Source organism: Sporomusa aerivorans, assembly GCF_041428895.1.
In the GTDB taxonomy this organism is placed as follows: domain Bacteria; phylum Bacillota; class Negativicutes; order Sporomusales; family Sporomusaceae; genus Sporomusa; species Sporomusa aerivorans.
The window spans coordinates 1,418,569-1,533,911 of record NZ_CP156926.1 but is presented as its reverse complement, the minus strand read 5'-3'; the positions used below and the strand labels follow the sequence as shown (position 1 = coordinate 1,533,911).

The window sequence follows — 115,343 nt, the reverse complement described above, 5'->3', positions numbered from 1 at the left end:
GAAACGCTGATGGCGGCGGCAGTAGCGCCCGACAACTTTAAAAAAGTGCGGCGTGAGAATCTTTTGTTCATCTACACCCTTCCTCCCTTATTCTTCTTGTCTCTCATCCGTTTTTGATTTTTGCTTTGTTTGCAATTGCAAACCCAAACAGGAACCCAGGGCAGCGGCATCGGCGATCTGGCTGGGAACAACCACCAGGCCGCCCCGCTCCTTCAGACTTTCATACATGACATTCATGGACCGCAGTTGCAGCGCAATGGCATTATCCCCGTAAATTTTGGCGGCTTCCAGAAAACTGTTGGCAATTTCCTGTTCAACAGACCCCAGGATAATACGCGCCTTTCTTTCCCTGTCGGCCTGCGCCTCGCGGGACATGGCATTCTGCAGTCCTTCCGGAATAATAACATCTCTGATTTCCACCGACTGAACGGTAACCCCCCAGGGCGCAGTTCTCTTGTCAATGATCTCCTGCAATTCGTTGTCGATATGTTCTCTGCCGGCCAGCATCTCAGAAAGCATAGTCCGGCCGATAATATCCCGCAGGGCGGTTTGCGCCGCCCAGGAAACAGCCTCCCGGTAATTTTCGACCTCCAGGGCAGCCTTCTCCGCATCCCAAACCATCCAGAACAGAACTGCGTCCACATCAACCGGTACATTATCCTTTGTCAGGGTTTGTTCCGCATTGAAGGGGGTGGCGATAATCCGCTGGTCAATCCAAAAAGGAGTGGTATCAATAACAGGTATGGTAAAAAAGATTCCCGGCCCTGCCAGGCAATGAAATTTTCCCAGCCTGAGCACCACGGCTTTTTCCCATTGCTGGGCAACTTTTATCGACTGTGAAACAAGCAGCGCCACGACAAAGCCGGCGATGACAATCAGGTAATTATCGCCCGCTGCGCCGCCAAGGATTGCCGCTACAAAGATCATAAGGAAAATAGCGAACGGCAAAGCGCTGCGCATAGGCTGACGCTGTTTTTTGCCGGAAGTGGACATCTGTAACCGTTCCGCATCTTTTTTCATGTAATCCCTCCTTAATAGCTTTTATTCTGACCGGAGCTTCTGTTTTAGCCGCTCAAAAACATCCTGGGCCTGAAAGCCTAATGAATAAGCATCGCCTAATAACCGCTCCAGCAAGGCGTTAAGCTGCTGTTCTTTCGCATCTGCTTCCAAAGTGTCCGGCAAACCGCATACAAAGGTGCCTCTCCCCTGCTGGGTGGAAATAATGCCGTCCCGCTCCATCTCTGTATAAGCCCGCGCCACCGTATTGCTGTTAATGCGCAGTTCCACCGCCAGCTGCCTGACCGTCGGCAGCTGCGCGCCCGGCGGATACACCCCTTTGACAATCAGTGATTTTAGTTCTTCCTTGATTTGAACATACAAAGGCACGCCGCTCTTAGGATCAATTGCCAGCAACATGTTAAACCTCCCTTCTTAAAAAGAATGAACAAGAACAGCGTACGGGCACAGGGTGTCTGTTCTTTGGCGTCCCATTGTGTGCGAGCCTGCAACAGACAATGTAATATTGTATTAATTCATTAATACAATATTGGCGATATAAGGGAATAATTCCTGCAATACATGGAAATATTTTTAAAAAATTTAAAATTTTGCTTCCACAAGCTGCGAGTAAGTTTGAACCAAATACTATGCCGCCGCCCGGGTCCTGCGGCGGCAAATAAAGCAGACTTAGCTTCAGGCGGGGTTTTAACCCGATCTGAAGCTAAGTCGTCGGATAAAAAACAAAACCTTGACAACGCCTTTTAATCACCTCTATAATTTGAATAGTTCAAATTATAGAGGTGATTTTTTTGGCCAGAACACCGCAGGATCCGCAAATCAGGATCGATGAAATTTTAGATGCCGCCGAACCATTATTTTCCGCCAATGGTTACCGGAAAACCACTATCAGTGATATTGCCAAGCAAATGGGTGTTGCTCAGGGAATGCTCTATTATTACTTTAAATCCAAAGAGGAAATACTGGAAGCGTTGATTAACCGGCAAATCTCGACCCTGTTAACTGATGTCAAAAAAACGGCCTCGTCCCCGGACACTATCCCGCCGCGTAAAATTGAATTTATGATATATGCCTTGTTTCGCACTGCGCAATATAAAGACGGCCTGTTCCTTGATTTCTTATATGATGAGAAACATTTACATATCAAAAATAAAATTTTCCGTCAGGCTACCCTTTTACTGAAACCATGGCTGCTTAAAATCATTGAAGAAGGAGCCCGGAAACACTATTTCCATGTTTCCCATCTGCCAACGGCCATGACTTTTATCATGTCCATCATGTTATGTCTGGGAGATTCCTTATGCGAAAAAATTCCCGAGGAAATAATGGCCCATCACCTGAATATGGCCGAATCTCTCATCGAAAAGGCCTTAGGAATACCGGAAAAATCCCTGCATTTTTCGTTATGTATAACTCATTAGGGTTTTGCAGGCAGACGGTGTGTTGGTAAAAAAGCAGGCTCCGGCAGAATACTGCCGGGCTAATTTTTCATCATTTAGTTGAACGGTTCAAAAAATCAATCATCCATACCAACTGATGTGGATGACTTATATAAACTATTCTTTGAATGGTTCAAATATTCTCTGCATAGAAGGAGTGAAATCATGCAATTGCTATCTTTATTAACGACAGTACCGAAGAGAAGACTGTACTATGCCGGCGTTATAGCGGCAGCGGGGCTATGTGTCATTACCGTTCTTGTCTGGCAGGGACACAACCGTCCGCAGGCCGCGGCGGAGGCAATACCTTTCGTTCGCACGCTTGTCATTGCTCCTGCCGACAGGGCGCAAGGTTATACCTATTCCGGCAGCGTACGCGGCCGCTATGAAAGCCGGCTCGCCTTTCAAGCGGCCGGTAAAATCATAAAGCGCAACGTAGAGCTGGGCAGCACAGTCAATGCCGGCGATGTTCTTATGCAGCTCGATCCTAAAGACCTGCAGCAAACGGTAAACAGCGGCTTGGCTCAGGTCGCTGCCGCCGAATCGCAGCTCAGACTGGCGGAAAGTAATGTAAACCGCTACCGGCAATTATTTGTGCAAAATGCCATTAGCCAGTCTCAGCTGGATCAGTATGAAACTGCCTATGAAGTTGCCCTGGCGGCCGTCCGCCAGGCATCTGCCCTGTATACGCAGGGTTCTAACCAATTGGCATACAGCCTGCTGTATGCGGATAAACCCGGCGTCATTGCCAGCATCAGCTCCGAAGCCGGCCAGGTTGTCAACGCCGGTCAAACGGTATTGACTATTGTGCAGGACGGGGAACGGGAAGTAGAAATAAATATACCGGAAAACCGTATCGAACAGTTGCAAAAAGCAGCAAAACTCAGGATCACATTCTGGGCGCTCCCTGCACTCGCCCTGGACGGTGAAGTAAGAGAAATCGCCCCGATAGCCGATGCCACGGCCCGAACCTTCCAGGCACGCATACGGCTAATCAATCCCCCGGCGGAAGTCAAGCTGGGCATGACCGCAGCGGTAGCTGTCGCTGATTCTGTTGCACAGCAACCGGTTACCATACCATTGGCCGCCATTTATCAAACCGGAGAAAAACCGGCAGTCTGGGTGGTAAGCGATAATAAGCTTATACTGCGCCCCATTGAAACAGGCAAATTCAGCAGCGGCAGTATCGAGATAATTGACGGTTTGCAGCAGGGTGACCGAATTGTCATAGCCGGCGTACATAAGCTAACAGAAGGGCAGCAGGTAAAAATAAACGGTGATATCCTATGAAAAATTTTAATCTAACGGAATGGACGCTGCATCACAAACAACTTGTGTATTTTTTCCTGGTCCTTTTCTTTCTTGCCGGCATTTTCTCTTATAAGAACTTAGGGCGCATGGAAGACCCTGATTTCACCATCAAGCAAATGGTTGTCAGTGTCGCCTGGCCGGGAGCGACAGCCCGGCAAATGGAAGAACAAGTCACCGACAAAATCGAAAAAAAACTGCAGGACCTGCCCGGGCTGCGATTCCTTAAGAGTTACTCGACTCCCGGCCAGACAGTCATTTTTGTGAATTTAAAAGATCAGGTTCTGCAGAAGGATGTCCGCAGCCGCTGGGTTGAAGTCCGCAATACGGTTAACGATATGAAAGGAACTTTACCGGCAGGCGTCAGCGAGCCGGTATTTAACGACCGTTTTGATGAAGTGTACGGTGTTACCTACACTCTGACCGGCGACGGCTACTCCTACGAAGACCTGCGGGAAAAGGCGGAAAAAATCCGCCGTATTCTTCTGGACGTGCCCAGTGTAAAAAAAGTTCAGTTATTGGGAGTACAAACCGAAAAAATTTATATTGAAATAGAAAATACTAAACTGGCCCAACTGGGTATCGACCCCGCCGTCATTACAGCTACCCTGCAGGCGCAGAATGCCATGACGGCCGCCGGCATGATCGAAACAGCCACCGACAACGTCTATCTGCGGGTAACCGGCATGTTTGAACGCCTGGAAGATATCCGCAGTCTCCCCATCCAGGCCAATGGCCGCACATTCCGTTTAGGCGATATCGCCTCAGTCACCCGCAGCTACAGCGAACCAACCGACCCTAAAATGTTTTATAACGGTCACCCTGCCATCGGTATTACACTGGCGATGGAAGCCGGCGGCAACGTGCTTACTTTAGGTGACGATCTGGAAGCACTCATGCAGCGGCTAAAGCAGGAACTGCCGGCAGGCCTTGAACTCACCCAGACTGTCAATCAGCCTAGGGTGGTGGAAAAATCTATTGACGAGTTCATCGAATCATTAGCCGAAGCCATCGCCATTGTGCTGGTGGTAAGTTTTCTCAGCCTGGGCAAACGCTCCGGCCTGCTGGTAGCTCTTTCTATTCCACTGGTCATTGCCATTGTGTTTACTTTTATGAAAATACTAGGCATCGATCTGCAGCGCATATCGCTGGGGGCTTTGATTATCGCCTTGGGACTGCTGGTGGATGACGCCATTATCACCATTGAAACCATGGTTGTTAAAATGGAGCAAGGCTGGGATCGCTTTCATGCGGCTTGTTTTGCCTATACATCAACCGCTTATCCCCGGCTGACCGGTGAACTGGTGACCTGCGCCGGCTTTATTCCGGTTGCCTTCTCGCAAGGCAGCGCTTCTGAATACATTGCCTCACTGTTCTTTGTTGTAACTATTGCCTTACTGTCCTCCTGGCTGGTCGCCAGTACCGCAACACCGCTGCTGGGCTACCTGTTTATCAGAGTGAAACCAGTCAGTGCAGATGCCCGGCAGCTTGCGGAACACACTATGCACGATGCAAAATTTTACCGCTGGTTCAGACAAGTATTAGCCTGGTGTCTAACACACCGCACTGCGGTATTGGCTGTTACCCTGGCTTGCTTTACCGGCTCGCTCTTACTTTTAGGCCTGGTGAAAAAAGAATTTTTCCCGGCCTCTACCCGGCCTGAGCTTATAATTCAGCTAAAACTGCAGGAAGGCGCTTCCCTAAAAAATACCGAAGACATCGCCCGCCAGTTCGCCCAAAGGCTGTCAGACGATCCCAACATTGCCTATTATACTTATCATGTGGGCGAAGGGGCCCCCCGCTTTATTTTAAGCTTTGAGCCGGCCTTTAATAAAACCAATTTCGCCGAATTTATTGTTGTGCCTAAAAGTACGGCTGCCCGCAATGAAGTAGCCAAACGGGCCGAACTCCTTTTTAACTCCGAATTCAGCAGTGTCCAGGGCCATGTCAAAACCCTGGCTTTCGGTCTGCCGGCGGATTACCCGGTTATGCTGCGCGTAAAAGGCTATGAGCATGAGAAGGTGCGGGAAATTGCCGGAAAAGTCCGTCAGGTGATGGAGGCCCATCCTGCCGCCAAAAATGTGAACTTAAACTGGAATGAAAAAAGCAAGGTTATGCACCTCTCTATTGATCAGGACAAAGCCCGGGCTTTAGGAGTTACTTCCCAGGCGCTGGCCACCGCGCTCCAGACTCAGTTATCTGGAGCCGCCGTGGCTGAGTTTCGGGAAAGTGACAAAACTGTCAATATGGTTTTCCGCTATACCGCCCAGGACCGGCAAGATCCCTCCTGCCTGCAGGATCTTGCCATTCCGCTTGGCAATAGTCAGTACATCCCGCTCGACCAGATTGCGAAAATCCGGTATGACGCCGAAGAGGGGCTGGTTTACCGGCATGGTTTAAAACCCATGATCATTGTTCAGGCCGAAGTGAATCCCGAACTGGGTATGACCGGCAACGACATTACCCAGCAGGTGTATGATCAGCTGGCATCCCTGCGGGCCGATCTGCCCCTGGGCTACAGTATTGAATTCGACGGTACCAAAGAAGACAGCATCCGGGCCATAAATCTGCTTATGGAACCCGTGCCCGGCATGATTATCACCATTTTAATCCTGCTCATGATTCAGCTGCAGGATGTCGCCAAATTATTAATGACCCTCCTCACAGTTCCCCTTGGCTTGATTGGGGTTTCTGCCGGTCTGCTGCTTACCGGCAGCCCTATGGGTTTTGTCAGCCAGTTAGGAATCCTCGCTTTATCAGGCATCATTATGCGCAACTCGGTCATTTTAATAGACCAGATTGACCAGCAGCTGGCAGCCGGCGAAATGCTCTGGGATGCCATCATCAATGCAACTTTAATTCGCTTCCGCCCTATCCTGTTAACGGCAGCCGCAGCTATTCTGGGAATGATACCCTTAGCCTTCAGTGTCTTCTGGGGAGCGATGGCCATCGCCATCGCCGCCGGTCTCTTGGCGGCAACTGTTTTAACCCTGCTGGTTTTACCTACCCTGTATGCCGCCTGGTATAAGGTTCAGCCGGACCAGCCGCAGAAATGCCGTAAAACCAATCAGGAAGATGCTCATTCTCTCAGAAGTGACGGTTAAAAAGCAAGTAGAAAAGCCCTTCAGTCTGCAATCGGCTGAAGGGCTTTCCGGACAAAGAGTGTATATCTTTTCACCTGGCAAATATGGCAGATATAAATCTGCGGGTACCGTTTTATTCAAGAGAATTTATCTGTAAGCCAAACTCGTCATATAAACCTTTAGCGCCGGACGCCGTTACGCGCACAGCCCGGCCGCCGGGAATGCTTTCCACCCAGTTAAGCTCAAACAGCCGTCTTGTGAGGGCGGCGCCCAGGCTTCCCGCCAAATGATACCGCCGTTCGCTCCAGTCCAGACATTGCCGGGCAAAACAACGCCGGCTCTTAGGACTTTTTTCGGCTTCCACGCCAAAGCTGTGTAGTTTGGCTATGCCGGCTGCACTTACTGTAAACTCTTTCCCTGCAGCATGCTCTAGTAACTTCAGCTCCAGCAGCCGGTCTGTAAGAGCGACGCCGATTTTCCCCGCCAGATGGTCGTAGCAGGTGCGGGCAAACTGTAAAGCGTGGGCCTGATCCGATTCACGCAAGGACCGGATTTGTTTAGCCGGTGATATAACCTGCAGCGCTTCCAAGGCATGGCCCACCTCGCTGCTGGCCAGCCGGAAATATTTATGCCGGCCGTAAACTTCCTGAATAAGCAGCCCCCCGTTTATCATTTTTGCCAGGTGAGCACTGGCCGTTTGCGGTGATATGCGGGCAGCCCGGGCCAGGTCGCCGGCCGGCAACGTTTTCCCGCCCAGCAGACTAACCAGCATGGCGGCCCGCGATGGGTCGCCAATCAACGCGGCTACTTCGGCAAGATTCGGATTTGCATTCATATCAACTCAACCTCCTCTTTAACATTTATACTTCGATCATAACCGAAATGTCACCATGTTACAATAGCATAAAGTAGACTTAGCTTCAGGTGGGGTTTTAACCCCATCTGAAGGTTAGTTGCCCTTATTCAGGGACTTAGCCGCTCGCCTGTGCCCGTAGGGGTATAACTCCCCTTGTGGAAGTGGGAGTCTTAGAGCGGGTTAGTCGTCGGATAAAGTCATTGTAAAAGAGAGGTCGAACAGTATGATTGATCAAGCTAGCGCTATTAAACAACACGGTACAATCGAACAGCTTCAGCCAGGATTTGCCGCTGTGCGGATTCGAACCATTGCCGGTAATATGACGAGCGACCAGTTCCGCACAGCGGCCGGGCTGGCTGATAAATACGGCCGGGGTCAGTTGCACATTACCACCCGCCAGTCGGTGGAGATACACTGGGTGCAGACTGGCCAGCTAGCTGCTGCTTTCCGGGAACTCCTTGCGGCTGGCTTACTTTTAGCCGTGCGGGGAAGGCGCATCATGACCGTGATTGCCTGCCCGGGGAAAGCCCTGTGCCGGCGCGGCCTTGGCGATACAGCCGACCTGGCCGCGCAACTTAATGCCGGTATGGTGGGGCAGGAACTGGCCGGCAAAACCAAAATCGCCGTCAGTGGCTGCCCCAGCGCCTGCGCCAAACCGCAAATCAATGATATTGGCCTGCACGGCGTTATTCTGCCGGCAGTGACCGGGAACTGCTCTCTCTGCAACCTTTGCGGGCAGAATTGCAATTCTCAGGCGATTGAGGTCCGGGAAAATAATCTTTCTATCGACAGGGATAAATGTGCCGGTTGCGGCCAATGCGTTAAGCATTGTCCCCACCAGGCCTTGACTGCCCAAAAGCAAGGCTTTGCCGTGTATGTTGGCGGGAAGATCGGCAAAAAACCGCTGCTGGGCGTTAAGGTTTTTGCCGTAATTCCTGAACAGGATGCTCTTGGCTATGTTCAGGCTATACTGAACGCCTATCGGCAATTGAGCCTTCAGGGTGAACGAATCGGCGATGTAATCCAGCGTATCGGGCTGCCGCCTTTCCGCCAGGAAATAATCAGGCAGCAGGCTAAAGCCAGCGAAGGGTAACAGACGCTAATAAGCAGCTAGCAGGATTTGGACGCAAATACCACTGACAGCAGCTTGTCAGTGGTATTTGTTAATAAATAACTTATTCCTTAAATATGATAGTCGGCGCTTTCCGCTGCCAGCGTCGCCACCACCGGAATATTACGGTACTTAACAAAATCCAGCCACTTATTGGTAAAGCTGGAGGCCTGTTTGCCCTGCCAGTCGCTAATGGCCGCCAGTTCCCGGGAGAAAGCGGCGAAATCTTCCGCCGTCGCCAGCCTGAGACAGGCGCCCCGCGAGTCAATTGCCGGCACACCGGTAAAGGTGTATTTGTCCAGGGTATCGACACCAGCCAGTTTGGCTTTGCGGATGCTTGCAGTTATGCCGGACTGCAAATCAATGATGTCAAAATCCCCGGGGTATTCATAGGTTTTGCCGGCTACAGCCACGATATCGCCATTTGCAAAAGTATGGGGCCGGGCAGCCAGCTTCCGCACCGTGCCTTCCGCGAGTACATAGAAGTAATCGTCAAAGCAGCTTACCACCAGCTCCAGGCCGCCGCCGGCCAGCTTGCTTACCGTCTGCAGCTCTTTCACGACACCCGACACAATACCGCCGCCGCTGACATCATAGCCGTCGACAATGACAAACCGGCCTGTCAGCTGATTATTCCTGAATTCGTCAAAGCACAGCTGCTTCTTGGCCCGGATGACGACTTCGGCCACATCATTGGTTTTTACCAGAGCGGCGTTCTCAATGGTTTCCAGGGTAGTGGCGTCAATAACCTTCACAATGGAGGAGATTTCGCATTCCACTTCCTGGGTCGCCAGCTTGAGCTTATATTCTTTGCCTTTAACCAGTTCCGCTTTTCCCATCCAGAAAATATTGGCCTTAAAGGTATCGGCGGTAATGGCCGCCTGCCCCGGATGAACGATGAATTCGCCCCGCTGGTTGAAAAACTCGTCTTCCACGGTTATGCCTACTGACATGCCGGCGGAAACGCTGTCGCGCTTATCTCTTTCGGCCCAGTACTCGATGGTCTTAACTTTGGTCAGTTTGTTACTGGGTGAGATCAGGATTTGATCGCCGGCCTTAAGCGTGCCGGTTTCGATCCGGCCGGCAACAATCCGGCGGTTATCGAATTTGTAAACATCCTGAATGGGAAAGCGGAGCGGCTTTGTTTCCAGGCCGGTATCCTTTTCAAATAAGTCAATGGCTTTCAGGATGGGTTCCCCTTTGTACCAGGGCATTTTCGCCGACGGAGCAATCATATTCTCGCCGTAAAAAGCCGAGATAGGAATGTACTTCAGGGGAAAGACGTGAAGATTGTGGAGAAATTCATTCATCTCCCGCTTAATTTCGTTAAATTTCGCTTCCGAATAATCTATGAGGTCCATCTTATTGATTAACACATAGGCCTTTTGTATTCCCAATAGCGACAGGATGTAGCCATGCCGCTTGGACTGTTCCTGTATGCCTTCGTTGGCGTCAATAATCAGGAGGGCCGCCTCGGCGCTGGCCGCGCCGGAAATCATATTTTTCAGGAATTCTTTATGTCCGGGAGCGTCAATAATGACATAATCCCTTTCTTCGGTGCGAAATTGCAGTTGGGTAGTATCAATGGTAATACCCTGCTTCTGTTCCTCTTCAAAAGCATCCAGTAGATAAGCATATTCAAAGGGTTTCCCCTTCTCTTTGGCAATTCGTTTCACCCGCTCGATTGCGCCTTCAGGCAGAGAATGGGTGTCATACAGCAGCCTGCCGATCACTGTGGATTTGCCGTGATCGACATGGCCAACAACAACAATGTTCAGTACTTCTCTCTCAGTAGCCAATTCAGCCGTCCTCCCCGTCCCAATATATTCAAGATAGGAAATTCAAATTACATATATCCGTCTTTGCGCAGCTTTTGCATGGCGTAGGAATCCTCCTGGTCCTGCGCCCGTCCGGCCCGCTCGCCCTGTTTGGTGTTTTTCAGTTCTTCAATGATTTCTTCAATAGTAGTGGCATTGGAATCAATCTGTCCGGTACAGGGTGCGCAGCCCAGACTGCGGTATCTTTTGCCGTTTTTGGCAAAGTAGAGGCCCACCAGCGGAATCTTTTCCCGGCCAATATAGGACCAGATGTCAATCTCGTTCCAGTGCAAAATCGGATGGACCCGGATGTGATTGCCTTTGGGGAAATCCGTTTTAAACTGGTTCCACAGCTCAGGCGGCTGGTTGGTATAGTCCCACTCCGAGTCTTTATTCCTTTCGCTGAAAACCCGTTCCTTGGAGCGTGAACCTTCTTCGTCCCGGCGAATCCCCAGGATAAGCCCCTCGAACTCATATTTGGTGACAACTTGCTGCAGACCGTCGGTTTTTAACGCCTTACAGCAGACCAGCCGTCCTTTTTCCGGTCCCATGCCGGCTGCCAGAGCCTCCTCATTGGTATGGACAATGAGCTCCAGGTTGTATTCTTTGGCGACCCGGTCCCGGAAGGCTATCATCTCCGGAATTTTATAGGTTGTATCCACATGAATGAACGGAAAAGGGCAATGCCCGAAAAATGCTTTTTTCGCCAGCCACAATAATACCGTTGAATCTTTGCCAATTGACCACAGCATACCGAGCTTGCCGAATTTTTTATAGGCTTCCCGCAGAATAAAGATACTTTGCGCTTCCAAGCGGTCCAAATGATCCATCGTCTAAACGCCTCCTAATATGCATTGGCTTGCTTCTTATCTACAGAAATGACTGTCTTTTGGCCATCAGGCCGGACGGCGGTCCAGTTAAGCACATTGCCTTCCCGGCGGATAGACAGCCGGCTGCCGCGCCCGCCCATATCGGCTCCCAGATAATATTGAATGGCATTAAAATTACATTCTTTCAGACAGGAGGTACAGCCCCAGCAATCCTTCGGATTCCGTATTTCCGTTTTACCGGACTCAGCCGCATACAGGAGATTGCCGGGACACACCTCCCGGCACCGGCCGCAGCCAGCACAGAACTCACGGTCAATTCTGATGCTCATAACGCTCATCCTTCTTTACTAAGTCTCGGAACAGAATTTCAACTTCCCCGTTTATCAGCCGGGAATTAACGTATTTCAGCCAGTCGGCGTCGTTTTTTTCCGGGTAGTCGGTGTTTTCCTGAAACGTATGCCAGCGGGTCTCCTGCCGGGCCGCCAGGTGCCGGATGAGAACCTTGCAGACATACAGCCGGTCAATGACTTCCCAGACCTGAAGCAATTGGTACATATCGCCTGCTTTTAGCTGCCTGCTCATGGCCAGCAGTTCTTCGATCCGTGCCCGGGCCACCTGCAGCTGCTGCATATTGAAAGCGTAACCGGCCGCTATCCCGCCCGCGTAGTCATCCATAATTTTTTGCATGGCTTCTTCGATATCCTCCGCCGTATAACAGGCCGCCGCCGGCAGCAGCATTTGCTCTAAGCCGGCCGCCACCTGGCGTACTTCACCGGCTTCCGGCCAAGCATTATTTACAGTCTGAATGTGTTTAAGAGCTGCCAAAGCGGCAATCTCGCCTTCGGCCAAACAGCCTGTCACATATTTTTGCGGACTGCCGCCGGCCACATCGCCGGCGGCATAGAGTCCGGCAAGGGTTGTCGCCCGGTTGGTGTCCACCCAGTAGCCGCTGGCCGTATGGCCGCCCACGACATAAGGCTCGGTACCCTCTATCTCGACATTTTCAGCCGCCGGCCCCGTGCGTTCCAGCCAGCGCAAGGTCTGCGCCGGCGCCATATTGAGATAAGCCTTGTACAATTCGTCCTGCTGCCCGGCAGTGATACCGGCTGTTTTTAAATAACACGGCCCGTGGCCGTTTTTATTTTCCATAACAGTGGAATACAGCCGGTTGGCGGTACTCATCCGCCCATACTGCCGCTCGTACTCCTCATCCCGGCTGTTGATCTGCGGCGCGCCTACACCCTGGGCAATCGTGCCGGTCGGCGCAATGGTGTCCTTACAGCGCAAGGCAATAAACCGCATCTCAAAGGTGGTCATTTCCGCGCCGGCCCGGATGCCCATGGCATAACCGGCGCCGGTATTAAAAGGACTGTACCACATTTTATGCCGTGAAAAACCGGGGTTGTTGGGCCGGTACAGCCCGGCCGCCCCGCCGCTTGCGCAAATCACGGCCTTGGCCGAGATAATATAAAACGTACAGGAATCAACGGCAAAACCGTAAGCGCCGATAATTTTCCCGTCTTTGACGATGTAATCGGTAATATTAATGCGGTTGATTACCGTAACGTTAGGACTGTTCACTACGGCTTCAGCCAGCAGCGGCTTGATATTTTCCCCGTTGATTTTTATATTGCGATTGCCGCGGGCAACATACTCGCCGTTCTCATCTTTTTGTATGACCAGGCCAAGCCCCGCCATTTTTTCCGTAACCCGGTTCAGCCGCTCGGCCATCGTGTAGACTAAATCCTCCCGTATAACCCCGGCGGCGTCCTGCCTGACATACTCCAGGTAGGTTTCCGGTGTCTGACCTTTGACAATATAGGCATTAAGGGCATTTACACCGGCGGCCAGACAGCCGCTGCGCTTGATATTGGCTTTTTCGGCAATTATGACGTTGGCCCGGGAGTTCTCAGTAATGGTTATGGCGGCAAAACAGCCTGCCGTCCCACCGCCAATAATCAGAATATCGGTTTCCAGATATTTTTCCGTTAAACGCACGATACTTCACACCACTTTTTCCTGCTCATTTTGTAACCCCCTGTCATCTAAATACCTGACAGGCATTTAGATGACATAGTCTTCGGGAATGAATATTTTCAGGTCTTTAGGTTTTACAAATACCAGTTCACCGGTCGCAAGGGCAAGCTGCCGGAACCGTTCCTTGCCCAGCTCTACCTCCACCAGTTCGTCGGTATCTTCTCTTTTTAGCTCCAGATGAACAACCGGTCCAACGGCCCGGATAAACAGAAGGCGCGCCGGAATAAACTCCGGACCTTTCGCTTCCCGCTCCACTTCAATGTTATAGGGCCGGACAAAGCTTACCGCCTGCGTATCCACAGTATTGACGTACTCGGGCGCCGCCAGTTCAATCGAGCCAATGCTGATGCGGCCTTTGTGCAGGCGACCGCGGAACAGGTTGACATTTCCCAGGAAATCATAGACGAACGGGTTGGCGGGATGATCATACACCTCTTCCGGCGTCCCCAGCTGTTCAATGCGGCCGTTGTTAAGAATAACCACCCGGTCGGCCACATCCAGCGCCTCTTCCTGGTCATGGGTTACGAACACGCTGGTAATATGCAGCTCATCATGCAATTGCCTCAGCCAGCGCCTAAGCTCTTTGCGCACCTTGGCATCCAGCGCGCCGAACGGTTCATCCAGCAATAGGACCTGTGGCTCGACCGCCAGCGCTCTGGCTAAGGCCACCCGCTGCCGCTGGCCGCCGGACAGTTGGCTGGGATAGCGCCCGGCCATTCCCTCCAGCCTTACCAGACTTAATAATTTCTGCACCTTCTCCTGAATCTGGCTTTTGGAGGGCCGCAAGCTGCGCGGACGGACGTTGAGACCGAAAGCGACATTTTCCAAAACAGTCATATGCTTAAATAAGGCATAATGCTGAAAAACAAAGCCTACCTGCCGCTCTTGGACATTGCGCTTTGCCGTATCCTCGCCGTGAAACAGAATGGAACCCTCATCGGCTACTTCCAGGCCGGCAATAATCCTTAAGAGCGTTGTTTTGCCCGAGCCTGACGGGCCGAGGAGGGCCACCAGTTCTCCGGTTGGGATTGTCAGATTAATATCCTTTAACGCCGTAAATGTTCCAAACTGTTTGTTGATATTTACAATTTCAATACTCATGATTTAACCTCCCCGTATGCTACGCTTCCCCGGCTGCCTGGTTCTGCTGCTGCACTTTCCATTCGGCGATATTTTTGATAATCAACGTAACGAGAGCCATCAGCGTCATCAGGGAGGCGACGGCAAAGGCGGCGACAAACTGGTATTCGTTATACAAAATCTCAACATGCAGGGGCATAGTGTTGGTAAGGCCGCGAATATGCCCGGATACGACCGAGACCGCGCCAAACTCGCCGACCGCCCTGGCGCTGGTAAGGATTACGCCGTAGATCAGCCCCCATTTGATATTTGGCAGCGTCACATGCCGAAAGGTTTTCCAGCCGTTAGCCCCCAGGGTCAGGGCGGCTTCCTCCTCGGCTGTTCCCTGGGCCTGCATGAGCGGGATCAGTTCGCGGGCAATAAATGGAAAGGTAACAAACACGGTGGCCAAAACAATGCCCGGCACCGCAAATATGACTTTGATGTCATGCGCGGACAGCCAGGGCCAGAGCAGGCCCGGCTTGCCAAATAAAAATACAAAAATCAGACCGGCGATAACGGGGGAAACGGCAAACGGCAGGTCTATCAGGGTAATCAGAAAGTTCCGGCCCCTAAATTCAAATTTGGCTATGGCCCAGGCGGCCGCCAATCCAAACAAAGTATTAAGCGGCACAGCAATTACTACTGTCAGCAGGGTAAGCTGGATGGCCGCCATCGCATCCGGCGTGGTTATGGCCTTCACATACAGGTCCAATCCTTGCTCCAACGCTTTGACGAACACGGCGACAACGGGAATAATCAGCATCACGCCCAGAAAACCAAGCGCAACGGTTATGAGCAGCCAGCGGATGAGCGGCAGTTCGGTTACTGCACCTGAGGTCTGCCGTGTCGTGGTTGTGTTTTGCCGCAGGGCTACATTGCCAGCCATTCGGCTCGCCTCCTTTTCTTCCTTCTCGTAGTATCCAATAAAGATTTACAGGTGGGGTGTTAGTACAAGCGTAGGTTAAGCGCCAGCGGCGAAGCGTTACTAACACCCCGCCTAAAAGGAAATCTTTATTGGATTTCATATATTCTCAGCCATGACGCTTGCTCTGCCACCACTGCAATATATTAATGAAAAACAGCATGATAAACGAAACAATGAGCATAACGGCCGCAATGGCGCTGGCCCCGGCGTAATCGTACTGCTCCAGCTTGGTCATAATTAAAAGCGGTGTAATTTCAGTCCGCATGGGCATATTGCCGGAGATAAACACCACCGAGCCGTATTCACCCAGGGCCCGGGCAAAAGCTAAGGCAAAACCGGTTAAGAGAGCCGGCAGCAGTTCCGGGAAAATAACCCTGGTAAAAGTTTGTAAGCGGCTGGCGCCCAGACTGGCCGCCGCTTCTTCCACTTCCTGATCCAGGGTCTGAAGTACCGGTTGAACCATGCGGACTACAAACGGCAACCCGATAAAGGTCAGGGCAATGACAATTCCTAAAGGGGAGTAGGCGCCTTTAATATCAAATAAGGCCAAATATTTGCCGATCCAGCCGTTCGGAGCATACAGAGTCGTCAGCGTAATACCGGCAACTGCCGTAGGGAGGGCGAAAGGCAGATCCACAAGACCGTCTATGATCCGCTTGCCGGGAAAGGAATAGCGTACAAGCACCCAGGCAACCAATAAACCAAATACCGCGTTAATAGCGGCTGCTAAGAGCGATGCCCCAAAACTCAGCTTATAAGAAGCAACCAGGCGCGGCGCCGTGATGATTTCCCAAAAATGCGGCCAGCCCATGCCGGCCGCATTCAGAATAATAGTCGATAACGGAATCAACACTAAAAGCCCCAGGTACAGCATGGCAAATCCCATTGTCAGACCAAAGCCGGGCAATATGCTATGTTTAGTTATGATCAGGGATTTCAGGCTCATGATTATTCCCCACTTCGTTACGGTTTGGCTTTCGGTGTATAAATCTGGTCAAAAAGACCGCCATCTTTAAAATGTTTTTCATGAACACCGGCCCAGCCGCCCAGGTCGGCGATGGTAAACAGATTCAGTTTGGGGAACTGGCCGGCATATTTGGCGGCAACAGCTTCAGCCCGCGGCCGGTAATAGTTTTTGGCGGCAATTTCCTGGCCCTGATCGGTATAGAGGTATTGCAGATAGGCTTCGGCGATCTGCCTTGTGCCCTTTTTGTCAACAATTTTATCGACTACGGATACCGGCGGTTCGGCCAGAATACTGATAGACGGCGCCACAATCTCAAATTTGTCTTTGCCTAATTCCTTTTCTGCCAATAAAGCTTCATTTTCCCAGGCCAAGAGTACATCTCCCAGGCCGCGTTCCACGAAAGTGGTGGTTGCGCCCCTGGCTCCGGTATCCAGTACCGGTACATTCTGATAAAGTTTAGTGATAAATTCTTTGGCTTGATTTTCATCGTTATTATATTTCTTTAAGGCATAGCCCCAGGCAGCCAGGTGATTCCAGCGGGCTCCGCCCGAAGTTTTCGGGTTGGGAGTAATGACCGCTACCCCCGGTTTTACGAGATCATCCCAGTCTTTAATATTTTTGGGATTACCTTTGCGTACCAGAAAAACAATGGTGGAAGTATAAGGCGTGGAGTTCTGGGCCAGGCGCTTTTCCCAGCCGGCGGTAATGAGGCCGGCCTTTTGCAGTTCATCAATATCCTGGGCCAGTGCCAGGGTTACCACATCGGCTTCAATTCCCTCCCGCACCGTCCGCGCCTGTGCGCCCGAGCCGCCATGCGACTGCTGGATGGTTACCGTCTGACCGGTTTTGTTTTTCCAGTAAGCGGTAAAGGCGTCATTAAACTCTTTATAGAGTTCACGGGTCGGGTCATAAGAAACATTTAAGAGCTTAACAGGTTCGGCAGCCTTGTTGCCCGCTTTGTCGGCAGCGGCTTCCTGTTTACCGCAGCCGGCTAAACCGGCGACAACCAGCGCCAGTGCGATAACCAACAGATATACCTTTACTGATTTGGATCTTTGTTTTGACAAGAACTGAACCAACGTAATCTCCTCCTTTAAAATCATTATGTTTAGTCCGGCACCGCCGGAACCGGAAACCCTTTTGCCCTTTCCCGCTTGCGACGGAAAATAAAAATGGCTAACTACAAGATTGTAGTTAGCCTCCAGTTTTCTGGTTAGCTTTTTGCTATGCATTTGTTTTTGATATGACCTTATTCTAAATGGTTTATTCTGGATAGTCAAGAATTTATTTCAAGTTTGTCGTTTTTTGCTTCGGTATATACCTTTTAGTTATCCGAAGTTATACGCGGTAATAACCAGCCGCAGTCCCAGGCCAAATAAAGCAACCGACAACAATATCAGTATCACCCGGGATTTTACTTTTAGCGACGCCCGGGCGCCAAGCTGAGCGCCGACGATGGCGCCGGCGCCCATAATCAGGGCCGGCGTAACCAGTATATTTTCCGCCAGATAATGCGAAATAACGCCAAACAGGCTGGACACCGCCAGCACAAAATGCGATGTGGCTGTGGCAATATGGGTGGGAAAGCCTAGGAAATAGACCATGGCCGGCACGTGGATAATACCGCCGCCAACACCGAAGATACTGGACAAAAACCCGACGGCAGTGCTTATGGCAATGCCAAGTGTGCGGTTATAACGGAAACCGGCCGCGTCAAAACCATTGGCGGCGCTAGAGGGCGAAGAACGGAAAAACATAACTACGGCCACACACATTAATAAAATACCGAAGGCAATGTGAAAGCCGGCATTTGTAAAGTACTCGGCAAGAAAGCCGCCTGCCAGCGCTCCCGGTACGGTAGCGATACTGAAGCGGATAGCGGCATCATAGTATACCTTTTTCTGCCTGATGTATGCGGCGGAGCCGGATATAGCATTCAGAAACACGATAGCCAGGGATGTGCCGATAGCCAGTTGAGGTTCCCAGTGGAACGCCAGTAAAAAAATCGGTACAAATATGATCCCGCCGCCAACGCCGATCAGGGTGCCAAAAGCTCCGACCGAGCAGCCGATCATGAACAAAAGTAATTGATATGTAAGCATAGTATCTCCTTAGTACGTCTGAAAAGCAGCTGTCGCGCCTTATAATTTCACTATTTTAGCATATTCAATAAAGCTTGTCACCAGCAACTTAGTCTCCCGTACTATAAACTTCCAGAGCCTGCCCATACTGTTACCTCCCGCCGAAACTATCCCGGCCCCCCTTTTCCGAAAAAGAAAAGGCTAAGTCCGCCCAAAACAGGTAGAACTTAGCCTTCAGATTTCTGATCAGCTAAACAGCTTTATGAATATTATTGGTATGATAGCATGGGGGCAAGTTAGCTGTCAAGAAAAATTCGTCAGTCTATTATTGTCAGCTTTCTTTTCATTCCGCCAGACCAACTTGCATATAAACTGCCCTGCCTCCGGCAAAATCACAATAACTCCCAACAGGATTTACCGCCGCTTTAGTCGAATATTCCTGTCAAAGCAAAATTTGTTTGTGGGGAGGTGGCGGCGATACCTAATTATATCCGCCGGATCACAGGCCTTCTATTCTGCCTGCTGGTTCTGCTTAATTTGTATGGTTTGCCAAGAGCATCAGCCGGGCTTATCAGCACACAACAGGAAATATCGCTGGGAGCCAATGTTGCCAAACAACTGGAAAGCAAATACGGACTGGTGGATGACCCCGAACTGGCCGAGCGCGTCGCCCGGATCGGCGCCAGGCTGGTGACGGTAGCCGACCGTCAGGATCTGAAATATTCCTTCAAAGTACTCAATGCCAAAGAGGTAAACGCCTTGGCGGCGCCGGGAGGATTTATCTACATATTTAAGGGTCTGGTCGATTATATGCCGTCCGATGATGAGTTAGCCGCTGTTCTGGGGCACGAACTCGGCCATATCGACAAGCGGCACAGCGTAAAGCAAATTGAAAAATCATGGACTGTTCAACTATTGTTTGGCCTTGCCTTCGGCGACCGTGGCCAAGTTCTGCAGAATCTGGCCATGAATGCCATTATGTCGGGCTATAGCCGCAAAGAAGAACAGGAAGCCGATCTGCAGGGCTTTAAACATATCCGCGAGGCCGGCTTCAATCCGTACAGCATGCTGATTACCATGAACAAACTGAATGATCTGGCAAACAAAGGCAGCTACGGGCTGTTCTCCACCCATCCCGATCCCGGGTCCCGGGTTGAGCTTGTTCAAAAGTATATGCACTCTGCCAAGATTACTCCGCTGGTGACCGGCGACAAACAGGCCGCCACAGTCACTGACCGCAACTGGAATCTGCCGGCTTTTAAAGCCAGCGCCGGCAGTGAACTGCCCCTCTACCGCGCCTATCGCACAGCCGGTGCGCTCTATCTGGCGGCAGCGAAACCGGACTTTGCCAATGACCGTTTTGTCGCGAACCGCACAGAAAATGAGGCGGTTATCTACTATGGCGATGAAAAAATCGTCACCCTCAGTCAACAGGATGTGGCCGGGGCAGGCTTGACCCTTGAGGAGCTGACCGACGAGTTCCTGCACAAACTGCGCGAATGGTCGCCAAGCCGGGGCAAAAATCCCGGTTGAACGAACTTACGCCGCTGAGAAGATTTTGATTGAATTTCCCTAGGTATACCATAAGCTCCGGAGGAAGCGCGGGAACCGTCCCTGCGCTTCCTTTTATTATTTACTATGATAATTGTCAGAACCCACTATAGGACTTCAGTATTATATTGTAGGACTAAAGTCTTAAGAAATTACCAAATTATAACGATAATATAAGCAGAAGACAAATTATTAGCCAAGGAGGGCGAATAATATGGATTTAAAGGTGGCAGCTATTCAAAGCACTCAAAACTTTAAACAAAATTCCACTACATCCAGGGAAGGATCAAAAAAGAAGCCGCCAACTTCTTTTGCAGACATATTAAAGAACGTAATGAAACGTTGAAAATCGAGCCGCCAGCGCATAGCTAATGCGCCGGCGGCTTGATTTAATATTGTGAAACTGCTGTTTCAATAGGCATGAGGCAGCTTTAACTTTCTTTAGCTTCCGAAGAAAGAGTGTCACTTGGATTACCATATCCATATTATGTGATAGCCAGAACTTTTTTTAAGTTGGCAAATTCACAAGAAGGAATGAGTACAGTGCCAAGAGACGAATGGGAAAATCCTGAAATTGAAGAGTGGATAAGACAAGAAGAAGAAGAGATTGAAGAATTCGGTCAATGTTTTCCTTTTGGTTGCTCTCCTCGATTCTGTTTTCCTCGTGAATGTTCCCCTAGAGTTTGTTTTCCACGCCAATGCTCTCCTAGATTTTGTTTTCCTCGTCAATGTTTCCCCCGATTTTGCTTTCCACGCCAGTGTTTTCCTAGATTTTGTTTTCCTAGACAGTGTTTTCCTAGATAGTAGTGCTTCCCATTTATTTGGTTTCCTGTCACTAAGTGAGAAAGAGACCAGCACTTCGTGTGCTGGTCTCTTTTTTGTAACCAGGAGCTATAGGCTAGCTTCACACCCCTCACATCCTGCTGTGCTGCAATTTCTGCGCGCGCAAGCCGGCCGCCTGGGTACCGGATAGGAAGCGGGGTTTGTTGCTATTGCCTGCAGTGTTTCAATATAGGCGGCAGGCAACCCCTGTACAGTTGCACCTTTCAGCACCTGCATCATATATTCGGTACTGGCCGGAGCCGCTTTCCCCTGACGGCTCTTCAGATACAGCATGGCCAGTCTGGTAATGCCATCGGCGCCATAGATTTCAGCCGGATAGCGAAAATAGGCGCCGGTGCCGTCCAGGCGGACATCCTCGCAGTTATCCAGTTCATCCCAGCTATAGTCGGTCAAGCGATAAAGCACACCCCATACTTCAGTCTCTTGGTCAGGAACAAGCGTCTCCATAGCGCCGTCCCAGACAGGAGAATACTCAAAAAAATCCATTTTGTAGCCGTGAAGCCGGGCAATTCCAACGATTTCAAATTTCGAACACTTCATTTCCATCTGGCTAGGATTAAGATTGAGGCCATAGGCAAAATAAAGCAGTGGCCTTTCCATTTGTGGCATAGGCTTGACTCCTTTCGTTTGTACTCTCATTCCCGGAAAATAAACAAAAAGCACAAGCAATTAGAATACAGCCTCATTGCTTGTGCTCAGTCGTTATTGTTAATTTTCAAGGAAACTCAATAGAATTTACAAGTAAAATTTAACACAGAAATCAAGCTAAGTCAATATGTATTAGCATATGTAACGGCATTGAAATCTTATTTGCCGCGAGCGTTACGCCCTTATGAATCAATCCGGTAAAACATTGTTGCAGATACAGTCGAGATCAACGCCCTTTATTGACGAAAATAAAAATATACTTGAATTTTTTAAAAATTAGCAGGAAAAATGCTGTTATGTGTCTAAATCTATCATGAAAAAAATTTTCACGATTTGTTAATACGTTGGAGATTTTCTCTGTTTGGAGGTAATACAGAGTGCCGCTATTCTCCCGAATTCGCTTGCACAGCAATCGTTTCACGCAGGCGCAGGAACGTATTGTTGATTACATTAAAGACAATGTACAGGAAGTTATTAATCTCCCTATCAATGAATTAGCCGAACGCTGCGAGGTTGGCGATGCAACCGTTATTCGCTTCTACCGGCTGCTGGGCTATGATAATTATCAAACGTTTCGTATTGCCCTGGCAAAAGAGCTGCCCGAAAAGAGCGTCCTGCAGCCAATCTATGAGGAAGTGGAAAACCAAGATCTTTTTCCTGACGTTACCCGTAAGGTGATCGCCTCTACCGTGCAGGGAATCACGGATCTCGAGAATCAAATCAATCCTGATGCAATGCACGCTATCACATCCCATCTCCGGGCAGCCTCCGCTATACACATAATTGGACTGGGCGCTTCAGGCATCGTCGCCCAGGATGTTATGCACAAGTTAATGCGGCTGGGCCTTAGAGTCCACTCCTATACAGATTCGCATCTTATGACGATAGCGGCATCCATAGCCCAGCCTGAGGAAGTATTTTTCGCCATCTCGCATTCCGGCGAGACCACCGATATCGTCCGCACCCTGAAATTGGCCAAGGACCGCGGTTGCTATACCTGCGCAATGACCAGTTATATGGAGTCAAGCGTTACCCGCCTGGTACCCGCCTATCTCTTAACTTGCACAAGAGATACAAAGATGCGCTCCGATGCAATGATTTCACGTATAGTCCAACTTGTCGTAGTCGATATTCTCTATGTTATGCTGGCTTTGGAAATAGGCGAAGCTGCTTCAGAGCGGGTCGCTCAGTCCCGCCGGGCGCTGAAACAGTGCCGTGATGTTAATAGATAGCTGCTATTTTTAGCTGCATGAATAGGAGGCGGAGTAATTGAACGAAAAAACCGGAACACTTATCGTCATCGCGGATGACCTTACCGGGGCGAATGACACGGGTGTGCAATTTGCCCGTCAGGGGCTAAAGACTGACGTCCTGCTGGAAGGTGCAGTGCTGGACAAGGCCGGTGATGCCAGCGTTGTCGTAATGGACACGAACAGCCGGGCCAGTTCGGCCGGTGACGCTTATCAAAAGGTACAGGCGGTGGCCAGGCAGGCGCAGCAAACCGGGTTCCGCTATTTTTACAAGAAGCTGGACTCCACCTTGCGAGGCAATGTGGGCGTCGAATTGCAGGCCATCCTGGATCTTAAGATACAGGACTTTGCGTTTGTCATGCCGGCCTTGCCCAAGACCGGCCGCACTACGATCGGCGGCCATCACCTGCTGCATGGGGTTCCCGTTTCGGCAACGGAAATTGCCAAAGACCCGAAATGTCCTGTATACGAAACCGTGCTGCCTGAACTCTTAAGACAACAAAGTTCGCTGCCAGTCGGCCATATAGGCTTTGCCGAACTTACCCGGGGGGAAGCTGCCGTTGCCTCAGCCCTCCAAAAACTGTTGTCAGCCGGCTGTAAGATTATCAGTTGCGACGGTTGGCTGGACGAACATTTCGTTGTTGCCGCGCGGGCAGTAAACAGCGTATCGGCTAACGTCCTCTGGTCCGGTTCAGCCGGTTTAGCTGAATTCCTGCCCGAGCTCTTTGGTTGGAATCAGAAGATAAAGCCTAATAAACCGGTTGTCGTTATCGCCGGCAGCGTAAGCGCCGTTACCAGAGCCCAGGTCACCCAGCTAATAAATCAGGGATTTGAATGGTTAGAAATTGAAGTGGCCAACTACCTTCCCTGGCAGCCGCATGAGCTGACGCCCTATCTGAGCGCAGCCACCAGCCATCTCTCTCAAGGCAAAAATCTGGTAATCACATCAGGTTATCAGCCGGACGCCATCGATAAGGCCATGGCGGTTGGCGCAAAACTGGGTATGTCGGGCGTTGAAGTCAGCAACACGATTGCTGAAATACTCGGCTGGCTGGGGTCGACCCTGCTGGCGCAGCAGGAAGTTGCCGGCGCCGTGCTTACAGGCGGGGATACTGCGGTTTCGGTCTGTCGGGCGCTTGGCGTCACGGGTATACGCGTCATCGAGGAAGTCGCGCCGGCAATTCCTCTGGGGGAGATGAAAACCGCAACCGGCAAGACATTACGGGTTGTCACCAAGGCAGGAGCCTTTGGCGACGCCGACGCTTTACTTAAAGCAACCCACAAGATCAGGGCTGTATAAAATCCAGTAAAGATTTTATTCTCGGCACAGTGTCAATAACGGGTTGCGCTAACCTGCGCTTTCGCTGACACCCTGCCTGTTAAACTTTATTGGTACTATATATGAGGTGAATAATTTATGAAGCAAAATTCAACGCTACCTATTCTGGCATTAACCATGGGTGATGCCGCCGGCTGCGGTCCGGAAATTATCGTGAAGGCTTTGGCTGACAAAAGCATGTACGAGATTTGCCGCCCGCTGGTGTTTGGCGATGCCAAACGCATCGAGCAGGCTGCCAAAATTCTTAAAAGCCCGCTTAAAGTCCTGGGACATGCAAAAATTGCTGAAGGCGTTTTCCAGCACGGCAATATCGATGTGCTTGATTTTGACAATATACCGGCCGGTCTGCCTTTTGGCAAGATAAGCGCCGAGGCCGGCCATGCCGCTTACCAGTATGTTGAATCAGCCGTACAGGCCGCCATGGCCAAGGAAGTGGCCGGAATTGTCACCGCCCCTCTCAATAAAGAGGCGCTTCATCTTGGCGGTCATGATTTCCCCGGACACACTGAAATTCTCGGCGAACTCAGCCATTCGCATGATTACGCCATGCTCCTGGCCAGCGAAACACTCCGGGTCATCCACGTTACCACCCATGTATCCATGGTGCAGGCTTCCAGTCTGATAACCAAAGAGCGCGTCCTCCGTATTATCCGGCTTGCTGACCGCACACTGCGGTTACTGGGCATAGCTAAGCCCCGTATTGCTGTTGCCGGGTTCAACGCCCATGCCGGTGAAAACGGCCTGTTTGGCCGGGAAGAAGTCGATGAAATTGTGCCGGCGGTAGAGGAAGCCTGTAAGGCTGGCATGACCGTTACCGGTCCCATCTCACCCGACACTGTCTTTTACCGGGCCGCCTGTCGCAAAGAGTTCGATATCGTAGTTGTAATGTATCACGATCAGGGCCATATACCAATTAAATTACTTGGCTTTGACAGCGGGATCAATGTAACTGTAGGTCTGCCATTTATCCGCTCTTCGGTGGACCACGGTACTGCTTTTGATATCGCCGGTCAGGGTATTGCCGAGGACGGCAGCATGAAAGCCGCCATTGAGTTTGCCGCCCGTGTTGCCATCGGCGCACAAACGGCCAAGTAGTTTTTATTTTTATAAAGAAGACCCATTTTCCGTAACCAACAAAGCGAGAAAGGAAGTATACCTAATGTCTGAGATCAAGGTTAAACTCCCCTATGGCCAGGAAGAAGTAGATGTAATTGTACCAGAGAAAAATCTTATCGGTGTGTATTCACCCAAGGATGTAGCGCCTGTTGCCGACCTCCCGCAAGAAATCAGCCGGTGCTTGCAAAACCCGATTGGAACCAAACCGCTGCGCGATTTGGTTCAGGGAGTAAAAAACGTTGTCATTGTGGCTGATGACAATACACGGTTGACTCCTACCGATAAAATAATCCCTGTTTTATTAAACGAAATGAATGCAGCCGGCATTAAAGATGAGCAGATCACTATTATCATTGCCCTTGGCACACACCGCTTTATGACCGCGGAAGAAATTGAGCTTAAGTTCGGCGCAGAAGTTGCACAACGCGTGAAAATCAAAAACCATGACTTCAAAAATCCGGACGCTCTGGTAGACCTTGGCGTAACCGCCAACGGCACTAAGATTTTGGTGAATAAAGAAACCTATGAAGCCGACTTCAAGATTGGCGTAGGCAGCATAGTGCCGCACCATATTCCGGGCTTTGCCGGCGGCGCCAAAATCGTCCAGCCGGGTATATCAGGCGAAAAGACTACTGCTGAAACCCATTTGCTCAGCGTAAGAGCTCCCCGGTCCTATCTGGGTATCGAAAATAACCCGGTGCGCGAGGAACTTAATATGATTGCCGACAAAATCGGTATGCACACCATATTCAATACCGTACTCAACCGGCACGGCGAAGTAGTTGGCGCTTTCTTCGGCCATGTGGAAGAAGCCTTCACCGAAGGGGTCAAATTAGCCCGTGAGGTCTATGCCGTTAACATTCCGGAAGCCGCCGACATTGTTATCTCAAGCTCTCATCCCTGTGATATTGAGTTCTGGCAAGCGCACAAAACGCTTTATCCTTCCGACTTGGCTGTTAAAGCAGGCGGTACTGTTATTTTGGCCACTCCGTGCTACGAAGGTATCGCTGTTACCCACGGCGAGATGTCCGATATTACCTGCCACTCGGCCAAAGATTTACGTGAAATGGTAGATAAAGGTCAAGTGCACGACGAAGTCGCCGCCGCTTTAGCGATCGCCTGGGCTCAGGTCAAGGAACGGGAAGATGTCTATTTCGTCTCTAACGGTGTAACCGATGAAGAGGTTCGCAAACTCGGTTTTGTTCCCTTTGCCAGCGTGCAGCAGGCCTTTGACGCTGCCTTGGCCAAACAGGGTAATGCTGCCAGAGTAACCGTATTAACCCATGCTCCGGATATGTTGCCCATCGTCCCGGATAACCGCTAACCGTTGCTGTCTGGATGAAGAAAACACGGCTTGCGCTGCGCTTTAGCGAAAGCGGAAGCCGGTGTTGCCCTTATCCAGGCGGAAGGTATCTCTTCCATCAGGACAAAAAAATCAGAGGTGAATATTAATAATGGACTATTCTACCGCCATGCTTTCTATTTTAGGCGTAGCAATTCTTTTTATCATTGTTCTCAGTATTAAATTCAGGATTCATGCTTTTATATCACTGTTAGGCGCCTGTTTCCTAATTGCCTTTGCAACCGGAATGCCGTTAAACAAAATTGGCTCATCCATCGAAACAGGGATGGGCGGTACCTTGGGCTTTCTCGCCCCCATCCTCGCCCTTGGCGCCATTATCGGCAAGATGATGGAAATCTCCGGCGGGGCCGAAAAGCTTTCCCGCACTCTGATCAATTATATGGGCAAAAATAATGCCGCCTGGGCCATGATGATCGTTGCCTATATCTGCGGTATTCCCGTATTCCTGCAAGTGGGCATCGTTTTGCTCACACCTATTCTGTTCTGTGTAGTGCTTGAGTCTAAACAACCTTTGGTTAAAGTTGCCTTAGGCATGCTTACCGCCCTTACCGTAGTCCACTGCATTGTGCCGCCGCATCCGGCAGCTATGGCCATTACCCTGGCGTTAAAAGCCGATGTCGGCAAAGTTATTTTCTATGGTTTATTAGTTGGTATCCCTGCATCCATTATTGCCGGTCCAATCTTTGGCGGCCTGATTGCCAAGAAGAATGACTTCCAGCCGCCTGAAGCGTACTGCAAATTAGAGCCAACTCCTGAAGAAAAACTCCCTTCTTTCGGTATTACCCTGTTTACCATTCTTCTGCCGCTGCTCCTCATGATTGGTAAAACCATTATCGAGCTGGTTGCAGATAAAAATGCCCCGTATATGCCTTGGGTAAGCTTCTTTGGCAGCCCGATTACCGCGCTTTTCCTCGCCGCCATTGTTTCTTATTATGTTATGGGCTATAAACGCGGCCACTCGCTTACCGACCTGGCTAAGCGGACCGAATCGGCTATGGGCCCGATGGCAACCATCATTCTCGTAATTGGCGCCGCCGGCGCGTTCAACCGTGTAATCTTAGACAGCGGCATCGGCGAAGTGTTAAAAGGCGTACTGACCGCCATTCAGATCAGTCCGCTCATCATGGCCTGGGTTATTGCCATCGTTATGCGTTTTGCCATTGGCAGCGCCACCGTGGCCATGATGACCTCCGCCGGCTTCATCACACCGGTGCTCGCCGCCTACCCGGGCCTTGACCCGGCTTTGGTAGCTGTTGCCATTGGCGCCGGCGCAATTGGCTTGTCGCACGTAACCGACCCGGGCTTCTGGTTTGTAAAAGAGTCCATGGGGATCCCGATGAACAAAATGTTCGGTATTTATACCGCAGCAACTACCATAGCATCGGTTATCGGTCTTGTCGCCGTACTTACGCTTGCTAAAGTCTTAGGACAGGCATAATCATACATGCTTCCGCGAGCCTTTGGCGAAAGCGGAAGTCGATGTTGCCCTGATCAGGCGAAAGTTATACTTTCTATCCGGAAAATATAAGAAGCCTTAGCTACCCGGTCATAATGAGTAGCTAAGGCTTCTTTTTATTTGGGCGATCACCGGTAAGACTACTGCTCCGGGTAAAGACGATACGTAAATAGGTAGGCATGAAAGCTTGCCCTGCTCACCGCAGAGTTAAAACTCTTCACTTCGGCTTTAGCCTCAGCCTCATCGTAGAAAACACGGGCACGGGTAGTGCTATGAAGATAGGGTACAGAACTGACCAAAACATAAACTTCATTTTTATATTTGGCCGGGTCAACTGCAAGCGGCAAATACATGGCCCGGCGGGTTACCTTATCAATAACAGAACTGACAATCGCCCCGCCTTCCGCCGGCCCGCTATCGCACCCCACAAAATTTTTAATCGCCTCGGCCACCAGCGAAACCTCCCGGAAAACTTCAGCATGGCTGATGACCGAATTTGTCGCGCCAAGAACAAGATAAAGGTTCATACCTGGGTTTCTCCAATCCGCCTGTAGGTCATGTAATCAGTCTCTGGTATGGCCATAGCCATTTACTACAATGCTAAGGTCTCCCGTATGCGGATTAAACATCAGCCCGTGGACAGGCACGTCTTTGGGGATAAGGGGATTGCTGCGAATTTTCAACACTGCTTCCTCCACGTTTTCCAGGGGATGATGAAAATGGTCGATCCATTGCTCCAGTTCCTTTTCAATCATCTTGATGGCATCCGCCGATATGCCTCTGGCCAGCATTTTCTGAATCAGCTTTTTCGAGTCAGTAGTCGCCACACCGCAGTCCAGGTGACCAATTACCATGATCTCTTTTACGCCGAGTTCAAAGATGCCGATCACCAAACTACGGATGGTTGCTTCAAAAGGACCGGTAATCGTATTCCCGGCATTTTTTATAACCTTTGCCTGGCCCCGCGATATCCCCATGGCAGGCTCCAAAAATTCCACCAGGCGGGTATCCATACAGGTAAAGATAGCTAATTCCCGTGAAGGCAGTTTACCGCTGCCAGAGCTGACGTCCATGGATTTTATCATTAAATTCGCAACAAATTGTTTGTTGGCTGCCAGTATCTGCTCCAACATATTCATCATTAATTCCCCCTTTTTCCTGCATCCTACAGGCCATAAGTCAATGATACCGCAAATAGCCGGCGGATTCCAGCCTGAAACAAGCATTAGTTAACCGTTTGGGCATTATTGTGGCAAAAGCGTCCTCCACTCAATATATTAATACTAAAAGACGAGGAGGATGCGTTGATGCTAAGTACAGATGAAGTTCAGATTCTTATCTGGCTAGCCGGATTAGTAATAGCCGCCAACGTAGTCGCCATGGCGTTATTTGTGCTGTATGCCAAATTGCCTAACGGCCAGTTGCAGGGAATAATCCGCAGTATTATTTACAGGCTGGATGAATTGGCCGATAAGCTTGAGAATGAAGAAAAAAGAGCCGTTGCAATCCAACAGATAAATACCCTCTTAGGCTGGCGGAATATATTCGTTCCCAAAGAATTAATCGGCTGGGTAATCGATACTGAGGTAGCGGCTATCAGAAAAATGCAGAAGGTCACTAATACGCCCAATTTGCACGATGATCCGGATTCGGAGGAACGGGCCGCCCGGGTTATGCGCCAAGTTACGCTGGTTGAGATTAAAGCGCTCGCCGTTCAGGCCAAACCGGCCCTGCAGCAAGCCGCCCAGCGCTATAACTGGCCGATTAAGGTGTATTATCATTGGACTGCCGGCCACTATGACCAATATTTTAATGATTACCATTTTAATATCGGCAAAGACGGCTCGGTCTTTGTAACCACAACCGACTTAAGCACCAAGAAAAGTCATACCTATTGCCGGAATAGCGGCGCAATCGGCATAGCGGCCGCTTGCGCCTACAACGCTACATCAACCACTAACCTGGGCCCTGAACCGCCAACGGCAGTACAAATTGAAGCCATGGCGCAGATTACCGCTGTTTTAAGCAAGTCATTTAATATTCCCATTGATATCAAGCACTTCATGACTCATGCGGAAGCGGCTGATAATATGGACGGCTGCGATCCGGGCTATGAGGCCAACGGCTACCCGCAAGGCAGATACGGACCGCAGAACAGCGTAGAGCGCTGGGATCTATGGGTGCTTAAAGAGGGCGATGCCCCCGGATCAGGCGGCGATATCCTGCGCGGTAAAGGCACTTGGTACCTGCAAACCGGCGTTGGCTGAATTTACCGAACACATTAGCGTAGACGGCAACCTGTTTACCCGGTCAAAATCCGGTGTCCGGAGAGGCAGCGCCGCAGGCTGCTAATTCGCTGCGTAAGCAATTAGATAGTACTGGCGGTTTCAGGCTGTTGCGTGCTTTATTCCACTCACCTGCGGAAGCAAAAGACGGCAGACTGTATGAAGAACATCTTCACACAGTCTGCCATTTATATTGTATAAACTTCCCCTGCCCCACCCCACTTGAGCCATTGGAAGGCTCTTAGACTCATCACCAACCAAAAGAGAGAAACACGAAAACAAGGCCTATCTTCCCCATAAGCCCTTCCCGCTCGCCATGATTTGTTTTCCGTCAATCCAGACATTGGGCTCTGTGACCAGGCCGTCAAGGTGAACGCCGGCGCTGATGGTTCCTCCGAAAGTATCGTTGCTGCCAAAGGCAACGTGGATGGTTCCGTACACTTTTTCGTCTTCCAAAATGATACCGGTAATCCTCGCCTTGTCATTGGTGCCAATGCCGAACTCACCGAGCAGCCGGCCATCCTGTTCACCTAATTTAGTCAGCAGCAACTCACTGACCTCCCCTTCCGCCGCGACCAGCCGCCCGTCTTTGATTGTCAGGAGCAAGGGGGAAGCCAGCTTGCCAATGCCGGCAAACGAACCGTCAATCACAACCTGGCCGTTGGCCGTCCCTTCCAGCGGCGCGATGTATGCTTCGCCGGAAGGCAGGTTGCCTGACTCCCCCGGGTTAAGATATACCCCTGTACTGGCTATTCCATTCCGGCCGGCAATAGAAAATTCAAGAACATAGCCCTGTTTTTCAATCCGCACTTCCCTGCCCTGGGTCAGGATGCCGGTCACGGTTTCGGTTATCGCTTTCACCTGACTGTAATCAGCGGTAATGGCTCCGGCCATAAACATCTCCGGGGTAATTCCCGGCATAGTCGCTACCCGGGCGCCGGCAGCCGCAGCTTTTTTTCGCGCCTGGGTGTGAGTCAGAGATTGCTGGGTGATCGCAACAACCACGTGAGCTGCCGCCATGGCGGCGGCAATGGCGGCCGGCGGCTCCTGCCCCGGCTTTTCTCTGGCCTGCATTACTGCCAGCATGGCCTCGGAGCCTAACTCTTTGCCGGCCTGAAACAGAGCATCAGCTAAAGTCCTTTTTGTTTCATCAGCAACAATGAGCAGACTTTCCCCCGGTTTTACTCCCAGACAATTTTTCAGGATATTTACACTCACAGAGACTAATTTTTCCTGCATTTCATTCTCTCCAATCCTGTTGACAGCAGCAACCCCTACGGATAAATAAACTGTAGTATAGGCTTGCCGACAATTGTTTCAATAGGCTGCAGCAGCTTCTTGTTTTTCATAGTCGTACTTAATATCAGGTTTTCTTGGGGCGCCATAATCACCGCTACTTCCTGGCCTTGTTCAATCGACGCCGAAACCATAGGCCTGGCGGTTTTCGCATCCAGCGTCATGATTAAATCTGGAAAGGTGGCCATGCGCTCGCCGTTTAACTCCAGTGTCATATACTCGTTCCAGAAGGATAATTCGTATTTATCTTCAATCAGCACCTTACCGACGTCAAAGCCGCCGGTCGTTTCCATGGAAAAGGCAGTGATCCGGCCGGTGGTGACTACTTCGCCGCCCAGTTTGGCAACTACAGCCGCAATGGCCGCTTCACCGCGATGGCTTAAAAGAGCTTCCCCCACCGCCATGGCCTGCTGCACCGCGCCGGGCGCGCCATTTTGCCTGGCATAGCCTGCTGTTACCGGATTGCGGGCCACTGCCACAAGACCGCCTGCTTCCACAGAAGCCTGGCGCACCAGGGATGCCGCTTTATCCAGTGCCCCGGCAATACATAATTCAATGTAGCGTTCCCCTTTGCCGCCGACCGCAGCCTGATAGGACACATAGCCGACCTGCTCCGATAGATTGAGTGAACCCATAAGACCGGTCGGGTGAGCCCGTCCGTTGCAGGGGCAGTCAATCACCGGCAGACCGCTGACCGCGGCCTGAAACCAGCCGTTAACCGTAGTCCCCGCCCCATTTTCATTGGTGGTAATCCCCTTTATAGGCTGAGGCAGTTGCCGGCGCAGCAATTCCAGCGCTTTGGCATAATACATCGGCTTGACAAAGCGTTCCTTCGCCCCGGGTGCGCCGACCAGGGAAACCGCCACCAATACGTCCTCATCAGCCAGTTCATCCGCCGTAAGCAGCTCCGGCAGACCAATCTCCAAAGCTAGGCGGCCGATCTGCAAGCCGTCTTCGAGCCAGCCGCCCCCGCCACAGCCCAGTACTGCGCCCCCATACACCGCGAATTCAACACTTTGCTGATCCAATACAATTTTAGCCATAAAAAAGTCTCCTTAACCGTCGCCCAAAAAGCAAGAAGCTCCTAAAGTGCCATACGTTTAGGGCTTCTGACTTTTTATTGCACATTATGCGAACAATTCAGCAACCGCGCGTGCGGCCACCGTACGCGGCAGGACCGCCGGCACACCGGTAATCCGGGTAACTTCGTTTCTCATGGACTGATTAAACCCAATACAATCCATAACAATTAACTCGGCTCCCCAATCCTTTAAGGCGTCAGCCGCCTGCCAGATCTTAGCCTCCGCCGCGTAGGGCGATGCTGGCCGGGCTTGTACCGCTGCCACACCGGCGGCAGCCCAGCGTTTTGTCACTTGCGGCACCTGATCAGCATCCGGTGTAATAATGCCCAGTTTCTTGCCGCCGGCCACCGCCTGAATAAAATTGGTAAGCAAGAGTTGCGGGTACAGTAAGGGCTTAGGACAGGAAAAAGCAGGAAACTCACCGCTGCATAGCATCACTATTCCTGCGGCCCCTTCCTTCACCAGTCTGTCAATTTGAGCCTGCAGCCGCTCTAATATATATTTCTCGGCAATCTTCACCGCTCTGCCGTCAGATAGTCTGGTTACCAGCACATAGTCACCCGCGGTTGGCGCCAAAGCAGTAATCTCTTCGTAAGTAAGTCCGTCAAGAGCGCCGCCTTCCACCAGCTCAATATTACCCATTAGCTGCAAAATTTCGGGTACAACATCCGTGCGGGGGGATTGCCCAATGGTAACCGCCCCTATTTTTTTACCCATTGCAAATTTTCTCCTTTCTGGACGCGCCAGGCGCAGGCCCGGTGCACTCCGCAGCCAGCAGCCTTACCGGGCGTACACTCGGCAAGACTGTTTGCCTGGCCGCTTGTCGCTGTTTGTTTCAAGGTCAAAACCAGTTTCACAATTTTTTCGATCTCTGTTTCCCGTCCGGCCACGACCATAGTCAACGCCCCTTCGGCGCCGTCAATGCCGCCGGAACCGATGACACAGCACTCCACATCGGCCAGCAGCCTGATAGCGTCGGGCTCTGTTACCAACTCGCCGATAATTGGCGCCAGCCCTACCGCCATCCCCATCGACCAGTCCATGGACTGCATCCCGGCAGACCGCACCGCGTTGTCAATTGATGTGGGAATTAGTTTTTCCAGGCCGCAGGCGATAATGATTTTGCAGCCCTGAGCCATAAGTCCGGCCAAACCGCAACCCGGCATGCCGCCAAGCGGACTGCCGAACATCATCGCCGCCCGGCCGGTGCTGTCTATGGCGTTGGCGCCAATAATGGCGATGTCTGTTTTGCCGAGACTTTGCACTGCTTCACTAAAGCAAGTGTCCATGCTTATCAGTTGCCCGTGCGCAAGTACCGCACTATGGGCACCGCCTTCCCGCTGGGCAGACGCCTTGGCCCCGCGGGGACTAATCCTGCCGGAAATGCGCAGCATTTCACCTGTCAGCCGCTCTAAGACTGCCGAGACCGTTGTGCCGCCCTTTAGCAAAATTCTGCCGCCGGCCAGGGCGCTTTGCACATCCGCCCGCCGGCAAATAGCCTCCGCAATCAGGCGTTTGCCCTCGGCCACCGTTAATGTAATCTGCGCCTGCATCAGGCCTTATTCCCTGCAGTCTGAATATGACGCATGGAGCCGTAAAGTGACTGAATCGCGGCAAACTCCTGCGCATCATAAAAATGACACATTCCCTGAGTAAAAGCTTTACCCACCTCGATCGCAAACCGGACAGCCAGCTCAATATCAATCAATTGGGATGCGCCGGTGGCGCAACCGGGAACAGCGGTTTCCGCGGTAATGGCCACCCCGACAACCGGAGCGGCAGTGGCTACCGCCGGCTGCATAATACTGTTTAGATGGAAAAGTCCGTTACCATAGGGGGTGATATCCTGGGTGGTAATAGGAAATACCGCCGGCAGTCTGCCGGTAACAATCTGCATGATGTCGAGAAGATCTTCACTGGTGCGTAAAATATAACCTTCTTTGACGGTGGGTGATATCGCAAACCCTCTGGTGTTGATAACCCGGTTGCCCTTGGTTGTGTCAATCGACAAAATGGCATCCATATCCGGATCAATTTCGTAGAAATTCATATCCTTAATCTCAACCGGCGAGTCCATGAAGGGAACCGGACTGTGCGGACGGGTCGGCGCATCCGGACAGATATGGGTGGCAATGATAACATCACCCAGCAAAAAATCTCCTTTTTGCTGCATCCTGCCTAGTTTCATAGCCGTAGCCACCGCGGCCAGCGCGCCATCACCATCGGAAACAAAACCAATCCGTTCCGGTCTGGCCCCCAGTCCCCCCAGACGGCCGATCACCCCAAGAGTGGGGGCCGGACCGCCTTTCAGCTTGCCTTTGCTGCCGGCAATCCGCGCCCGGATAAAGTCGGTACTGCCTTTTTTCCCTTTCACCTGTGTCACCGTGACATCACTAATGCCTGCAGCCTTTATCAACTCGACAGCGCTCTTTCCACTAACTGACGCGCTGTCAAAAACCTCATACGCTTCCAATACTTGTTTTAATGCCATGTTCGTTCCCCCTGTTCTGATTTCGGCGGCGCGCCAATCCTTAAAGCGCGCCGCACCTTATAACTGCAAACTTATTTCCATTTAGCCCGAAAAGCAGAATCCACAAAACTGTAAATAGCATCACCGGCAATAAAACCTGCGGCCATAATGGTCATCGGGGTTTCCGCCTCCTGCCCCTTGAGTCTGATAAGAATAATCCGGATGATAATGCCGGCCAGGACGGCATAGCCGGCATTGGGATTCAAAATCAAAAGGCCGGTAGCCAGCATGATACCCATTTGCCGGGAAGATCCGCCGAGAAGCTGGATAATTGCGCCCGGAACTGCCCAGATCAGCAGATTCTGGATAACGCTGGCATCGATGCCGGCTTTAATGGTTGCCACAAAAACACGGTCAACCGGCGGTACAAGATTTTGGCTGAAATATACCTTATAGAACAGCAGCACCATGATAAGGGCCACAATCGAGCCGGTTACCGCCGCCAAAATCTGCTGCCAGCGGCCTTCCATCTCACCGGCATGGTCCATACCGCGCCGCAGCATCCAGCCTGCTTTCAGATCATAGCCGGCATCGGCAAACGCCGGACCGCCGGAGGCGATAAACCCGACCAGCAAAGCCAGCGCAACCGGCGGAAAGCCGATTATAATACCAATCACAAGGAAAATTAAGGTTGTTGCGAAGGCGGGAAACCAACCGGCATGCATCGCCGACAAGCCAACAATCAGCTCCGCCATAATACAGGACACTGCCGCAAACAGTATCCACCCCAGCATTTGCCCCGGCGCCATCAGGGTATATAAACCTCCCATAGCCGCTAAGATAACAGCAGCCGCTACATAGAGGGCAAAGCCTTTGGCCAGGCCCCTGCCGACTTCGCGGTCATCGCGGGTATAATCATTGCTGGTAGCAGCCGCACTTTCCGTCGCGTTTTTCCGCCCCTTAACCAGTATGGCGATAATTTGCAGACCGGCCACTAAACCGGCGCCAATCATCATGCCGTGCGGAATATATAACTTATTGATATCAATGCCGAAAATACTTGTTGAATAGCCGCGGATAATAAGTCCGGCTCCGAACATGGACAGCGCCCAGATATTACCGATAAAGGCGACCCCCAGCGCGGACATGGGAATTTTCAAATACGATCCGGCCAGTCCGATAATCGATCCCCACAGGAGGAACTTGGCCCGCTTACCGCCCTCATCGCCGGCATAAATGGCTTCGGCGGCCGCCACTCCCGGCGGCCAGGCGGCAGAACCGGGAAATATCCGCGAATCAAAAAACCAGTACAGCATGGCGGTGTCAATGAGCATCCCCATTGTCGCCCCGATTAACATCGGAATAATCATGTCAGGCATGCCAAATAAATAGGGTATGCCGATGGGTAACAGCAACGAATTAGCGGCCGCAAACGTGGAGCAGGAAATATTGGACTGCGCCAGATTCTGCCGGTGAATGGAACGATACCTGGAAAAAATGCTTCCCGGCAGGCGGGAAAGTCCGATTGCCACCAGCACGCCGATTAAGGCGGTGTTAGGAGTTACCCCCAGTGTTGTGATGATTTGCATACCGATAATGGCACCCAAAACAGCCAGCACAATATTTAAAATGAATACCGTTGGTTCAAAGGCCCGCGGGTGCTTATCATCCCTGCTGTGATCCATCTGTCAGCCACCCCTTCTTTCTCCTCTAGCTTTTAGAATATACTGCGCCATCAGACCGCCGGCCTGTACGGCATCAACCACTTGGCAGCCAAGACTTTCGGTAATAGCGTCAGCCATGCCAATTGTCGTATAGCCTGTACAGGCCAGTAAAATGACTTGCGCTTTTTGGTTAAGCAGCGTTTGCGCCGCCGCCAGCGCCGCCGCTTTATTGGTCAGCAACTCGGTCGTATTACGGACGCCCTGTGGACTGGCCTCGGCTACTAACCGGCTGCCAAGCATTGCCACTATCCCGGTCGGCGTCGGGCCTGTCAGGTTCAAAACTCCAATTTGCCCGCTTATGGCCATGCCCACAGCCGCCAGGGCAGACCCGGCGCCAATGACCGGCAGTTTACAGGCGGCCCTTGCTTCTTCCAGGCCGGGATCGGCTGCACAACTGATTAAGACGGCCTTGGCCCCTTCCCGCTCGGCTTGTTGGGCAAGCCGCACAATTTTAGGTATGGCCTGCTCCCGGGTGGCGTCATTGTATACACCCTGATATTGATCCGGAATACAATAACTTTTGGTTTCCAGGCCAAATGTCGCTGTAATAATACGGCCATGCTGCTGCAGCAGGCCATCATCCTCGCTAGTTAATACACGAATTACCGCCAGCATAATCTTCCCTCCCCCAATGTTACTATTATGATACCCGATCAGAATACAAACGTCTTCATCCAATGCGCATAAAAAACAGACCGTTTTTTTGTACGGTCTGAATAAATTACCTTTTTCCTTTTAGCAATGCGCGAACATTCACGGCCAGCCACAGGGTAAAGCGTTCCTCCGGCGGGGACAGGTCAAGACCCAGGATCTGTTCAATGCGCTGCAGCCGGTAGCGCAAAGTATTGCGGTGAATAAACAGCTTCTCCGCAGTCTCTACCGAATTCCCCTGACACTCCAGGAAGACCTTCAACGTGTTGATCAGTTCTTCCCTGTTCTTTACGGCAGGACAATCCAGTTGTCCTAACTTCGCATCATAAAAACGCTCCAGCGGCTGTCCCAGCTGCCCAAGCAGCGAATAGATCTCTACGTCTTCCCAAAAAGCAATTCTGCCTTCTCCCTGCATTTTCCGCGTTAGTTTTATAGCACTTCTTACTTCCTGATACTGGGGAGCGATCGCCAGTGGATCATCAATCAAGGAACTAATACCGATGGACACCGTAACGTCCTGGCACTCTTCACTCACTTTTTTTTGGATATTCTGGGCTAACTGCTGCAATATCGCGCGCATAGCTCCCTGACCGTTGCTGCCGTGATCATGCAGGGGGGCCGGCATGATTACGACCACACTGTCGCTTCGCTGCACTACCAGTGCACGCCAGTCTATCCGGTGCACGCAATTGCTGACAATAGATGCCAGTTGATTTTTTAGCCAAGCGGCGCTTTCTTCATCATTCAGCTGCGTCCGTTCAATAAAGCCGGAAAAATTATCAATGTCAATGATGATTATGATTTGCTTTTTATTCAAGGAAAGTCCCAGTGCTTCCGCCCTGCCGAATGCCAGTTCCTTCGACTTAAACGCACCTGATATTAAATCTTCCAGCAAATCACGCTGATAGCTTTTCTGCGCCTGGACAACCGCTTCTTCCTTCACCAGCTGCACAGCAGCTACCGTGATGGCATGTTCGATGGCAATGCTGTGCAGATCGGTTAACGGCTCCTGCAAATCTACCAGAATGTAACCATAGCGGCGTTGCCGGACATGGATGGGAAAGAAGGCAAACGTCCGCTTGCCGCTTGCGGCCCAGCCAATAATCGTATTGCTTAACCCGGCATGCCGAGTATTCTCTACCTCATCGGGAAAAAACTGATAAAATACCGTACATTCCTTTCCCGCCCTTGCCAAATACTGCATTTCGGCATTGCAGATAATAACATCGTGCTCTATCAGCTCGGCCAATGTTTCCGCCACCGGTGTCAGGCTGTTGGCCTCCAGCGAGATCCGGGTCATCTTGTGGCGGACCTCTTCCGAATATTGCAACTGTAACGATTGAACGTTAATAATGGCCGTCATTACCGGCAGGGTTATATCCATAAAGGATACATTGTTAGGAATATTAAGCAAGGGAATATTCATCTCATCGGCCAGTTGACACATCTCAGGCGGTACCGTGCCGATAAACCGGCCAAATTTAACCGCCAGTACCGCACTGTTAGCCTGCGCCATCACTCGGATAATATTGAGTTGCGCCTCAGCATTGTCTTTCACCGCATAGCAAGTTGTTACCACTAATTCATGGGGGCGCAGCCAGCCTGAAGAATCGGGAACCTCCAGAACATCCACACATTGAATTGTCCTGTCAAGGCCGCCATGTCCTGCAAGCAAAACTGCCTGACTCAAACCACCGATGCTTAGTGCCTGCCGGACCGTTATTGCCATCCGTCTACCGCCTTTCCCACTGTTCTATCGGTTCGGGACCGGTTGTGCCTCCTTATACCAATAGATAACTGATACTCTATACTGCAACAGTTTGAGATTTTCTTTTTATATAAAGTACTGATAATTATCTCAATTGTCTCCCGGGACGCTTGCGAATCTGTAACGCAACCCCTGCCCTTCTTATTTTTTACTCATTTAACTGCATAAACTGTAATATAGCATTCGTTACTAAACTCATATCTCCTTGTAGTAACCGCTACGTAAACAGGACATTTTTTTGAGAACTTCCCGCGTTGATTCCACTAAATTTTCCTGTAAACGGACTTCCTGACGGCCGTTAAGCACAACGCTGAAACAAAACGCGAGGCCGGGAAGGAAAATAGTGGATAAAATCGAATATTGTCAAAGATAATGTATTGAACGTTTGGCGGGTCCATTGGAGATGATGAGATTTGAGCAAAGAGAGTCATGGGCTGGGACGGAAACTTCGCAGGCTAAACCAGGCAATCCCTTCGAACCACTCTCGCAAGCGGCAACCGTCAGAATTTGCCGCAATCAGGCATCTTTACGAGCTCAGTACCTGTCCGGTCAGCCCTGGCAATTTAAACGAGGTAATGGCGGAAGTTCTCAGCACCGCGATCACTTTGTCAGGAGCCGATATGGGCGCCATACAGCTCTGGGATGAGCAGTCCGGCACACTCAAAATAAGTGTCCACAAAGGCTTTCACCCGCACTTCCTGGATTTCTTCACCAACGCCTGCACTGACTACTGTGATCGTACGCCCTGCGGCGTGGCGTATGAAAAGCGACAACGGGTGCTTATCGAGGATGTGAGAAAAAGTCCTGTTTTCATAGGTACACCCGCCCTTGCGGTCTTACTGGAGGCGGGTGTAATGGCCATTCAGTCCACACCGTTAATCAGCCGGGATGGGCTGCTTGTGGGCATGCTGAGCACCCACTACCGGCAAACCATCCGGCAGGATAAGCTCAACTTACATTTCATCGATCTACTGGCTTGCCAGGCGGCCGACATCCTTGTCCAGGCTCAGGCTGAGGCGGCCCTCCGGGCGAGCGAGGAAAAATACCGTCTGCTGTTCGAGTCAATGTACGAAGGCTTTGTGCTGATGAAGATAATTTATTCCGAATCCGGCGAGGTCCTCGACATGCTAATTCTCGACGTTAATCCTGCCTATGAGTGGCAAACCGGCCGTAAACGTGAAGAAGTCCTAAATAGAAGAGTGCTCGATTTTTCCACTCCGGTAAACCCTGCCTGGTTCGAAAAGTACAAGCAGGTCGCCAGTACCGGGCAGCCGTTAACCTTCGAAGAATACGCCGCATCTTTGGATCGTTGGATGCTGGTGAGCGCCTACAGCCCTGCCCCAGGTATAATTGCCACTACCTTCACGGATATCACTGCCTGCAAAAGAGCGGAAATAGCCCTGAAAGAGAGCGTGGGGGAATATCGCCTCTTATCGGAAGAGCTGCGCCAGCATCGTAATAATCTTAAAAAGCTCGTGGAAGAGCGGACGGAAGAACTGAAACGCAGCGAACGCCAGTACCGGACACTAATCGAAAATATCCCCATGGGAATATCACGCTACGATACAGAATTACGCTATATGTATGCGGCATCGCACTGGGAGGACACTATAGGGTTCAACGCCGCGCTGCTTAAAGGGAAAACCTGGCGGGAAATTGGTATTTCTGAGGAGGTTTACCGGCCGTGGCAGGAAAAATTCCACCAAGCCCTGCATACCCGCCGCGTAGTGGAATTCGAAACCCAGTACCCAAGCTTAGACGGAAGCATCAAGGATTACCGTATCCATGCCATCCCGGAACTTGATGAGCAGGGGCGAGTGGAATCTTTGTTGAGCGTATTGGAGGATATCACGGAAAGAAAAAAAATAGATGCCGAATTGCAGCGGCTCGATCGCCTGAACACGGTCGGCGAGATGGCGGCAGCCATTGGCCATGAAGTTCGCAACCCATTAACTACGGTGCGCGGCTACCTGCAGATATTCCAGCGCAAAGCAGAGATTGACAAATACCGCGAACAATTTGCAATCATGATTGAAGAACTCGACCGCGCCAATGCCATCATAACCGACTTCTTGTCTTTGGCAAAAAACAGAGCAATAGAACTGAAATTGTATAATTTAAACGATGTGATCAGCGCGCTGCAACCGCTCCTGCAAGCAGAAGCGCTGCGCACCGGGCATAAACTAAAAATAAATTTGCGTGCTATTCCCAATTTCTGCATGGATGAAAAGGAGATCCGCCAGCTTCTCCTGAACTTAGCCCGCAACGGCTTCGAGGCCATGGAGCCTGGCAAGACGCTGGTAATCGAAACCGGTGTGGATAGTGACGGCGCAGTACTGAGTATCAGTGACAACGGCCCGGGGATATCACCGGAGATACTGGACAAATTAGGGACTCCCTTTCTGACGACCAAAGCTACCGGAACCGGACTGGGCCTGGCAGTCTGCTACCGCATCGCCGACCGGCATAACGCCAGAATAACGGTTGAGACTTCGTGCAGCGGGACGAAGTTCACAGTCAGCTTTGGGCTGTAGGTGTCTGTTCTCACCGGCTAACAGTAATACATACATAGATAAAAAACAGCCATAGCTTCAGTTTGAGTTATGACTGTTTTTGTATTTATTTTTACAATTAATGTATTAGAGTTATAAACTACCCTTGAAAGGAAACCAACGAGCAGTCTTTATACGCCCTGTCAACAGTCCAATTCCCGTTTTGCCTATTGCCCGCTTTCACTTCTCCAACTTCCCGCAGCAAGCGGGCAAAAATTTCGCGCACAGACAATATTTCACCAATTTTATGTATGTATTCTCCTGAAAATACCAAACCAGTATCGACCTCTCCCTGCTGAGCCCGAATTAGTGCATCAACAATACAAAAATTCCTTGTACAATGTTTTAAGCAGTTTCGGCAATGCTCTGGTGCCGGAACATATCCCTCGGCAAGTTTTTTTACAAAAGGGTTTTGTATAGACCTTCCTGGCAATCCAAGTGGACTATCAATTAAAAGTATATCTTTCCACTGAGCCCGTAAATAAAATTCCTTTAAAGCGGGTGCACCGTTTGCCTCTTCACTGGCGGCAAAACGAGTTCCCATTTGAACACCATCAGCCCCCAGATTGATCATGTCGACAATATCTTTCCCGTTCATAATGCCGCCGGCTGCTACAACAGGTATATTTACGGATTGCTTAATCGCCGGAAAAATTGTTCTAATTGATTGATTTGTCCCCAAATGTCCACCTGCTTCTTTTCCCTCAACGATAATAGCAGTAGCGCCTAGGACTTCTGAGAGTTTTGCGCCTTTAACACTGGAGACAATCGGAACTATAGGCGTGCCGGCTTTCTCCCCTAATTTAAAAACTTCACGCGAAAATCCCGCACCTGCTACTACCAAATCAATTCCTTCTTCAATTGCAATCTTTACTAAATCAGAGAATACTTGAGAAGCTACCAATACATTAATCCCAATGATGCCGCTGGTCAAGGAACGCGCCAAACGAATCTCTGCCCGCAACTCTTCAAAGCTCATGCAGGTCGCTGCAATTAATCCAACGCCACCCTCTTCAGCAACTGCGGCAGCCAGTCTCGCAGTAGAAATGCGAACCGCCATTCCACCTTGTATAATTGGAACTTTTGCTATATGTGATCCAATTTTTAGCTCATTTAATTTCAAAAGTCTCCCCCATTTGTTACTCGCCTAATTTATTTTATAACAACACTATCCTCGACAGAACTAGGACGCTATGCTGTATAAATTAAGCCAAGCACCACTACACGTAATTTTAAAATCCACTCAGCAGGATATATCAATAGACCATATGTAAAAATAGCCATAACTTACTTTTTTTAGTAAGCTATGGCTATTTTCTCTACCTGAAATAATATTTCCTGCTATATTTTTACATATCATAACAGAAAGTTCACTGTTAGCTGTGTTATGAATACCGCCCGCTCTACCTCAAGCCTCCCTATACTGAATTAAAAAATCCAGGGAGTGCTGTGCTAATTTCATTCCACCCGTCCCGCCTTACTTGACGACTGGATTCAGCCCACCCCGCCAATACCCGGTAACCGCCGCCGCAATGCAGTCTGCCGTTGAGCCAAACCAGCACTGCACATCCCCAACCCCGCTTAAACATTTGGCCTGTTTGGCCGAGTTGGTGGCCGCCACCTTAGCGCTCCGGGGCATAAACCGCCCCTGTACCGGGCAGGTGTCACTCATGAGCACCCCGCCCGCCCCGCTGATGATGCAGGTGTAGCCATTGTGGTCGGCCATGGATTTAACCGCCCGGGGCGTAAAAATCCACAGGCCGGCATTGCTGCTTATCTTTTTGCCGGCCAGCAGGCGGCAGATCTCCCCCAGCTCTTCCAGGGCACAATGGGGACAGCCGAGTATGACCAGGTCTACATTGCTGTCCTCTGCGCCGGCATTCAACATGTCATAGGCCAGCATGCGCTCGACTCTGCCGAAGCGCAGTACATCCAGCGGCTCTCCGCCGCCGAAAGCGTCGTCCAGGCTGCAGACTTCGGCTGTAATGCCGGGAATATGGAACAGCCCGATACCGTCCGACAGTGACGCTGCCGCACTCAAATGTTTGAGTCTAACCAGGTTAGGCGACTGGCGTATGCCGTTAAAGACAGGTATTCCCGCCGCCACCAGCTGCGCGGTGTAAAAGCCCAGGAGTCCCCAATCCAGGGCACTCTCTACTGCGCACACGACATTGACGAGATGGGTCCCTAGCCGTTTTTCCGGCAGGTGCAGACCCCAACAGGGAATCCGTCCGGCGAGCATGGCGGCCAGGGTGCTTTTGTCACTCTCCCGGTTGGTGCGGGCCCCCAGCACCGAGTTGATGTACACCGCGGCGGCAGACCCCGCCCAGGCGCAATGCTCCCCTTTTACCGGCACATTGCTTGCCAGATAAGGAGCACAGGTACATAACCGCTGGATGCCGGCGGATACGTTTAAGACCTCCCGGTCTGCATGGGCCTCGTATTGCGCCTGCGTCGCCCCCTGTAGCTGCCAGTATTCAGAGTCCAGCGAGGTAGCCAGTTGACAGGCCAGCAGCCTGACCGCCGGCAACGCAAGCGTCTCCGGACCGTCCAGACCGAATTCACAGACCAGAGGCCATATAGCCGTCCATTCACCGCATACATTATTGGTAGCAACCAATTTTTCCGCCCCCACCGCCTCACCATAACGGACAAGCAATTCCATGGCTTTTTGCCTGACCTTGCCCGCGTCCCCGGCTAACATAGCTTTTTCGGCATCGGTTAGCTTCACGTTACTCGCCTCCTTTCCTGGTATTGCATTGCAGGGTTAATCCCCCAAAAACGGCCCTCCAGCCTTCAGAGGTTTACGTTCTTTTATTATTGCGCTATAATGGAAATGGATGGTTCTGGAAACTTCTTTTTCTCCTGTTGCGCGCCAACGCATACAGGAACAACAAATGCCTATAATTCACTGCTCTGATCAAATATGAAGCCCTTGATCAACTTTCTATCTGTTTGATCAAGTTATTACGGCGTACAATTTGCAATACTATGATTGAATACCTTCTCCTGCCCATTTCACCCTTTCACAAATTTATTTTAATGCAAAAGCGTTACCTTTGTCAATGTTTTTGCATTAATTTTCTCTGTTGATTTGTACTTCAATTGCTTTTAGCGTTAACTGGAGGCTATAAGATGATGAATACCGCCGAACGCATTATTCAGTTGCGATCCATGAAAAATTACACAACCAACAAACTTGCTCAACTCGCCGGCATTGGCCAGGCCACTTTACGGGATATTGAGATCGGTAAAAAGAACCCCAATATTACCACCTTGGAAAAAATTTGCCAGGCCCTTGATATATCATTGGCCGAATTCTTCACAGAACCCCAGCCCAACCCGGTTATCCGGGAAGAGAATGAAAAATACGAGCTGCCTGATGAAGTGAAAAAGGAAATTGCATTAATTGAGGAATTTGTGCTTTATAAGCATGGAATTAAGAAGGCGGGAGGCAAAAATTAAAGGTTATGGCTCAGTAATCGGCAATAAGAGTATAAATATGAGCGCTATAAAAAGTAACGCCTAAAGCAGTCGGATCTTATCCTATTGCTTTAGGCGTTACTTTTCTACCCCATAGCTGCTGTTAATATATCTGCAACATCTTTTTCACTAACCGTTCGCGGATTAAACGGCAACCGTCCATAGGTCATAGTATTTTTAATGATGGCCGGGAAGTCGCTCTCTTTTACACCGACCTCCTTTAGTGTCTGAGGAATACCCAAATCTTTTACTATTAGCTTAACTGCAGCTACCGAACGGTACGCCGCATCCCGCAGCGGCATATCCAGTACATTTTCACCGAGGGCTATGGCAATTTCTCTGAACTTTTCCATATTGGCCATGACATTGAACTCCATGACATAGGGGAGCATCAGGGCATTGGCGACTCCATGCGGCACATGATACATCGCCCCCAAACAATGCGCTATCCCATGGACGGCCCCCAGACCGGCCTGAGCAAAACCCACACCGGCTGCCAGGCTTGCCAGCGCCATTTTGCCTCTGGTCTCCACGTCGCGGCCATTAGCTACCGCTTTCCGAATGTTCTCGCCGATCAGCCGAATCGCATGTAAGCACATAGCATCTGACAGCGGCTCCGCATCAAGCGAAACAAAAGCCTCTATAGCATGACATAAAGCATCCATCCCTGTCGCGGCCGTCAGTGTGGGCGGCATGCTTACTTGCAAAGCAGGGTCAATAATCGCCAATTTAGGCATCATGGAGTCGTGGGCTATGCCAATTTTTTCGCCAGCCTCCCTGTCGGTTACGACTCCGAAGGAAGTTACTTCGCTGCCCGTACCGGCGGTAGTCGGAATACAAATCACGGGTACGGCGGGCTTGTCAACACTGCGCACTTTACGCATGTAGTCTCTTACCGATCCCTCATTGTTTTGAAGCATGCAGGCCAGCTTGGCAGTGTCCATCGGGCTCCCGCCCCCCAAGGCAACGGCAATATCCGCACCAAACTCTTTCATAATAGCGGCTACTCCGTCAATTGTTGAAATACTGGGATCAGCCTCAACATCGGAAAATACTTTGACCTTAAGGCCAGCATCTTTGATTGAATCAATGAGCATCGGAAAAGCGGCTGAATGTTCCACCATAAAGGAATCAGTCACAAAAAAAACTTTACTGGCGTTAAGCTGCTTACATTCCATACCAAGTCTTTTAGCAACGCCTTCACCATATAAGATCTTAGTATATAATCTAAAAATAAATTCTTTCATGATCAATCTCCTCATTATCACATTATATATATATTTGATAGACGCTTATCCCCTGTCAGCATCATCAATACCTGCATAACAGCTTTTTTCACGACTACTAGCAAATTTTCGTTTCTTTGCTTGCCAGAAAACCGCCAAAGCCAAAATCCCGCCACATATTCCAAACAGAGCGGCAATTAGAAACGCTGTAGCGTAATCACCTTCGGTTTCTTTGATTGCCGCTGCCAAACGAGGACCCACAAAACCGGCAATTGAGTACCCCGTAATTAAAATTCCGTAATTCAATCCAAGGTTTTTCATGCCAAACATATCTGCTGCTATAGAAGGATATATACCTATTAGGCCGCCGTAGCACAGAACAATCGCCGAAACCGCCAAAGCAAATGAACTAAAACTGCCGACGTTGGTCATAGCCAGCATCGTTATGGCTAGAAGACTGAATAGGGCAATCAAAACCGGATATCGACCGAATTGATCCGACATATAGCCCCAAAATATTCGCCCGCAGGTATTAGCTAAAGCCATTATACTGACCGTTAAAGCTGCGGTTGCCGCCGACAATTTTAAAATATCCTGGGCAATTGACGCCACATGTCCGATAATCATTAAGCCGCATGATGTCCCCAGAAAATACATCAGCCACAAAATATAAAATACCGGATCGGTAAGCATTTCCCGCCAGGTCTTGTCCTCTCTCCCGTTTTTATTTAAGGCCGGCGAATCCTGCCCCTTCAGCTCCCAGCCAACAGGTTTATAATCGCTAGACGGACGTTCTACAAAAATAGACGAACAAACGATAATTACCATATAGACTATTCCAAGAACGCGAAACGCTGAAAGAACCCCGTAGCTTTGGATCAGCACATTGCCAAACGGCCCCCACGCAACCGCACCGAGCCCCATGGAGGCTGCGATCAGTCCGCCAGCTAAACCCTTTTTATCGGGAAACCATTTCACCGTATTTGCCATCGCACAGGCATATACAGTCCCGTCGCCCAATCCCGCCAGCACGCCGTAGGTCAGGTACAGCCATCCTAGCGACGTAGTAAATCCGGATGCTATAATACCTGCGCCAAATAAAAGGCCTCCTGTCATTAAAACAAATCTGGGGCCGTATTGGTCTTGAAGCTTTCCTGCAATAACCATAGCTATCGGCATCATGATAATGTGCAGTGTAAATGCCAGCGAAGCGTCACTTAGAGACCAGTTGAACATATTTATTAATGGTTTCTGAAACACACTCCAGGCATAAGAAGCGCCAATACAAAAATCGCAAAGCGCACTCGCAAACAAAATTCCCCAGCGACTAACCATCCTATGCTTCATGTTTAAACTCCTCTTTGCATTGCCATAAAATCGGGCGTCCTAACCCTCCTGATCAGCTATACTGCAACCTAGTCTTTAATTAGCCTCCTTCGTTATAATCATATATTATATCATATATGATTATAACGGAATACATTCTGGATTTCAACCTATTTTTAACTTACCGGTTGATTAATTTCTTAATGATTTTCTATAATAGCTTTACGTAAAAAAAAACACCTGCTGCGGCGAAATAGCCGGCAACAGGCAATTAACAAAGTAGACTTAGCTTCAGATGGGTTTTTAACCCCACCTGAAGTTTAGTCGCCCTTATCCAGGAACTTAGCCGCACTTATCTCCCGCTTATAGAAGCAGGAGTCTTAGTGCGGGTTAGTTACAGGATTAAATACCAAAATAACTCTGCTATGTTAAAACTTTGACTGTCTTAAATAGTCCTTCTTTCTTTCTTGGATGGCTTTTATCGTATTCATTCTATGCGTACGGACAAACGCCTCAATTTCTTCCCCGGAAGCTTTATTCTTAAACATTTCAACTAGTTTTTCGTGCTCTTCATGCGATGACTTAATCCGCTTGGGTATAAACAGGAAAATGGTTCTCCTGGTTTGGGTCAGGCGTTGCCACGCTTGCTGAATAAGTTCTTGTAAATAAGCATTCCCGCACTGCCCCATAATTATTGCATGAAATTCGTGATTTAGCCTGCCGTATTCCTCAAAGTCCAGATCATTAATAGCAATTTTGCTGTCTGCATTAATCTTCTCTAATTTTTTGATAGTATCACGTGACAAGGCGAAGGCGCCTGTAGCAGTCGCATATGCTTCAAGAATCGCTAGCACAACCATTACTTGCGAAAATTCTTCTTCATTGAAGCTTTGAACAACAGGACCAATATTTTGTTTATAAGTAACCAGCCCGTCCGCCTCCAGCTGCCTTAGAGCTTCTCGAACAGGTATATGACTTATTGCCAACTCTTTAGCAATCTGGTCAATGACAATACGATCCCCCGGCTCGTATACGCCCTGTAAAATTCGTGCATGAATAACTTTAAAAGCATATTCTGTTTTACTTATATTTTTTGTATTATCTTTTTTCATATCATATATTATGATATTTAAATCTTACGGCATTGTCAAATGCAAAATCGTTATAATTTATAAATTAACAGCTCCAGGCGCAGGAGGTTGACAAGATTATTAAAATCATATATTGTTTAATATATGATTAATTGTAAACTAGTCGGCTAATTTAAAAAAAATGTATCGGAGGTTATAAAAAATGTCTGGAATATCACAAGAACAAATGTATGAATGCGCCAAACGTACTATGGCAGCAGAGGATGCACATCAGGCCATTCCGCAGCTGATTCACACGTTCCCGCACTTAACATTTGATGAAGCATATGCAATCCAGGATATTCGCACAAAACTTCGTATTGAACAAGGTTTTAGAGCCATCGGCTATAAGATGGGGCTTACCAGCAAAGCTAAGCAGCAAATGCTTGGCCGTACCGAACCCACTTTTGGAAGATTATTTGATTACATGCCGCTGGGTGAAAATGAGCCTTTGGAATTTAAAAAACATATCCAGCCTAAAGTGGAAACCGAAATTGCTTTCGTCATGAAAGAGTCGTTACACGGCCCGGATATCGACATGGATGCGGCCTTGAAGGCAACAGACTATATTGTTGCCTCCTTGGAAATTATCGACAGCAGATACATTGACTTCAAATTTTCATCGCAAGACGGTATTGCAGACAATATTTCTGCATCGCGTATCAAACTTGGCAATATAAGACTTTCCCCATATGAAACAAATTTGGCGGAACTGGGAATAAAAATCAATATTAATGACATAGATACCGCCAATGGAAAAGGATCAGCCGTTTTAGATCACCCTGCCAATGCTATCATCATGCTGGTAAAAATGTTGCACCGGGAGGGAAAATTCCTGGAAGCAGGCCAAATTGTCATGACCGGAGCAGTTACCGCAGCATACAAGCTGTCTGTCGGCGATAAAGTCACAGCAACTTTTGATGCACTAGGAAAGCTGCCTTTAGCTGTAGTCTAGCCGGTCTTTCCGTTGAGAGAAATCAACGCCTCACATTATTAGCCTTTATAAAAGCAATTCTGCCGGTCCTCAATACTGGCATTCCGTCAGAAAGGTACTGGAACCCCTTAACAGGTTTCCAGTACCTTTCTTTTTACCTTGGAAATGAACTGTCATAATCATAATCTTCATCAGTCGCTAGAGCTTAAATGTATTGACAGCGTTCTGCAAATCCTCCGCTAACTTAGCCAAAGCTTGGCTGGATGACGCAATCTCTTCCATAGAAGCAGATTGTTCTTCCGTGGCGGCGGAAATATTTTGGGCCTGGCTGCCAATTTCCCGGCTAACAGCGTCGACTTCCTCCACCGCATTCAGTACTTGGCCGCTAACTGCCACTAACTGGGATAATTCCTCTGCTGTCCCTTGAACGATCACCGCTACTTCCTTTACTTGCTCCATAATGTCAGTAAAAGCCCCGCCCGCCTGATCAACTACTTCCGTACCTTTTTTTACTTCTGCTGTTCCTGCTTGCATGGCAGAAACGGCTGTATCTGTTTTGGCCTGAATGTCTTCGACAAGCGAAGTTATCTGTTTTGCCGCTTTCTGGGAATCCTCCGCGAGTTTTCGCACCTCTTCCGCAACAACGGCAAAACCCCGGCCGTGTTCACCTGCCCGGGCGGCTTCTATTGCGGCGTTGAGCGCCAATAGGTTTGTCTGCCCCGCAATACTCCCTATCGTTTCGACGATCCGGCCGATCTCTTTGGAACGTTCCCCCAACTCCCCCACAATTTTGGCCGAATTCTCTACTGTAAGCTGAATCTTATCCATCTGCCTGATTGCGGTATCCACTGCCTCGTTCCCGCCGGTTGCTGCTCCGACTGCCTTCTTGGTAATATCAACGGCGTCATTCGCGTTATTCGCTCCTTGCTGGGCTCTTCCTGTAATTTGTTCGACCAGGCTTAACGCTTTAGTGACAGCAATTGATTGTCTCTCCGTTCCCTGGGCAGTTTGAGCGATCGACACCGCTACTTGGTTAGCCGCCTGTGCCGATTGTTCCGCACTGGCGGTGAGTTCTTCCGATGATGCGGCAACCTGTTCCGTTGCTCCCAGAATTCGCTGGACCAATTTGCGCAGATTATCTGTCATCTGTACGAAACTTTGTCCCAGATTGCCAATCTCATCCTTAGACACAATGTCGAGCTTTGTCAACTTAATATCACCTTGCGCCACCTTATCGGCTGCTGATTCTATCTCCCGAATGGGTTTGGCGATGCGTCGCGCATACCAGGCAATAAACCCTGCCGCAATCACCAAAACGACGACAATCGTAAACAGCGAGATGCTTTTGAGTACAGCAACACTATCGGTAATCTCATTAACAGGCACGGTTATCCCCAACGACCAATTAACACCGGGTACGGGCGCAAAGGCTGTGAGTTTTTCGTTTTTTTGCAGGTCGAAATAGCGGGCAAGTCCTGCTTCGCCTTTTATCATATTGGTTATCAGTTCTTTTTGTTTATCATCGGCTTTGTTATCATTCAGGATATTCTGTTTGAAAACAACCTCTTTATCCGGATGGATAATAAACAGGCCATCCCCCTGAACCACAAAGGCGTAGCCTGTTTGACCCACCTTTAGTTCCAGAATCCGTTTGGCCAGATCCTCCATATTGATCGTCCCGTATAATACCCCGATGATCTTCCCATCAGCTTTTACGGGTATTTCTACCGCAGTAACCATATGGCCTGTCGACTTGGAAATGATAGGGTTGGTAATCACCGTCTCGCCTCTTATTGCTCTTTGAAAGGCTTCCCGGTCTGCCAGGCTCCCGGTAGCACCGGCGGAATTATAGAACAAACCTGACGGAGCTGCAAAGCCAATAGCCTCATAGACCTTATTGCTTCTTACTGCATCCGCCATATATGGCACCATTGCTTCCGGATTTCCACTGCGAACGATTGGTGCACAGGACATCATCGTTAATTCCATCTTCCGCGCTTCGAGCCAGGCGCCTACATCTTCACTTGAATTATTCGCCAACACTGAAACATTTTGCGTAATGTTCTCGAACAATAGCTCTTTAGCTTTCCAATAGTTAAGACCCCCTAAAGCGGTAAGCGCTACTAAAAATAGGAGTAGAAAAGTAGCTGTAAGCTTTGCCTGTATGCTATTCATAAATTTTCTCCTTTCGCTTGCATATTGTCGCATACATTAATAATTGAGCACCTCCAAAAGAGTTATATAATATCCACTGTAAAGATATATGATATTTTTGCTACATCATATATCTTTCGATAATTTTCTTTAAATTCCTGCATTAATATCCATTTTTTCTAACTTATATCAGCTTCTTTAATTAGTCTGACCTAAAAAAAATCCGAGACAAGAATGTCTCCGGATCGTTAATGAGCATGAATATATTAGGAGTCTTCATATTAGCTAAAATCGGATTTATTTTGACTACAATTTTTATGTTCCGATACCAATCCCATCATTATAATTACAGCACTTACCCCAATACCAACAAACAGCGGATCTATTGATAAATTCAGAATTATCGTCCCGATTATTGCTATTACTGTACTTAAAACCATGGAGGAAACTGCCCACCCGGACGTCAACCTGCCTGGGAAAAATATAGCTAAAGTAAGCGGCAGTAAAATACCTGCACCCCGCAAAGTCATAGACATATAATTCCAACCTAGCACCTGTGAGTTTAAATTTATTATGGCTATAATAGAAGCGATAAATATCACTAGCAGTACGGTCATGCGATTTACCCACAATACAGTTTTGTTGGCTGTAATATGCAGCAAATCATAGCAAAAATCCTTTGAAACCATTGTACCAATCCCGAGTGCCAGTCCACCAATCGACCCGACAAGGGATAACAATATCCCCGCAATCCCTACACCGCCCAGCCAGGCAGGCTGATATTGGAGCAGATACGTTGGCAAAACTAAAATTGGTAAAACCTCGGGATGCGTAGCATGCATAAACATCGCAATCGCTATCGATGGCAGCCCAACAGGAATTACCACCAACGCAGCTGTAAACGCGCCTACGGCTGCTGTGCGTGAATCCGAAGCGGAAAAAATAGCTTGAATATAAGTTTGTGTACAAAGAATACCAACAATAAGAGAAAAAAGATTGCCAAGACCTGCCCAAATGCCCTTGCCAAAAAGGCTAAACCATGGCAGCGAGGGAAAAATCACCTCAAAATTGGTCATACCTTGCAGATCGACAAATGCCACCCCGCCTGCCGCAAACAAGGTTACCCAAATAATAATAAGTTTCATCAGCCCAGAAACTCCGGCGCCTTTCATCCCGCCAAAAAAAACGTAAGCAACGACCAAGAGCATAAGAATCACTGCGGCAAACCATTCCGTAATCCCGAATAGCGCCGCTATAATCATGATTCCAGGCAAACAGCTCGCTACAGCACTAAACAAAATACCAATGGATGAAATCGCACCGGCCAACGGCCCCGCCATTTTTCCGTAATTAAGCACAAGATACTGTGGAATTGTTTCCAGTCCAGTCCTGCGCAGGGGGCGTGCATAAAACAAACCCATCAAAATAAAGGCTATTCCTGATCCTAACGTGAACCACCACGCCGTAAATCCCAGCGTGAATGCCAATTGCGCCGTTCCGATTGTAGCGCCGCCGCCAACAACCGTACCGGCAATACTTCCCGCAATCAATGTCACACCTGATGACCGGCCCGCTAAACTATATCCTTCCGCCGACTTTACCTTGCGTGCCGAGTACATACCGCTCCCAATTACAAGTATAATAGTAATGACCAAACTGACCAAATGTACATGAGTAAGTTCCAAGCAATCACCATCCTACTCAGGTTGCTGTAAATGTTTCTCGCTGCTTATCCTTCATTGCTTGTTAGATATTTCGTGCCACTTCAAAAGCATCCCAAATAGCATACATAATATTGGACACATTACGGGCATCACCCAATAGATATAACTCCGGCACATCGTTTTGAATCTCATAATACAGGCTGTTATCCGCAGTATAGCCTACAGAAAGGATCACCGAATCCGCACTAATCTCCTTCTCTACTCCTTCCTTGACCACAATCAACCCGCCTGACGTTGCTTTAACCGCCTTTGAGGCAGTATAAATATCAACTTTATAAAACCGGAGTAAGTCTTTCAGCATTTGACTGTTGGCATAGCATAACGGTGCACCGATACTTAAGATATCATCCATAGCTTCCACAATGGTTACTTGTTTCCCTTGCTTAGCAAGCATTAGCGCCGTCTCGCATCCCACCAGTCCACCGCCAACAATTACAGTTGAGCTTCCGGTAGTTTTTTTGCCGGTCAGAACATCAGCCGCCAAATATACCTTTTCATTATTGCCAAGGTTGAATATTCTGGGACTGGAGCCTGTGGCGATGATTACTGAGTCAGCTCTTGTATCACGTACCATCTTACCTGTAACTGCGGTATTATAATGGATTTTTATTTTCAGCCCTTCCAGTTCTTGCTTAAACCACGCAACTAAGGCCCAATCGTCTTCCTTAAAATCGGGAGCGCCCCCTGGGATTAAATTACCGCCCAATTGACTGCTTTTCTCAAACAGCTCCACTTCATGGCCACGTTCGGCCAGCACTCGTGCAGCTTCACAACCTGCTACTCCGCCGCCTACAACCACCACTTTTTTCTTACGAACGGCCGGAATCAGTGCGTACTCTTTCTCTCTGCCAGCCGCCGGATTGACCGCGCACGAAATAGTGAGAAAAGCTTTAAGCCTGCCCATGCATGCTTCCTGACAGGATAAGCAAGGCCGGATCTTCGCCATTTTGCCGGTACGAATTTTATTAACAATATGCGGATCAGCCAAAAGTGGCCTGCCTAACCCAATCAGATCCGTCTGTTTCCGGGTGATTGCGTTGCTGGCCAAATCGGGATTATCCAGTCGACCGGCAGTAATAACAGGAATATTTACGATTTTCTTGAGTTCTTCATTGAATGGAAGAGCCAAGCCCTTTTCCTGATACATGGGTGGATGACTCCAATACCAGGAGTCGTAGCTGCCGACATCGGAATCAAGCGCGTCATACCCGGCCTTTTCCAACATTTTTGCAATTTCCAATCCTTCCGGGAGATCACGTCCTTTTTCTAGAAAGATTTCACCAGGAACAGCACCCTGATTAAGCTCTTTAATGAAGCTTTTGGGACTATAGCGCATAATAACCGGAAAATCAGCCCCGCAAGCTTGCTTAATACCTTGTACAATTTCCACTGCAAAGCGTATTCTATTTTCAATACTGCCGCCATATTCGTCGGTCCGGGTGTTGAATAAGGCCATAGCAAACTGATCAATAAGATAGCCCTCATGCATCGCATGAATTTCAACACCGTCAAAGCCTGCTCGTTTAGCAATTGCAGCGGCATCGATCATTTTCTGAATAATCGTCTTTACTTCTGCAGTACTCAATTGCCGGCACATCAGGCCATTGATCCAGCGATGAGGAATAATAGAAGGTCCGATCGGCTCTTCGCCGGGCTTTACCCTATTAGAAACCCGGCCAAAACCAGCCGATATCTGCAGGAATATTTTGGAATCATAGGCATGTACCCGTTCAGTCAAAGTTCGCGCCATGCGTACAAACATAACGGGATTATCAGTTGGGCACGGCATCGCGCCCTTATTGTGATTTTCAACCTCATTTTCCACAAAATTCATACCTGTAATGATTAACCCTACGCCGCCCCTGGCGCGTTCAACATAATATTCAATACCACGTTCATTAAAAGCTCCATCGCTATCGCACAATCCTGCTGGCCCCATCGGCGCCATGACAAATCTATTTCTAATTAGGCATTTGCCGATCATAATCGGCTCAAACAGGTTACTATATTTATTTTGCTTCAATACAATCCCTCTTTATCTTTAATAACGCTTACTCCAAACAGTAAGCCGCCAATCAGTAGAATGGGTGTGAATAATTAGGAACCATGTTCCAAGTCCATTTGAAAGAAGTCCAAAAAAATCTCCTATCATACATTTCTTAAAACATGGTTCACTATCAGGTTAATTCTGAATTCAGGCGTTATTGCAGCAATTATTTTTGAGGACTATATCAGATGAGAATAAGCGCGACTCTTAATATTTCTTCATAGTCATTATCCCAGCACAAATCAAACCGCCTGCCGCAAACCCAACCATGCTCATTAATCCTCCGGTGTAGCCACCGGTTAGGTTAATAAGAAATCCAATAAGAGTAGGCATTAAAGCTCCTACGCCGACAGAAATGCCGTTCAACACTCCTGAGCCCGTGCCGATTGCTTCTTTGGGAATAATTTTATTTACCAGCGACCACGTAACCGGCATCCCGCCGGCCCCAAGCATCGTGGCAATGGCGATTGCCCACGCTGCCGCTACGTTATCCGTCAATTGCGAACTTAGAAATATACCCCCGCCATAACCAAGCATAGCAATAATCTGGAAGGGCGACCGGCGACCAATTTTATCAGACAGTGCACCAATTAGCACAACCATGGCTGCTGCCCCTATCCAAGTCAGTGATGTAAAGTTCCCCATTGCCGACCAGGAAAAGCCCCGGGCAATCTTCAAATAAGACGGGAGCCAAGTTAGCAAACCCCAAAAAATAGCGCACTGACAACTATAGTATGCTGTCAATATCCAGAATTCCGCATTACCGGCTACTATTTTTAAGCCTTTTGCAAACGTCATTTTTTCAATTGTAGAACCTTGCTGTACTTGTTCCCGAGTAATGTAATCCAATTCCGCCTTGTTGACCCATCTCGACTGCGATGGACTGTCGGGCGCTAACCCCCAAAGAACAAAAAACATGAGCAGACTAGCTCCCCCTAAAGCGTAGAAAGTCATGTGCCAGCCCCAGTGAGTAAGAATAAATGCAAACAACGGCACAGCTATCGCTGGACCAATTTTGGGCCCCAGCAACCAAATTCCATTTGCTCGTCCATGCTCAGAAGAAGGAAACCAATTGCTTACGTATTTGGACTGCATTGGCCAGTGAATCCCTTCCCCTACGCCTAATATGACCCGTGTAAGCGCCAGCACCACAAATGAGCCAGCTAACGGCCCAACAAACATAGAAATACTCCACAAAAGAATCGCCAACCCCATTATCTTGCGCGGCCCAAAAATGTCTCCCAACGAACTAAACAAGAAACTCGATACACCATAACCAATTGTAAATATCGACATCAACAATCCAGCTTTGAGTGAATCACCTTGTATACCCATTTCTTTAAGAAAAGACGGATCAGCGATCAAAACGGAAACATTGAGCCTATCACAGTAAGAAACAGTACCAATCACGAGCAGAAGAAACGGTAGTGTCCACCGATAGCGCGTTGGTTTTTCGAGGGTTGTTGCGATACTATCACTTCTAACGCTAATATTTTCTTGCATCCCTTGATGTCCCCCTTAAGTTTATGACCTTTCGGATATCTACTGCTATCCTCAAGACGAGGCTTTTATCAATTGCAAAAATTCAGTTTTAATGAATCATTTGCGAATCTTGCAAGATTCAGTCTTTTAGAGATATAAATATCAGCAATCCAGCTTATTACATTTGCATCTAGATGTAATACCATGCAGAAAACATTTTGCATCAGGCAATGGGCTAAGAAGTTATGATACTCACATGCAATACTGGCCCAAGAGTGCTAGCTTACAGGTGTTATAACAAGGATTCGTCAAGGCGAGCGAGCCGTTCCTCGCTCTTACCCTTGACGAATACTATTCATTATGCCTTTAGCAAGCCGTACTGCACCAGCGCCTGCTTGATTTTTTCTTTCGACGCCTCGGTCAATGCACTTAACGGCGGTCTGGTACGATCGCAGGGAATCAATCCCATCATCTTCATCGCTGCTTTTACCGGTCCAGGATTTGTTTCCACAAATAACACTTCATTTACCGGCAGCATATTGTAATGCAAGTCCACCAATTTATCGATCTTTTTGGCCTTCCAGTAATCCCAAAGAGCTATTGACTCTTTTGGCAGAATATTAGCCGTCACATTGATGTGGCCCGCTCCACCAATGGCCATGACCGGATAGCATAGCAGTTCAATACCTGAATAAACCAGGAACTCCCTGCCACACGTATGAATTACGTGGTTAATATGCTCAAAATCTTTATTGGCCTCTTTTACACCAATAATGTTTTTGCAGTCTTTTACCAGCCGGGCCATTGTTTTGGGCTCAATATTCACCAGCGACCGGGCGGGAATATTGTAAAGAATAACTGGAATATCCACCGAATCAGCTACTGTTTTGTACCAGTCATAAATTCCCTGCTGATTTGGCCGGCTGTAATAAGGACAAATCACCAATACAGCATCTGCCCCTAATGCTTGCGCCCGCTTGGTCAAGTACAGCGTTTCGTCAAGATTAGCCGATCCTGTGCCGGGAGTAAAGGGCACTCTTCCTGCCACTGCTTTAGCCGCGGTTTCCATGATTAATTCACGTTCGGAAATACTTAACGCACTGGGCTCGCCGGTTGTACCGGCAACTGAAATCCCATGAGCCCCTTGCTCAATTTGCCAATTCACCAGCTTGGTCAACGTGTCATAATCCACCGCTAATTTTTCATCGAAAGGTGTAATAATCGGTGTAATTGAGCCTTTTAGTCTCTCGGTATTGTATTTCATTCTTGTTTCTCTCCCCGGCAGTTATTTATTAACGTCTACACATCCAGATTATAAGTAGGTTTCAACCGTTTCCCGGCCTCTACAACCATAGCCCCCATCGATACCACTTCACGGATATTCAGGCTACTGCGCTCCAAAACTAGTACATCAGCATCTTTACCCACTTGAATGCGCCCCTTAATATCGGCAAGTCCCAAAGCATCCGCCACATTGCTGGTAATATAGGATAACGACTCACTCATATCCATGCCTTTAGCAGTCATCTTTTTCAATTCATTGTGCAATAGGTTGAGCGGAAAGCGCTGGATGTTGTCCTTCCCAAACAGTGTGCTGACACCGTTGCCGTCGGTGCTGATGGTCATCAGTTTGGGATTAACCCCTTTATTTTTAAGAATATCAATAGCCTCAATCACTGCCGTTGCACGCTTGTAATCCGGTGGATAAAGGGCCGCAGTAACTTCGAAATATCCTCCGTGCTGCGCCCACTCAGGTGCTTGTTCCATTGTGACTTCATTACGATTGACATGCATTGGGTAAATATGTTTTATCAATACATCCGGTAATATTTCGAAGAGAGGTTGGAATCCACTGGGTTGATCCCCTAAATGGAATTGTACAACTCCCATTTTTCCACATATCCGTCCGGCTACATGGATATCAGCCACCAGTTTGCGCAAATCATCTATGGAAGGCTGGGTTGAGCGCTTATCGGAAATCGCCGGTTCACTAACACCAATCATTTCCGGAATCAGATACATATCCTTCCGCAAGCTACCAGTAACCGTATGTGGAGGAAGATCCATCCCCCCAGCTGTACAATAAGCGTTAAGATATCTTTCGCGCAAACTCTTAGCCTTGGCAACCAACCCCATTACATCCCGCGTTACGGTATCAATTCCAAGCGCTCCGACAACGGTCGTGGTACCTGCTAAAAAGGCCTCGGTTGCGGTAAGTTCCGGTGCCCGGCTGCCATATCCTGCACCACCGCCGCCGCCATACATGTGAACATGGGCATCAATAAAGCCAGGCACCAATAATGCCCCGTCGCAATCAACCACCTTCACCATTGCCTCATCTAACGGAAGATTGGACAGTTCCGTGCCTATGCTGATGATTTTTCCGGCAGCAATTAGAACGTCCTTTACTCCCAAAGCTTCAGGCGCAAATACTTCCGCGTTTTTGAACAAGATGCTCGGCATTGATTTGATCTGTTTTTCCATATTGATTTCCCCCTATGATTAGTTATTTAGCCAATAAGCTTTGACTTTTTTACCCTCCTTTGTATCATATATAATTTTATATTAAATTCTATTTTATTTTAATATAAATCATATATTATTTCAATAGTGTTTTTGAAATATTTCCGAATATTTTAGCACGCTTTTACAGGAATCCATCCCGTGCATTCATATGCTTATACACCTTACAATCATAAAAAAGCCCTGAAACTATAAGCACCGGAGTCTCCCCCGGTAGCTAATATGTTTCAGGGCTTTCTTGTTTTTTTAGCATTATTTTTCTTTTCTATAATCGCCTTTACCGTATTCAGTCGGTGCTGCCGCACAAAATCTTCAATCTCGCTAGCAGATACCTGATTCTTGAGCATTTCAAGCAATTGTTTGTGCTCCTCATTGGATGATTTAATTCGCTGGGGCACAAATGGAAAAACAGTTTTTCTCGCATGAGTCAGCCTATTCCATTCATCTTCAATCAAGTTCTGCAGATGGGAATTTTTACAATACGAAATCATTGTCGCATGAAAATTTCTGTTCAAACTTGCATATTTGTCAAAATCATAATCTTCCATGGCTAACGAGCTTTCCACCAGTATTTCTTCTAGTGCTGCAATGTTGCCCGAATCCATATACCGGCAAGCCTCTGCTGATGCATATCCCTCCAAAAGTGCCAGCACCGCCATTACATTGAAATATTCTTCCTCTTGATAAACTTGGACTACCGCCCCGCAATAGGGCTTATAGACAATAAGTCCTTCAGCCTCCAACTGACGAATCGCTTCCCGTACAGGAATAGGACTTATATTTAGCTCTTGGGCAATTCTACCTGCTACAATTCGATAACCCGGACCATATTCTCCATCTAAGATACGATTACGAATCACATTAAATGCATATTCTGTTTTGTTTCCATCTTTCTTGCTATAAGTACTCATGATTTAGTATTATATATTATTTGGATTAAATTACAAGTTGTTTTTCATTTTCTGTTTTTTCTTTTTCTTTTTTCAACTTGTGATTTTCAGTAGTTTTGAACGGTTCTACGAATCCATGGGAAATTAAGCACATTTACCAGGGGACAAGTTCATTCGTCTTTAATCTCAATAGCCCTCGTTCTGATTTTTACCCTATATATATGGCGCCTAATACCCGGCCGTATAAATACTAAGACTGTGCCAAAATTGGCTCAGTCTTTTATTTGTTCCTAACACTAGAACCATTATTTTAAATATTTACTTTATTTGTTTTACATATCCTTCCAATATCAATCAAATTATAATAGATTCATAGTTACTCCAAAGCCTCAGCACTGATTATGCGGAATATCTTCATTCAAACGCTCACAGTCAACGGGTTCATTCCATTTTTGTACCTTAAGAAAAGAGAAAGGAATGGTTATAACTATGAGCAAGTGGGAACGGATCTTTATTTTATCTTTATTTAGTATGTTTTCTTTATCCAGCCTGCCTGTACATGCCACTGGCCGGCCAACAACAATGGCTCCTAACGCAATGGTAGTGACACCGCACTATCTTGCCTCGCAAGCCGCCCTCCAAGTACTTGAGAATGGCGGGAATGCTGCTGAAGCAGCCATTGCCGCCGCTGCTGTAGTTAGTGTTGTATATCCCCATATGAATACAATAGGCGGAGATAATTTCTGGCTTCTTTATGATGCCAAAAACAAACAGCTAAAAGCTCTAAACGCAAGTGGCCGGTCCGGAGAAAAAGCTAATATAGAATTTTATAAAGCCCTCGGATTTAGCAAAATTCCCGCCAGAGGTTATCTTGCAGCCAATACTGTTCCTGGCGTAATTTCCGGCTGGTGGGAAATTTATAACTATTCCCAAAGAAATATGAACTCAAATATGTCTTGGGCGTCACTTTTAAAGAAAGCTATTAATTATGCCGAGAATGGTTTTTCGGTAACGCCAAGCCAGGAGTATTATACAAAAGTAAACATTGATAAAGAAGACAACGAATTCCGCAATCTTGGGCGTTTTGACGGTTTTAAGAAAACTTTCCTAAAACCTGACGGCGCCATCTATCAGGCAGGAGAGCTTTTTAAACAAAAAGACCTCGCTAAGACCTTAAGAATTATTGCCCTGCAAGGCGCAGACGGCTTTTATAAAGGTGAAATCGCTCAAAAAATCGTTACAGACCTGAAAGCAAATGGAGGAGTTTTAACTTTGGAGGATTTTTCCCGTCACAGAGCCGACTGGGTTGAGGCAATTACGACAGATTACCGCGGCTATACAGCCTATAACTTTCCGCCTAACACCCAAGGCATGGCATCTTTATCCATCCTCAACATCCTTAACAATTTCGATCTAAAATCAATGGGCGAAGGCAGCGCCGACTATTACCATGTTATCATCGAAGCCACCAAGCAAGCCTTTGCCGATCGTGATAAATGGCTAACTGATCCAGCCTTTGTCAAAATACCGGTTGATTCTCTTCTATCCAAAGAACACGGCGCCAAACTAGCTGCCCGGATAGATCTGCAAAAAGCGGCAATAGAGGTAAAGCCGCTTGATCCTAAAGGCGATACAATCTGGCTAGGAGTCGTTGATAAAGATGGCAACGCCGTCTCTTTAATTCAAAGTATTTATCATGATTACGGCTCCGGGATTGTCGCTGAAGATACAGGTGTACTGCTACAAAACAGAGGTAGTTTCTTCACGCTTGACCCTAACCATATTAATCATCTTGAACCCCGGAAACGTACCTTCCATACTCTTAATCCGGCAATGCTATTTAAAAACAACCAGCCTTACCTCGTTTACGGCACTATGGGCGGCGAAGGCCAGCCGCAAACCCAGGCTGCAATGGTAACCCGGATTGTTGATTTTAATTTTAGCGTCCAAGCAGCCATCGAAGCCCCTCGCTGGCTGCATGGGCGTACCTGGGGCACTTATTCCAATGATCTAAAAATTGAAGGCCGAGTCCCGCAAAAGATAATAGATGAACTTTTAAAGCGAGGCCATCCAGTCAAAGTAGTAGCCGACTATAGCGACACAATGGGGCATGCCGGCGCTATACTCATCAACCCCGAAAACAACATCAAATACGGCGGCGCAGACCCGCGCGGCGATGGAACAGCTGTTGGCTATTAATACTCCATCCTCCCGGACGGCACAGCAGGTTAAACATAGTAAGACCTCATATTTCTTAAAACTCCTGCCATTAACCGTGCACCGTATAGGATATTTGTTATACAACCGTAAAACGCCTGTCAAATTCATGCAGGATTTTGCAGGTGTTTCCTCTTTATCGGGAATTCATGGCAACAGGCCTGTTCTTGTGAAATTGCTATAGACAATCTCCATTGTCGGGGATATTATAAGTGTAGCTATTAAAGACACTTTACGTTAAAAACAGGTTATGGTGTATTAAAAGGAGACTTTGCAAGGCAGTTTTGACAGGAAGGTGCGTAGGTGGTAATGGAAATAGTAACTCTTGAGCAGTCATATGCAAAGTTAAAAATGATTCTGGATAATCCTTTTGAGGGAAGCATGGCGATTGACGAAACCGGAACAGTTTTTTTCGCCAACTCATTCTTTTTGGATATTCTGGGTCGAGCTGAGCAGGACGTTGTCGGCCAAAAAATTTGGGATGTGGTTCCAGCCTGCAGATTGTTTGAGACGGTCGGACAAGGCTATTCGATATGGGGGGAAACTCTAACAATTAACGCCAAAGAATTTCTCGTGGCGCGGTTTCCCTTAAAAAAAGACGGGCGGACTGTGGGAGCCATGGTTAAAACCTTGTTTCCCGATCAAAGTACCGCCAAGGAAATTATGAATAAGGTGTCCCGGCCGGGGAAACCGGAAAACGGCACAAAAAATGCTCTTTGTACCTGCCGGGATATTATTGGGGAAACGCCCCCCATGTTATATGTAAAAAAATTGGCCCGGCGGGCTTCCCGGACAAGTTCGACCTTGCTCATTACCGGGGAAAGCGGCACCGGCAAAGAGATTATCGCCCAGGCCATTCATACCCGCTCAGTCCGACGGGAAGGCCCGTTTATCAGTGTAAACTGCGGCGCCATTCCGGAAAATCTCCTTGAATCGGAATTGTTCGGCTATGTGGACGGTGCGTTTACCGGGGCTAAAAGAGGCGGCAAACCCGGAAAATTTGAATTGGCTGACGGCGGCACGATTTTACTGGATGAAATTGGCGACATGCCTTTATTTATGCAGGTAAAATTGCTGCGAGTACTGCAGGACCGGGAAGTTTGGCGAATTGGGGCCACGGCTCCGACCAAACTCGACGTCCGGGTTATGGCCTCTACGCACACCGATCTGGTACAACTGGTGAAGGAAAAGCGTTTTCGCGAAGACCTTTATTACCGGTTAAACGTATTAGAAATCGAGATGCCGGCTTTGCGGGAGAGGATTGAGGATTTACCGCTGTTAATCAACGCCCTGATTGAACGCATCAATCACAAAATCGGCGCTGATGCAGTTGGCTTATCGCCAGAATCCCTGGACATTATGAAAAAATACAGCTGGCCGGGAAATGTGCGGGAACTGGAAAACCGGTTAGAGCAGGCCATCAACTGGAGTGATGACCATATTGTTGATATTCGCAATATTCCGGTCAGGCCGTGGGAAGAAGAAGAAAGCAGCAATTTACCGGCTCATGCTGACATGGGGTTCCGGGATTGTATTCAGGGAACCGAGCGGGATTTGATTGCAAGCGCCTTGGAACAAACCAAGGGAAACAAGGCGCAAGCAGCACGAATGCTGAATATGCAACGGTCTGTACTATATAAAAAGATAGGCAAATTAGGATTATAAGTGTATCCTTTGGGTACACCTGTCTCCTATCAATACAGCAATAAGGCCCCCGGGGTAGAAACCCGGGGGCTTTTCCTGTCCGCTAATAGAACAAAACTTTTGCTTGTATACGGGCGGCGCCGGCTTTACGCTTTCGCCTAAAGCCCGGAACTGACCGTTTTTTTATCCTGATAGAAAGTATAACTTTCGCCTGGATAAGGGCAACATCGGCTTCCGCTTTCGCCAAAGGCTCGGCGCAAGCCGTGTTTTCTTTACAGCAGAATCAATATTTTAATAAACCTAAGAATTTGGCATAGTTATTGCAGTACAAACTAGTGCTGATGGCCATCAGTTTCAGCCAACGAAAGATTAGTATCTGAAGGAGGGAAAGTTAGTGTCTAAATTTACTAACAAAGTTAAGTCCATTGATGAAGCACTCCGTTGCATTCCCAAGAGCGGCGCGACAATTATGATGGGTGGATTTGTTGGCGCGGCGGAGCCGACGTGCTGTATCGAGTGGCTGATCAAAAATCAAATCAATGAAATAACCCTGATTACCAATGAGCCGGGCTTGAGCGGATTTGGCCGGGCTATGTTATACAAAAACGGCCTGGTGCGCGAGCTTATTTCCAGTCATGTTGGCACAACCCAGGAATCAACCGATGAATATCTGCAAGGCAGCCTGAAAGTGGAGCAGTTTTATCCCATGGGTACCTGGATCGAAAAAGTACGGGCAGGCGCTATGGGGCTCGGCGGCGTACTCGTACCGGTTGGCGTAGGCATACTGGATGATCCTGAACTGTTTCCCGACCTGAAAGAACCAAAACAAATCATCGAAGTAAACGGTATCAAGTGTTTTGTGGAAGCCGCGCTGAGAGCGCCGGTCGGTCTTGTCAAAGCATGGCGCGCCGATGAAACCGGCAATCTCGAATACCGGCACACCAGTGTAAATTGCAATCCAATGGTAGCGATGGCCTGCGATTATACCGTTGCCGAGGTGGAAGAAATTGTTCCGGTCGGTACGATTCCGCCGGAACGGGTCGGGACACCGGCGCCGTTTGTGCAAGCCGTTGTCAAGGGGCTAAGTTTAGAGCAGCATGATGATATTTACCGTCAGCACTGGCTGAAGATTGGTAAATTGACCCCCGAAAAATAAGAGTTTTAGGAGGGATGACATGGACCCGAGAGTATTAATAGCCAAACGTGTCGCACAAGAATTTAAGGACGGACAACTTGTCAATTTAGGATTTGGGATGCCGACACAAGCATCCAATTACTTGCCTCAGGGTGTTAAGGTCATGTTTCATGCGGAAAACGGCGTCTTTGGCGTTGGCCCCAGGCCTGCCGCCTCAGCGGCTAGCGCCGATGTGACAAACGCCGGCTCAGAACCTGTCACCTTGCTGCCGGGAGCAGCCATAATGGATTTGGCTACTTCCCTGGGGGCTATGCGGAGTGGAATTTTAGACATCACAGTTCTTGGCGCTCTGGAAGTGGATCAGTTAGGCAACATCGCCAACTGGGCGGTACGGCGCCATGGCAAATGGTGGCCTGGCATTGGCGGCGCCATGGATCTGTGTTATGGTACGGAACAAGTTGTCGCCTGCCTCATGCATACCGACAAAGATGGCGCGTCAAAAGTGTTGAAAAAATGCACCCTGCCGCTGACTGGAAAAAGTTGCGTTAAGACGATAATTACCGATAAGGCGGTTTTTAAGGTTGGGGAAAATGTCCTTATTTTAAAGGAGCATGCTCCCGGTGTGACGCTGGAGGAAATTAAAACCTGCACCGAGGCCGACTTTATTGTTGCTGATACATTTTGCGAGATGAACGTATAATCAGCAGGTTATATGGGGGGAGGTCTGTCCGCCAGGCCTCTCAAACACAGTACACCGGGAGGGATTTTATGAGTATCTCAGATCATCACACAGGTAGTAAGCCTGTGGAAAACGCAGTATTATTTTGTAAAAAACATCTGCAGCCCATTGCCAGAGAGTTGGATGCTGCCGGACGATTTCCCGTTGAGCTTTTAGGGATAATGGGTGAGTCAGGCTTTTTCGGTATGAACTATAGCCCGGAATATGGCGGCGGCGGTTATGATTCTGTCACCAGCCATCTGGCAGCCAAAGAAATCGCCAAAGTGAGCCCCGGGGTGGCCTTAACCCTCCATGTACATTGGATGGCGGTCGATGTTTTAGTTAAATTCGGCACGGAGGAGCAGAAACGGCAATACCTGCCTGAATTGCTGCAGGGCAAAAAGATTGCGGCCTATACTGTCAGCGAGGCCCAGGCCGGCTCCGACGCTGCAGCCATTAAGGCAACCGCCGTGAGTACAGAGGCTGGCTGGCTTTTAAACGGGTCTAAATATTTTTGTACGAATGGCGGCTTAGCCGATCTTTACTTTGTTGCTTTGAAGACAGATGCTGAAGCCGGGGCCAAAGGCATTAGCATGTTTATCGTGGAAAAAGGCCGGCCTGGTTTTAAGATAGGCGCCCCTGAAGAAAAAATGGGCTGCAGAAGCTCGTATACCACCGGGCTGCTATTTGACAATTGTGTAATACCCCCCGAGAATTTGCTGGGTAATGCCAATGAAGGCTTCAAAATTGCTATGTACGGTTTGGTTGGCGGCCGTTTGGGAATGGCAGCTATGGGACTGGGCATTGCCGAAGCTGCTCTGGAAACTTCAGCGAAATATGCCAATCGCCGCAGTGCTTTTGGCAAGCCATTGAGTACACTGTTTGCAGTGCAGGAGATGCTGGCGGATATGTATGTAAAAGTGGAAGCCGCTAACCTGCTGGTAAACGAAACTGCCAGAAAAAGAGACAGTGGCCGGGATTATGCGCTGGATACCTCGGTTGCCAAGCTTTTTGTCGCTGAAGTGGTTAGTGAAGTATGCCATAAGGCCTTGCAGATATTCGGCGGCCACGGTTACATGAAATACAATGATGTAGAGCGGTATGCCCGGGATGCAAGACTGCTTGACATCGGCGTCGGGGCATCGGAAGTGCTAAAAATGGTTGTTGGTTCGTCAGTTGCGAAAATTAAAGGCAGCAATCCGGTGTAAAAACAGAAACTCCTGCCAAATCCACATACGGAATCCGGCGGGAGTTTATTTCTATTCCTGGATCAGGGGAACGGTAAGGCTGCCCATCGGCATAAGGATAATACCGGGCTCGGCTGATCCCAGTTTAGCAAACGCTAACTGTAACGCCTCAGTCATGTCTTTAGCCGGTGTAAACAACAGCTGTTGGGCAAGCGCCGGCTCCATGGAAGAAATTAGAATAAACTCGGCTTTCTTCATTAAACGGGTAACCGCGTACGCCTTATGGGCGCCTATCTGGAAATCGGCTTTGATGGCGGCTTCGACCTCGCCGGGCGCCCTATATTTTTGCATGGTTTTTTCGTAAGTTGCCGATCCCGAGCCTTCCGCACATTCCCCCAGAATAATGACCACTCCGCCCTCCCGGACGGCGCACCAGGCATTATCCATGGTTTTTTGCAATTGATATACGTTGATATCTTTCGGATAACCGCCGCACGAGGCAATTACCAGATCGGCTTCTTTTGCCACGGGAGCGCCGTAGACTTGATTCACAAAATCGCAGCACTCTTTATGCGCCAGCAGATAATCGCCGGCAAACACCCTGAGAAATTCTTTCTTTTCGTTGAGAACAACATTCAGCAAAAAGGCCGGCCGATGCATTTCCGTGCCTTCTACCTGATCGTGATAGACAGGGTTTCCCGCCAGCTTACCGATCATGGCCCCGGGTTCAAGCATCAAACTGTGATTTTTGCGCACCGTCTCATAAGCGGCAACCCCTGGCAGCATAGCCTTGCGGCCCCCGCCAAAACCGGAAAAAAAGTGATGAACTACGCTGCCGGTACAAATAATATGGTCAGCTTCCACTACTTTGTTATTAAAATAAACCGGCGTGCCGTACGATGTTGTGCCAAAAAACTGAAACTGGCTACTATCCTTGCAGTCACTGTTATACATTTTTACTCTTTGGGCGACTTCAGCGCCGACTTCTCCGATCATTTCCTCTTCCGTCATCAGCCGATGCGTACCCAGAGCAAAGACAATCCAGATATCCTGGTCCCCAACCCCGGCGGCATTAAGTTCATCAAGCAGTACCGGTAAAAAAACATGACTGTTGGCTACGCGGGTGGTGTCATTAACAATAAGCGCCGCAGTCTCGCCCGGCTTTACAATCTCCCGCAGCGGTTTTGAGCCAATGGGATTGCGAATGGCCTCTCTGACCGCCTCTACGGGATCAGACAAAACCGGAAAGTCTTTAATGCCGAGCTCTGCAATTATTAAGTCTGTATCTAAAGTAAAGTCGATCTTACTCCTACCGTATTTATACGCATATTTTTTTTGCACAGTTCTTGCTCCCTCCCGTTTTCAGATCCTCTCCAATATTAATTTACCCCACACTTTCGAAAAATCCCGCCAACGCTTCTCAGTCTTTTGTAAATTATCTACAAAATAGATATAGCTCTACCGCCAGGTAACACATACGCAAAAAGGCTAAGCGCTCCCAGTTGGAACGCTTAGCCTTTGATATTCTGATCAAGCCCTTCGATTATAGCACATAATTAATCTACTAAGTAACATTTATTCCGCAACATATGACTGTTGCCTGCGAAGCGGCAAACTCCGCTCTTCTGTCAGCTGGGTCTTAAGCGCCAGCGCGTCAGGATGGGTAAGCCACCTCTTTACCAGTCCCGCAACCAGGGCAATTCCCAGGACAATTCCGGCCGTAACCTGAAATCCCGTATGCCAGTCAGTTTCCACCCTTGACCAGGATATGGCGGCGGCACATGAATACCATAGCCAGGAAAGCCGTGGAAAATAAAAGGATAGCAAAAAAGCCATACCAAAGGCATGCGTCGCATGCCCGCTCGGAAAACCGCCGGTACCGCCGTTTGGCCGAAGGTACCAGGGCTCCAAATGAAGCAGCTTAATTCCCTGGACGGAAAGCCACACCAGCAAATCCAAGGTCAGGGTCAGTTTAATAATACTCGTCAGTCGCTTGCGCCAGGCCCAGCCGATAATAAGCAGATTGGAAAGGATCAAAAACAGGTCGTTTCCCGTACTGCCCAAAAAGTTGCCTACAGTCCAAACCACAGCATGCTGTGATGGCTGCAGGGTAAGAACTATGCTGCTGGTAGCCCCGCCGGCAAGAAATGCTGCCAGTATGGCTCTGCCAAGAGGTTCCCTATAATCCAAGCCGGCCCGCAAAACTTTCATGAGTGCTCCTCCAACTGCATTATTGCCCATAGGGCATGGGGAAATTCCCGCTAAAATCTTCGGCGTATAATACTACCACATTGAACTCCGGCATCCCGGCCCGTGTTATCGGGATCTCGCCAACCTGCCGGATGGCCGCAAAATGAGGCCTGTACTGAGGCAATACGTTATCAACAATATCTTTCCGGCCAATAATGAGGGCATTTTTCCCCTGCCAGTCCGCCGGCTTATTCAGGAAAGCGAAATGGTGCGGTTCGTTATTCAGACATACTACCGGCAATTTGCCACCTAAAATATAATCTATTTTCCCGGCATCGATCCAATGGGCGGCAACCACAAACTGCGCCCGGGAATCCAGCAAACCCTGCCGGACAAGGTATCCCGGCAGTTCCCGCCAGTCCAGAGCCTCCGTTGACGCATCGCCTGTCTGGAACCACTGCGGCGCAACCTGCTTCAGCCAGCCGGTTGCTGTATGGCTACCCAATACGGCTATCAACAGCAGGAAAATAGCCACAGAACTTATCAGCCAACAGCGGGCAATCTTACTGCCTTTTTCCAGCCAGACACCGGCGACGCGGCCCAACAAAGGCATTGCCAGGAGATATCCCGGCGCCTGCCAATGAAACAATCCCTGCGCCCCCCACAGTGCTGCTGCGGTAAAAAAGGCGATCGGGCCGGCGGCCAGACAGCATAGAAACCACTGTCTGCCGTGAAGGGGTTCGGTCCTGGCATCACCCGGACCGGCTAAAGCTCCCTTCAACAGAACCCACACCAGCGGTCCCCATATCCAGGGTAAAACCCACATCGCCTGGCCGGCGATATTACCTAACATTGTTAACGGATAAAATCCAGTTATAGCTCCCCGGCCGCTTTGAAACAGAAAGGATACCCAGTGATGTTCCTGATTCCAGAGCAATACGGGCAAAAATACAATTGCGACCGTCCCTGCAGCAAGATAAGGCCCGCTAGTGAGCAGCAGCCGACGGTACTCTTTTGTCGAAAGCATAAAAAGCAAACTGCCGAAAATCAGAAATACCGCCTGATATTTTGCCAGCATTCCCAGGCCGGTCAACAGGCCGGCCGCCAGCCAAAGCCGCCAGGACGGACTTGCATTCGCCATGAAGAACAGGCGTGCCAATACTAAAGCAGCCGCCGTCATCAGGAACATTAACGGCCCGTCAGGCAAAAGCCAGCTGCCGGTACTAAGGCTAAAAACAGCCGATATGTTCAGAATCAGGGCGGCATATACTCCGGCCCATTCGCCGAAAAGCATCCGGCCGAGACAAAACATCAGCCAGGTTGTAGCAGCAAACATGCCGATAAACGGCAGACGCAGCACCAGAGCATTTTCGCTGCCGGCAATATGAGCAGTCAGCCAAATTAGCCAAAAATGCAGCGGCGGATGGTCAAAATAACTTAGGCTCAAAGTACGGGCTACGACTGCCACATAAGATTCATCCACGCCGAGGCCGATAGCGCCGGCTAAAGCAATACGACCGGCAGTGCCAATCAGGATAATCAGCATTACTACAGTTTGCGGGGATTTAAAATTCATATTGGGCTCTCCTGTAGAAATTAGCCATTACGGATGCGTCCAATTCGTCTCCGGGCAAATAATGGCTTTACACCCCGCGGCCTTCAGACGGCTTTTCCCGGCCCGGAGCTTTAAAACCATCCATATGGCTTCCAGAAAGATCTTACGCGACATTTTTGATTGGCCCGCCGCCCGCTCCTCAAAAGTGATCGGAACTTCCCTGATGATAAAGGCCTGGAGGAAAGCGCGGTACGTCAGTTCGATTTGAAAGGAGTAACCGTTAGACCGGATATCATCCAAATCAATGCTCATTAATACTTCCCGGCGAAAACATTTATAGCCGCCGGTTAGATCCCGGAACGGAAGCCCCAGAATAATGCGCGAGTAAAGACTTCCCCCCAGACTGATCAGCCGGCGAATCATACTCCAGTTCGTAATGCCGCCGCCAGGAACATAACGGCTGCCCAGTACAAGGTCGGCTCTCTCGGCTGTGGCCAGTAATTGCTTTAAATATTTAGGGTTGTGAGAGAAATCAGCATCCATTTCCAGGATATATTGATACTCCCTCGCCAGTGCCCATTTAAAGCCGGCAATATAGGCTGAGCCCAGTCCCAGTTTTCCCGGGCGCGCCAACAGGAACAGCCTGCCGGCATATTGAGTCTCTATGAGTTCACAAACCAGCCCGCCGGTACCGTCAGGTGAATTGTCATCGACAATAAGAACATGAAACCCTTCCTCCTGCTGAAAAATAAGCGCCAGCAAATCCGCTATATTCTTGCGTTCATTATAGGTTGGTATAACAATTAGCCTCATAAATTCAGCCAGACCTCTTTTCGGTGTTTATAGCGCTTCCCGTCCAAACGTCGTTTAACACTTGCCGGTGTTTAGCTGATACAGCAAGGATATGGCGCTCTCCAGCCGGACAGTTTGCTGCTCTTCACCCAGAAAAATCCACCAGGCATGTTTATCGTCACAGACTTCAAAGTCATATTCAAACTCGGTTGATATGGTTGGCAGCCTTTCAATGGGGAAAAACAAATCGGCTGCTTCCCCATCAACCCGGCCATGAAAAAAAAGTCCTTCCTGTCGCAGGCTCACATAGCCACAACCGCAGCTGCGAAATGAGCCGTAAAACTTATCGGCAACCCGCAGTTCTGTTACCAGCGCCTGGATAAGAAATTTTTTGTCATGCACCTGCTCGCTCATATATTCACGTTGCCAGGCAGTCCATTTTACCGGATCAGCGAACACTACACAGGTAGGATCAGCAGGTTCCAAAAAACCGTACTCGTCTACAATGGCGGCATTCCCACACGCGCTGCAGTACAATTCTCTGCCTTTGCTGCGCATACTTTGCTCGGCTGAACAACGCGGGCACTGGTGCAAAATAAGCTGAAGCTTCTCGGCCGCACGCTGGTGAGAATAACGGTTCCTGGCCAAACGATTCCAGTCATAGTCATTATAAGTCAGGGCCTGACAGACTATCGAATAGATTTGCCCGGCATCCAGCACGTCAATATCTGCCGGGGAAAGAATCTGCCCGGCCACCGTTTCCACTCGTCCCCTGCGCCAGAAAGCAGACCAGCGGGGCCAGGCAAGATAGCCGCCATTTGTTTTAACGGCAACAACGGGAACTTTCATTTTTTTTATAAACCGGGCGACGGATTCGGGTATATCGCAGCAACTGCCGTCAATCGACCGGCGTCCTTCCGGAAAAATACCGACAACATCGCCCCGGGCTATTGCCGCCAGCGCGCCCCGGGTAGAACGAACGTCCGGTAAAAACTGTATTTTAGGTATTGCGCCGCAAAGCCTCAATATGCTGCCAATAACCCTCTGGCGAAAATAAAAGTTTGTGGTAAGGAAATAACAGGGGTACTCCGCTATTGCACATTGTACCAACGCCGGATCGAGAAAGGATGTATGATTCCCGAGAACAATAAATGGCGGCTTTATATCTTTAATACCGCTGCTGTCGAAGCTCGCACTTCCTTTCAATATCCAGTGAACGACAACAGACGCCGCTGCTGTCTGCAGCCATCCCAATATATTACGCTTTATGCGGGAAGCAGCTTTATAAATGCCTGGCTTCATCCTATTGGCTCCTTATCTCAGGCTATAGCCTCCTAAAGCTGGCTTTTACCCGGCCTTCCCCCGGGTTACCCAGGCAGGGAATTTTTGCACATCAAAGATTGTAAAAAAATCAAATACCGGCGGATTGAAATCCACATCCATCGACGGTTCGCTAATAAATTCAGCGCCATATTTATAATAAGCCAGCATAAGTGTTGACATCTTCTTTAAAATGGCCCGCTGGCTGATTTGAGCAACAGTAAACTCACCGGAAGTAACAGCGGTTAAGTCCAACTGCTGTTTGGGTTTTATCCCAAATGCCATATTAACGACATTGTTGCCAATTAAATACTGCGCGATCGCGCCAATATCGTTTTTAGCGTCTGCCGGCAGTGTTGTCAGCCCAATTAGATATTTATGGGGATTGCTCTTTAAGTATGTACCTAAGCCGGCGAACAACAACTTGAAAACGCTGGTATTCCTATACTGAACATCAATACAGGCTCGCCCAAGCTCGAGAATCTGCGTTCTCTTATCCTTCAGTTGGCCGATATCAAACCATTGCTCAGAGTAAAAACCGCTGCCTTGCGGCAGCCTGCCTCCCGGCAGAAAACGGAAGGTGCCGACACAGCGGTTATGTTCCACATCGCTAATAACCAAGTGGTCGCATAATTCGTCAAAACAATCAATTTCCCCGTCATTGTCTGCCGCAAACTCATTTTTCTTCCCGGCAAAGTTAAGTTCCTGACAATACACACTATACCGCAAAGCGTAAATTTGTTTTTTCTCCATTGCTGTTTCCGCAAGCTTCAAAAGAAATTTACCTTCCCGCATTTCCATCAGCAGCACCTCATCCCACTTCTTGATGTTACCATGCAAAATTATTCACCTAACTAATGAAGTCATTGTCTGGTTCATTTAGTAAAAATATCAATTAGTGAAAACGCTCCCGGCCCGCCGGTAATAACTTCCGCTGGCTGGTTGAGTCTTTGCAATTGCCAATCGTGGCGCTTAGTCCTTAAGCCGGCTAATCAGCTTAAGGACGGGAGGCGGAATGCTGTAAAAGCCGCTACCATAATCATTGCATATTTTGGTGTCCATTCCATTAAGATCATGTTATTTTTAGATAAAAATTAGGCCGCAGTAAAATTAACAACCGTTTTACTTAAAAATAACCTTATTCATTATCATGATTCCGTATAATTAAATTGCTAGGGAAAAACCGTCTTCTACGGCTATGCCCTTGACTAACCAATAGGAGGATATCAATGACCCAAACCGTCAATAATATCCTTTTCGCCATTTCCGACACCGGCGGCGGTCACCGCAGCGCCGCAACCGCAATAGCTGCGGCCTTGAACAACTGCAACCATATTCACTGCACTCTTGCCGACCTGCTCAAAGCCACCGGCTTTCCCGGTCTAAGAAAAGCGCCGGAGATTTATGACTATTGCTCCCGCAAGCAGCTCTGGCTGAATAATCTCTTCTTTGAGCAAACCAACAGTGTAAAAAGAATGAACCTGCTGACCAGATTTGTCTATCAGCAGGCTGCGCCGCAGTTCGAATGCGAGCTTAACCGCAGCAGGCCCGACTTTTTGCTGGCCGCTCACCCCCTGGTCATTGGCCTGTTGGTCGCCAGCCGCAAGGCTACCCGTGCCTCCTGGCCAATTTTCACAGTCGTAACCGATCTGGCCACCCTTCACGCCTCCTGGGCAACGCCGGGAGCCGACTTGTACCTGGTACCGACCGAAGAAGCCTTTACGGCGCTCGTCCGGCACGGCATCGCCGCCAGTCAGATTATCCTCACCGGCTTTCCCGTTCATCCCAAATTCAGTTGTCCTTCGTCATCCCGCCAAAAAATTCGTAGCGAGTTAGGCCTGGACCCGGAACGTTTTTCCGTTCTTCTGACAGGCGGCGGTGTCGGCGCCGGCGGCATGTCCGATTGGGTTAGGGAGTTTTTGAAAGACTGTCCGGATAAACAACTCATGGTGGTCACCGGGCGGAACCAAGCCCTCTATAACCAGTTGCAGGCTTCGAAGAGCCGCTTTGACCACCTTTACATCTACGGCTTTGTTGATAATATGGAAGCCCTGATGGCGGCCAGCGATGTCATCATTAGCAAGGCGGGTCCCGGCACCATCATGGAAGCAGTGGCAATGCGCCGCCCGCTCATCATTACCGAGGCTGTCGGCATTCAGGAAACCGGCAACATTGACTTCGTCGTGAACAACCGGCTGGGTTACTTTTGCCGCGATCCCCGCCAGGGCTGCCGCATCGTCAATGATCTTGCCGCCAACGGCTTTGCCTCTGCAGCTGGCAAGTTACCCCCGGATAACGGCTCCGCCCGCATTGCCGGCATGATTTGCCAGCAGCTTCCTGCCAGTACGGACCAGAAGAAAAGTATTGAACCACCTGCTGCCGGCTTCTACCGCGGAGCCTAGCAACTGCTCTTTTCACAGTGTAGCTAAGGATCGCAGACAGTACAATATCCTACTGCCATAATACCTGGCACACATGTAAAATAGCCCTAGCTTACTGCTTTTGAGTAAGTTAGGGCTATTTTCTCCCCCCCCCCTGCTACCCTGGCAATTGTCATTATCAGCAGCAATGCTGATGATGGCTACAGGCGGCTACTGCCGGCATGAAGCCAGCGCCAGCCTGACACTATCTCCCTGCTTTCCTTATTATTATACTACTGACCGGCATTACGATTGCCGATGTGCGTCGCACAGGTCCGTAAGCTATGCCTGGATAAAGATTATAATATACCTTCTTCTGGCAAATACTATCGAAGAGACCGCAGATCCCAGAGGAGCTTACAATGGAAAACAACCTCTTTTCCCGTTGGTTGAAACTCGCCAGGCAAGTCATGGTATATCAACCGCCAGCCAATCCCAGCCGCTTTGTTCTGGCCGAGACAAAGGAAGACAATCTGCAACTACCGTCCGAAGCAGGGGAGGGCTCTGGCCAGGCAATGGATCAGTTGCAGACGTTGCTTCGTTATGCCGATCGGTTGGTCACCGTCATGGAAGATCTTCGGAAATACCTGCGGAACGGCGGCACCGCCGGAGAGTTATCTAATATTAAAGCCAAATACGCCGCATTAAAAGCTCAGCAGTCCGAGCTTGACCCGTTATTACTAGGTTATTATGCCGATAACGAAACAATCGGCCACCGGCCGGTTAGCGCCGCCCTTGAAGAAAACCACAGAAACATTGAAACTATATATGAACTGCCGCTAAACAAAGGACTCATCATTCGTCCGTTCAACCTCCCCGCCCGGCCGCCAGCGAAAGCGCTGCTTGTATACCTAGATGGACTTTGTGACAAAAAAACGGTTAGCCGTACCGTACTTGAACCTTTGATGCGAAACAGCCTGGATTGCGGGCTATCTTCGTCCCAGGACTTGCTAAGCTGTGTCATTGATCGTTACCTCCCGGCAGGCGGGGCACAGCGTGCTTTGGACTTTACTGCTATCCAGGATGGCATCAACAGTGGGGATGCGGCGTTATTTATTGACGGTATTGCTGAAGCCGTGCTCGTTGAAGCCAAAGGTCCCGAACACAGGGCGGTTGAACGGCCGCTAACCGAGCAATCGGTGCGCGGTGCTCAAAACAGTTTCACCGAAATACTCAATATTAATTTGGCCTTGATTCGCAGCAGTGCAAAAATCAGCGATCTAATTACTGAAACCATGACGGTCGGAACCCGAAGCCGCACTAAATGTGCTGTCATCTACATCAAATCATTAACCAACCGGGACTTGGTGGAAGAGGTAAAACGGCGGATTAGCGGCATCCAAACGGATTTCATCAGTAACATCGGCGAACTTGAGGACTTCATTGTTGACTCGCCGTTTCATCCCTATCCCCAAACGCTGTCTACCGAGCGCCCCGACAGAGTCTACGCCCATCTTGCTGAGGGGCGAGTGGCAATTCTACTTGACGGCTCCCCTTTCGCCCTTGTTGCTCCGATAGAACTGTTCACGCTGCTTCATACCTCCGAGGATTTTGCATTGTCTTTTCTGTATAGTGCATTCTTGCGGATAATCAGGATCGTAGGAATGTTAGTCTCTGCGCTACTGCCTGCCATCTATATTGCTATCAGCGTATTTCATCCTGAGACATTGCCCACCGAGCTGCTGCAGGCAATCTCCACCGCTAGGCAGCAGGTTCCGTTTCCGACCATAGTGGAAATCATACTAATGGAACTTTCTTTTGAACTCGTCCGGGAAGGAGGAATCCGGATTCCCGGTTTTCTCGGGCCGACGATCGGGATCGTGGGAGCGGTCATTCTGGGCCAGGCCGGAGTAATGGCCAAAATTGTCAGCCCAATTATGGTAATAATCATTGCGGTCACTGGCTTGGCATCCTATACCGTCCCCGACTTTCGCCTCGCTAACGCGTTGCGTTTCACCCGGTTCGCTTTTTTATTAGTGGGGGCAACCCTTGGTCTTGTCGGCGTGGCTTCCGGTATGATCCTGTGGCTGGCTACGCTTACCAATCTGAAATCTTTCGGAGTCGCCTATCTTGTCCCGGTAACCCCGCGAACCGTTTTCGGCGTTGATGTAGTCGTGCGCTGGCCGGCGTTTAGTCGTGACAGACGCCCGGATTACCTTGGGACAAAAGACCCAACACGTCAGCCCAAAATAAGCCGGTCCTGGATCAGAAACCAGCCAGAAAGGGGCGAATGAAAATGAGTTACCGTCCCGGACAGGCAGGACTGGCTGAAGGAGTAGCATTTGCGTTTATCGCCACCGTACCGCGCATATTCCTTACCACTCCGGCAATTACCACAGGACAATCGGGCGAATTGAGCTGGGCAGTCCCGCTCATCAATGGCGTCTGTTCCATGATAATGTTCTTCCTAATTCTTTATGTGGCAGAACGGGTACCCGGAGACCTACTTGCCGTTTGCCGACAGTTATTGGGCAACCCGTTCGCATGGCTGACGGGGCTTTTCTACATAGCGCTGTTTTGGGGAAACTCGATTCTTCTCTTACGACAATACACTGAGAACACCTTGGTCACGGCCTTGCCTTATGTTGACTTTCATATTGTCATTGCCTGGTACTCTTTTGTAATCGGTTTTTTCATTTTTACAGGACACAGCACCATCATTCGGGTGAGCTACCTTGTCCTGCCCTGGCTACTGGCAAGTATCCTGGCTGTCTTCGCCCTATTGGCTTCAAAATATAATGTCTATAACCTGATTCCATGGCAGGGTAATGGATTAATCAATGGATTAAAACTCGGCATTATGGTAGCCGGATATGATATCTCTGTTTTTGCTCTTATCATTATGGCGCCGTCTTTCCAAAACCACCGAACGGTACGGGCGGCAGGTATCTATGGCCTGAGTCTTTCAGTCATGTTAAAAACACTGATCACATTGGTCTATTTATTAGTATTTGGCACGGAAGTAGGCATGGAAAAGACCTTACCCTTTTTTGAAATGTCCAGACTCATCTATATCAGCAGATTCGTCCAGCATGTTGAAGCCTTGCTGATCGCTCTGTGGGTTGTCACTGGCCTGTTAGCCATCACGGCCAATTTATATGTAGTGGTATATTTAATGTCCAGGCTTTTGAATCTGCCAGCCATCAGACCCATTGCACCGCTGATTACCGTAATAACAGCCTGTTTAGCCATGCTGCCGAAAAATTTCGACGACGTCGTCGTATTGGATGGTTCGTTTAATCTTGTTTCCGGAGCCGGCCTTTATTTCATTCCGGTTATACTCACATTGACTACACTGCTTAAGTTGAGGAAAAAACAATGTGGCTGAATCCGACTCGTCTTATAGTCATATTCCTATCTGCCGCCAGTTTGTTGTCTGCCGGGTGCAGCGGCACCCGTGAACTGGACGAGACAGCCTTCGTGCTTGCCCTAGGCCTGGATGCCGCCGAAGGAAACCAGTTGAAAATAAGCTATCAAATCGGCACAACCACCTCCGACTCTGCTGACGCATCGTCTGGTGGCCAGCAATCCAGCTTTCCGGCCACAGTAATTTCCATTACCGCCCCCTCCCTCAGCGAGGGAAGAAATCTGCTTGGTTCGATAGTTGCACCGGCCCCCAACTTGTCTCATATGAAGCTGCTGGTCGTCAGCGAGGAATTGGCCCGCAAAGGACTAAAGGATACACTGGCTACCTTCATGCGCTTCCGAGAGGTCCGTGGCTCAGTGTATATCGTCATTGTCGGCGGAACGGCCAGAGATTTCTTGGTCAACAATAACCCCCTGTTCTCTATTACCCCGGCTAAATATTATGAGCTAATGATGAAAACTGCCGCTGAAACCAGCTATTATCCACGTACCCAAATACATGATTTTTATCAACAGCTGAAGAATCACAGCGCACAGCCTTATGCCGCCTATGCCGCCTTGAATCCCAAGACAGGTGAAGGAACACCCGGGGTAAAACTGCCCGGCGAAAAAATGGCAGAACATAAGGCCGGGGATATTCCTCGTCAGGGTGGGAATGCTCTTGAGTTTGCCGGCGCGGCGGTCTTTCGAGGCGACAAAATGGTTGGCGTACTCACCGACCATGAAGCCAGGGCGCTAGCCATCCTTGTCAACAAATATCCCCGTGGCTTCGTTACCGTGTCCGATCCGCTAGAGCCGGAAGCAATTGTTAACCTAATCGTAGGTATAGCGCAAAAACCGGAAATAACCGCTGAAATGAAGGCGGGGCGACCGGTCTTTCGCATCAGCATAAAACTGGAGGGGGAAATCGTTGCTATTGCCAGTGGCATCAACTATGAACACGGTGAATACCGGAGGTTGCTGGAGCAGCAAATTTCCAAGGTATACCGCGAAGAGATTGAGAAGTATTTCCAGGTGACACAGGCGTTAAACAGCGACGCTGCCGGACTGGGCTATCGTTTGCGCTCTTTCTTTGTAACCAAACCCGAATTTACCGATTTCAACTGGAATGAAAAGTATCGCGAAGCCGACATCCATGTCGACGTAAAAACCGAACTGCGTCGTAGCGGTTTAATGCAGCGGACTTCGCCGGTTGTAAATTAAAGGAGCTAGCATGGATTTTCTGTTTGTAATCGCCACCATTCTCACCGGCTTTTACGCAGCAACCTTTGCTTACTGGCTGAAACAGCATGGCAACAGTATTGGGGCCTGGGGAGTCTGGACACTTGTCTTATTGGGATTAGCCGTTTCAATTTACCCCTTGGTCAGGTTTTAGATCACGAAAAGAACCTTAGACTGCCCTAAAACCATTCGGACGCAGGGACGACGGTTCTGTTCCATAAAAAATCCTCAAGACGCGATACTATCATCCCTGTAGCTGCGCCTAATTGCCAGGAGATCACTCCCCACTAAACGTCAAGAAGCCTCAATCCCGGATTCTACCAGGATTGAGGCTCATCCTTTATTCAGCATCACCCAATTTTCTCCGCCAACAGACCGGGCCAGCAAAGATAAAACCCGGTATGGGTATCTTACCCATTATACACCTCCGCCAATCTATAGTAAGTAAAATAATAACTATTGCCGTTCAATAAATATCTATCCCCTTATGATATTATTACACTAATGGACTCAGGTGATGATAGCAGATCTCCAAAGGAGTACCAGCAACAAATAAAGAAATATTTTTTGTTGCGAGGCTTCCGAAAGTGTGTACTTTACACTGCTGTTTTCCGTTATTTTGTACTAGAGTATATACAGGGAGGGGATTTATATGAAATCGAATGAAATCAAGCTGCAGGATATATTAAAAAAGCGCGGCATTGCCGGGGAAAAGGTTGACACTCTTTCCGAAGTTGATATTCCGGAAGCGAAAGACAGCACAAAAAAGCTGATGGATATTTATTATACCTTAAAAGTTACCGCCGATATGGAAGCGGCCTATTGGTATAATCGAATCTGGTGGGAAAATGACGGCGAAATTCTTGAAGTAAGAAGAGCCAAGGCGGTAGCCGCAGCTTTATCGCATATGACGCCGACTATTTTGCCTTATGAGAAGCTGGTAATGAACAAAACCAGAAACGTCAGAGGCGCCTTTCCCTTTCCCTGGGTGTGCGCAAGCTTTTTTAACGCCCAGGCGGAAGCTTTAATGCAGGAAGTGGATGCCCCCGCGGAAAGCGAAGCGGATTCCGTAAGTATGGTCGGCGCCGGGGGCGGCAACGTAACGGAAAGTTACGGCAATATCATTTCCATAGCTAAAAAGTTTGGCATGCGTAAAGAAGAAATTCCTGTTTTAGTGAAAACGTCCAAACCCTGGCAGGGAATTTCCATCGAAGAATTAAGCGATAAGTATTCACGGCTGACGCCTGGCTATGATCAGTTCAAACGTATTATGGACAGCGTCATCTGTATGTTTGATTCTTTCGCCATTCCGCAGGGGCGGGAAGTAATAAACTATTATCTTCCTCTGCAATACGGCTTTGACCGGATCATCGCAATGTGCGATGAAAAAATTGCCGAAGTCATGGGTGAGGCCGGCGATGACGGCGATTTCGGCATGAGCCGCGGCTACTACTATGCCGCAATGAAAGAAATTACCAAGGGACTCAGCGCCTGGTGCGAAAATTATGCAAGACAGGCGAAATACTTGGCTTCCATTGAGTCTGATGCCGCATTGAAAACTAACTACGAAAAAATCGCCGAGGTCATGGGTAATATCGCCCATAAGAAACCGGCGAGCTTCCGGGAAGCGATCCAGCTGACACTTTGCTGCCATTTAGGGGTCGTGAATGAAGATCCTCAGTCCGGCCTTTCCATTGGCAGACTGGGTCAGGTACTGCAGCCTTACTACGAGAAAGACATTGCCGACGGCGTAATGACCGACGAAGAAGTGATTGAACTTCTGGAATTATACAGAATCAAGATTACCTGTATTGAATGTTTTGCCTCAGCCGGTGTATCCGGCGGCGTTTTGTCCGGGAATACCTTTAATAATCTTTCGTTAGGCGGACAAAATTATGATGGCCTTACAGCCGTTACGCCGCTGGAATATTTAATTATTGAAGCCGGTATGCGCAATCAAACTCCGCAGCCGACACTGAGCGTACTGTATGATGAAAAGACTCCGGAAGATTTCCTCATGAAAGCCGCAGCCTGTACGAAACTGGGGCTTGGCTATCCGGCCTGGATGAATAACCAGACCGGAATGAACTTCATGCTGCAAAATTACGGGCCGGAAGGCATGGATATCCATGATGCCAGGGCCTGGTGCCTTGGCGGTTGTCTGGAATCAGCCCCCGGCTGTTTTTTGCCGCTTGATTACAATGGCAAACAAACTATGATTCCGGGCGGAGCATCACCTACCTGCGGTACCGGGGTCCATTTCATCGCTATGCCGAAAGTGCTGGAACTTGTTTTGACGAACGGACTGGACAACCGGACCGGCAAACAGGTATTTCCCTCTCACAACAAGAAGCTGGCTTCCTACGAGACACTGCTTGCGCAGTGGCAAGAATACATGGAATTGACCACGGAAGTTGTCAACCGCTGCAATAATATCCAGATGGATATCTGGCGTAAATACAACATGCCTGCCGTTAACTCCCTGCTGAAACCTGATTGTTTCACCAAAGGCAAACACATCGGCACAATGGGCGCACGCTATAACGCCTGTATCAATTTTGAATCCTGCGGGACGATTACGTTTGTCAATTCGCTGGCTTCCATCAGAAAAAACGTATTTGACGACCAAAAATATACGCTGGCGGAGATGACTGAGGCAATGCTTAATAACTTCGGCTTCAAGACGGCTTATGAAACAAGCGTATTCTCGCCTGATTTCCGGGAAAGTACGGCAAGCAGTCCTCAGTATGAACAGATTTTTGCAGCCTGTCTCAATGCGCCGAAGTACGGCAACGCCGATAAGTATGCGGATGAGATTTTTAAAGCCTACCACAGCTATATGTATGAGATGACTCATAGCTATCGTTCCTATTACGGGAAACCGCTCTATTTGTGTCAGATCTCGGTATCGACGCACGGGCCGCAGGGTTTTGTGACCTTGGCGACGGCGGACGGCAGACTGGCAGGCACAACGTATTCAGACGGTTCGGTATCGGCGGCGGCTGGCACCGACAAGAACGGCATTTATGCCATATTTGAATCGGCGACCGTGTATGATCATTCCCTCCATCAGAATTCGCAAATGAATTTAAAGCTTCATCCATCGGCGGTCAGGGGCATTAGCGGAACAAGAAAGCTGCTTGACGTCGTCCGCGCCTATATGCGGAAGGGTGGTTTCCATGTTCAGTTTAATGTTGTCGATAGCAAAACATTAAAGGATGCCCAGCTTACGCCGGAGAAATACCGGGACCTTATGGTGCGGGTAGCCGGCTTCACCCAATATTGGTGCGAGATCGGCAAACCCATCCAGGACGAAGTTATTTATAGGACAGAATATGATGAGGCGTAACAGAAAAAAGTACTGGAGGAAATCACGATGAGGCATTATGAGTGCAAAAATTATATCCATCTGGACTGTGAAAAAGGAATGTGTGCATTAAGCAAGGGTTTGGTACCGATTGACGGTGAAGGCAGTCAGGCTTGCCCCAGCTTCAGACAGACCGAAAAATGCGGCAACTGTAAAAATTTCATCAATCCGGATAAATACGGAGTCGGAACCTGTACGGGCCTGGAAAAAGAAAATTGGGCCTATGCTACCTGCGGTGCGTTCACCTGTGCCGGCTATATAGCTATATAAGGTGAGCATATGACCAACACAGGATTGTTATTCGACATCCAAAGTTTTTCAGTCCATGACGGCCCAGGCTGCAGAACCAGTGTGTTCTTGGCAGGCTGTCCGCTTGAGTGCAAATGGTGCGCTAATCCGGAAAGCTGGCTGAAAAAGAAACATATCCTGTTTGCCGAAGCTGTATGCAAATGGGAAAAAGGCTGCCGGGCATGCAAAAATGCCTGCCCGCACAACGCTGTCGCCTTTGCAGCGAACGGCAAACCCGGCATCAGCCGGGAAATCTGCAATGAGTGCACAACTTTTGACTGTACTGCAGTTTGTCCTAATCAGGCCCTTAAACAATGTGTCAAAGAATATCCGGTCGATGAACTAGTCGCTATTCTCAGGCGTGATTTCAATAACTGGGGCTCCGCAGGCGGCGTGACATTTTCAGGCGGCGAGCCACTACTTCAGCACGAATTTCTGGCAGAAGTATTGAAAAAATGTCATGCCCTGCAAATTCACACCGCCATTGAAACCAGTGCTTATGCACAGCAGGCAGTGTTTTTGGAAATCATGAAGCATATAGATTTTGCCTTCATTGATATCAAGAACATGGATAGGGAAAAACACAAGGCAGGAACCGGCATCGATAACGATTTAATACTGTCCAATATTGCAGCGCTGGCAAAATCCGGTTGGAGCGGCAGGCTTGTGTTAAGGCAACCCACTATATCCGGGTATAATGACAGTGATGAAAATGCGCACAAATTAATTGAGTTTATGAATAATAATTTACTCTATGAGATTAATCTTTTAAAATTCCACAGGCTCGGGTTGACCAAATGGAACCAGTTGGGAAAAAGCTATGAATACAGGGAACGCGGTCAGGTGGATGACGAAAAAATGGAACATCTGCAAACGTTATATTTGGATAATGATATAGCCTGCTACATTGGTGATAATACCCCTTTCTGACGGTTGCCAGTGCTACGTTTTTAAAATAGTAATTACAGTATTGTAATTGCTATTTTTCCTTATTTCTCTGTATAATATAGCTATATACAACGCATTAAAGTCTTGCAGGCGGGAATCACTCCCCGCCTGCGTCTGCAAATTACTTACCGCGGAATAGAGAAATTACTAGAAGGATTCAGTGTGTATATGGAACTGGGCGATCTGTACATATATAAATTTATAAAAGAATATTTGGATGAAATCGCGATTGTACATTATAAAAAAGGACAATACATAGCCTATTCTGATGAAAATCTAACAGAAATCTTTTACGTATTGGACGGGATTGTCAGAGTGGAATGTGTTACCGCCTATGGCAAAACTTTTTTGGTGGACGAGCTTGCCAAGAATGAGTTTGTAGGAAGATTCAGTTATATGTACGAACAAAATCTATTTTGCGATATCAAAGCTATAAATAATGTTTCACTCCTGAAAATAAACAAGGATACTTTTGACAAATTGCAGAAAAACCCTGAATTCCTCAAGGTTTTCTTATACAAAATCAGTAACAGGATATATTGTATGTATAAAAAACTGATAATGAAAAATCTGTTTGATGCGGAAGAAATATTTGCTTATTATTTGGTGAAAAATTCGGCAGGCGACGTTTTTAATTTTAAAAGTACAAACGAATTATGCAATATTTTTTCCATGAGCAGAAAAGGTTTGTACAATGTAATTAATAAACTCATAAAGAAAGCTGCTATAAAAAAAGAAAAAGCGTCCATTATTATCACCGACAGAGACCAGTTGCTGAAACTTTCGGTACATGTCAGAGAATTTAATGTGACAAACGGCAGCAATATTAAGTTTGATATTTAGATCTTTTTATCGGCTGTATTCCCGCTTTTGCATAAACGCCAAATGACACAGACTTTCCGCCTGTAAAGCAGCGCCTGTTTGAGGCTGGAAGTTTAAAGTACATTCATAGGTAGAACAAATCCAAAAAACATAAGAACCCGCAAAATTTTGCGGGTTCTTATGCATTCAGCCTACATACCAGGACGAATATTTCTTTCACTTGCTGGCCCGGGAAAAAACGGCCGCATGTTTTCTTAATTTAGGCAAAACAGGCAACACAATAACTGTCGCCAAACCGATCTGAACGAGAGACCAGGGATGGGACGTCAGCGGGGCCAGGACATACGCCATTATGGTCTGTTTTTTTTCGCAGATAGCACCGACTGTATACCCCATGAGACCGGCAATGACCAGCGTAAAAGGCGCCCATAAAAACAAGCCGCCCACCACATCAAACAGAGCCATGCCGATTCCTCCCGCCAAAGCGCCAAACCTGCGTCCGTAAAGAATGGCGATAATAAAGGCTTTTATTACTCAATAGGAACAAGCTCAGCCTGGAAGTGGCGGAGGATGGGTGGCTCCCAGGCAATCTTATACCCATGTTTAATCTCATGCGCCCTTTCTTTGATAGCAATAAGAGCGTCAGCCATAATATCGAAATGACTCTGCGTATACACACGGCGGGGAATAGCCAGGCGGGTAAACTCGAAATCAGCCTGGAGCTGTTTTTTGGTATCAGGGTCATTGCCTAACATATAGGAGCCAATATCGCAGGTCCGAATGCCTGCTTCCTTGTATAATTCAATAGCAAGCACTTGCCCCGGAAACTCATAATAAGGCAGTTGCGGAAACATGGCCTTGGCATCGACAAAAACACCGTGGCCGCCAACCGGCGCCTGGTAGGCGATACCGGCATCATCCAAACGGGACGCCAGGTACTCCATTTGCCCGATACGGTAGCGCAGGTAATTCTCATCGAGTCCTTCATAAAGGCCAATGGCTAACGCCTCAAGATCCCGGCCGGAAAGACCGCCATAGGTTGTAAAGCCTTCATAGGAGATACACCGGGCCTTGATTGGCAGAATCAGCGGAGAATCGGCATCTTTAACACCGATTAGCCCCCCCATATTCACTACAGTGTCTTTCTTGGCGGACATAGTAAACATATCGCCACAGTCAAATATTGCCCGGATAATTTCCTTAATCGATTTATCCTTAAACTCTTCCTCGCGAAGTTTGATAAAGTATGCATTTTCCGCATAGCGGGCAGCATCAATGTTCAAGGGTATATTATACTTTTTACAAACAGCGGCCACAGCGCGAAGGTTCTGTACTGATACAGGCTGACCGCCGGCCGAGTTATTGGTGATGGTCATAACTACCAGCCCAACATTCTCAGCCCCCTGCGCCAGAATAATCTTTTCCAGTTTTTCAACATCCATATTTCCTTTGAATGGCGCTCTCACACCAGGGTCTTTTGCGTCTTCAACGACGCAATCAATAGCGCGTGCACCGCAAAGTTCCACATGGGCTCTGGTTGTATCAAAGAACATATTGGAAATGGAAATTTTACCAGGTCCAAGCACTGTGCCAAAGAGAACTTTTTCCGCCGCACGCCCCTGATGAACCGGCTGAATGTAGCCGTAATTGAAAATATCTTTACCGGCTTCAATCAGTTTATAATAACTGGCTGAACCGGCATAGGCCTCATCTCCTCGCATAATACCGGCCCACATCTGGTCAGACATGGCGTTGGTTCCGGAATCAGTCAGAAGATCGATATACACATCCTGACCGGCAAGATTAAACAGATTGTATTTTGCCTCTTTAATTTTCTGTTCTCTTTCACTTCGGGTAAGCATTTTGATTGGTTCCACCATTTTAATTCGAAACGGCTCAGGAACGTACTTAACTGCCATAATAAATTCCTCCTGGTATAGAAAAATATAACGCTATAACTTATATCTTTGCATTTATCATGCCAAGTAATAAAGTACGCCTAATCGCCGTTTCCAATGATGCTGATAAGTTTAGTTGATAAATTTTCTTATCAATACGAAAAGAAAATTTATCACACCAACCTGAATATGCGCCTATTTATCCCCGTTGCACCACACGCAATCATTTTATAAGAGTTTTACTAAATCTTATACTCATGGATTTTGTTCAAAATAGTAGTATTGGAAACACCTAAGACTTGTCCGGCCAACCTGGAGGAAGGATATTTTTTTAAAACCCGGGTAATCACTTCTTTTTCAACACTGGCAACAATATCTTTGAGCCGTGGCCACTCGCCTGTAAGCGGAATTTCCACCTGTAGTGTTTGTGGTTTTCTGGAGATATTGCCGATAGTCTTTGCGGCAACGTTATCGGTTATGTCTGTCCAGGCCCAAAGATGCTCAGGCCTGATCTCCGTGCTATCAATCAAATTGATCAGGCGTTCCAGAGTATTTTCCAACTGCCGTACATTGCCTGGCCATTTCTGCGCTACCAAAAGTTCGACACTTTCCTTGGCCAGATAAACCTCGGCTTTATTAATCCTGTTACAGATTTTTCGAATTAGATGCTGAGCCAATAAAGGAATATCTTCTTTTCTCTCCCTCAGCGGCAAAATCGTCAGCGGAATAACATTCAGCCTATAATACAAATCTTCCCGGAATTCCCCGCTCTGAATCATTTGTTCCAGATTGCGGTGCGTAGCTGCAATAACACGTACATCCACAGCAACCGCTTTAGTCCCTCCCACTCTGCGGACCGTTCCGTCCTGCAGAACACGCAGTAAACGAACTTGCAGCCGCGGCGATACATCACCAATTTCATCCAAAAACAAGGTGCCGCCGTTAGCCTGTTCAAACAGGCCTTTCTTACCTCCTTTAGCCGCACCGGTAAAAGCCCCCTCTTCATAACCAAACAGTTCGCTTTCCAGCAACGTTTCCGTTAAAGCTGCGCAATTTATTGGAATAAAAGGCTTTCTGCACCTGGCGCTTGCCTCATGAATAGCAGTTGCAAACAATTCTTTACCGGTGCCGCTTTCCCCGCGCAACAAAATGGTGGAGGAATGTCTGGCTACGGCGCGGGCAGCTGCAATAAGCTGCGCCATAGGCTGACTTTGCTGCACAATATCGGCGAAAGTTAACCGCTGCAATTTATCTGCCCGCAGTATTACTTTTTCAATCTGCTGAAAGTCCTGGATCGTAGAAACAGCCCCGATGATTTGCTCTTGATCGTTTTTGACCGGTACGCTGCTGGATAAAAACTGCAATGCTCTCCCTTTCCTCTTTACCGTCCACTCCTTCAATCTATATTCATTGCCCGACTGCAAGGTTGCAAGAACAGGGGAATCCTCGCCCACTAAAGCTTCTACTTTTACCCCTATGGCTTTATCTAAGCGACAATGCAGTAGTTTGCAGGCAAATTCATTAATATGTGATATTATGCCGTCCTTGTCAATGGCCAGAACACCTTCACTAACGGAATTGAGAATGGTCCGCAGTTCAATTTCTTTTTCTTGATAAGGCATTTGGGTACGGAATTCGACAGCCGTAATATTTTCTATCTTTCTGAGATCAGCCACTAAACTGTGAACCTGCTCCTCGCCAGCGCATTGAAACTGAATGACCATGCCATGCTTTGGAATTACCTCCATGGCAATTTTATTAATGTTATTTTTATCGGTGACTTTGAAAATTTCATAGCCTAACCCAGGACAATCCACAAAATCAATTTGAATAATATATTGTTGCACCTTCTACCCCGCCTTCCCTGTAATAGGTATACCAATCAGCATATCATGAACAAATGCTCAAGGCTTGATTACCCGGCAATTTGCTTACTTCCCCAGCGGCTGCAGTAAATCCTTTGCCAGATTCTCCAGCCCGGGCAGCCTTACAAGCCGCATTTAACGCCTGTCAGTTTGTTTGACGGAAACAGCATTTACCATTTCTGCTATTTTCCGCGCCATCGCCCTGCAACATTAATTACGTTCGATCTCGTTGCTGCTGCGGATATATTTTGCTACTTTGTATCACGCTAATAGAGAAGTCATTACATGGAGGCAAGAAAATATGGAAGACAGGTTTGCACGGGGCGTTGTTGCAGGTCTTATTGGTGGAATTATAGCCGTTGTATATAGTTTTATTGCCGGCTTTATGGGCTTTACAACCCTGCGCATAGCCGATTGGGTTGCCATCTTTATTTTCGCCCATACCCCGCCCTTTAGCGTTAGCGAGATGGTTTACGCGACTTTGGGCCAGCTGGCCATGGCATGCGCTTTGGGGAGCATTTTTGCCTTCTGGATACCGCAAGTGACCAGCCGGAATCTCTTGTTCAAAGGATGGTTCTTTTCCATAAGCATCTGGTTCTTGCTATACGCAATCACAACGCTGTTTAGTCTGCAAGGAACTGTTCCGACACCTTTCAAGACGGCAGTCTCCAACTTTGTCGGCGCGACCATTTTTGGTCTGGTTCAAGCCTATGCCCTGCAGGCGCTCACCCCACAGGAGAATACCGTTTTTATGAAAACATCTATAGCGCCGGCCATGAAACCTCTGGAAGCTGAAAACGAACAGGAAGATACCGTTAATTCCAACAGGAATCCGCAGGGAGGTTAACGCATGGAAGACAGGTTGACACGAGGTTATATTGCGGGCCTTATTGGCGGCATCATCACTAATGCCTTTAGTCTGTTCGCCGGGTTTATGGGCTGGACTACAATACGGACAGTTGATTTGATAGCGCTTGTCGTGTATGCCCACACGCCGCCCTTTACCTTCGAGGAACTTGCCTTTGCCTTGCTGGGCCATATAAATATCTCCGGGGCGCTGGGCGTAGGCTTCGCCTATTTAGTACCGCGAATTGCCAATAGCAACCTGGGATTAAAAGGGATTGTATTTTCAATTGTAATTTGGTACATCACTTATTCCATTGCTACGCTCTTCACACTGCCTGGTACAATCCCGACACCTTTCAATACAGCGGTAACTGACGGTATCTCCGCTATCCTATTCGGCCTGAGTCTGGCTGCCGCCCTCCAGGCGCTTACGCCTAAGGAACTCACCGCGGGAAAGGCACTGGCGCCGGCAATGAAGCCCCTTGATAGTTCCAGCGAAGAAAATCAGAGTTAAAGTAATAAAAGGCCCTAGGATCGTTCTAAACTATTCTTTATCTAATGCGTAAGCTTATGAATCTCTTCTCTGTCATAATATAAATCCAAATATAAATAGCCTGATATAGTCAAAAGCTATGTCAGGCTATTTATATTACCGCCTGATCAGCATAAAGCAGGATAATAAAGCCAAGAGGCGGAAGAAAAAACAATCTGAATTATAGAATTGAACAGGTGGAAAAAATGGGATATAGTTTAAAGCTGCCGCAAACTGAACTTATGTTTAAAAAACCGCTCCCCGCAGCAACACTGGTAATGACTGCCGGCGGTAGACCGCCGGAAAGCGAATGGTTCTTGCAGCTGGCAAACGGGTTGCCGCTATGGTGTATCGACAGTGGTATTCATATTTGCCGCCAGGCCGGCCTAACACCTGATCGGATTATCGGGGACGGTGACAGCGCCAGCCCGGAAGCGTGGGCCTGGGGAAAAAGTCTGGGCGTTCCGGTAGAGGTTTATCCTAAAGATAAGGATTATACCGATTTTCAGCTTGCTTTATACCGAGCCAAAGAAATGCACGGTACGGCTACAGCCATTGTCTCCGGTATCTGGGGCGGGCGGTTTGACCATGCTTTTAGCAACATACAGTCGTTAGCCGGCTGGGAAGCACTCGGCATCAAAGGTATTGCCGCCGATGAGTCGGAAGTATTGTTTTTCTTGTCAGACCAGGATACTGTAAGGATAAAAGCCGAGGTAATGCCTGATATCATATCCCTGCTTTCCTTATCAGACTGCTGCTCGGATGTTACAATCGCCGGCGTGCGCTGGCCTTTACAAAAAGCCCAGCTCCAACGCAGCCTGCCCTACGCAATTAGTAATCAGCCTTTGGCTGATTGCCGGGAAGTATCCGTGTCAGTGACGAAAGGCTTACTGGCAGTTTATTTGCAATGGTACCGCGATAAGGCGCCTGTGGGCTAACGGGACCGAGGGTACGTCATTTAATCTATATGTAAATGGTTCTCCAGCGTCATCATAAGGAACCCGCAAAAAGCGGCATTGTCTACTTGCAGCGAAGGATGGACTGCTTGTTTCATCTGCATGATTTGCTCCCGAAAGGCTCTGTAAAATTCAAAGGTTGGCTGGGAATGATATTGGAGTCCTGTCAATTCAAAATACTCTATTATTCGTTTGGCTGTGGTCGGTTTGATAAAAACTTCCACACCTGGCCGGTAATATATAGCATGAACTGTGAGTAACGGCCATTTTGCCAGCCTATACTCCTGAAGCAGACCTGTCATTAACTCAAAACCAAATGCCTGATTGCCATGCAAAAATTCCTTCAGACCATGGGTCAGATGCTGTTTCTCACTGTCGCTCAAGGCTTTCAGTAAATCTCTAAATTTTGGCTTTTCAAACAGCGAGATCAAAGAGGATTGGCTGACAATCTTCCCCATGGAATCGATGATACTGCCAACACTTTCAAACTGCTCAACCCCGAAGCTGCCCTGGGCCATTTGCTTCATTTTCTCCACTTTGTGCTTTTTCGCCAGGCCGAGCAGCTGCGGATGTGAAAATCCCCCGGGAAATCGCCTGATAAAAATCTCTTCGGCCTTTTTAAGCTTTGCTTGGTTCACAACCTCATCCCCTCTGTAAGTATAGTATACTTATCTGTAGAAAAGTTAGTAATTCTCCCCTAATACAAATTTCGAACCTATATATTTTCAAACATATTAAAGTCATTTCCTGGTTTCTTAAGATATCTGCAAACCATATACCGGATTTTATAAATATTTATCACAAAACCATAAAACTCCTACTAAATTCATACAAAATTTAGGCTGACACCAAACCTGTCCTCTGCCGGACGCCGGGGTGATGCTAACCATTATATCTGTATTCTTGAGCAGGCGAGCTATTAGCTGCCTGTTTTTTTCTTTTCAGGCCATTATTTTGCACTTTTTGGCGCTTGTTTGCAGTTGCAGTTGTTAACAGAGTCAAAAAACCTGCAGAAACAGCCGCCTCCAGCCTCCGCGATTCGTCCTGCCAAATGGCATGGAATATGCATAACAGTATAGCAGCCAGTAACAATCTGCATATAACACAAGGGAATCTGGATTTCAACGGAGGAAACAACGATAATGGAACATTCTTTTGTCACAAGCTCTACAGGCAAACTGGAAAAAGTACTGTTATGCCCGCCGGTAAATATTTCACTCGAACCCATTGATTATATATCCAATCGCTGGGCCGCCGCCGGCGCTCAGGCCAACCGGGATGCCTGCTTAAAGGAGCATGCCTCGCTTGTTCAGGCCTACCGCGCAAACGGGGTGGAGGTTATAATGGCCGAGCCTGCCGCCGGTCTGACGAATCAAGTCTACTCCCGCGATTTCGGGGCTTGCATCAAAGAAGGCTATATACTGGGCAATTTTCGCGAACCTGTCCGGCAGGGCGAATCTCACTGTTACCTGTTACCAGCAGGAAATGGAGAAGTTGCGGATTCCTTGCATAGCCCGCTGTACCGAAGGCTATTTTGAAAGAGGTGATTTTTGGTTTTTGGATGAGTATACCCTGGTGGTAGGTCTGGTTCAGCGGACCGATCAGGCAGGATTTTACAGCATTGTTAGCCAATTGGAAAAGTTAGGTTATATATTGATACCGGTACCCTGTCCGCAAGACAACCTGCATTTAGATATGTGCTTTAATATTGCGGCGGAAAAAGTAGCCGTAGTGTGTCCGGAGGCATTGCCGGAACCATTTCTGCAGAATTTAAAAAAACGAAAATTTATTTTAATTGAGGTAAGCCAGGCAGACGTATTTCACCATCATTGCAATATCCAGGCCCTGGGTAATGGCAAAGTTCTCTCGTTTCACAACAACAAAATGGTTAACCGCCAGCTTAGCGCACTGGGCCTTGACATTGTTACCGTTGACCTGTATGAGATGCTTAAGTGCGGCGGTGGCCCGCATTGCATGACTTTTCCCCTGAAAAGAGCATAGCCCATAGCCGGTTATGATTACACTTGTAAAATTCCTGATTAACTAAGCAAACTGGGGGATTACATAATGACAAATGGTGAAAAGATCAAAGCCTTGGCGCTGGAATTGACGAAAACCCCAAGCATTGTCGGCACAAGCGGCGAAGCAATCATTGCCCAGGAAATATATACATACTTTGCCAATCTCGATTATTTCAGGCAGCATCCGGATCAGCTGCAGCTGTTGCCGGTACCCGGTGATGCCTTGGGCCGCTGCACGGTTTTGGCTTATATTGAAGGCGGACAAAAGCCGGCAGAAGCACAGGCCAAAACCAAAACCGTTCTTTGTCTCGGACATGTAGACACTGCCGGCATCGAGGATTTTGGCGATTTGAGCGCCTATGCAGCAAGCCCGGAAGAACTGCGGGAAAAATTGCGTTCTATCCAGTTTTCCGAGAATACCAGGCAGGAAATTGATTCGCCCGACTGGATTATGGGGCGCGGCATTTTTGATATGAAGACAGGGGTTGCCGCCCTGATGGTTATGATCGCCGAGTTTGCGCAGAGCGCCGGACAATTGGCCGGCAATCTTGCCTTTATCGGTGTTCCGGATGAAGAAGGCAGTTCGGCGGGAATGCTCTCAGCCGCTCTTTACTTAGATCAGTTGTCCCGGGAAAAGGGCTGGGATTTCATTGCCGCCGTCGATACCGACTATATGACAGACCGCTTCCCTGGCGATGAAAATAAGTATGTGTATATCGGTACTGTCGGCAAGCTGCTGCCGAGCTTTTACATATACGGCGAGGAGACGCACGTGGGCGAAGCCTTTAACGGTCTTGACGCCAACCTGCTTTCCGCTGAAATCCTGCGCCACATCGACCTGAATACGGAGCTTAGCGATATTGCGGACGGGGAGGTGACGCAACCGCCTGTTTGCCTTAAGCAGCGCGATTTGAAAAAGGAATATACCGTACAAACCGCCAACGCCGTAGCCTTATACTTTAACCATGCCACGCACAGCAGCCTGCCTGCCGCCGTATTGGCAAAATACAAGCAAAAAGCTGAAGCAGCCTTTACAACCGTTATCCGGCGCCTTAATAAAGAATATGAGAGTTTTTGTCGTCTGAGCGGCATTCCGCACCGGCAGTTGCCCTGGCAGGCCCAAGTGCTTACTTACGACGAATTATACCAGGCGGTAAGAAAAGAGACCGGCGACAAAATCGATTCGTTAATTGCGAATCTTGTCCAGGACTTGCTTGGAAAAAAAGCGGATGACCGGGAAATCTCCCTGGCCATTGTCGAGCAGGTACACAAACTGTATTCCAATCAAAATTCCAAGGTCATCCTCTATTTCTCGCCCCCCTACTACCCGCACGCATTCGTTACCGGTCAGACCGAAAAGGAAAAACGGCTGTTAGACATCATCGGGAAAGTCGTAAAAGAGGCGCAAGCCGCTTATCAATATAATATCATGACTAAAAAATTCTACCCGTATATTTCTGATTTGAGTTATTGCAGCCTGTCCCATAACGAGGAGGTTATTGACACCCTCACTGCCAATATGCCGGCCTGGTCCCGCAGTTATAGCCTGCCGCTGCAGGCCATCCAGAACCTCAATATGCCGGTAGTCAATATCGGGCCTTACGGCAAGGATGCCCACAAACTGTCCGAGCGCCTGAGCTGCCGGTATTCACTTGACGCCATGCCGTTTATTTTGGCAAGAACACTTACAGAGCTGCTCAAATAATAAAAATTATAGGAGAGAGAGAATATGGCCAGATCTGAGGATATTATCAAAAGGACAGAGTTATTGGGAGCCCCTAACTATCACCCGCTGCCTATTGTCATAACCAAGGCCGAGGGGGTCTGGGTACAAGATCCTGAAGGCAACCGCTATATGGATATGCTTAGCTCCTACTCCGCCCTCAACCAGGGGCACAGACACCCTAAAATTATCAAGGCGCTCAAAGACCAGGCTGACAAAGTGACTTTGACATCCAGGGCCTTTTATAACGACCAGCTGTGCGAGTTCTTTGACCACCTGGCCAAATTAACCCGCAAGCCCATGTTCCTGCCGATGAATACAGGCGCTGAAGCGGTAGAAACGGCCATCAAAGCAGTCCGCCGCTGGGCGTACCGGCGAAAAGGCGTACCCGAAAACCAGGCCGAAATTATCGTATGTTCCGGTAATTTTCACGGCCGGACGGTAACCATTACCTCCTTTTCTTCCGACTCTGAGTATCAGGCTGGCTTCGGCCCCTTTACTCCTGGCTTTATTACCATTCCCTACGGGGATATCACGGCGCTGAAAACAGCAATTACGGCCAACACGGCTGCCTTTCTGGTCGAACCCATTCAAGGCGAGGCCGGGATCGTTATCCCGCCGGATGGCTATCTCCGCGCCGCCTATGAAGTATGCCAGGCCAATAAAGTATTGTTTGTCGCCGATGAGATTCAGACCGGGTTCGGGCGGACGGGAAAACTGTTCGCTTGTGACTGGGAAGGAGTAACGCCGGACATGTATGTCTTAGGCAAAGCCTTAGGAGGAGGCGTTCTGCCGATTTCGGCCATAGCCGCCGATACAAGCATTCTGGAGCTGTTCAACCCCGGTTCCCATGGCTCTACCTTTGGCGGCAATCCCCTGGCCTGTGCGGTGGCGGTAGCCGCCCTGGAGGTACTGGCGGAAGAAAACCTTGTAGAAAACTCGCTTAACCTGGGACAATATTTTCTTGATAAACTCCGACAGTTGGGCAACCCCGTAATCCGCGAAGCCCGCGGCCGGGGCCTGTTCATCGGTCTGGAACTTACTGTCCCGGCGCGGTCCTATTGTGAAAAGCTGAAAGACAGGGGCCTGCTTTGTAAGGAAACGCACCGGAACATTATCCGCTTTGCACCGGCGCTCACTATCACCCGCGACGAGATAGACTGGGCCTATGAACAGATAGCGCAGTGCTTTGCCTAACATGCCAATAACAGACTAAAGCAAAACAACACGGCCGGTCAGCCGTGTTGTTTTGCTTTTTCCCTATCTTAGCCTTTGCCGGCCTAATTCCATAAGCAGCCTTGTTAAAAGATATAAGCGGGGAATAACACTGTCAAGCAGAGTATTCTCGTTTTCGGTATGATTGGCGCCACCTTTTACGAAACCCAGGCCGTCAAGCACCGCTTTACCGGCCGGAGCCGCCCAGTTGGCATCCGAAGCTCCGCCTGCGCCGTCAGCCTTAAGCTCTTTCCCCAACTCACCATAGATGGCCTGCGCTCTGGCGATTAAGGCGTCTGTACCGGCGTTAGACGGCAAGGAAGGATTTTGCCGGTCGATACCAACACTAACCTGCGTATCGGCAATCACTGTCTGTCGCGCTATTGCCTGCGCCCGGGTCTCAAGCCGGTCCAGTTCGCCGGGACAGGCTACCCGGATATCGGCCTGAGCAACGGCGTAATCTGGAACTACGTTAATCCGGTCACCGGCATGAAAAGTAGTAAACGTGAGGGTTGTTTCTTTTGCCGGAGCAGCCAGCTGGTTCAACTGATTAATTTGGTTCATGAGCTCCAAAATGGCGTTCCGGCCCTGGTGTGGTTCGCTGCCGGCATGAGCCGCCCGCCCCCGGACTTCTACCCGCATAACCGAAGAGCCTTTGCGCCGGGACACCACCCCATCGCCCACCTGCCCCGGTTCCAGACACAGCACATAGTCATGTTCCCGCGCCAGTTGCCCGATTAGCTCTTTAGAACTTGGCGACCCGATTTCTTCATCACAGTTAAACAGGCAGGTGATTTGCGCGTAATCCTCATATTGCAGCTGCTGCAGGATTTTTACGGCATATAACCCCAGCGTCACACCGCCCTTACAGTCAGAGACCCCCGGGCCATACGCCCGGTTGCCTTCTATCCTAAACGGCCGCCCGGCGGCGGTGCCGGACGGAAAAACGGTGTCAAGGTGGGCCATCGTCAGGATTTTACCCTGCCCGCTGCCAGTAAAGGTGCCAACAATATGACAGGCTTCGTCCGGGCCGGCGACAGGATACTTGCTGACGGCCGCACCGGCCTGCTCCAACAATTCCTGAACAATGCGGCCTACCTTGGTAAGCCCCGTCCCGTCCCCGGTGCCTGAATCAATATTTACAAGCTGTTGCCAGCTGGCAAGCAGGTCGTTATAACAGGCCTGGCATTGCTGATAAAGCCGTCGATCAATATTACCGTTCATAAAAACATCCCTTCAGTTCTTTTTCCAAATTGCGCAGCCCCTGAATAAACCGGTTGCTCTGCCGCTTAAAGCCGGTCACGGCAAACAAACCATGCTATGCTGTTGCAAAATCAGCTTTGCGTCAGCCTGGCCTTTTCCTGGATAAACTCGTGTGTGATCTCGGCCAGCAGCCGCTCATCCGTAATAAGATCATAGCAGGTCAGCGCCAGTATTTTGGCAGCGGTGCCAATGGCCGCATGCGCCGCCGGCGCTGTCCCCAGGTCAAGCCACCCCTGACTGTGAGCCAGCATCCCCTGTTCGACAAAAGCAACACGTATGCAGGAGCCGGGAACATAGTACATAACGGAAGCAAAATCGGTTGATCCTGTCTTTTCCCGGGGCGAAGAGATGGCCTTGGCCTGTACCAGCCCGGCATTGTCCATTAACAGGCGGTTAAGTGACAGCACCGGTATTTTGTTATGGAAATTGGCGATTCTTTCAATCTCATAAGTGGTATCGGTCATAAGCGCCGCTCCATCCAGGATACGGCATAGCCGGTTAATTACCTGTTCAAGATAGGGACGGTCATATGCCCGGGCCTCAATCCGAGCAACCGCTTTGGCCGGTATGGCATTAATTACCTGGCCCCCATCCTCGATAATCGCATGGATGCGCACATCATCGCGGACATGGCCGCGCAAATAGGCAATACCGTTAAGGGCCAGCAGAACGGCCTCCAGGGCACTGCGCCCTTTGTCGGGAGCGATGGCGGAATGGGCGGCTGTCCCATGAAAGGTAACCACAAATTCTGAGAGGGCCAGCGACTTATTATCGGTGGTTGTCACATCGCTGCCATGCATCATCAAGGCAGCATCCAGCTCTTGGAAAGCGCCATTTGCCAGCATAACATTCTTGCCGCCTTCGGCGCATTCTTCAGCCGGCGTGCCGATTACTTCCAGGGTATACGGAAAATCCCTCAGCGTGTTTTTGACAGCCATGGCGGCGCCGATTATACTGGGTCCCTGCAGATGGTGAGCGCAGGCATGACCAAGGTTTTTGACTGCATCATACTCGCATAACAGGCCGATACGGGGTCCGCCACTGCCTTGCCGATAAATACCACGAAACGCTGTGTCCAAACCGCCGTAACCCATTTCCACCGCAAAGCCGTTTGTCTTTAAATATCCAGCCAGCCGCCCGGCGGCCTGTATTTCCTGATAGCCGATTTCCGGGTGGTGAAAAATAAAATCGCTTATTTCGCTAAGTTCGTCCTGCAGCCGGTCAATGACTGCCAGCATAGCCTCTTTGTCTATATCATTTTTTGCCATATGCCAATCCGCCTTCTCCAGTATTTTAGTCCTTATCACTGGTAGCCGATAAAATGGGCCAGCAATATAAAGACGGCGCCAATACCGACATACAGGACAAACAGCGGCCACATAAACTTCATCCATTTCTCAAAAGGAATCTTGGCTACGCCCAACATGCTCATAGTGGAAGCCGACATAGGCAGCACATTGTTGGTAAAGCCGTCGGCCAGCTGGAAAATGAGTACTGCCGTTTGCCGGGTAACGCCCAGGATATCGGCTACCGGCGCCAAAATCGGCATGGTAACCGCCGCCATTCCTGTACCGGAAACAATAATGACACTCATAACCAGTTGGAAAACATACATCCCCATTAACTGCAGGGCAGGCGGCAGTACGCCCACCCATAAGGCCATGTTATGCACAATGGTGTCAATAATTTTGGCGTCTTCCATTACCAGCAGGATGGCCCTGGCCAGACCGACAACCATAGCGCCGAATACCAGCCCCTTGGCTCCCTGGATAAAAGTCGCCGCTACTTTACTTGGCCCAAAGCCGCAGATAAAGCCGCTAAGCGTTCCCATGACAATAAACAAAGCCGCCATGTCGGCAATCCACCAGTTCTTGGCGGAAACACCCCAGATCAGGGTTGAAAAGCCTGCTGCCAGAATAACCAGCACCCCTGCATGCTTAAGTTCGAAGTTGGGTATTTCGATATCGGCTTCGGTAAAATCGGTCTTAAGGTCAGGCACATCGGCCACCACGCTTTTGGATGGGTCTTTTTTAACCATGTTGGCATACCGCCAAATATAAAGACTGCAGGCAAGAATCAGCACCACCAGTAAGATGGCGCGCAGCCACATACCGGAAAACAGCGGTACATGGCTTATCACCTGGGCGATACCCACGCCGAAAGGATTCATCAAGCCGGCCGTAAATCCGATATTACACCCGAGCAGAATCATTGCCATGCCTGTTACTACGTCAAAACCTAGCTGCCGGGCTACGAGAATGCCGATAGGAACAAAACCGACAGCCTCGACGGACATCCCGATGGTAAAGCCGCCAACAGCAAAAATGCTAAGAAACAGGGGAATAACCCAGGACTCTTTGCCACGCAGGGCCATAGCCGCCCGGCCGGTAGCCGCATGCAGCGCATTGGTCTGCATAATGATTTCAAACGATCCGCCTACCACCAGGCAGAATAGCATGATATCGGCCGCCTTGACCATAGCATTAAAGAGAATCTTTGGTATAGCGATAAAATCGCCGGGATTTGCTTTGACAGCATGATAAGATGCCGGATCCACCAGTGTTTTACCGCTTACTACATCTTTCACCCGGTTATATTCCCCGGCGGGAACAAAATGAGTAAGCAGCACCGCAATAATTGTCAAGCCTACGATCAGGGCAATGGTGTGGGGAATTGTGAAGTTCTTCTTTAGAAACGCCACCCATGACTGCCGTTCTTCTGTTTGGATATTCATTAAGCCAACTCCTTACATTACTTCAGTTTTCTTTTTCATTACCTAAACACTACACCTTACAGTACACCCTCCTCCGGCAGTTATTGCCCGCAAAAACGCAATAAGCCCCAAATTCGCTGGTACGAATCTGGAGCACATCATCGGGCTCGTTCATGAACGGTCTTTCCAACAATACATTTTTAGCCGGTGTAGTTAAATGATAACGTAGTATCATTGTTGCAACTTTTGTGCCAAATGCTTGTGACCTTAAACAGCCCTGCTACCCCATACTTTTTGACGTTACCAGCTTGCAAAAAAATGCAGAAACCGCAAAATTTCTTTGCACTTTTTTTTGTAAGCCGTTTGCACTTTCCTGCAGTGGCGCAGGCTCCGGCAGTACAATAAAACTACTCCTGAAAAACAACATACTTTTTAAGCCGGTACTGGAGGGCCTGCCGTTTTATGCCCAGTAGTTTCGCTGCTTGCGTAACATTGCCGCCGCTTTTCTGCATGGCTGCCACAATCTGCTCTTTTTCCTGCTTGTAAAATTCGGCGCGAAAGTAATTGCCAGGCTTTTCAGCCGCGGCAATCAGACTCCGCTGCTCAACAAACCCCGGAAAGGTTCCTGAACTGAGATATTTGAAATATTCACCGGTAATTATGCCATCGTCGGCAAAATTTAACAGTGCCTCCACCACATGTTCAAGTTCACGTACATTACCCGGCCAGCCATACTCCTGAAAAACAGTCATGACCTCCGGCGCTATACCTGTTACCAGTTTATTAAAGCGGGCATTATACTTGTCGATAAAATACCCGATCAGATCCGGGATATCTTCCCGGCGTTCCCGCAACGGGGGAATTTCCACGCAAATCACACTTAACCGGTAAAACAAATCTTCCCTTAACCGGCCCGCTTTTAGCAGGTCTGCCGGTTTTTCGTTGGTAGTGGCAATAACCCGGACATCCACACTGCTATCTTCCGCAGCTCCCAGCCGGCGCACGACGCCTTCCTGCAGAACCCGCAAAATCTTAGCCTGTAGGGGCAGGCTCATACTGTTTATTTCATCCAGCAGCACTGTGCCGCCATCCGCCTGCTCAAACAGGCCGGCTTTATCAACCGCCCCGGTGAAACTGCCTTTCGTGGAGCCAAAAAGAATTCCTTCTAAGAGTGTTTCCGGCAAAGCGGCGCAGTTCTGGGCAATAAACGGTTTATTACACCGCAGCCCTTCCTTGTGCAGGCTTTGGGCGAACAACTCTTTACCGGTTCCGGTTTCGCCATAGAGGAGTACGCTTGATGTCGTATCGGCTACTTTTTTTAAGAGCTTCACAATAGAGCGTATCTTAGCGCTAGTACCGATAATACTGGCAAAAGAAAAAAGGGTGCTGCCCTTTGGGGGAAACTTCCCCTTATGGATTCCCTGCTGCAACGCAGATATCTTATCCGTTAGGCTTACCACAAGCGAAATGTCGCGGGAAACCTCCAGCGCGCCGATAATCTCCCCCGCGTCTATAAGGGGGATGGTAGTGTTAACCGTTTGGATTTTCTTGCCCTGATAATTGAAGTATTCCTGCAGGCGGTCACGAATGGGCGCACCGGTCTCCAAAACTTTACAGAGCGTGCTATCCTGCGGCGTTATCGAAGGAAATACCTCAAACAGTACCCGGCCGACAACATCATCAATCTTCAGGCCTTCCAAACGGGAAAGCGTACAGTTATAATAAGCGATGCGGCATTCCTTATCAACAATCAGAATCCCTTCCTGCACCGCATTCAGCACATACTGCACGATCTCACTGTTCAATTTTTTCGCCAGTTCCCTTGCTCTGATAGCTATCCCTCCAATAGGCAATTACAGCCTCATTGGTTGCAAAGAAGTTGACCTTGCATTATGGTTGGTATATAGTGATTGTAGCAGATGCTCGTTTATTTTAATAATATGTAATACTTCTGGCTTCCATAAGTTATTATTATACCTAGAGTGGTAAGAGGTGTTTTCCTATAGTGGACATTAAGCAGCTTAAATATTTCCTGGCCATTGCTGAAGAAGGGCAGATAACCGGCGCGTCCAAAAGGCTGCATGTTGCTCAGCCTGCTTTAAGCCAACAGCTTCAGATGCTGGAAAACGAGTTGCATATGCAACTGGCTGAACGGGGCAGCCGCCAGCTCCGCCTAACCGAAGCAGGATGCATTCTCCGCGACCGGGCCGCGCAGATTTTGGACTTGCTGGACGCAACGGTAAAAGAGCTGCAGGACTTAAACACCGGCTTACGCGGAACCATCTCCATTGGCACTGTGCCGTCCGCCGGCACCAAACTGTTACCCTCGCGAATCCATGACTTTCACCGGCAATACCCGGATATTACTTTTCAAATACACGAAGAGGATACATTTGCGCTGCTGGACATGCTGGATAACGGCACCATCGATATTGCCATTGCCCGTCCGCTGTTCAACCTTGAACCGTATGATTCCATCGGATTTCCCGCCGAGCCAATGGTCGCAGCCATGAATGAAGCTTGGAACCGCAAATTGCCTTATGGCCCTGTCTGTATGGCTGATCTCAAAGATAAACCCCTGCTGGTGCACCGGGGCGCAACCCGGATTATCGAGTATGGCAGAAATCTCGGCTTCGAGCCTGCCGTAGTTTGTACAGGCGATGATGTCCGCTCCATCCTGGCGCTGGCCGCTACCGGCATTGGCATAGCGGTTGTGCCCGAGGCCTCAATGACCTTTATTCCGCATGATACGCTGCTTTACCGCAACCTGCCCGAGCAAGCCCTGGAATCCAAAACCGTTATCGTCTGGCTGCGCTCCCGCCGCCTGTCAGCTTCGACAGCTAATTTTCTTAAGACATTTGTATGATGTCAGCTCAACTTTGCTAATCTTAATCCATAAGCATTATGCGAATGTGGTGTACTTTAATGAAAGGCTTAATATACAAAAGCCACCTTGTTTCTGCTGACATAGCTCTAAAAATAGTGGCCGTGCTGAGACTTACACATCTCAGCACGGCCACTGTTTATTTTTCCTGAAAAAATATTGATTCTGAATTAGAGCTTACGTTGATTAAGACAAACTATTGGTATTATCTTATCTGCGAAAACAATAATATATCGCCAGTACAATTGGCATTGCCAGTGCAAACGCTGATATCACATTCCATTCTTTACTTGCCAGCGGGGCAATAATGCCAAATCCTGTAAGCAGAATAACGGCAATCGGCGCTTGCCAGATTTGCCTGGGCGATTGACGAACCGGGTAGTCAAAAGCCACGGATTGACTGTTTACCTTCACAACGCTTGATTTTGGCCTGAACTTTACAAACCAGGCATACATGCCTGTGACAATCATGATACAAGTGAATGCGTCAATAATAAACCACAAGCTCTTTAGCAGCAAAGTATCGTGATTGCTGAAATGAACCGGTCTGGCCATAGCAAGGGCCTGAATATACCACGGCAACTCAATAATGGCTGTGATCGCCCCGGTCGACGCGTCAATCCAGACAGGCTTATTAATGTATGCGGCAAAACCCTCGCCCTGCGTGCGAATGGTATAATGCCAGGGCATACGCCCACCTGCCTGCGGCATTTCTATGCCTGTTACTCTGCGGTCAGGTACAGCAGCCTTGGCAATTGCCAGCACGTCATCAATGAGAATGCGCGGCGCAGAATACGGTCTGCCCTGATATTCCTGCAAAAATTCTTTATGGGTGATTTCATTCCAGGCATTATAAACCGGGCCGGCAAATACAAAAATGAATCCGCTTGCACTTAAGAGTACCGCCCAGGAAAGGGTGGCAACCCCCAGCAGTTTATGCCAGTCAATCCAGCAGCTGCGCCGATGGGCCGTACGTATGGTCCCAAACGTCAACGTCCTGGTAAACGGTGCGTACAGCCACAAGCCGGAGAGCAGGGCGACAATGCTGAGTCCGCACATAAACCCCAGCAGTTTTCTGCCCCATTCACCCAGGTACATATCTACATGCATGCGGTACATAGAGTCGATAAACTTCGGAATAAACTCATACTTTACCTGCTGATCAGACCGGTCGATAAACCGGCCTGTACTTAAGTCCAGACGCACATACTGAGAACCCTTGCCGGTGGACTGCAGGGAAAAGCCGGCTGTCATCCTTTCATAATCCAAGTAAACGGCTCGCAGGCTGGAACCCGGATATCGTTCCAAGGCATCCGCCGCATATTTGCCCACCGACAACGCTGACAGGTTGAACGGATTCCCCGCCGGTGCAACTCCGGGTGCGCCAACCTGGTTAAAGGCCACAATCTCCCTGCTAAAAATCAGCGGCAGCGCGCTTACGCACATAATGAGCAGAAAAACAGCACAAATCAGGCTAGTCCACTTGTGAATTCCATACCAGTATTTCATAGCCGAGACCGCTTAGAAGGTACGCTCAATCCCCAGAATGAACGAACGTCCGGGTATTGGATATTTTCCGGCCGTAACGGCAGAATAACTGATTAATTCATAAGCTTCATTTGTCAGATTCAGGCCTTTAAAATACAAGCGGGTATTCTTGTCGGCCTGATAATTCAGTATTGCATCCACTGTCATAAAAGAGTTGTCGGTGTATGCTTTGGTACTGCGGCCTGAGGCTGCGAGCAGCGTAACTCCGCCATCCCATTTATCCTGGAAGTATTTGACGCCGAAGGTATAGCCGTTTGGCCGGCTATTTAAGAGATCAGCCGCATAATCATCGCCGGAACTGCTCTTTTTCTCGATTCTGGCATAGGAATAGCCGGTGTTTACACTCCATTGATCCGACAAGCGCTTGGTGAGCTGCAGATCCAAACCGCGCCTTTTCTCACGGTTGACATTCACATACATACCTTGCGTTGACGTGATTTGGTCCCAAGCAATCGCATTTTTTAATTTACTGCTATAGACGCTTGCCTGTAAGGACGTATCCGCAGCAAGTTTACTGTTGTACCCTAAGGTGAACGTCTGTCCTTCTTCCTGTTTGAGATTGGGATTGCCGATCCAACTGGCGGTATCGGCGTAGCGTTGTTTTAAGGTCGGATTTTTCACGGCTTGTCCCCAGGAAAGATATATATTGCTATTGTCTGATAAAACCTTATTTATCGACAGATTCGAAGTTACATCACTGCCAAAGGAACTGTTGTCTTCAAAGCGGTTGCCTACCGTTACAGACCAGTTGTCATTCAGATCCCAGCTGTTTTGCATAAAAATGGCCGTTGTGGTTTGCTCGCCCTGCGAATTAGCTGTGCCATTTATCTCATCAAATTTTTCCTTGCGGACTTCCGCACCGCCAACCAGCGTATGTCCGGAGTGCAATGTCCAGTTTTGCTGCCACTCAGCCCCGATGGCAGTCAGGTCATGTGTATAATAATTGCTGTAATTCGCTGTCACTTCGTTATGATTGCGGTACACCCGGAAATAATCGTTACTGCCTTTGGAATTATTCCAATTATAAGTTAAAGCAAAGTTCAAGTCTTCATCCGACCGGTTTGAATTCGGATAGGTGACAACTCCGGTTGTAACATTCTTTAGGCTTACTCCGTAGCCGTCATTGCCTGTTTTTCGCTCGATTTCCAAAGAAAGCGAATTATCATCTTTCAGTTGTTTTTCCAGCTTGAGCGATTGGTATTCACGATCGATTTCACTGGAGTTAAACTCGCGATTCTCATGGGTTATCGGACTCTTATAATCAAAATTGCCGCGTTTTTGCTTATCGTATGTAAACATATAGCTTATATCGCCGTCAACGCCTTCGGTTGTTAATGTATACCGCTGCGTATTCCAGGTGCCGTATTCCGTCCTTACAGTTGTCTTATTTCCGGCGGCTTTTTTAGTAATTATATTGATAACGCCGCCTACGGCGTCGCTGCCGTAGAGAGCGGAATTGGGACCGCGCACAATTTCAATGCGTTCGATATTACTTACCGGTACATTGTCAATATTCACCGCCCGGCTGTTGCCGCTGACAACAAGATGCGACCAGTTCATCTTACGCCCGTCAACAAGCACCAAAACACGGTCGTCGCCGTTAAGGATCGGATAAGACGCAAAACTGGTCGTTCCCATATTGATATTATTTGCCTGAAGAATATCGGACACTTTACTGTAGGCGCCCTTTTCGATCTCAACACTGTCAATAACCGTAACGTTGGCTGCCACCTTATTAGCTTTCACAGGTACACGATTGGCAGTAACAACATATTCATCCAGGGCGAACGTCTCTTCAGCCTCGGCAGCAAGTACTTGCCCCGCACCCCCTAAGGAAATCGCTCCACACACCAGGACCGCCAACAACTGCTTTGTTTTGTTTTTCACCATACATCGTCCTCTCCAGGCTTATCGGATTCATCTGTTTGATATCAATTATCATTATCAGCAGACTATATAAACTATATGGCAGATCCCTCCGCTTGTCAATATCTGTTCCTATGATTTTGGCCAAGCAGCAGGCGGGTAGGTTTTCAAAGGGTTTCCGCACCACTGCTCACTAACATCGTCTCTACTTTAATCCGGAATACTCAAAAAGGCCGGGTTGAAGCTTATGCTCCAATCCGGCCTTCTTTTGTGATGTCTTGCATGCTAAACCGGTTTGACGCTAATCCGTTCAGCGCAAGAATTTTATGGTGGTATCAGGCAGATACTTAATCATAGCTTTGAGTAACTCGGTACTAATGGTTTCGTCTTTGACAACTTGCTCGATGACTGACTGCTCCATCACACCATAAGGCTTAACGAGGCCCAAAAACGGATGATTGATGCCTGAATCAAGTTTGCCGGTATCAACGCTCTCGATATGCAGTCCGTCCAGATGAAACGTATATTCACCAACAACCTGGCCATTTTGGGTGACCTGCAGGCCAACCATGTTTTTGTGGCCGGCAAGAATATTGTTGGCCACTGTATAGATGTATTGATGCTGGTCCTTGACGATATCAAGGATTTTCTCACGGAATGGCACTACTTGTTCTGTAATAAGACGGTCTGTATCTGTCATACGCATAACCTCCCTGCAGTTTATTATGTTAGTATGTACAGTTTGGCAAGCAGCTTATTACTAAATTCATGCTTTTACAAAAAAATGACATAAATTGCCGCAGCCGGCAAATCATATGTTCTTTGGGGCTGGCTGTGTTTTTTGTTTGCTGACAAAAGCCAAACACTCGCTGCCGGATGATTCGCGCACAACAGCGCTGGGAGTTTTGTAGCTCTTAAACCCCATAGCTTTGCAGCCATACGGAAAAACCCGGTCCCAGGTAATATAATAGTGTTGACACTGAATGCATCGCGGGGGTTCCGTCATATGCGCCACCTCATTTAAGCTGCTTTTATCCGGGGAGTATATTCGACGCTTAGGCTAAGGAGTCCTTTTAAAGTACTCCCGGCCGCCTGGCTAAAGGCTGGCAGAAAAAAACAACCCAGCAACAGGTTTGTTGCCAGGATTATATGGAGGAGACTCTATTTACAATAGAAAAGCTTCGCTTTTCTATGAATTTTCCTTTGCTATATTTAGAATTATATATACCGTTTTTTAGAAATTCTTTAGAAAACTCTGGGTTTACTGCAGTCGGCGCAAAACCTGATGTTTTTTTCCACCTGGCTGCAGCCAGTTTTTTTTAGCCGCCGACTCCCCCGCTCCAAGCTCCCCCTTCTACCAGCGGTATCCCCTAGGGGCGGTAGGGGCGAGCGGCTATGAATGTGGATATCAGTACTAAAATCTATTTCTTGCAGCTAGAACTGACAGCCCTCTACCCGGCGAGGGCTGTCAGGAAGCATTATTTACAGAACTCGTTTAGCCCCATAATACCGTTTAACGAAATACGCGTCATTCATATCACCGATAGCTACGGCCCCCTGGGAAAAAGAAGTGTGGATAAATTTGTCCCTGCCGATATAGATGCCTACATGGGATGCCCCTGGCTCATAGGTTGTAAAGTACACTAAGTCACCGGGCCGGAGGGCGGCAGGCGCTATTGTCCGCCCCACCAGAAACTGCAGGTCGGCGGTACGCGGCAGTTCTATACCTGCCCGGCGATATACATACTGCACCAGGCCGGAACAGTCAAAGCCGCCGGCCGGCGAAGCCCCGCCCCATACCACCGGCCAGCCAAGCAAATCCCGGGCAATGGCAGTAATTTGTGCAGCCTGTCCGCCGGGCAGGGCCGATGTACGCGCCGCTACTTGCGTATCATCGGCAACCGGCATGACGGCTCCGGACTGAATGGAATCCAGCAACTCCATAAACTGATTATAGCCGGAAGCCGGAACGGCCTGAGCTACTGCTGCTCCCTGCAGCAGTAAACTGCCGGCTAATATAACAATCTGCGCCCAGCCTCGCATCAGACGCGCCTCCTTTGCCGGTTGATCAATGACTCATGCTTTGCAGGTGCGCGGTGGTTTGTTTCATAAGCTCCTGCATAGCTTTCATTTTTCCCTCCAGGGCATTGGGGTCGGCTTTACCCGAGTTTACACTGTCTTTGATATCGGCTGCCGCCTTGCGCAAGTTATCCTTCAGGGCGTCGTCCATCATATGGGGCATAACCTTTTCCGTCGTGCTTACAAGCTGACCGGCGCTCTTTTGCGCCTCCATGGTTTGTCCGGCCTTAACCTGTTTAACCGCGTCCTGCAGCGCTTTATCCATATCTTTCATAAAAGGCATAGGGTCTTCCTTGGGCATTGTTTGACTGTGGCCGGCATGACCGGCTGCCTGCTGTTGTCCGGCCTGCGGCTGCGCTGCCGTTTTTTCACCGGAGCCGCAGCCTGCCACCAAAGACATGATAACGAGGGTAGCCGCAGCCCCTAACAATACTTTACTTTTTTTCATAATTACTTAACCTCCGCTTAATTCATAATCTCGCTACTTAACAATGGATTCTTGGCCTGCGGCCGGCGTATTTTTACGTTCCCGCCACTGGTTCCAGACCAAATAAATGCACGGCAGCACAATCAGGGTCAATATCGTCGAGGTGACCAATCCGCCAACCACTACCGTGGCCATGGGCCGCTGCACTTCGGCGCCGGTGCCGGTGGCAAAAATCAGGGGGAACAATCCCAGACTCGCTACCAGGGCAGTAATCATGACCGGGCGCAAACGGGTGTATGCCCCTTCCACAATAGCCTCTGCCAGTGGCCGGTGCTGCCGCAGGTGTTTGATATAGGTAACCATGATAACCCCGTTTTGCACCGCAATGCCGAAGAGGGCAATAAAACCTACGGCGGCGGCTACTGTTAAATAGGTGCCTGTGGCATACATGGCCACAATGCCGCCAACTAAGGAGAACGGGATATTCAGCAGAATGAGGAAGGCGTCACCGGCCGAATTGAAAGTCATATACAGCAGGAAGAAGGTTAAGACAATGACTGCCGGCACTACGAGGGCCAGCCGTTCTTTGGCCCGCTGCTGATTTTCATACTGTCCGGTCCATTTCAGGGAATAGCCGGGCGGCAAGTCCACCTTTTCCTTGATAATCTGGTTGGCCTCATTAACAAAGCCGACTACATCGCGGCCCCGCGTATTCATCTGCACAATCATCCGGTAGACACCGTTTTCGCTGCTGATCATGGACGGCCCGTCCACGACCCGGAACTCAGCCACTTCACCCAGCGGTACATAGGCGCCGGTAGCCGGAGCAGCAGTGACAACAGCACTATTGCCCGTCATCCCGCCCATGCCGCCGCTGCTTTTGGCCGCTGCGCCGCCGGCGCTTGCCGGAATGAGGATATTCTGCATGGCGTCAATAGTTTCCCGGTTTTCCCGGTTATATCGCACTAAAACGTCAAACCGTTTGCGGCCTTCAATGGTAGTTGTGGCGCTTTTACCGCCAACCGCCAGTTCAATAGCGTCTTCCACATCTGCTATGTTAAGTCCGTAGCGGGCGGCTTTGTCCCGGTTAACCTGAATCTCGAGATAGGCTGCGCCAAAGACCCGTTCGGCCAGCAAGTCACTGACACCCGGCACCGTACCCAGCGCTTTTTCAATATCAAAAGCTTTTTGCTGCAGCACGTTAAGGTCTTCCCCATAAAGTTTTATGCCTAATTCGGTCCGGACACCGGTAGTCAGCATGGACAGCCGGCCGGCAATGGGCTGGGTAAAAGCTAAATTAAGGCCGGGAATGTTGGCAAGCTTGATCATCATTTCCTGTTCAATGGCCTCTTTGGTTATGCCGGGACGCCACTCTTCCCTGGGCTTGAGGGTAACGATGGTTTCAATCATGCTAATGGGCGCCGGGTCCATGGCCGACTCGGCCCGGCCCACCTTGCCCACCGACATGTCGACCTCGGGAATGTCCATAATGACTTTGTCCATGGTTTTGGCTGCTTCCACCGCCTCAGTCAACGATACACTTGGCAGCATGGTCGGCATCACCAGGAAAGTCCCTTCATTCAAAGCCGGCATAAAGGTGGTGCCGATCAGGGGCAGCAGCGCAAAGCCGGCAACCATGACAACAACGGCAAGCACAATGGTAGTTTTATGATACTTCATCACGTTTTTCAGCAGGGGTACATACCACTGATGCATTTTAGCAACAATCCAGGTGTCCTTTTCCTGAATTTTCCCCTTTAAAAGCAGTGTGCACAGCACCGGCACCAGGGTGAAAGCCAGCAGCAGCGACCCGCTCATGGCAAATGATTTGGCCCAGGCCATCGGGGTATACAGTTTTCCCTCGGTACCGGTCATGGTAAATACCGGCAGGAAAGTAACAATGATAATGGTTATGGAGAAAAAGATGGGGGCTGCCACTTCTTTGGCCGCTTCTAAAGTTACGTCGATGATAGGGCGCCGGCCGCCGTCTTCGGCCAAATGCCGGTAGATGTTCTCCACCATGACAATGGCCGCATCGGTCATAACCCCGATACCGATAGCAATACCGCCAAGCGACATGAGGTTAGCCGACAGGTGAATCTGTTTCATGGCAATCAGTGCGATTAAAATTCCAATCGGGATGGCGCTGGTTACAATCAGGCTGGAGCGGACATTGCCTAGAAAAAGAACGACAATGACCGATACCAGAATGAACTCTTCCAGAAGCGCCCGGGTCAGGGTATTGACCGCTTTTTTCACCAGATCGGTCTGGTCGTAAAAAGGCACTATGCGCATGCCGTCCGGCAGAGTGGGTTGGATCTCAGCTATTTTAGCCTTGACCTGGTCGATGACATTCAGCGTGTTTTCCCCCATGCGTTGAATAACAATGCCCCCGGCTGCTTCGTAGCCTGATTTGGTCAGTACGCCCCGGCGAAAATCCGGACCGGCGGTCACGCTGGCCACGTCCTTGATATAAACAGGTACATTGTTGTTCTGGGTAATCACTATATTTTTAATATCATCCATGGACTGGATTAGTCCCAAGCCGCGGATAATAAATTCCTGACCGTTTTGCTCGACCACTTTGGCGCCGATGTTGGCGTTATTGCTGCCCAGCGCGCCAAATACCTGATTAAACGAAACCCGGTTGCTTTGCAAAAGACGCGGGTCAAGATTAATCTGGTACTGCATCACATAACCGCCAATGCTGGCCACTTCTGCGACCCCGGGCACAGCGCCAAGCTGCGGCTTGATGGTAAAATCCTCGACGGTACGCAGGTCAGCCAGGTTGTGGCGGTCACTTTCCACCGTATACATAAATACCTGGCCCATAGGCGTGCTGACAGGGCCTAAGGACGGCTGCACACCGCGCGGCAGCCGCGGAACGGCCTGCTGTACTTTCTCGTTGACTACCTGCCGGGCAAAGTACGGATCGACCCCGTCTTCAAAAATTACGGTGATCAGTGACATCCCAAAAGACGAAGATGAACGTACTTCTTTAACCTTGGGCAGCCCCCTGAGGGCCGTCTCCAGCGGATAAGTAACCTGATCCTGAATTTCCTGCGGCCCCCGCCCCATCCAGTCGGCCGAGACCAGCACCTGGTTCTCGCTAAGATCCGGGAAGGCGTCAATCGGAGTATCGCGTACCACAAAGCCTCCCCAGACAACGACCAGAGCGGTAAGCACCAGAATGATAACACGATTTTTCAAAGAAAATTCGATTAATCTGTTTAACATGCCGTACCCCCTTAATGACCGCTGTGGCCGCTATGTTCTCCACCCGCAGCCGGTACGGACGACGGCGACTGCACCGGAACCCCGACACCGGCAGTCGGCGTCGCTGCCGCAGCGCCATGGGCAGCCTGGCCGCCATGGCCGGCATGACTGCCAAAACTACCTAGCTTGGTCTGGGAATCAATGAGGAAAGTTGCGGCCGTAACAACCGTTTCACCGGGGTTAAGTCCTGACAGGACCTGCACATAACCATCGGCCGCCTGGCCTGTAACGATCTCACGTTTGACAAAGGTATCCTCGCCTTGGGCTACATAGACGATTTTACGGCTGCCGGTATCCAGCAGACCGGATTCCGGTATAACCAGGCTGTCGCCCAGCGGGATTTGAACATTGGCATTCACAAACATATTGGGCTTTAACCGGCCGCCGGGGTTACTCATTGCCACCCGCACTTTGACTGTCCGGGTGGCGTCATCCATAATAGGGTTGATAAAAGTTACCTGGCCGCCAAAGGTTTCTCCCGGATAGGCGCCGCTTGTCACAGTAACCGGCTGACCGGGCGTAATCCCGGCAAGGTCTTTCTCGTAAATATCCGCATACAGCCAGACATTGGACAGATCGGTCAGACTGTATAACTTATCGCCAGGCATAATGTAAGCGCCCGGCAGCAGCTGTTTCTCCAGGACAGTGCCGCCAAACTGAGCATAGATGGTCATATGGTCCTGAGTCTGGCGGGTATGTTCCAGATGAGCGATGTCATTATCGGAGACATTTAATAGCTGCAGTTTGCGCCTGGCCGCTTCCCGGAGGCGGCTGTTGATCGCCAGGGCATCCTTGCCGGCAGTTTTAAGTTTTTGTACATTATCAACTGTCAGTAAATACTCCTCCTGGGCGGCGATGTAGGTCGGGCTGTATACAGAGGCAATAGCCTGTCCGGCAGCAATGGCTTCGCCTTCTGCTGTTACATAAAGCTCATCGACCCGCCCTTCGACCCGGGACGTAATGTACGTACGTCCGTTTTCATTCATGGCGATTTTACCGGTGGTTTTAATTTCTTTGGTCAGAGGCCTGACTACGGCCTGGGCCGTCTGCACCCCGGCCAGCTGCCTGGCCTTGGCATCCAGGGTAACCACATCCCCCATAGCCATCACCGGTCCGGACATTTGGTGGCCGGTATGATCAATAGCCGCCGTCTTACCCTGCTGCGCCGTATAGTAGTAATAGCCTCCGCCACCGGCAACCAGCAGACCTGCGGCCACCCCGATAAGCAGCTTCTTTCTGGCCTGTAATTTTTCAATCATGCTGTCCTCTCCCTTTTTGCCTTCTCCATTACGGCTGTACCCCACTGATGAACAGGGGCTTGCCTACCGCCTTTTCCAGCGTTGCGGCTGCTTTTTCGTAGTCAATGCGCGCCTTGTAATAATCCAGTTTGGCATTCCTGAGCGCATTCAGACTGTCCAATACCGCCATAAAGTCTACCTTGCCGTTGGTATAGCCGACAACACCGGCCTGATACGTCTGCTCGGCCTGGGGAATGACTGTGTTTTTATAGACATCCAGCCGTCGCCAGGCGGACTGCGCTTCGACCAAAGCCATCTGAATATCGAGAGAAGTCATATTCTGCATATTGCTTAAGGCGGCCTGCGACGCGTCCAGGTTGGCATTAGCGGCTTTTATCTCCCCTTTGTTCTTGTCCTGCCAGATAGGCAGCATCACCATAACGCCCACCTTCCAGGTATCGGGCTGTGAATCCATTTCCGTTTGTTTACGGTCTTTGTAGCCAAGCTGCAGTTCAAAATCGGGTAATTGCTGCTTTTTGGCCAAAACCACACCGTTTTGCGCCATCTCCACCTGGCGCTGCATTCCCAGCACGGCTGGCTTGCCGGCTGTGGCCTGTTGCTGCAGGCCAGCCAGATCAAATTTGGGCGGCGGCGCACTGAATTCTTCTTTCACTGCCAGCGGTGCATCGGCAGTACGGCCCATTACGGTATTCAGCTTAGCCTTGGCAACAGCTTCCATGGCCGCCATGTTATACAGATCACTGGTCATTTTGGAAAACTCGGTTTGCGCTTTCAGGGTATCCTGCAGCGCTGCCATGCCAGTGGAATAGTTTACCTGGGCAATTTGTACCAGCTGCCCCATCAACTGCTGATTCTCCTTACCGATTTCCAGGGCCT

95 protein-coding genes and 1 pseudogene (2 of these 96 only partly in view) are annotated in these 115,343 nt (G+C 49.1%); 37 read left to right on the top strand and 59 right to left on the bottom strand.

Annotation, left to right across the window (positions count from 1 at the left end; translation table 11 throughout):
- The 3 genes in view from phsA to SATMO3_RS06900 are tightly spaced (at most 21 nt apart) and all read right to left on the bottom strand, a layout consistent with a single transcriptional unit that may run on beyond the window.
- Positions 1-71 carry the start of a thiosulfate reductase PhsA gene (gene phsA, locus SATMO3_RS06910; RefSeq protein ID WP_371379363.1) on the bottom strand. Its footprint begins 2,230 nt before the window's first position, so only the first 71 of its 2,301 coding nucleotides appear in the window; the start codon lies at positions 69-71; its stop codon lies beyond the left edge, outside the window.
- A gap of 16 nt (positions 72-87) precedes the next feature.
- Positions 88-1,020: a slipin family protein gene (locus SATMO3_RS06905; protein WP_371379361.1), complete on the bottom strand. Its 933-nt coding sequence runs from the start codon at positions 1,018-1,020 to the stop codon at positions 88-90.
- Positions 1,021-1,041: 21 nt separating this feature from the next.
- The gene (locus SATMO3_RS06900; protein WP_371379358.1) at positions 1,042-1,416 is read right to left on the bottom strand and encodes a GntR family transcriptional regulator; all 375 of its coding nucleotides are present in this window, start codon (positions 1,414-1,416) and stop codon (positions 1,042-1,044) included.
- Between the two features lie 392 nt (positions 1,417-1,808).
- Between SATMO3_RS06900 and SATMO3_RS06895 the strand changes: the two genes are divergently transcribed.
- The 3 genes from SATMO3_RS06895 (at position 1,809) to SATMO3_RS06885 (ending at position 6,868) form a co-directional block, all read left to right on the top strand.
- Positions 1,809-2,438 (top strand): TetR/AcrR family transcriptional regulator, encoded by a 630-nt coding sequence (locus SATMO3_RS06895; RefSeq protein WP_371379355.1) that lies wholly within the window; start codon positions 1,809-1,811, stop codon positions 2,436-2,438.
- Positions 2,439-2,621: 183 nt separating this feature from the next.
- A complete protein-coding gene (locus SATMO3_RS06890; RefSeq protein WP_371379352.1) occupies positions 2,622-3,746 on the top strand; it encodes an efflux RND transporter periplasmic adaptor subunit in 1,125 nt (374 codons plus the stop codon).
- Positions 3,743-6,868, top strand: coding sequence for an efflux RND transporter permease subunit (locus tag SATMO3_RS06885; protein WP_371379350.1), 3,126 nt, complete (start codon positions 3,743-3,745; stop codon positions 6,866-6,868). Before SATMO3_RS06890 ends, SATMO3_RS06885 begins: the two co-directional genes overlap by 4 nt.
- Positions 6,869-6,980: 112 nt before the next feature.
- On the opposite strand, the gene SATMO3_RS06880 is transcribed toward SATMO3_RS06885, so the two are convergent.
- Entirely contained in the window at positions 6,981-7,682 is a 702-nt protein-coding gene (locus tag SATMO3_RS06880) for an ArsR/SmtB family transcription factor (RefSeq protein ID WP_371379347.1), read from the bottom strand.
- 244 nt (positions 7,683-7,926) lie between these two features.
- On the opposite strand from SATMO3_RS06880, the gene SATMO3_RS06875 reads away from it, so the two are divergent.
- Positions 7,927-8,796 carry a 4Fe-4S binding protein gene (locus SATMO3_RS06875; RefSeq protein ID WP_371379344.1) on the top strand — a complete coding sequence of 290 codons (870 nt, stop codon included), beginning with the start codon at positions 7,927-7,929 and terminating at the stop codon, positions 8,794-8,796.
- Between the two features lie 89 nt (positions 8,797-8,885).
- On the opposite strand, the gene SATMO3_RS06870 is transcribed toward SATMO3_RS06875, so the two are convergent.
- The 9 genes from SATMO3_RS06870 to SATMO3_RS06830 form a co-directional block, all read right to left on the bottom strand.
- The gene (locus SATMO3_RS06870) at positions 8,886-10,613 is read right to left on the bottom strand and encodes a sulfate adenylyltransferase subunit 1 (RefSeq protein WP_371379341.1); all 1,728 of its coding nucleotides are present in this window, start codon (positions 10,611-10,613) and stop codon (positions 8,886-8,888) included.
- A 47-nt stretch (positions 10,614-10,660) separates the two neighbouring features.
- A complete protein-coding gene (gene cysD, locus SATMO3_RS06865; protein ID WP_371379338.1) occupies positions 10,661-11,461 on the bottom strand; it encodes a sulfate adenylyltransferase subunit CysD in 801 nt (266 codons plus the stop codon).
- Between the two features lie 14 nt (positions 11,462-11,475).
- Complete coding sequence (locus SATMO3_RS06860) at positions 11,476-11,790, bottom strand: ferredoxin family protein (RefSeq protein WP_371379335.1); 315 nt, start codon at positions 11,788-11,790, stop codon at positions 11,476-11,478.
- The gene (locus SATMO3_RS06855) at positions 11,774-13,459 is read right to left on the bottom strand and encodes an adenylyl-sulfate reductase subunit alpha (protein WP_371379332.1); all 1,686 of its coding nucleotides are present in this window, start codon (positions 13,457-13,459) and stop codon (positions 11,774-11,776) included. Before SATMO3_RS06855 ends, SATMO3_RS06860 begins: the two co-directional genes overlap by 17 nt.
- A 66-nt stretch (positions 13,460-13,525) precedes the next feature.
- Positions 13,526-14,599: a sulfate/molybdate ABC transporter ATP-binding protein gene (locus SATMO3_RS06850; RefSeq protein WP_371379329.1), complete on the bottom strand. Its 1,074-nt coding sequence runs from the start codon at positions 14,597-14,599 to the stop codon at positions 13,526-13,528.
- 19 nt (positions 14,600-14,618) lie between these two features.
- Positions 14,619-15,506 (bottom strand): sulfate ABC transporter permease subunit CysW, encoded by an 888-nt coding sequence (gene cysW / locus SATMO3_RS06845; protein WP_371379326.1) that lies wholly within the window; start codon positions 15,504-15,506, stop codon positions 14,619-14,621.
- A gap of 145 nt (positions 15,507-15,651) precedes the next feature.
- A complete protein-coding gene (cysT, locus tag SATMO3_RS06840) occupies positions 15,652-16,491 on the bottom strand; it encodes a sulfate ABC transporter permease subunit CysT (protein WP_371379323.1) in 840 nt (279 codons plus the stop codon).
- Positions 16,492-16,508: 17 nt separating this feature from the next.
- Positions 16,509-17,591 (bottom strand): sulfate ABC transporter substrate-binding protein, encoded by a 1,083-nt coding sequence (locus SATMO3_RS06835; protein ID WP_371379320.1) that lies wholly within the window; start codon positions 17,589-17,591, stop codon positions 16,509-16,511.
- Positions 17,592-17,840: 249 nt separating this feature from the next.
- A complete protein-coding gene (locus tag SATMO3_RS06830) occupies positions 17,841-18,614 on the bottom strand; it encodes a sulfite exporter TauE/SafE family protein (protein WP_371379318.1) in 774 nt (257 codons plus the stop codon).
- 447 nt (positions 18,615-19,061) lie between these two features.
- Between SATMO3_RS06830 and SATMO3_RS06825 the strand changes: the two genes are divergently transcribed.
- The gene (locus SATMO3_RS06825; protein WP_371379315.1) at positions 19,062-20,126 is read left to right on the top strand and encodes a M48 family metallopeptidase; all 1,065 of its coding nucleotides are present in this window, start codon (positions 19,062-19,064) and stop codon (positions 20,124-20,126) included.
- A gap of 232 nt (positions 20,127-20,358) precedes the next feature.
- Positions 20,359-20,490: a hypothetical protein gene (locus SATMO3_RS06820; protein ID WP_371379312.1), complete on the top strand. Its 132-nt coding sequence runs from the start codon at positions 20,359-20,361 to the stop codon at positions 20,488-20,490.
- 545 nt (positions 20,491-21,035) lie between these two features.
- Here the strand turns inward: SATMO3_RS06820 and SATMO3_RS06815 are convergent.
- On the bottom strand, positions 21,036-21,596 hold the full coding sequence (locus tag SATMO3_RS06815; RefSeq protein WP_371379310.1) for a gamma-glutamylcyclotransferase family protein: 561 nt from the start codon (positions 21,594-21,596) through the stop codon (positions 21,036-21,038).
- A 416-nt stretch (positions 21,597-22,012) separates the two neighbouring features.
- On the opposite strand from SATMO3_RS06815, the gene SATMO3_RS06810 reads away from it, so the two are divergent.
- The 5 genes from SATMO3_RS06810 (at position 22,013) to SATMO3_RS06790 (ending at position 28,141) form a co-directional block, all read left to right on the top strand.
- Positions 22,013-22,867 (top strand): MurR/RpiR family transcriptional regulator, encoded by an 855-nt coding sequence (locus SATMO3_RS06810; RefSeq protein WP_371379307.1) that lies wholly within the window; start codon positions 22,013-22,015, stop codon positions 22,865-22,867.
- A gap of 37 nt (positions 22,868-22,904) precedes the next feature.
- Positions 22,905-24,185 (top strand): four-carbon acid sugar kinase family protein, encoded by a 1,281-nt coding sequence (locus SATMO3_RS06805; RefSeq protein WP_371379304.1) that lies wholly within the window; start codon positions 22,905-22,907, stop codon positions 24,183-24,185.
- A gap of 117 nt (positions 24,186-24,302) precedes the next feature.
- Positions 24,303-25,319, top strand: a complete 1,017-nt coding sequence (pdxA, locus tag SATMO3_RS06800; protein ID WP_371379301.1) for a 4-hydroxythreonine-4-phosphate dehydrogenase PdxA — start codon at positions 24,303-24,305, stop codon at positions 25,317-25,319.
- Positions 25,320-25,383: 64 nt separating this feature from the next.
- On the top strand, positions 25,384-26,664 hold the full coding sequence (gene larA / locus SATMO3_RS06795) for a nickel-dependent lactate racemase (protein ID WP_371379298.1): 1,281 nt from the start codon (positions 25,384-25,386) through the stop codon (positions 26,662-26,664).
- Between the two features lie 130 nt (positions 26,665-26,794).
- Entirely contained in the window at positions 26,795-28,141 is a 1,347-nt protein-coding gene (locus SATMO3_RS06790) for a gluconate:H+ symporter (protein WP_371379295.1), read from the top strand.
- Between the two features lie 158 nt (positions 28,142-28,299).
- Here the strand turns inward: SATMO3_RS06790 and SATMO3_RS06785 are convergent, their stop codons facing one another.
- Both SATMO3_RS06785 and SATMO3_RS06780 read right to left on the bottom strand, forming a co-directional pair.
- Positions 28,300-28,686, bottom strand: coding sequence for a hypothetical protein (locus SATMO3_RS06785; protein ID WP_371379293.1), 387 nt, complete (start codon positions 28,684-28,686; stop codon positions 28,300-28,302).
- Between the two features lie 36 nt (positions 28,687-28,722).
- Positions 28,723-29,298 carry a beta-class carbonic anhydrase gene (locus SATMO3_RS06780; RefSeq protein ID WP_371381677.1) on the bottom strand — a complete coding sequence of 192 codons (576 nt, stop codon included), beginning with the start codon at positions 29,296-29,298 and terminating at the stop codon, positions 28,723-28,725.
- A gap of 168 nt (positions 29,299-29,466) precedes the next feature.
- Between SATMO3_RS06780 and SATMO3_RS06775 the strand changes: the two genes are divergently transcribed.
- A complete protein-coding gene (locus SATMO3_RS06775; RefSeq protein WP_371379291.1) occupies positions 29,467-30,426 on the top strand; it encodes an N-acetylmuramoyl-L-alanine amidase in 960 nt (319 codons plus the stop codon).
- A gap of 303 nt (positions 30,427-30,729) precedes the next feature.
- Here the strand turns inward: SATMO3_RS06775 and SATMO3_RS06770 are convergent, their stop codons facing one another.
- The 8 genes from SATMO3_RS06770 to SATMO3_RS06735 all read right to left on the bottom strand — a co-directional run bounded on the left by SATMO3_RS06770 (position 30,730) and on the right by SATMO3_RS06735 (position 39,396).
- Positions 30,730-31,683, bottom strand: a complete 954-nt coding sequence (locus SATMO3_RS06770; RefSeq protein WP_371379288.1) for an aminopeptidase — start codon at positions 31,681-31,683, stop codon at positions 30,730-30,732.
- Positions 31,684-31,718: 35 nt separating this feature from the next.
- Positions 31,719-32,783, bottom strand: coding sequence for a DUF917 domain-containing protein (locus SATMO3_RS06765; RefSeq protein WP_371379285.1), 1,065 nt, complete (start codon positions 32,781-32,783; stop codon positions 31,719-31,721).
- An 84-nt stretch (positions 32,784-32,867) separates the two neighbouring features.
- Positions 32,868-33,539: an AroM family protein gene (locus SATMO3_RS06760; RefSeq protein ID WP_371379283.1), complete on the bottom strand. Its 672-nt coding sequence runs from the start codon at positions 33,537-33,539 to the stop codon at positions 32,868-32,870.
- A complete protein-coding gene (locus tag SATMO3_RS06755) occupies positions 33,524-34,375 on the bottom strand; it encodes a hypothetical protein (RefSeq protein WP_371379280.1) in 852 nt (283 codons plus the stop codon). The genes SATMO3_RS06760 and SATMO3_RS06755 overlap by 16 nt, the downstream gene beginning before the upstream one ends.
- The gene (locus SATMO3_RS06750; RefSeq protein WP_371379277.1) at positions 34,375-35,313 is read right to left on the bottom strand and encodes a DUF1177 domain-containing protein; all 939 of its coding nucleotides are present in this window, start codon (positions 35,311-35,313) and stop codon (positions 34,375-34,377) included. The genes SATMO3_RS06755 and SATMO3_RS06750 overlap by 1 nt, the downstream gene beginning before the upstream one ends.
- Before the next feature lie 71 nt (positions 35,314-35,384).
- A complete protein-coding gene (locus SATMO3_RS06745; protein ID WP_371379275.1) occupies positions 35,385-36,977 on the bottom strand; it encodes an OPT/YSL family transporter in 1,593 nt (530 codons plus the stop codon).
- 3 nt (positions 36,978-36,980) lie between these two features.
- Complete coding sequence (locus tag SATMO3_RS06740) at positions 36,981-37,631, bottom strand: AroM family protein (RefSeq protein WP_371379272.1); 651 nt, start codon at positions 37,629-37,631, stop codon at positions 36,981-36,983.
- A 106-nt stretch (positions 37,632-37,737) separates the two neighbouring features.
- On the bottom strand, positions 37,738-39,396 hold the full coding sequence (locus SATMO3_RS06735; RefSeq protein WP_371379270.1) for a PucR family transcriptional regulator: 1,659 nt from the start codon (positions 39,394-39,396) through the stop codon (positions 37,738-37,740).
- A gap of 452 nt (positions 39,397-39,848) precedes the next feature.
- Here SATMO3_RS06735 and SATMO3_RS06730 point away from each other — a divergent pair, with 452 nt between their 5' ends.
- The gene (locus tag SATMO3_RS06730; protein ID WP_371379267.1) at positions 39,849-41,969 is read left to right on the top strand and encodes an ATP-binding protein; all 2,121 of its coding nucleotides are present in this window, start codon (positions 39,849-39,851) and stop codon (positions 41,967-41,969) included.
- Positions 41,970-42,087: 118 nt separating this feature from the next.
- Here the strand turns inward: SATMO3_RS06730 and SATMO3_RS06725 are convergent, their stop codons facing one another.
- Together SATMO3_RS06725 and SATMO3_RS06720 are read right to left on the bottom strand one after the other, a co-directional pair.
- The gene (locus SATMO3_RS06725; protein ID WP_371379266.1) at positions 42,088-43,110 is read right to left on the bottom strand and encodes an NAD(P)H-dependent flavin oxidoreductase; all 1,023 of its coding nucleotides are present in this window, start codon (positions 43,108-43,110) and stop codon (positions 42,088-42,090) included.
- Positions 43,111-43,464: 354 nt separating this feature from the next.
- Positions 43,465-44,718 carry an aconitase X gene (locus SATMO3_RS06720; protein WP_371379263.1) on the bottom strand — a complete coding sequence of 418 codons (1,254 nt, stop codon included), beginning with the start codon at positions 44,716-44,718 and terminating at the stop codon, positions 43,465-43,467.
- 404 nt (positions 44,719-45,122) lie between these two features.
- Here SATMO3_RS06720 and SATMO3_RS06715 point away from each other — a divergent pair, with 404 nt between their 5' ends.
- On the top strand, positions 45,123-45,452 hold the full coding sequence (locus tag SATMO3_RS06715) for a helix-turn-helix domain-containing protein (protein ID WP_371379260.1): 330 nt from the start codon (positions 45,123-45,125) through the stop codon (positions 45,450-45,452).
- A 104-nt stretch (positions 45,453-45,556) separates the two neighbouring features.
- On the opposite strand, the gene SATMO3_RS06710 is transcribed toward SATMO3_RS06715, so the two are convergent.
- The 3 genes from SATMO3_RS06710 to SATMO3_RS06700 all read right to left on the bottom strand — a co-directional run bounded on the left by SATMO3_RS06710 (position 45,557) and on the right by SATMO3_RS06700 (position 49,134).
- Positions 45,557-46,717, bottom strand: coding sequence for an iron-containing alcohol dehydrogenase (locus SATMO3_RS06710; RefSeq protein WP_371379257.1), 1,161 nt, complete (start codon positions 46,715-46,717; stop codon positions 45,557-45,559).
- 45 nt (positions 46,718-46,762) lie between these two features.
- Positions 46,763-48,043, bottom strand: a complete 1,281-nt coding sequence (locus tag SATMO3_RS06705) for an OFA family MFS transporter (RefSeq protein WP_371379254.1) — start codon at positions 48,041-48,043, stop codon at positions 46,763-46,765.
- Positions 48,044-48,450: 407 nt separating this feature from the next.
- Positions 48,451-49,134, bottom strand: a complete 684-nt coding sequence (locus SATMO3_RS06700; RefSeq protein WP_371379252.1) for a GntR family transcriptional regulator — start codon at positions 49,132-49,134, stop codon at positions 48,451-48,453.
- Positions 49,135-49,315: 181 nt separating this feature from the next.
- Here SATMO3_RS06700 and SATMO3_RS06695 point away from each other — a divergent pair, with 181 nt between their 5' ends.
- On the top strand, positions 49,316-50,107 hold the full coding sequence (locus SATMO3_RS06695) for a 2-keto-4-pentenoate hydratase (RefSeq protein WP_371379249.1): 792 nt from the start codon (positions 49,316-49,318) through the stop codon (positions 50,105-50,107).
- A 177-nt stretch (positions 50,108-50,284) separates the two neighbouring features.
- Here the strand turns inward: SATMO3_RS06695 and SATMO3_RS06690 are convergent, their stop codons facing one another.
- The 7 genes from SATMO3_RS06690 to SATMO3_RS06660 form a co-directional block, all read right to left on the bottom strand.
- Positions 50,285-52,261: a methyl-accepting chemotaxis protein gene (locus SATMO3_RS06690; protein WP_371379245.1), complete on the bottom strand. Its 1,977-nt coding sequence runs from the start codon at positions 52,259-52,261 to the stop codon at positions 50,285-50,287.
- Between the two features lie 260 nt (positions 52,262-52,521).
- A complete protein-coding gene (locus tag SATMO3_RS06685) occupies positions 52,522-53,925 on the bottom strand; it encodes a sodium:solute symporter (RefSeq protein WP_371379242.1) in 1,404 nt (467 codons plus the stop codon).
- A gap of 61 nt (positions 53,926-53,986) precedes the next feature.
- Complete coding sequence (locus tag SATMO3_RS06680; protein ID WP_371379240.1) at positions 53,987-55,987, bottom strand: FAD-dependent oxidoreductase; 2,001 nt, start codon at positions 55,985-55,987, stop codon at positions 53,987-53,989.
- A gap of 231 nt (positions 55,988-56,218) precedes the next feature.
- Positions 56,219-57,514: an MFS transporter gene (locus SATMO3_RS06675; RefSeq protein ID WP_371379238.1), complete on the bottom strand. Its 1,296-nt coding sequence runs from the start codon at positions 57,512-57,514 to the stop codon at positions 56,219-56,221.
- A gap of 337 nt (positions 57,515-57,851) precedes the next feature.
- On the bottom strand, positions 57,852-58,757 hold the full coding sequence (gene dapA, locus SATMO3_RS06670) for a 4-hydroxy-tetrahydrodipicolinate synthase (RefSeq protein ID WP_371379235.1): 906 nt from the start codon (positions 58,755-58,757) through the stop codon (positions 57,852-57,854).
- Positions 58,758-58,792: 35 nt separating this feature from the next.
- A complete protein-coding gene (locus SATMO3_RS06665; protein ID WP_371379232.1) occupies positions 58,793-59,977 on the bottom strand; it encodes an amidohydrolase family protein in 1,185 nt (394 codons plus the stop codon).
- A 266-nt stretch (positions 59,978-60,243) separates the two neighbouring features.
- The gene (locus tag SATMO3_RS06660) at positions 60,244-60,927 is read right to left on the bottom strand and encodes a GntR family transcriptional regulator (RefSeq protein ID WP_371379230.1); all 684 of its coding nucleotides are present in this window, start codon (positions 60,925-60,927) and stop codon (positions 60,244-60,246) included.
- Between the two features lie 468 nt (positions 60,928-61,395).
- On the opposite strand from SATMO3_RS06660, the gene ggt reads away from it, so the two are divergent.
- The 5 genes from ggt to SATMO3_RS06635 all read left to right on the top strand — a co-directional run bounded on the left by ggt (position 61,396) and on the right by SATMO3_RS06635 (position 67,828).
- Positions 61,396-63,105, top strand: coding sequence for a gamma-glutamyltransferase (gene ggt, locus SATMO3_RS06655; RefSeq protein WP_371379227.1), 1,710 nt, complete (start codon positions 61,396-61,398; stop codon positions 63,103-63,105).
- 327 nt (positions 63,106-63,432) lie between these two features.
- Entirely contained in the window at positions 63,433-64,788 is a 1,356-nt protein-coding gene (locus tag SATMO3_RS06650) for a sigma-54 interaction domain-containing protein (protein WP_371379225.1), read from the top strand.
- Between the two features lie 373 nt (positions 64,789-65,161).
- Entirely contained in the window at positions 65,162-65,923 is a 762-nt protein-coding gene (locus SATMO3_RS06645) for a CoA transferase subunit A (RefSeq protein ID WP_371379221.1), read from the top strand.
- Between the two features lie 19 nt (positions 65,924-65,942).
- On the top strand, positions 65,943-66,602 hold the full coding sequence (locus SATMO3_RS06640; RefSeq protein WP_371379219.1) for a 3-oxoacid CoA-transferase subunit B: 660 nt from the start codon (positions 65,943-65,945) through the stop codon (positions 66,600-66,602).
- A 68-nt stretch (positions 66,603-66,670) separates the two neighbouring features.
- On the top strand, positions 66,671-67,828 hold the full coding sequence (locus tag SATMO3_RS06635) for an acyl-CoA dehydrogenase family protein (protein WP_371379216.1): 1,158 nt from the start codon (positions 66,671-66,673) through the stop codon (positions 67,826-67,828).
- 51 nt (positions 67,829-67,879) lie between these two features.
- On the opposite strand, the gene larA (SATMO3_RS06630) is transcribed toward SATMO3_RS06635, so the two are convergent.
- From larA (SATMO3_RS06630) to SATMO3_RS06605, 6 genes are all read right to left on the bottom strand, one after another.
- A complete protein-coding gene (gene larA, locus SATMO3_RS06630; protein WP_371379213.1) occupies positions 67,880-69,148 on the bottom strand; it encodes a nickel-dependent lactate racemase in 1,269 nt (422 codons plus the stop codon).
- A gap of 234 nt (positions 69,149-69,382) precedes the next feature.
- Positions 69,383-70,018, bottom strand: coding sequence for a phosphatase PAP2 family protein (locus SATMO3_RS06625; protein ID WP_371379209.1), 636 nt, complete (start codon positions 70,016-70,018; stop codon positions 69,383-69,385).
- 19 nt (positions 70,019-70,037) lie between these two features.
- Positions 70,038-71,573, bottom strand: coding sequence for a glycosyltransferase family 39 protein (locus SATMO3_RS06620; protein ID WP_371379206.1), 1,536 nt, complete (start codon positions 71,571-71,573; stop codon positions 70,038-70,040).
- A gap of 27 nt (positions 71,574-71,600) precedes the next feature.
- Positions 71,601-72,365: a polyprenol monophosphomannose synthase gene (locus SATMO3_RS06615; protein WP_371379203.1), complete on the bottom strand. Its 765-nt coding sequence runs from the start codon at positions 72,363-72,365 to the stop codon at positions 71,601-71,603.
- A gap of 54 nt (positions 72,366-72,419) precedes the next feature.
- Positions 72,420-73,646 carry a lysophospholipid acyltransferase family protein gene (locus tag SATMO3_RS06610; protein WP_371379200.1) on the bottom strand — a complete coding sequence of 409 codons (1,227 nt, stop codon included), beginning with the start codon at positions 73,644-73,646 and terminating at the stop codon, positions 72,420-72,422.
- Positions 73,647-73,691: 45 nt separating this feature from the next.
- Positions 73,692-74,504, bottom strand: coding sequence for a GNAT family N-acetyltransferase (locus SATMO3_RS06605; RefSeq protein ID WP_371379197.1), 813 nt, complete (start codon positions 74,502-74,504; stop codon positions 73,692-73,694).
- 389 nt (positions 74,505-74,893) lie between these two features.
- Here SATMO3_RS06605 and SATMO3_RS06600 point away from each other — a divergent pair, with 389 nt between their 5' ends.
- From SATMO3_RS06600 to SATMO3_RS06560, 9 genes are all read left to right on the top strand, one after another.
- Complete coding sequence (locus tag SATMO3_RS06600; RefSeq protein ID WP_371379194.1) at positions 74,894-76,066, top strand: glycosyltransferase; 1,173 nt, start codon at positions 74,894-74,896, stop codon at positions 76,064-76,066.
- 380 nt (positions 76,067-76,446) lie between these two features.
- Positions 76,447-78,318 carry a spore germination protein gene (locus tag SATMO3_RS06595; protein ID WP_371379191.1) on the top strand — a complete coding sequence of 624 codons (1,872 nt, stop codon included), beginning with the start codon at positions 76,447-76,449 and terminating at the stop codon, positions 78,316-78,318.
- A gap of 2 nt (positions 78,319-78,320) precedes the next feature.
- The gene (locus SATMO3_RS06590; RefSeq protein ID WP_371379189.1) at positions 78,321-79,412 is read left to right on the top strand and encodes a GerAB/ArcD/ProY family transporter; all 1,092 of its coding nucleotides are present in this window, start codon (positions 78,321-78,323) and stop codon (positions 79,410-79,412) included.
- The gene (locus SATMO3_RS06585; protein ID WP_371379186.1) at positions 79,403-80,653 is read left to right on the top strand and encodes a Ger(x)C family spore germination protein; all 1,251 of its coding nucleotides are present in this window, start codon (positions 79,403-79,405) and stop codon (positions 80,651-80,653) included. The genes SATMO3_RS06590 and SATMO3_RS06585 overlap by 10 nt, the downstream gene beginning before the upstream one ends.
- A 10-nt stretch (positions 80,654-80,663) precedes the next feature.
- Positions 80,664-80,825, top strand: coding sequence for a hypothetical protein (locus tag SATMO3_RS06580; RefSeq protein WP_371379183.1), 162 nt, complete (start codon positions 80,664-80,666; stop codon positions 80,823-80,825).
- A gap of 498 nt (positions 80,826-81,323) precedes the next feature.
- The gene (hpdB, locus tag SATMO3_RS06575) at positions 81,324-84,020 is read left to right on the top strand and encodes a 4-hydroxyphenylacetate decarboxylase large subunit (protein ID WP_371379179.1); all 2,697 of its coding nucleotides are present in this window, start codon (positions 81,324-81,326) and stop codon (positions 84,018-84,020) included.
- A 27-nt stretch (positions 84,021-84,047) separates the two neighbouring features.
- Positions 84,048-84,308, top strand: coding sequence for a 4-hydroxyphenylacetate decarboxylase small subunit (hpdC, locus tag SATMO3_RS06570; RefSeq protein WP_371379176.1), 261 nt, complete (start codon positions 84,048-84,050; stop codon positions 84,306-84,308).
- 9 nt (positions 84,309-84,317) lie between these two features.
- Complete coding sequence (hpdA, locus tag SATMO3_RS06565) at positions 84,318-85,256, top strand: 4-hydroxyphenylacetate decarboxylase activase (protein WP_371379173.1); 939 nt, start codon at positions 84,318-84,320, stop codon at positions 85,254-85,256.
- 186 nt (positions 85,257-85,442) lie between these two features.
- The gene (locus SATMO3_RS06560; RefSeq protein ID WP_371381676.1) at positions 85,443-86,117 is read left to right on the top strand and encodes a Crp/Fnr family transcriptional regulator; all 675 of its coding nucleotides are present in this window, start codon (positions 85,443-85,445) and stop codon (positions 86,115-86,117) included.
- A 195-nt stretch (positions 86,118-86,312) separates the two neighbouring features.
- On the opposite strand, the gene SATMO3_RS06555 is transcribed toward SATMO3_RS06560, so the two are convergent.
- The 4 genes and pseudogenes from SATMO3_RS06555 to SATMO3_RS06540 form a co-directional block, all read right to left on the bottom strand.
- Positions 86,313-86,606, bottom strand: a complete 294-nt coding sequence (locus tag SATMO3_RS06555; RefSeq protein ID WP_371381675.1) for an ECF transporter S component — start codon at positions 86,604-86,606, stop codon at positions 86,313-86,315.
- Positions 86,607-86,626: 20 nt separating this feature from the next.
- Positions 86,627-88,015, bottom strand: a complete 1,389-nt coding sequence (locus SATMO3_RS06550) for a tryptophanase (protein ID WP_371379170.1) — start codon at positions 88,013-88,015, stop codon at positions 86,627-86,629.
- 221 nt (positions 88,016-88,236) lie between these two features.
- Complete coding sequence (locus SATMO3_RS06545) at positions 88,237-89,841, bottom strand: sigma 54-interacting transcriptional regulator (RefSeq protein WP_371379168.1); 1,605 nt, start codon at positions 89,839-89,841, stop codon at positions 88,237-88,239.
- A gap of 43 nt (positions 89,842-89,884) precedes the next feature.
- A pseudogene (locus SATMO3_RS06540) lies at positions 89,885-89,989 on the bottom strand (hypothetical protein); the annotation flags it as partial.
- 171 nt (positions 89,990-90,160) lie between these two features.
- Between SATMO3_RS06540 and SATMO3_RS06535 the strand changes: the two are divergent.
- The 3 genes from SATMO3_RS06535 to SATMO3_RS06525 all read left to right on the top strand — a co-directional run bounded on the left by SATMO3_RS06535 (position 90,161) and on the right by SATMO3_RS06525 (position 92,175).
- On the top strand, positions 90,161-90,706 hold the full coding sequence (locus SATMO3_RS06535; RefSeq protein WP_371379165.1) for a hypothetical protein: 546 nt from the start codon (positions 90,161-90,163) through the stop codon (positions 90,704-90,706).
- A gap of 3 nt (positions 90,707-90,709) precedes the next feature.
- On the top strand, positions 90,710-91,219 hold the full coding sequence (locus SATMO3_RS06530) for a hypothetical protein (protein WP_371379162.1): 510 nt from the start codon (positions 90,710-90,712) through the stop codon (positions 91,217-91,219).
- Between the two features lie 224 nt (positions 91,220-91,443).
- Positions 91,444-92,175: a thiamine diphosphokinase gene (locus SATMO3_RS06525; RefSeq protein WP_371379160.1), complete on the top strand. Its 732-nt coding sequence runs from the start codon at positions 91,444-91,446 to the stop codon at positions 92,173-92,175.
- Positions 92,176-92,195: 20 nt separating this feature from the next.
- Here SATMO3_RS06525 and SATMO3_RS06520 read toward each other — a convergent pair whose 3' ends face one another.
- Positions 92,196-92,831 (bottom strand): hypothetical protein, encoded by a 636-nt coding sequence (locus SATMO3_RS06520; RefSeq protein WP_371379158.1) that lies wholly within the window; start codon positions 92,829-92,831, stop codon positions 92,196-92,198.
- A gap of 504 nt (positions 92,832-93,335) precedes the next feature.
- On the opposite strand from SATMO3_RS06520, the gene SATMO3_RS06515 reads away from it, so the two are divergent.
- From SATMO3_RS06515 to SATMO3_RS06500, 4 genes are all read left to right on the top strand, one after another.
- On the top strand, positions 93,336-93,731 hold the full coding sequence (locus SATMO3_RS06515; protein WP_371379156.1) for an arginine deiminase-related protein: 396 nt from the start codon (positions 93,336-93,338) through the stop codon (positions 93,729-93,731).
- Entirely contained in the window at positions 93,679-94,194 is a 516-nt protein-coding gene (locus SATMO3_RS06510; protein ID WP_371379153.1) for a dimethylarginine dimethylaminohydrolase family protein, read from the top strand. Before SATMO3_RS06515 ends, SATMO3_RS06510 begins: the two co-directional genes overlap by 53 nt.
- Positions 94,195-94,260: 66 nt before the next feature.
- Positions 94,261-95,919: a M20/M25/M40 family metallo-hydrolase gene (locus SATMO3_RS06505; RefSeq protein ID WP_371379150.1), complete on the top strand. Its 1,659-nt coding sequence runs from the start codon at positions 94,261-94,263 to the stop codon at positions 95,917-95,919.
- A 24-nt stretch (positions 95,920-95,943) separates the two neighbouring features.
- Positions 95,944-97,134 carry an ornithine--oxo-acid transaminase gene (locus SATMO3_RS06500; RefSeq protein WP_371379148.1) on the top strand — a complete coding sequence of 397 codons (1,191 nt, stop codon included), beginning with the start codon at positions 95,944-95,946 and terminating at the stop codon, positions 97,132-97,134.
- 63 nt (positions 97,135-97,197) lie between these two features.
- Here the strand turns inward: SATMO3_RS06500 and SATMO3_RS06495 are convergent, their stop codons facing one another.
- From SATMO3_RS06495 to SATMO3_RS06480, 4 genes are all read right to left on the bottom strand, one after another.
- Positions 97,198-98,376 (bottom strand): glutamate carboxypeptidase, encoded by a 1,179-nt coding sequence (locus tag SATMO3_RS06495; protein WP_371379146.1) that lies wholly within the window; start codon positions 98,374-98,376, stop codon positions 97,198-97,200.
- Between the two features lie 110 nt (positions 98,377-98,486).
- Positions 98,487-99,683 (bottom strand): M20 family metallopeptidase, encoded by a 1,197-nt coding sequence (locus SATMO3_RS06490; protein ID WP_371379143.1) that lies wholly within the window; start codon positions 99,681-99,683, stop codon positions 98,487-98,489.
- Positions 99,684-99,718: 35 nt separating this feature from the next.
- Positions 99,719-101,149: a YfcC family protein gene (locus SATMO3_RS06485; protein ID WP_371379141.1), complete on the bottom strand. Its 1,431-nt coding sequence runs from the start codon at positions 101,147-101,149 to the stop codon at positions 99,719-99,721.
- Positions 101,150-101,535: 386 nt separating this feature from the next.
- Complete coding sequence (locus SATMO3_RS06480) at positions 101,536-102,981, bottom strand: sigma-54 interaction domain-containing protein (RefSeq protein WP_371379138.1); 1,446 nt, start codon at positions 102,979-102,981, stop codon at positions 101,536-101,538.
- Positions 102,982-103,133: 152 nt separating this feature from the next.
- On the opposite strand from SATMO3_RS06480, the gene SATMO3_RS06475 reads away from it, so the two are divergent.
- The gene (locus SATMO3_RS06475; protein WP_371379135.1) at positions 103,134-103,994 is read left to right on the top strand and encodes a LysR family transcriptional regulator; all 861 of its coding nucleotides are present in this window, start codon (positions 103,134-103,136) and stop codon (positions 103,992-103,994) included.
- 228 nt (positions 103,995-104,222) lie between these two features.
- Here the strand turns inward: SATMO3_RS06475 and SATMO3_RS06470 are convergent, their stop codons facing one another.
- The 8 genes from SATMO3_RS06470 to SATMO3_RS06435 form a co-directional block, all read right to left on the bottom strand.
- Positions 104,223-105,521, bottom strand: coding sequence for a PepSY-associated TM helix domain-containing protein (locus SATMO3_RS06470; protein WP_371379133.1), 1,299 nt, complete (start codon positions 105,519-105,521; stop codon positions 104,223-104,225).
- Between the two features lie 12 nt (positions 105,522-105,533).
- Positions 105,534-107,450 (bottom strand): TonB-dependent receptor plug domain-containing protein, encoded by a 1,917-nt coding sequence (locus SATMO3_RS06465; RefSeq protein ID WP_371379131.1) that lies wholly within the window; start codon positions 107,448-107,450, stop codon positions 105,534-105,536.
- A gap of 286 nt (positions 107,451-107,736) precedes the next feature.
- Positions 107,737-108,126: a hypothetical protein gene (locus SATMO3_RS06460; protein ID WP_371379129.1), complete on the bottom strand. Its 390-nt coding sequence runs from the start codon at positions 108,124-108,126 to the stop codon at positions 107,737-107,739.
- A gap of 782 nt (positions 108,127-108,908) precedes the next feature.
- Positions 108,909-109,469 (bottom strand): C40 family peptidase, encoded by a 561-nt coding sequence (locus SATMO3_RS06455; protein WP_371379126.1) that lies wholly within the window; start codon positions 109,467-109,469, stop codon positions 108,909-108,911.
- A 25-nt stretch (positions 109,470-109,494) separates the two neighbouring features.
- Positions 109,495-109,953, bottom strand: coding sequence for a hypothetical protein (locus SATMO3_RS06450; RefSeq protein ID WP_371379123.1), 459 nt, complete (start codon positions 109,951-109,953; stop codon positions 109,495-109,497).
- 33 nt (positions 109,954-109,986) lie between these two features.
- Positions 109,987-113,169, bottom strand: a complete 3,183-nt coding sequence (locus SATMO3_RS06445) for an efflux RND transporter permease subunit (RefSeq protein WP_371379121.1) — start codon at positions 113,167-113,169, stop codon at positions 109,987-109,989.
- An 11-nt stretch (positions 113,170-113,180) separates the two neighbouring features.
- Entirely contained in the window at positions 113,181-114,467 is a 1,287-nt protein-coding gene (locus SATMO3_RS06440) for an efflux RND transporter periplasmic adaptor subunit (protein ID WP_371379118.1), read from the bottom strand.
- A 28-nt stretch (positions 114,468-114,495) separates the two neighbouring features.
- A protein-coding gene (locus SATMO3_RS06435; protein WP_371379116.1) for a TolC family protein crosses the window boundary here: on the bottom strand, positions 114,496-115,343 show its 3' portion. The gene runs 451 nt beyond the window's last position; the window shows 848 of its 1,299 coding nt (coding positions 452-1,299); its start codon lies off the right edge, out of view; the stop codon is at positions 114,496-114,498.

Bases quoted from the DNA above. Each gene is read 5' to 3' on its own strand.
- SATMO3_RS06695 (WP_371379249.1), top strand. From the start codon at position 49,316: ATGTCTGGAATATCACAAGAACAAATGTATGAATGCGCCAAACGTACT.
- SATMO3_RS06465 (WP_371379131.1), bottom strand. From the start codon at position 107,450: ATGGTGAAAAACAAAACAAAGCAGTTGTTGGCGGTCCTGGTGTGTGGA.
- SATMO3_RS06535 (WP_371379165.1), top strand. From the start codon at position 90,161: ATGGAAGACAGGTTTGCACGGGGCGTTGTTGCAGGTCTTATTGGTGGA.
- larA (WP_371379298.1), top strand. From the start codon at position 25,384: ATGTCTGAGATCAAGGTTAAACTCCCCTATGGCCAGGAAGAAGTAGAT.
- SATMO3_RS06560 (WP_371381676.1), top strand. From the start codon at position 85,443: ATGGAACTGGGCGATCTGTACATATATAAATTTATAAAAGAATATTTG.
- SATMO3_RS06780 (WP_371381677.1), bottom strand. From the start codon at position 29,298: ATGAATATGTTGGAGCAGATACTGGCAGCCAACAAACAATTTGTTGCG.
- SATMO3_RS06635 (WP_371379216.1), top strand. From the start codon at position 66,671: ATGAGTATCTCAGATCATCACACAGGTAGTAAGCCTGTGGAAAACGCA.
- SATMO3_RS06620 (WP_371379206.1), bottom strand. From the start codon at position 71,573: ATGAATTTTAAATCCCCGCAAACTGTAGTAATGCTGATTATCCTGATT.
- SATMO3_RS06510 (WP_371379153.1), top strand. From the start codon at position 93,679: ATGGAGAAGTTGCGGATTCCTTGCATAGCCCGCTGTACCGAAGGCTAT.
- SATMO3_RS06515 (WP_371379156.1), top strand. From the start codon at position 93,336: ATGGAACATTCTTTTGTCACAAGCTCTACAGGCAAACTGGAAAAAGTA.
- SATMO3_RS06820 (WP_371379312.1), top strand. From the start codon at position 20,359: ATGGATTTAAAGGTGGCAGCTATTCAAAGCACTCAAAACTTTAAACAA.
- SATMO3_RS06755 (WP_371379280.1), bottom strand. From the start codon at position 34,375: ATGCAGGCGCAGATTACATTAACGGTGGCCGAGGGCAAACGCCTGATT.
- hpdB (WP_371379179.1), top strand. From the start codon at position 81,324: ATGAAATCGAATGAAATCAAGCTGCAGGATATATTAAAAAAGCGCGGC.
- SATMO3_RS06580 (WP_371379183.1), top strand. From the start codon at position 80,664: ATGGATTTTCTGTTTGTAATCGCCACCATTCTCACCGGCTTTTACGCA.
- cysW (WP_371379326.1), bottom strand. From the start codon at position 15,506: ATGGCTGGCAATGTAGCCCTGCGGCAAAACACAACCACGACACGGCAG.
- SATMO3_RS06490 (WP_371379143.1), bottom strand. From the start codon at position 99,683: ATGGCAAAAAATGATATAGACAAAGAGGCTATGCTGGCAGTCATTGAC.
- SATMO3_RS06595 (WP_371379191.1), top strand. From the start codon at position 76,447: ATGGAAAACAACCTCTTTTCCCGTTGGTTGAAACTCGCCAGGCAAGTC.
- SATMO3_RS06850 (WP_371379329.1), bottom strand. From the start codon at position 14,599: ATGAGTATTGAAATTGTAAATATCAACAAACAGTTTGGAACATTTACG.
- SATMO3_RS06525 (WP_371379160.1), top strand. From the start codon at position 91,444: ATGGGATATAGTTTAAAGCTGCCGCAAACTGAACTTATGTTTAAAAAA.
- SATMO3_RS06875 (WP_371379344.1), top strand. From the start codon at position 7,927: ATGATTGATCAAGCTAGCGCTATTAAACAACACGGTACAATCGAACAG.
- SATMO3_RS06705 (WP_371379254.1), bottom strand. From the start codon at position 48,043: ATGAAGCATAGGATGGTTAGTCGCTGGGGAATTTTGTTTGCGAGTGCG.
- cysT (WP_371379323.1), bottom strand. From the start codon at position 16,491: ATGAGCCTGAAATCCCTGATCATAACTAAACATAGCATATTGCCCGGC.
- SATMO3_RS06450 (WP_371379123.1), bottom strand. From the start codon at position 109,953: ATGAAAAAAAGTAAAGTATTGTTAGGGGCTGCGGCTACCCTCGTTATC.
- SATMO3_RS06765 (WP_371379285.1), bottom strand. From the start codon at position 32,783: ATGGCTAAAATTGTATTGGATCAGCAAAGTGTTGAATTCGCGGTGTAT.
- SATMO3_RS06650 (WP_371379225.1), top strand. From the start codon at position 63,433: ATGGAAATAGTAACTCTTGAGCAGTCATATGCAAAGTTAAAAATGATT.
- SATMO3_RS06880 (WP_371379347.1), bottom strand. From the start codon at position 7,682: ATGAATGCAAATCCGAATCTTGCCGAAGTAGCCGCGTTGATTGGCGAC.
- SATMO3_RS06460 (WP_371379129.1), bottom strand. From the start codon at position 108,126: ATGACAGATACAGACCGTCTTATTACAGAACAAGTAGTGCCATTCCGT.
- pdxA (WP_371379301.1), top strand. From the start codon at position 24,303: ATGAAGCAAAATTCAACGCTACCTATTCTGGCATTAACCATGGGTGAT.
- SATMO3_RS06860 (WP_371379335.1), bottom strand. From the start codon at position 11,790: ATGAGCATCAGAATTGACCGTGAGTTCTGTGCTGGCTGCGGCCGGTGC.
- SATMO3_RS06675 (WP_371379238.1), bottom strand. From the start codon at position 57,514: ATGCAAGAAAATATTAGCGTTAGAAGTGATAGTATCGCAACAACCCTC.
- SATMO3_RS06615 (WP_371379203.1), bottom strand. From the start codon at position 72,365: ATGAGGCTAATTGTTATACCAACCTATAATGAACGCAAGAATATAGCG.
- SATMO3_RS06660 (WP_371379230.1), bottom strand. From the start codon at position 60,927: ATGAGTACTTATAGCAAGAAAGATGGAAACAAAACAGAATATGCATTT.
- SATMO3_RS06485 (WP_371379141.1), bottom strand. From the start codon at position 101,149: ATGAATATCCAAACAGAAGAACGGCAGTCATGGGTGGCGTTTCTAAAG.
- SATMO3_RS06550 (WP_371379170.1), bottom strand. From the start codon at position 88,015: ATGGCAGTTAAGTACGTTCCTGAGCCGTTTCGAATTAAAATGGTGGAA.
- SATMO3_RS06735 (WP_371379270.1), bottom strand. From the start codon at position 39,396: ATGGCAATAACGGTCCGGCAGGCACTAAGCATCGGTGGTTTGAGTCAG.
- SATMO3_RS06530 (WP_371379162.1), top strand. From the start codon at position 90,710: ATGGAAGACAGGTTGACACGAGGTTATATTGCGGGCCTTATTGGCGGC.
- SATMO3_RS06440 (WP_371379118.1), bottom strand. From the start codon at position 114,467: ATGATTGAAAAATTACAGGCCAGAAAGAAGCTGCTTATCGGGGTGGCC.
- SATMO3_RS06470 (WP_371379133.1), bottom strand. From the start codon at position 105,521: ATGAAATACTGGTATGGAATTCACAAGTGGACTAGCCTGATTTGTGCT.
- SATMO3_RS06455 (WP_371379126.1), bottom strand. From the start codon at position 109,469: ATGCGAGGCTGGGCGCAGATTGTTATATTAGCCGGCAGTTTACTGCTG.
- SATMO3_RS06905 (WP_371379361.1), bottom strand. From the start codon at position 1,020: ATGAAAAAAGATGCGGAACGGTTACAGATGTCCACTTCCGGCAAAAAA.
- SATMO3_RS06585 (WP_371379186.1), top strand. From the start codon at position 79,403: ATGTGGCTGAATCCGACTCGTCTTATAGTCATATTCCTATCTGCCGCC.
- dapA (WP_371379235.1), bottom strand. From the start codon at position 58,757: ATGAAATACAATACCGAGAGACTAAAAGGCTCAATTACACCGATTATT.
- SATMO3_RS06790 (WP_371379295.1), top strand. From the start codon at position 26,795: ATGGACTATTCTACCGCCATGCTTTCTATTTTAGGCGTAGCAATTCTT.
- SATMO3_RS06505 (WP_371379150.1), top strand. From the start codon at position 94,261: ATGACAAATGGTGAAAAGATCAAAGCCTTGGCGCTGGAATTGACGAAA.
- SATMO3_RS06775 (WP_371379291.1), top strand. From the start codon at position 29,467: ATGCTAAGTACAGATGAAGTTCAGATTCTTATCTGGCTAGCCGGATTA.
- SATMO3_RS06625 (WP_371379209.1), bottom strand. From the start codon at position 70,018: ATGAAAGTTTTGCGGGCCGGCTTGGATTATAGGGAACCTCTTGGCAGA.
- SATMO3_RS06745 (WP_371379275.1), bottom strand. From the start codon at position 36,977: ATGGATCACAGCAGGGATGATAAGCACCCGCGGGCCTTTGAACCAACG.
- SATMO3_RS06715 (WP_371379260.1), top strand. From the start codon at position 45,123: ATGATGAATACCGCCGAACGCATTATTCAGTTGCGATCCATGAAAAAT.
- SATMO3_RS06600 (WP_371379194.1), top strand. From the start codon at position 74,894: ATGACCCAAACCGTCAATAATATCCTTTTCGCCATTTCCGACACCGGC.
- ggt (WP_371379227.1), top strand. From the start codon at position 61,396: ATGAGCAAGTGGGAACGGATCTTTATTTTATCTTTATTTAGTATGTTT.
- SATMO3_RS06890 (WP_371379352.1), top strand. From the start codon at position 2,622: ATGCAATTGCTATCTTTATTAACGACAGTACCGAAGAGAAGACTGTAC.
- SATMO3_RS06815 (WP_371379310.1), bottom strand. From the start codon at position 21,596: ATGCCACAAATGGAAAGGCCACTGCTTTATTTTGCCTATGGCCTCAAT.
- SATMO3_RS06495 (WP_371379146.1), bottom strand. From the start codon at position 98,376: ATGAACGGTAATATTGATCGACGGCTTTATCAGCAATGCCAGGCCTGT.
- SATMO3_RS06665 (WP_371379232.1), bottom strand. From the start codon at position 59,977: ATGGAAAAACAGATCAAATCAATGCCGAGCATCTTGTTCAAAAACGCG.
- SATMO3_RS06500 (WP_371379148.1), top strand. From the start codon at position 95,944: ATGGCCAGATCTGAGGATATTATCAAAAGGACAGAGTTATTGGGAGCC.
- SATMO3_RS06640 (WP_371379219.1), top strand. From the start codon at position 65,943: ATGGACCCGAGAGTATTAATAGCCAAACGTGTCGCACAAGAATTTAAG.
- SATMO3_RS06900 (WP_371379358.1), bottom strand. From the start codon at position 1,416: ATGTTGCTGGCAATTGATCCTAAGAGCGGCGTGCCTTTGTATGTTCAA.
- SATMO3_RS06830 (WP_371379318.1), bottom strand. From the start codon at position 18,614: ATGCTTACATATCAATTACTTTTGTTCATGATCGGCTGCTCGGTCGGA.
- SATMO3_RS06885 (WP_371379350.1), top strand. From the start codon at position 3,743: ATGAAAAATTTTAATCTAACGGAATGGACGCTGCATCACAAACAACTT.
- SATMO3_RS06690 (WP_371379245.1), bottom strand. From the start codon at position 52,261: ATGAATAGCATACAGGCAAAGCTTACAGCTACTTTTCTACTCCTATTT.
- SATMO3_RS06785 (WP_371379293.1), bottom strand. From the start codon at position 28,686: ATGAACCTTTATCTTGTTCTTGGCGCGACAAATTCGGTCATCAGCCAT.
- SATMO3_RS06760 (WP_371379283.1), bottom strand. From the start codon at position 33,539: ATGGGTAAAAAAATAGGGGCGGTTACCATTGGGCAATCCCCCCGCACG.
- SATMO3_RS06740 (WP_371379272.1), bottom strand. From the start codon at position 37,631: ATGCTGGCGGTAATTCGTGTATTAACTAGCGAGGATGATGGCCTGCTG.
- cysD (WP_371379338.1), bottom strand. From the start codon at position 11,461: ATGGATCATTTGGACCGCTTGGAAGCGCAAAGTATCTTTATTCTGCGG.
- hpdC (WP_371379176.1), top strand. From the start codon at position 84,048: ATGAGGCATTATGAGTGCAAAAATTATATCCATCTGGACTGTGAAAAA.
- SATMO3_RS06590 (WP_371379189.1), top strand. From the start codon at position 78,321: ATGAGTTACCGTCCCGGACAGGCAGGACTGGCTGAAGGAGTAGCATTT.
- SATMO3_RS06445 (WP_371379121.1), bottom strand. From the start codon at position 113,169: ATGTTAAACAGATTAATCGAATTTTCTTTGAAAAATCGTGTTATCATT.
- SATMO3_RS06710 (WP_371379257.1), bottom strand. From the start codon at position 46,717: ATGAAAGAATTTATTTTTAGATTATATACTAAGATCTTATATGGTGAA.
- SATMO3_RS06770 (WP_371379288.1), bottom strand. From the start codon at position 31,683: ATGCAGGAAAAATTAGTCTCTGTGAGTGTAAATATCCTGAAAAATTGT.
- SATMO3_RS06750 (WP_371379277.1), bottom strand. From the start codon at position 35,313: ATGGCATTAAAACAAGTATTGGAAGCGTATGAGGTTTTTGACAGCGCG.
- SATMO3_RS06610 (WP_371379200.1), bottom strand. From the start codon at position 73,646: ATGAAGCCAGGCATTTATAAAGCTGCTTCCCGCATAAAGCGTAATATA.
- hpdA (WP_371379173.1), top strand. From the start codon at position 84,318: ATGACCAACACAGGATTGTTATTCGACATCCAAAGTTTTTCAGTCCAT.
- SATMO3_RS06700 (WP_371379252.1), bottom strand. From the start codon at position 49,134: ATGAAAAAAGATAATACAAAAAATATAAGTAAAACAGAATATGCTTTT.